Below are 112,303 nucleotides of genomic sequence, written 5' to 3' on the forward strand. Positions count from 1 at the left end.
GGCGGTCCGGTGACGACTCGGCGGTGGCGGCCCCCCGGCCGCCGCGGGGCGGTCCGGTGACGACTCGGCGGTGGCGGCCCTGCTCGCCCATCCCCGGCTGGAGCGGGTGAGCGACCCCGGGGCCGCCGCCGAGGCGGTGGCCGACGCGGCCGGGCCCGCGACGGGCGAGGTGCCGCTGCTCGTCCGGCGGAAGGGGAATCAGGCGGTGGCGCTGGTGACCGCCGCCTTCCCGGAGATCGGCGCACATCCGCTGCGCCCGCCCGGTTCCGCGCCCGAGCCCGTGCGCACCTCGTCCGTCACCGTCCGGGCGGGCGTCGCGGAGGCCGAGGTCTGGAACCCGGCGACCGGCTCCCGCAGCCCGGCGCGCGTCACGGTCTGCGCCGACGGTGCCCGCTCGGTCATCGAGGTGCCGCTGGACGGCGCCCCGGCGGCCCTGGTCGTGTGGCGTGAGGGCCGTCCGGGACCGGTGTCCGCCGCGGGTGGGACGGCGGTCCGGGTGCTCGACGTCTCGGCCGGCTGGCAGGGGCGGCTGGTGCCCACGATGGACAACACCTGGGGCGATCTCGCACTGCCCCCGGGAGCGTCCGTGGCGGAGCCGCAGATCTGGACCATGGAGTGGACCGAGGGGACGGTGTGGGAGCCGAGCCGGGTCACCTACGGCAACCGGGTCCGGCTGCTGCCCCCGGTGCCGCGCGAGCAGGCTCCCGAGCCGCTGGACGCGGCCTGCGTGGAGCGGATCCTGGCCGGTCGGGTGCCCCTCGTGCCGCCGGGCTCGGGCTGGGAGACCGCGGTGTACTCGTCGAGCCGCGGCATGCCCGACCAGGGCGGGCTGCTGGGCACCAAGGGCCTGGTGAACGAGGAGTTCGTACACGTCCCCGTGCCGGCCGGCGGCACGGTGGCCCGGGTCCGGGCGATCGTGGAGACCGGACACCGGGGGCCCGCCGAGTTGCACGTCGGTGCGGAGGCGGTCAAACGGGTGTGGTGGAACGGGGAGCCGCTGGGCCCGTACGGCGGCGGTTACCTGGCCTCCGCCCCGGTCACCGTGCACCGCGACCGCAATGTGCTCGAATACGAGCTGTCGGACGCCCAGGACCGTCCCTCGTCGATCTCGGCGGCCGCCGGCACTCCGCTCGGCAGCTTCTTCTGCCTGTCCGGACCGGGCGGTTTCGGGCCCCGGCCGCGGTTCATGCGCCCGCCGGACGGAGTCCGGCCCGACGGCCGCGTCACCTACCGCGCCGGCTTCCGGGTACCGGCCGGCGGTGCGCGGGCGGTGCTCGTCGTGGGTGCCGCCTCGGCGCTGACCGTGCTGCTCGACGGCCGGGTGGTGGCGCGGCAGGAGAAGGCGGAGTACTACGAGGCGGACTGGGGTGCCGTGCCGATGTTCTTCCGTCACGAGCCCGAACTCGGGCCGGGCGGGCACACGCTGGAGGTGGTGGCCGACAGCGCCGGTGTCCGGGACGCGGTGTTCGTCGATCTGGTGGCCTCGTCGGGGAACGGGGTGACGGCCCTGGTCAGCGGCGCCGGCTGGGAGGCGGAGACGGGCGCGTGGCGGGGCCGGACCGTCGAGGACGAGCGCAGGCGGGGCGAGTTGCAGCACTGCCACGCCGCCGTGCGGCCGCACCCGCTTCCGGACACCGCGTGGCTGGGCGGCCGTCCGGTGCTCGGCGGTGCCGTACGGCCGTCGCGGTCCACCGACGACCTCCGGGCGTCGCCGCAGCGCTTCCGCTTCACGGTGCCGCCGGGAACGGTGTCGCTGGAGCTGCCGTTGGCGCTGGAGGCGCGCGTGCGGGTCGGGGACGGAGGGGAGCGGGCCGTGACGGGCGGCCGGCTGACGCTCCATGAGCCGCTCCGGGCACCCACCCGGGTCGAGGTGGTCACCGAGCCCACGGCCGTCCTGCGGGGCGGCTCCGCCTGGCACGGGCCGGTCCGGGTGCGGACGGTGCCGGCGCCGCTGGAGCTGGGCGACTGGCGCGAGCGGGGGCTGGGCGGCTGGAGCGGGGGTGTGACGTACGCGCGCGCGATGGAGGTGCCGCCCGGGCCCGATCCGGTGCTCGATCTGGGGCGGGTCCGGGGCAGCGTGGAGGTGTCGGTCGACGGGGAGTTCGCCGGGGAGGCGTTCTGCGCGCCGTACCGCTTCCCGCTGCGCGGTGCCGCGGGGCGGACGGTCCGGCTGGAGGTGACGGTCCGGGGCACACTGGCGCCGTACCTCGCGGAGGCCACCCCGACCGCCTGGGCTTTCCCCTCGCAGCTGCCGTCGGGGCTGTGGGGGCCGGTGACGCTGCGGATTCCGTGCCGGGGTTAGTCGTCCGCGGGCGGCCGCGTGGAGTCGCGCAGGACGAGGCCCGGGGCGAAGACGCGGGTCTCGTGGAGGTGGTCCGCGCGGGCCTCGATCTCGTCGAGCAGCATCTCCACCGCTGCCCGGCCGAGGTCCTCCACCGGCTGCCGGACCGTCGTCAGGGTCGTCGCCCCGAAGGTCGCGACATCGAGGTCGCCGTAGCCGACGACCTGCACGTCCTCGGGGATGCGCACGCCGCGTTCGGTCAGCCCCCGGCAGAGGCCGGCGGCGAGGAAGTCGTTGGTGCAGAACACCCCGTCGGGCAGGTCCTCCAGCCCGCGGGCGATCTCCGTGCCGTAGGCGACGGTCATCCGCTCGGCGACGACCTGGCCGAGCCGGGCCTCGCGCCGACTGCGGACGGCCTGCCGGGCGCCCTGGTAGCGGTCGGCGCACTGGCGTATGCCGCGCTCGCCGTTGACGACGAGGATGTCGCGGGCCCCGCTGTCGAGGAGGTGCTGCACGGCGATGCGGCCGCCGGCGATGTCGTCGACGGAGGCCGAGCAGCCCTCCCGGTCGGGCATCGCACGGTCGGCCAGGACGAGCGGGATGCCCCGTTCGCGCAGCCGGGCCAGCCGGCCCGGGTCGGCGCCGAGCGGTACGACGACGACGCCGACGGCCCGCTGCTCGACGAGCATGCTGAAGTACCCCTGCTCCCGTTCGGGGGCGTCCCCGCTGTGGCACAGGACGAGCGCGTAGCCGTGGTCGTAGGCCGCGTCGGCGGCGCCCCGTGCGATGCGCGCGTAGAAGGAGTTGGTGATGTCGGGCAGGACCAGCCCGATCGCGGAGGAGTGACCGGTGCGCAGTCCGGCGGCACCCGGGTGGGGGACGTAGTCGAGCGCGGCGACGGCTACGCGGACGCGTTCGGCGGTCTGCGCGGTGACCCGCTCGGGCCGGTTGAGCACGTTCGACACCGTGGACACCGAGACCCCGGCGGCGGCTGCGACGTCCTGGATGCGGGCGGGGCGTGCCGGAACGGCGTCCACCCCCTCGCTGTTGCAGCCGCGCGACCAGGCACGACGATGGTCTTCATGGGCGCCGCAAGTATACCGTGACCGGGCGTGGAACGTTTTTCCCGCCCGGCCTCCACGGGGCCTCCGGTCAGGCGGAGGGGGCGCCGGTGAGGACCTCCACACGGCCGGTGTCGAGCGAGTAGTAGGCGCTGACGACGGCCAGGTCGCCCTTCTTCACGAGCGGTGCGAGGTCCTTGTTGGTCCGCAGGCCGGCGGCGGTCTGCTCGGTGTGGATCCGGACCATCGCGTCGACGGGGTCGGCGTGCTGCCTCTTGACCGTCTCCCGGTAGGCCGGCCGCAGGGCTTCGGCGATCGACTGGAGGTTGCCGGGCAGCGGCTTGCGGTCCCTCAGTGCTTCGTACGCCGCCTTGACCGCGCCGCACCGCTGGTGGCCGAGGACCACGACGAGCGGCGTGCCGGACGTCATCGGGCCGTACTCCACGGAACCGACGACGACCGGTCCGACCACCTGTCCCCCGGTGCGCATCACGAACAGGTCGCCGAGGCCCGTGTCGAAGACGAGCTCCGGCGGCACGCGGGAGTCGATGCAGGAGAGGATCACGCCGTACGGGTCCTGCTCCTCGGCGACGAACTCGCGCCGCTTCGGATCGCGGTCGGGGTGCTGGAGTTCGCCGTCCACCCAGCGCTTGTTGCCGTCCATCAGCCGTGAGAACGCGGACCAGGGCGAGTCGGGTCGCGCGGCCGCCGCGGGAGAGGGCGAGGGCGTGCCCGCCGCCGCGGCGGCCTTGCCCGTGCCGGCGGTGTCCTTCGACGAGCAGGCGGTGAGCAGCGCTGCGCCGGCAGCCAGCCCACCGGTGAGTATGGCCCTGCGTCGCGGTGGTGTGGAGGTACCCATGTGGCCGTCCCCTTTCGATGGCCGCTCTCCGTGGCGGGAAGCGGTGATTCCACTCTTGCGGGGGGCGGGTTAGCACCCGTACAACGCTCGTGCAGCGCAGGAGAAGGAATGATCCAAAACGCGGGACGCGGTCGTGTCCGGGCACGCGGTGCTCGGGTGCGCCCCTTCCGTTCAGGACTGCGCCGTGCCGGTCGCCGCAGCGCTCGGCGCCGTCACCGAGCCGCTTCCGAAGCGGATCCCCTTGGCCTCCTTGCCGAGTGCGCTCAGCAGGATCACCACGGCCAGGGTGGGCACGATGGTCCACGCCATCGCCGACGGGTAGCCGTGGCGCTCGGCGAGGGCCTCCTGGATCGGCAGGTTGAGCGCGGCGATCAGATTGCCGAGCTGGTAGGTGACGCCCGGGTAGAAGCCGCGGACGGCGTCCGGGCTCATCTCGGTCAGATGCGCCGGGATGACGCCCCACGCGCCCTGCACGCACACCTGCATGAGGAAGGACGACAGCATCAGCCAGCCCACGGTGGTGGACAGTACGAAGAACGGCACCACGACGAGGCCGGCGGCCGCAGCGATCATGATGGTCCGGCGGCGGCCCAGCCGCTCGGAGTAGGCGCCGAGCACCACCCCGCCGATCATGGCACCGATGTTGTACACCACCGCGATCGCGATCGACGTGTTCGCCGACAGGTCGAGGCCCTTCTTCACGAAGGTCGGGTAGATGTCCTGGGTGCCGTGCGACATCCAGTTGAAGGCGGTCATCAGCGCGACCAGGTAGACGAAGCGCCGCAGCACCGCGGGGTTTCTGAACACCTGGTGCGCCGGGGTGCGGTTGAGCGCGACGCTCTTCTCCCACACCTCGCTCTCCTCCACCCGGCTGCGCACCCACAGCGCGACCAGGGCGGGCAGCAGGCTGAACGCGAACAGGCCGCGCCAGCCGAAGACGGGCTCGATGACGAAGAACGCCACGGCGGCCAGGAGATACCCCAGCGAGTAGCCGCTCTGGAGCAGGCCCGACCAGAACCCACGCCGTTCGGTGGGGATCTTCTCCATGGCCAGGGCCGCGCCCAGACCCCATTCGCCGCCCATGCCGATGCCGTAGAGCAGGCGCAGCACCAGCAGGACGGTGTAGTTGGGCGCGAAGGCGCAGGCGAAGCCGACGATCGAGTAGAAGACGACGTCGACCATGAGCGGGACGCGGCGGCCCCGGCGGTCCGCCCACATGCCGAACAGCAGCGCGCCGACCGGCCGCATCACCAGCGTCGCGGTGGTGAGGAAGGCCATGTCGGTGAGGGAGACATGGAAGTCGTCGGCTATCTCGCTATAGACGAGCACGACCAGGAAGTAGTCGAACGCGTCCATGGCCCAGCCGAGATAGGCGGCCACGAAGGCGTTGCGCTGGTCCTTGGTCAGACCCGCTGCCTGCCCTCTCACGGTTTTCAGCACGGTGGCCTCCCGAAGTCCGCAGCCGAGGCTAGGGACGCGGCGACGGGAATCGGGCAAAGCACGAGCCAGTTTTGGACCAAGAGCGCGCGGGCCCGTCAACGACGGCCGGGCACCCGCCGTTCCAGCGCGGCGACACCGCCGGACGCCGCCGCGTCGATCAGGCGGCGGAAGGTGCCGCACTCCAGGTGGCTGGGTGCGGGACAGGCGGCGGCATGCCGCAAGGAGTCCCGCAGGACGCCCAGCTCGCGGATCCTGCGGTCCAGTTCGTCCGCCTTGGCGGACAGCATCCGCCGGTCGATCCGCGGCTGCCCGTCCGGGGCGAACATCTGCGCGATCTCGTCGAGCGAGAACCCGGCCGTCCGCCCCAGCGCGATCAGCGCGAGCCGCTCCAGCACCCCGGGGTCGTACTGACGCCGCAGCCCGCGCCTGCCGATGGATGCGATGAGCCCCTTCTCCTCGTAGAAGCGCAGGGTCGAGGCGGGCACACCGGCGCGGTGCGCCACTTCGGCGATGTCCAGGTCTGTCATTGTCTTGACCTCAAGTCGACTTGAAGTAGAACGCTGTCATCCCGTCCCGACGAAGGCAAGCAGAGGGAGAGACGAAGATGGATGCCTCACGCAGGTCCGACGACGAGCAGGCCACCCGCTGGAACGGGCCCGCCGGCAACGCATGGGTGGATCTCCAGGAGGTGCTGGACGAGATGTTCAGGCCGTTCGAGGAGCTGCTCGTCGACGCGGTCGCCGCCGAACACGCGGGCAGTGTGCTCGACGTCGGCTGCGGCACGGGCGGCATCACCCGGGCCGTCGCCCGCAGGGCAGGTCACTGCGTCGGGGTCGACATCTCGGGGCCGATGATCGAGGCGGCCCGGGCGCACGCCGAGCGGGAGGGCGTACCGGCGTCCTTCATCCAGGCCGACGCGCAGGAGTACGCGTTCGAGCCAGGTGCCTTCGACGCCGTCGTCTCGCGCTTCGGCGTCATGTTCTTCAACGACCCGGTGCGGGCGTTCACCAATCTGCGGAGCACGGTGAGGGACGGGGCCGGGCTGCGGTGCGTGGTGTGGCGGGGGCCCGAGGAGAACCCGTTCATGACCACGGCCGAGCGCGCCGCGGCCCCGTTCCTGCCGGACCTGCCCGCCCGCCGGCCGGACCAGCCGGGCCAGTTCGCGTTCGCCGACCCGGAGCGTGTCCACCGCATCCTGGCGGAGAGCGGCTGGGCCGGGATCGACATCCAGCCGGTCGACGTGCTCTGCGCCCTGCCCGAGAAGGACCTCGTCACCTACTTCACGCGGCTCGGTCCGCTCGGCATGCTCCTGCCCGGGGCCGATCAAGACACCCGGGCGCGGATCGTCGAGGCGGTCCGGCCCGCCTTCGATCCCTTCGTGCAGGGGACGGAGGTCCGCTACACCGCGGCCTGCTGGACGGTCTCGGCCCGGGCCGCCGCCGCGAAACTTTCGTGAGGTCCGGCCCTCTTTTCGGAGCGCCGGCGACCGGCGCATAGTGAGATCACGATGACGCAGAAGAGAGCCTTGGTGGTGCGGGGCGGCTGGGAAGGGCACCAGCCGGTCGAGGCCACGGAACTGTTCCTGCCCTTCCTCCGGAGCAACGGGTACGCCGTGCGGGTCGAGGAATCGACCGAGGTCTACGCCGATGCCGCCGAACTGGCCGCCACGGACCTGGTCGTGCAGTGCGTGACGATGTCGGAGATCACCCGCGAGCAGCTGGCGGGACTGACCTCCGCGGTCGCGGCCGGGACCGGCTTCACCGGCTGGCACGGCGGCATCGCCGACTCGTTCCGCGCCTCCTCGGACTATCTGCACCTGGTGGGCGGCCAGTTCGCCACGCACCCCGGCAAGGAGCCGTGCGAGCGCCGGGGTGCGGCGGACGACAACTTCCTGCCGCACACCATCACGCTCACGGAAGCCGGCCGCGCGCACCCGATCACGGCGGGCATCGAGGACTTCACGCTCGACACCGAGCAGTACTGGGTGCTCCACGACGACCTCGTGGACGTCCTGGCCACCACCACGCATCCCACCCGGCCGTGGCAGCCCTGGCACCGGCCGGTCACGTCACCGGCGGTCTGGACCCGCCGGTGGGGTGCCGGGCGGATCGTGGTGACGACGCCGGGGCACAGCGTCGACGTGCTGGAGCACCCCCACGTCCGCACCATCATCGAAAGGGGCATGGTGTGGGCGACGCGCACCGCGTCGGGGTCGTAGGACTCGGCGTCATCTCCCGCGCGTACCTGGACACGCTCGCCGGCCGCCCCGGGGTTCGCGTCACCGCGGTCGCCGACCTCGACGACTCCCGGTCGGCCGCGACCGCCGCCGAACTGCCGGGCGCCCGGGCGCTGTCGGTGGAGGAGCTGCTGAGCAGCCCGGACGTGGACACGGTGCTGAACCTGACCACCCCGGCGGCCCACGCAGGGATAGCCCTCGGGGCGATCCGTCACGGCAAGAGCGTCTACGGGGAGAAGCCGCTGGCGGCTGACCTGGAGGACGCCCGGTCCGTCCTGGAAGCCGCCGCCCGGGCGGGTACCGGGGTGGGTTGTGCCCCGGACACCGTGCTGGGCACGGGCATCCAGACCGCACGGGCGGCCGTGGAGGCGGGGAGGATCGGACGCCCCCAGTTCGCCTCGGCCGTTATGGTCACGCCGGGGCATGAACGCTGGCACCCCCACCCCGACTTCTACTACACGGCCGGTGGTGGCCCGCTGCTGGACATGGGGCCTTACTACCTGTCGTCCCTGGTCCATCTGCTGGGGCCGGTGCGTGCGGTGACCGGGGCGGCCGGGCGGCTGCGTGCCGAGCGCGTGATCGGTTCCGGGCCGCGCGCGGGCGAGCGCATACCGGTCGAGGTGGACAGCCATGTCTCCGGAGTGCTGGAGCACGTGAACGGGACGCTGACAACGCTCACGACGAGCTTCGACGGCGTGGCCACCACGGCCGCTCCGATCGAGGTGCACGGCGACAGCGGCACCCTGGCGGTGCCCGACCCGAACCGCTTCGACGGCGAGGTGCGCCTCCACGCGCTCGGCGACACGGGGTGGCGGGCCCTCCCGGTGTCCGCGGGCTACGCGGACGGCTCCCGCGGCCTCGGACTGCTGGACTTCCTCACCGCCGACGCGTCGCGGCCGCCGCGCGCCGGTGGCGAACTCGCCCTGCATGTGCTGGAGACGATGACCGCGCTGCTGCGTTCGGCGGCCGAGGGACGCCGGATCGAGCTGACGACATCGGCACGGGTACCCGCACCCGTGCCCCTGACGGCCGCCGCCCAGTGGCACGGCCGGCCCTGGTTCGGATCAGGCCGCGGGAACCCGGCAGCGCCGGTCGAGGCGCCGTGATCCGGATGGCGGGCCCCCGGTCAGTCCACTGGCCAGGTGTGCGCGGGCGCGTTCATGTGCATGTAGTCCATGTACGTCCTGGTCATCTGCCGCAGTGCCTCATGCCGGTCGGAGATGCCGGCCTTCTCCAGGTGGTGCACCATCTCCGCCTGCCACTGGGCGCCGTTGCGGCCGGTGACGCAGCGCTGCTCGATGATGCCGAGCAGGGGCTCGCGCCACGCGGCGTCCATGCCGGTCAGCTCCAGACCCCGGTGGGCCAGGGGCAGCAGCCGCCGCAACACCAGTTCCGTGACCGGCACTTCGCCCACGCCGGGCCAGTACAGGCGGGCGTCGATGCCGTCGCGGGCCGCGGTGTGCAGGTTCTCCTCGGCGACCGAGAAGGACATCCGCGTCCACACCGGGCGGTCCTCGTCGACCAGGGCGCGGGTCAGTCCGTAGTAGAAGGCGCCGTTGGCGATGATGTCGGCCACGGTGGGACCGGCGGGCAGCACGCGGTTCTCGATGCGCAGATGCGGGCCGCTGTCGGTGACGGCGTAGATGGGACGGTTCCAGCGGTAGATCGTGCCGTTGTGGAGGGTCAGTTCGCCCAGCTGGGGGACGCCGCCGCTGTCCAGCTCCTTCTGCGGGTCCTCGTCCTCGCACAGCGGCAGCAGGGCCGGGAAGTAGCGCACGTTCTCCTCGAAGAGGTCGAAGACGCTGGTGATCCAGCGCTCGCCGAACCACACCCGGGGCCGTACGCCCTGGGCCTTGATCTCTTCGGGGCGGGTGTCGGTGGCCTGCTCGAACAGGGGGATGCGGGTCTCACGCCACAGCTCCTTGCCGAACAGGAACGGCGAGTTCGCCGCGAGGGCGATCTGCACGCCCGCGATGGCCTGGGCCGCGTTCCAGTAGTGCGGGAACTCCTTCGGGTCGACCTGGAGATGGAACTGGGTGCTGGTGCAGGCCGCCTCGGGAGTGATGGTGTCGGCGTACGTCGCCAGGCGCTCCACGCCGTCGACCCTGATCCGCAGGTCCTCGCCCCGGGCCGCGAAGATCTGCTCGTTGAGGAGCCGGTACCGGGGGTCGCCGGAGAGCGCGGACTCGCTGACGTCCGACTCGCCGAGGGTCGGCAGGATCCCGACCATGATCAGGTGCGCGCCCACCGCCGCCGCGCGGTCCTCGGCGTGGTTGAGGGCGTCACGGATCGCCTGCTCCCAGGAACCGGGCCCGCCGGCCGTCAGCTGCCGGGGCGGGATGTTGATCTCCAGGTTGAAGCGGCCCAGCTCGCTCGACCAGGCGGGATCGGCGATCGCCTGGAGCACGTCGGTGTTGCGCATCGCGGGCAGACCGGCGTCGTCGACCAGGTTGAGCTCGATCTCCAGCCCCACCTGGGGGCGCTCGCTCTCGAACCCCGACTCGTGGAGCATCCGGGCGAGCACTTCGAGATCGGTGTGCATCTTCTCCCGGTAGCGACGACGGTCCTCCCGGGTGAACACCAGGGCCGGCACGTCACGTCCCATGTGCCCTCCTGCGCTCCTGCGGCGGACGGGTCCGCACCTCAGCGGATGGTCTCGTCCCAGAGTCGCACCTTGTCCTCGACACCGCACCCACCTAGCCTGAGTTTGTGCCGCAAATAAACAAATCCCGAACGCACAATGACGTGCCGGGACACAGCAGCTCCCTCACCCGGCTCCGGATCGCCCTCACCGTCTTCTTCGCCCTCGACGGCTTCGTCTTCGCCGGCTGGGTCGTGCGCATTCCCGCCATCAAGGCGCAGACCGGCGCCTCCGCCAGTGCCCTCGGCCTCGCCCTCCTGGGCGTCTCCGCCGGGGCCGTCGTGACCATGACCCTCACGGGGCGGCTGTGCCGCCGCTTCGGCAACCACCGGGTCACCGTCGTCTGCGCCGTCCTGCTCTCCCTGAGCGTCGCCCTGCCCCCACTGACCCACTCGGCGCTCGCGCTGGGCCTGGTCCTGCTGCTCTTCGGGGCGGCGTACGGCGGGATCAACGTCGCCTTCAACAGCGCGGCCGTCGAGCTCGTGGCCGCGCTGCGGCGGCCGGTCATGCCGAGCTTCCACGCGGCGTTCAGCCTGGGCGGCATGGTCGGAGCGGGGCTGGGCGGGCTGGTCGCGGGGGCCCTCTCCCCCACGCGGCACCTGCTGCTGCTCACCCTCGTCGGCCTGCTCGTGACCGCCGCGGCGGGCCCCACGCTCTTGCGCCACGAGCCGCCGGCGCCGCCGGATCGGGAGCTGCCCGCCGAGGGCGCCCCGCGCCGCCTGGACGGCCGCACCCGGGGGCTGGTGATCGTCTTCGGCGTGATCGCGGGGTGCACCGCGTACGGCGAGGGGGCGCTGGCCGACTGGGGTGCCCTGCACCTCGAACAGGACCTGCACGCCTCGGCGGGGGCCGCGGCCGCGGGCTACTCCTGCTTCGCGCTCGCCATGACGGTGGGACGGCTGACCGGCACGACGCTGCTGGAACGCCTCGGGCGGACCCGTACCGTCGTCGCCGGCGGCGCCACCGCCGCGGCCGGAATGCTGCTCGGCTCCCTCGCCCCCACCCTCTGGGCGGCCCTCCTCGGCTACGCGGTCACGGGCATCGGCCTCGCGAACCTGTTCCCCGTGGCGGTGGAACGCGCGGGTGCCCTGGCAGGCCCGGGCGGCGTCGCCACGGCCTCGACCCTGGGCTACGGGGGCATGCTCCTCGGCCCGCCCGCGATCGGTTTCATGGCCGACTGGTTCACGCTGCCCGCCGCACTGACCAGCGTGGCGGTGCTGGCGGCGGTGGCGGCGGCCGTGGGCGCCCTGGTGGGGGCGGCCGCCCGGCGCGCGGCCGGGGGCTGAAGGGGAGACGCTGCCAGAGGCTATGCCGGTGATCCTGGGTACCCGTGGCCACGCCCGTTGTGATCACCGGGCCGTACGACGTGCACAAGGAGGCAGACCCGTGACCGAACAGCAGCACCCCGGCGAGCAGCACCCGACCCCGGAGTTTCCCTCCCAGGACCAGCCGCACCCGGGCTGGACGGGCCCGATGGACCCGCCCCCGGACCACGGCGAGGACTCCTACCGAGGCAGTGGCCGGCTGGCCGGCCGCAAGGCCGTGATCACCGGCGGGGACTCGGGGATCGGCCGCGCGGTCGCCCTCGCGTTCGCCCGTGAGGGCGCCGACGTGCTCTTCACCCATCTGGATGACGAGAAGGACGACGCCGCCGAGACCGCCCGGCTCGTCGAGGAGGCCGGCCGCCGTGCGGTGCCCGTCCCGTGCGACGTCCGGGAGGAGGAGAACTGCCGGGCACTGATCGAGCGTGCCGTGGACGAGTTCGGCCGGATCGACGTCCTCGTGAACAACGCGGCGTACCAGATGTCCCAGCCCGACGGCATCGAGGCGATCACCACCGAGCAGTTCGACCGGGTGCTGCGCACGAACCTGTACGGGATGTTCTGGCTGTGCAAGCTGGCCCTGCCGCACATCCCCGAGGGCGGCAGCATCATCAACTCCACGTCGGTGCAGGCGTACAAGCCCAGTCCCCATCTGCTGGACTACGCGACGACGAAGGGCGCGATCGTCACCTTCACGCAGGGGCTGGCGCAGATGCTGATCGAGAAGGGCATCCGCGTCAACGCGGTGGCGCCGGGCCCGGTGTGGACGCCGCTGATCCCCGCGACCCTGCCGGACACCCAGACGTTCGGCAAGCAGGCCCCCATCGGACGGCCCGCCCAGCCCGCGGAAATGGCTCCGGCGTACGTCTTCCTCGCCTCGCAGGAGGCGTCGTACATCACCGCCGAGATCGTCAACGCGACGGGCGGGACACCGCTGCCGTAGCCCCCGGGGCGGCCGTCGGGAATCCCCGGGCTTCGAGAGCGCTCCATGCGGAAGACTCGGCGTCATGGAGACCGCCGAGTTCCTTCAAGCACTGGAGACGGAAGGCCGGCTGCTGGCCGCGGCCGCCGAGGAGGCCGGGACCGACGCCAAGGTGCCGACGTGCCCGGGGTGGCAGGTGCGCGACCTGTTGCGGCACACGGGCGCCGTGCACCGCTGGGCCGCCGCGTTCGTCGCGGAGCAGCTCACCGAGCGCCGTCCACTGGTCGAACCCACCGGCCTGGACGGCGCGGAGCTGGTGGCCTGGTACCGGGACAGCCACCGGCACCTCGTCGGCACCCTGGCCGGTGCCTCGCCCGAGGTGGAGTGCTTCACCTTCCTGCCCGCGCCGACGCCGCTGGCATTCTGGGCCCGTCGGCAGGCGCACGAGACGGCCGTGCACCGGGTCGACGCCGAGTCCGCGCGCGGCGGCGGCCCGACCGGTCTCACCCCCGAGTTCGCCACCGACGGCATCGACGAACTGCTGCGCGGCTTCCACGCCCGCTCCAAGAGCCGGGTACGCACCCCCGAGCCGCGCGTGCTGCGCGTCCGCACGGAGGACACCGGCGCGGTGTGGACCGTACGGCTGTCACCGGAGCCGCCCGTGACGACCCGGGACGCCTCCGGCGACGCCGAGTGCGAACTGTCCGGCCCTGCCGCGGAGTTGTACCTGGCACTGTGGAACCGGGCTCCGCTGCCGGACGCCACGGGCGACCGGGCGCTCGCCGTGCTGTGGCGGGAGGCGTCGGCGATCTGAGCAACCGCCGACGGGCGGTCACCCGTCGGTGAGCATCCGCGCCAGCACCGCGCGCTGCACGGGAAGCACCTCGCCGTGCAGCGCGCGCCCCTTCGCCGTGAGGCAGACCTTCACACCGCGCCGGTCCTCGGGGCACATGCCGCGCTCGACGAGCCCCTCCTTCTCCAGCCGGGCGATCAGCCGCGACAGCGCGCTCTGGCTCAGATGGACCCGCTCGGAGATCTCCTGGACGCGGTAGGACGGCGTGCCCTTCGGGGTGCGGCACCCGGCGAGGACGTCGAGCACCTCGAAGTCGCTGGCGCACAAACCGTGGCCGTGCAGCGCACGGTCGAGTTCGCACTGTGTCCGCGCATGCAGCGCAAGAATGTCCCGCCACTGATCCACGAGCGCCTGCTCGGCCTGCTGAGCCGCCATGCGCCGCACCGTAGCAGAGAACCAAGATTGTTGCACCTGAATTAAATGCGTTTGCATCTCATGCATGCGCATGTAGTGTTCCGGGCATGACCTCTCCGCTCATCTCCCCCACGTCCGAGGGGCGTTGGACGCCACGGCTCTGGGGCACCCTGCTCGTGCTCTGCGCCGCGATGTTCCTGGACGCCCTGGACGTGTCCATGGTCGGCGTCGCCCTGCCGTCCATCGGTGCCGACCTCGGCCTGTCGACCTCGGCGCTGCAATGGATCGTCAGCGGCTACATCCTGGGCTACGGCGGTCTGCTGCTCCTCGGCGGCCGCGCCGCCGACCTGCTGGGCCGGCGCCAGGTCTTCCTGGTGGCCCTCGGCGTGTTCGCGCTCGCCTCGCTGCTCGGCGGTCTCGTGGACTCCGGGCCGCTGCTCATCGCCAGCCGCTTCATCAAGGGCCTGAGCGCGGCCTTCACGGCCCCGGCCGGCCTGTCGATCATCACCACGACGTTTCCCGAAGGCCCGCTGCGCAACCGCGCCCTGGCCATCTACACCACCTGCGGCGCCACCGGTTACTCGATGGGGCTGGTCTTCTCCGGCCTGCTCACGGAGGCAAGCTGGCGGCTCACCATGCTCCTGCCCGCCCCCGTCGCGCTGATCGCCCTGTTCGTGGGCATGAAGCTGCTGCCGCGCACCGAGCGCGAGCGCGGCAAGGGCGGCTACGACGTCCCCGGGGCGGTCCTGGGCACCGCCTCGATGCTGCTGCTCGTCTTCACCGTCGTCGAGGCGCCCGAGGTGGGCTGGGGCTCGGCCCGCACCGTCCTGTCCTTCGCCGCGGTGGCCGTTCTCCTGGCGGCGTTCGTGGCCGTCGAGCGGCGCAGCCCCAGCCCGCTGATCCGGCTCGGCGTGCTGCGTTCAGGGCCGCAAGTGCGGGCCCAGCTGGGCGCGTTGACGTTCGTCGGCAGCTACATCGGCTTCCAGTTCTTGGTGACCCTGTACATGCAGCAACTGCTGGGCTGGTCCGCGCTGCACACGGCGCTGGCCTTCCTGCCGGCCGGCGCCCTGGTGGCGCTGTCCGCGACGAAGGTCGGAGCCGTCATCGACCGCTTCGGCACGGCCCGGCTGATGGTGCTGGGCTTCGCGCTGATGGTCACCGGGTACGTGCTGTTCCTGCGCATCGACCTCGACCCGGTCTACGCGGCGGTGATCCTGCCGACGATGCTGCTGGTCGGCTCCGGCTTCGCGCTGACCTTCCCGTCCCTCAACGTCCAGGCCACCAACGGCGTGGACGAGCACGAGCAGGGCATGGTCTCCGGGCTGCTCAACACCTCGGTCCAGGTCGGTGGCGCGATCTTCCTCGCCGTGGTGACGGCGGTGGTCACCGCGAACTCCCCCGAGGGCGGCAACCCCTCTCCGCAGGCCGTCCTGGACAGCTACCGGCCCGGCCTGGTGGTCGTGACGCTCGTCGCCCTCGCGGGACTGCTGATCACCCTCACGGGCCTGCGACCCCGCCGGGACCGGCAGTCCTCCGGACCGTCCGTCGTGGTCGCCAAGTCCACCCCGAAGGAGGCGGAGCGCGTCGCCGTCCGCGACTAGCGCTACCGGGGTACGCCTCCGACCGTGCGCCCGGCGGGCTTCCTTGCCCGCCGGGCGCACCCCTGTTTCACTCGCCGTATGACCAGTCACGGGGGACGGCGTACGCAGGCCGAACGGGACGCGATCACCGTCGAGATCGGGTACGCGCTGTGCAGCGCGGCGTTCGCGGCGGCGGTGGTGTTCGGGGCCGTGGCCGGGCCCGCGCTGCTCTTCGACCTGCCGGAGACGCCGGAGCGCCTGCTGCCGCTCGCGGGTCTGGTGCTCGCGCCGGTGCTCTTCGCCGTCCGGGTCGTCAGCGTGCTGGTCCGATTCCGGAAGGCCGGTCAGCCCAGCCAGCCCGGCCGCACCAGCCCCGACTCGTAGGCGAGCACGACCAGTTGGGCCCGGTCGCGGGCGCCGAGCTTCACCATCGTGCGGCTGACGTGGGTCTTCGCGGTGAGCGGGCTGACGACCAGGCGCCGGGCGATCTCCTCGTTGGACAGACCGATCCCGACCAGCGCCATCACCTCCCGCTCCCGCTCGGTGAGCCGGGCCAGGGCGCCGGCCGCCGCCGGTTCCTTGGAGCGGGAGGCGAACTCGGAGATCAGTCGCCGTGTGACGCCCGGCGACAGCAGCGCGTCGCCCGCGACCACCGCCCGGACGGCGCGCAGGAGTTCGTCCGGCTCGGTGTCCTTGACCAGGAAGCCGGAGGCACCGGAGCGGATCGCCTCGAAGACGTACTCGTCGAGCTCGAAGGTGGTGAGCATGACGACCCTGACGTCCTTCAGGCCGGGGTCGCCGGTCACCTGCCGGGTCGCGGCGAGGCCGTCGAGGGCGGGCATGCGGATGTCCATCAGGACCACGTCGGGCCGCAGTTCCCGGATGCGGCGCACGGCCTCCGCACCGTCGGCGGCCTCCGCGGCCACCTCGATGTCGGGCTGCGCGTCGAGCAGCGCCCGGAACCCCGCCCGTACCAGTGCCTGGTCGTCGGCGAGCAGTACGCGGATCACCGGTCCTCCTGTACGGGTCCGGGAGACGGGCGGGCGGATGGCGTGAGCGGCAGCACGGCGAGCACCCGGAACCCGCCGTCCGGGCGGGTTCCCGCCTCGATGGTGCCACCCAGGGCGGCGGCCCGCTCCCGCATCCCGGCGAGCCCGTTGCCACTGCCGCCCGCATCGTCCCCGGTGGCGGGCCCGTCGTCGTCCACACGCAGCCGCAGCACCCGCGCGTCGTGCGCCAGGTGTACGCGCGCGTGCCGCGAACCCGAGTGCCGCACGACGTTGGTCAGGGCCTCCTGGACGATCCGGAAGGCGGCGAGGTCCGTGCCGGGGGCGAGGCGTGGCGGCTTCCCCTCGACGTCGACCGTGAGACCCGCGCCCGCGGCCTGCTCCGCCAGTTCGGGCAGTCGTTCGAGCCCGGGCGCGGGGGCGCGCGGTGCGTCGCCGGGTGCGCGCAGCGTGTCGAGCACCTGGCGCACCTCGCCGAGCGCCTCCTTGCTCTGGTCCTTGATGGTGGTGAGGGCCGTGCGGGCCTGTTCGGGGTCGGTGTCGAGCAGCGCGAGGCCGACCCCGGCCTGCACGTTGATGACGGAGATGCTGTGGGCGAGGACGTCGTGCAGCTCCCGGGCGATCCGCAGCCGCTCCTCGTCTGCGCGCCGCCGCGCGGCCGCGGCACGCTCGGCCCGTTCGCGGACCCAGCTCTCGCGCCGGACGCGGAACAGCTCCGACACCGCCGCGATGGCCACCAGCCAGGTGGCGACGACGATCTCCTCCCCCCAGGAGACGGCCGAGTCGCCGGACGGCGGCAGCCACCGGAAGAGCCAGTGCGCCACCAGGACGTGCCCGGCCCAGAGCATGCCCATCGCGGTCCAGGCCGCCCGGCGGTGTCCGGCGGCGACGGCGCTGAAGCAGGCCAGGGCGACCGTGAAGAGCACCGGCCCGTAGGGATACCCGGCCCCCAGATAGACCATGACGGCGGCCGCCGTGCCGAACACCACCGCCACCGGATACCGCCGGCGCCACAGCAGCAGTCCTCCGGCCACCAGCAGAAGGACCCGCGCGAAGAGATCCAGTTCCGCCCGCTCGCCCTGCTGGCCGTGAGCGGCGAAGCCCGAACCGACCAGGACGAACACGGTCACGATGACCGTGGAGCGCCAGGGCCACCGCGCCGCCGGGCGCTCCCACCGGACCCACGGCGGGGGCCCGTGCCGCCACCCCCTCGGCGGACCGCTCCGCGCGCGCTGCTCGTCCATACCGGCCACGCTAGACGCCACGCCTCCGCGGCCGCGTCACCCCGGCGTGGTGATCACGCGTACTCCCGGGGAAGTACGTGGGGTCACCGGCCCGGTGGTCTACCGGGGCCCGGGCGCCAGCCCCACCCCCCGGGCGAGTTGCCCCGCAGCGTGCCGGAAGAACGTCTCCCGGTCCTCCACAACCCGGTTGAACTGGCCGAACAGCTCGAAACCGACCAGTCCGTACAGCTGGGCCCAGGCCGCCACGAGGGCCGTCACGACCTCCGGGGGGAGGTCGGGGGCGAGGTCGGCGGCCATGCGCTCGGCCTCCGGGCGGAGAGCGTCCGCCGGCGCCGGCAGGTCGAGCGCCGATCCCTGGTGGGCGTCACGGGCTATGCCGATGAGGAGCAGTCCGACGCGGGCGGCGGCGGGGACGGTGGCGTCGGGGGCCGTGTAGCCGGGGACGGGTGATCCGTAGATCAGCGCGTACTCGTGCGGATGGTCCAGCGCCCAGGCCCGCACCGCCTCACAGACGGAGATCCAGCGCTGGAAGGGCGGGGCCGCCGCCTCGTGGGCCGCCTCGGCGCTCTCCCCGAGGGAGTCGTAGGCGTCGATGATGAGAGCGGTCAGCAGGTCGTCACGGCTGGGGAAGTAGCGGTACAGCGCGGAGGAGACCATGCCGAGCTCACGGGCCACGGCCCGCAGGGAGAGCCGGGCGGCGCCCTGAGCCGCGAGTTGTCTGCGGGCCTCGTCCTTGATGGCCGCGGTGACTTCGATCCTGGCCCGGGCACGGGCGCCGTGTGCGGTGCTCATGCCGGGCAGTCTCCCACGGAAACAGAGCAGTGCACACAGAACAGAGCAGTGAACAAAAACGAGAGCAGTGCTCTTGCATCGGCGTGGCGGCCTGATGCAGACTGACACCAGGAAGCGAGAGCAGTGCTCACAGAAGAGAGCACCGCTTCGCCGTCACCCGAGGGGGCACCATGTCCACGCACGTCCGCAAGCCCGGCTGGTTCACCGTCAACGTCTTCAACCGCGTCGTGGCCTGGACGGCCCGCCGCGGCATCAGCGTCTGGGGCTCCCGTGTCCTCGCCGTCCGCGGCCGCAAGAGCGGCCAGTGGCGCACCACCCCGGTCAACGTGCTGACCCTGGACGGCAGGCAGTACCTGGTCGCCCCCCGCGGCCATGTGCAGTGGACGCACAACATGCGCGCCGCGGGCGGCGGTGAACTGCACCTCGGCAAGCGCGTGGACGCCTTCACCGCGGCCGAGGTGGGCGACGACGACAAGACCCCGGTCCTGCGCGCCTACCTCAAGCGCTGGAAGGCGGAGGTCGGGGTCTTCTTCAACGGCGTCGGTCCCGACTCCCCCGACGCCGATCTGCGCCGCATCGCCCCCGACCACCCGGTCTTCGAGATCACTCCGACGAACTGACCTCGCCGCCCGCGGCGGGACGGCGGTCCAGCGCGGCCAGCGCACGCTGGGCCACCGGATACGCGCGGACGATCTCGCCCAGCGACGTCGAGCCCTGCGTGATCTCCTTGAACGCCTTCCACGCCGGGCGGAACCCCGTCAGCGCCCCGTGGAACAGCCCAGGACGACGCTCGAACACCGTCAGCAGCCGCTTGCCGACGCTCATCTCCACCCCGAGCCCGGCCTTGACGGCGAACGCGTAGTTGAGAGCCTGCCGGCGCGTGTCCACGGCGTCGTGCGCCTCGGCGATCCGCACCGCCCACTCCCCCGCGAGGCGGCCGGAGCGCAGCGCGAAGGAGATGCCCTCGCGGGTCCACGGCTCCAGCAGCCCCGCCGCGTCGCCGCACACCAGCACCCGTCCGCGCGAGAGCGGCGAGTCGTCGGCCCGGCAGCGGGTCAGGTGCCCGGAGGAGATGCTCGGTTCGAAGCCGGCCAGGCCGAGCCGCCCGATGAACTCCTCCAAGTACCGCTTGGTCGCGGCGCCTTCACCGCGGGCCGAGATCACCCCGACCGTCAGGGTGTCGCCCTTGGGGAAGACCCAGCCGTAACTGCCGGGCATGGGGCCCCAGTCGATGAGCACCCGGCCCTTCCAGTCCTCGGCGACGGTCTCCGGCACCGGGATCTCCGCCTCCAGGCCGAGATCCACCTGACCGAGCTTGACCCCGACGTGCGCCCCTATGCGACTGGCACTGCCGTCCGCCCCGACGACGGCCCGCGCGAGCACGACCTCGCCGCCCTGGAGGACCACGGCGACCGTGCGCCGGTCCGGCACCGTCGAACCGTGCTGCTCGACCCGCTGGACCGTGACGCCCGTCCGCAGCTCGGCGCCCGCCTTCTGCGCGTGCTCGACCAACTGCTGGTCGAACTCGGGCCGGTTGATCAGCCCGAACAGCATCTGCTTCGAGCGGCGCGTGCGCGTGAACCGGCCGTTGTTGGAGAACGTCACCGCGTACACCCGGTCGCGGAACGGCAGCTCGAAGCCGGGCGGCAGGGCATCGCGCGAGGGGCCGATGATGCCGCCGCCGCACGTCTTGTACCGCGGCAGTTCGGCCTTCTCCAGCAACAGCACGCGTCTGCCGGCCACTGCCGCCGCGTACGCGGCCGAAGCGCCCGCGGGTCCCGCGCCCACCACGACGACGTCCCACACCTGCCGCGCGTCGTCCGCCGAAGAGTTCTCGCTGCTCACGATGGTCTACTGCTCCCGATCAAGCCGCCTGCCGCTGTCTCCCGCATCCTACGGCGGCGGTCACCGCAGGCCGCTGTGGGAGGATCGGCGACGTGGGTGGCCCTTACACGGGGCCGCGCCCGCACCACACGATCACCGCGTACCGAGAAGTACGCATCCGTACAACGTCGCACCCACGAGGAGCGTGCCCATGTCGTCGAATCCGGTCGCCGAGACCGTCGCCTCGCTGATGCCCAGGGCGAAGGAGGAGCTCACCGAGCTGGTGGCCTTCCGGTCGGTGGCGGACTTCGACCAGTTCCCGAGGAGCGAGAGCGAGGGCGCCGCCCGCTGGGTCGCGGACGCGCTCACCGCCGAGGGCTTCCAGGACGTGGCCCTGCTCGACACCCCCGACGGCACGCAGTCCGTCTACGGCTACATGCCCGGCCCGGCCGGCGCGAAGACCGTCCTGCTCTACGCCCACTACGACGTGCAGCCGCCGCTGGACGAGGCCGCATGGACGACGCCGCCGTTCGAGCTGACCGAGCGGGACGGGCGCTGGTACGGGCGCGGGGCCGCCGACTGCAAGGGCGGCCTGATCATGCACCTGCTGGCGCTGCGCGCGCTGAAGGCGAACGGCGGGATCCCCGTGGGCGTCAAGGTGATCGCCGAGGGCTCCGAGGAGATGGGCACGGGCGGTCTGGAGCGGTACGCCGAGGCCCATCCGGAGCTGCTCGCGGCGGACACGATCGTCATCGGCGACGCGGGCAACTTCCGCGCCGGTCTGCCGACCGTGACCTCCACCCTGCGCGGTATGACCCTCGTCCGCGTGCGGATCGACACGCTCGCGGGCAACCTGCACTCGGGCCAGTTCGGCGGCGCCGCGCCCGACGCGCTGGCCGCGCTGATCCGGGTCCTGGACTCGCTGCGCGCCGAGGACGGTTCGACGACCGTCGAGGGGCTGTCCGGGGGCGCTGCCTGGGAGGGTCTGGAGTACGGGGAGGAGCAGTTCCGGCAGGACGCCAAGGTGCTCGACGGTGTGGAGCTGATCGGGTCCGGTACGGTCGCCGACCGGATCTGGGCGCGGCCGGCCGTCACGGTCATCGGCATCGACTGCCCGCCGGTCGTCGGTGCCACCCCGTCCGTGCAGGCGAGTGCCCGGGCGCTGGTCAGCCTGCGGGTGCCGCCGGGGGTGGACGCGGGCGAGGCGACCAAGCTGCTCCAGGCCCATCTGGAGGCGCACACGCCGTGGGGTGCGCGGGTGAGCACCGAGCAGATCGGTGAGGGCCAGGCGTTCCGCGCCGACACCACCAGCCCGGCGTACCAGGCCATGGCGGCGGCGATGGCGGTCGCCTACCCGGGCCAGGAGATGCAGTACGCGGGGCAGGGCGGCTCCATCCCGCTGTGCAACACCCTGGCCGCCCTCTACCCGAGCGCGGAGATCCTGCTCATCGGGCTGAGCGAGCCGGAGGCGCAGATCCACGCGGTGAACGAGAGCGTGTCCCCCGACGAGCTGGAGCGCCTGTCGGTGGCGGAGGCGCTGTTCCTGCGCAACTACGCGGCCGGCTGACCGCTCCCCTCTCCGGCAGAAGGCCCCGTCCTCGGACGGGGCCTTCTGCTTCGGCACCTCTCGCACCCTCGCCGGCATGATCGGGCGGACGGGTCCTAGCCGAGCGCCGGGTCCAGGACGATGTCCTCCTCGCGCGCGGCGACCGTGGGCTCCTCGGGGAAGTGACACGCGGTGAGATGGCCTGTGGGGCTGCCCTCGGCCCGGGCCAGGGGTGGTTCCTCGGTGGCGCACTTGTCCTGTGCCTTCCAGCAGCGGGTGCGGAAACGGCAGCCGGAGGGCGGATCGATCGGCGACGGCACGTCCCCGGCCAGCCGGATGCGTTCGCGCCGCTCGACGGCGTCCGGGTCGGCCTCGGGCACGGCGGACAGCAGCGCGTGCGTGTAGGGGTGCCGGGGCCGGGTGTAGAGCGACTCCCGCTCGGCCACCTCCACGATCTTGCCGAGGTACATCACGGCGACCCGCTCGGAGAAGTGCCGCACCACGGCCAGGTCGTGGGCGATGAAGACGAAGGCGATGCCGAACTCCCGCTGGAGGTCCTGGAGCAGGTTGACGACCTGGGCCTGGATGGAGACGTCCAGCGCCGACACCGGCTCGTCGGCCACGATCAGCTTCGGCCGCAGGGCGAGGGCGCGGGCGATGCCGATGCGCTGGCGCTGGCCACCGGAGAACTCGTTCGGATAGCGGTTGTAGTGCTCGGGGTTGAGGCCCACCGTCTCCAGGAGTTCCTGGGCGCGCTTCTTGTGCCCCTGAGGAGGGTTGATGCCGTTGAGCCGCATCGGCGTCTCGATGATGGTGCCGACGGTGTGCCGGGGGTTCAGCGACGAGTACGGGTCCTGGAAGATCATCTGGAGGTTGCGCCGGGCCTCCTGCATCCGCCCGGGCGGCCGGTGCGTGATGTCCTCGCCGTCGAACACGACGGAGCCGCCAGTGGGTTCGAGCAGCCGGGTGATCAGCCGGCCGGTGGTCGACTTGCCGCAGCCGGACTCGCCGACCAGGCCCAGTGACTCACCGGGACCGACCGAGAAGTCGATGCCGTCGACGGCCCGGACCGCCCCGATCTGCCGCTGGAAGATGATGCCCTGCCGGATGGGGAAGTGCTTCTGCAGACCGCGCACTTCCAGGAGGTTCTCGGCGGTGTGGCGGTCGGTGCGCTGCCCGGTGCCGGGCTCGGTGGTGCTCACGGCATGTTCCCTTTCGTCCGCCGCCGTCACTGCGCGGCCCGTGCGGCTGCGGCGCCCCGGTCGTCCGGACCGTCCCCGCCGCGGATCTCCTGCTTGGCGTCGTCGCTGAGATGGCACGCGGCGAGGTGCCGTTCGCTGCCGGAGAGGAGTCGCAGCTCGGGCCGCTCCGCCGTGCAACGACCCTGAGGCACCCAGCCCTTGTAGGCGCAGCGGGGGTGGAAGGCGCAGCCGTCCGGCAGGTTGATCAGGCTCGGCGGGCTGCCGGGGATCGGGTTCAGCCGTTCGCCGACGTCGCCGCTGAGGTGCGGCATCGACTGCAACAAGCCCCAGGTGTAAGGGTGCTGGGGGTTCTTGAGGACATCGCGGGTGGCGCCGTACTCGATGCGGCGGCCGCCGTACATCACCAGGATGTCGTCGGCGACGTCGGCGACCACGCCGAGGTCGTGCGTGATGATGACGACGGCGGAGCCGAACTCCTCCTGGAGGTCGCGGATCAGATCCAGGATCTGTGCCTGGACGGTGACGTCCAGGGCGGTGGTGGGCTCGTCGGCGATGAGCAGCTCCGGGTCGCACACCAGCGACATGGCGATCATGGCTCGCTGGCGCATGCCGCCGGAGAACTGGTGCGGGTAGTCCCTGACACGGCGCTCGGGCTGCGGGATGCCGACCCGCTTCAGCATCTCCACCGCGCGGTCCCTGGCCTCCTTCCTGGAGACCTTGTGGTGCACCCGGTAGGCCTCGGCGATCTGGGAGCCGACGGTGAAGAAGGGGTGCAGCGCGGACAGCGGGTCCTGGAAGATCATGGAGACCGTGCGGCCGCGCAGGGCGCGCATCTGGGCCTCGGGCAGGGCGACGAGCTCCCTGCCGTCCAGCCGGATCTCGCCGCTGACCTGGGCGCGGGTGCCCTTGTGCAGTCCGAGCAGGGCCAGTGAGGTCACCGACTTGCCGGAGCCGGACTCGCCGACGATGCCGAGGGTCCTGCCCTTCTCCAGGGTGAAGGAGACGCCGTCGACGGACTTGACGAGGCCGTCCTCGGTCGGGAAGTGCACCTTCAGGTCGCGTACGTCGAGGAAGGGTGCGGTCGCGGGTGCGACGTCCGCGGGCTGCGGTGAGGTCTGAACGGACACGGGTGTTCCTAAGGATGGAGAAGGAGGCTCAGGCGAGGCGCACGCGCGGGTCGACGAGGCCGTACACGAGGTCGACGACGACGTTGGCGACGACGACGAACGTCGCGGCGAAGAGCGTGGTGCCGAGGATGACCGGCAGGTCGGAGTTCTGCACGGAGTCGACCGCGAGCTTGCCGATGCCGTTGATGCCGAACACCGACTCGGTGATGACCGCGGAGCCGCCGATCAGGGAGCCGACGTCCATGCCGAAGATGGTGATGATGGGGGTGATGGCGGCCCGCAGGCCGTGCTTGAGGACGACGGTGGCGGCCGGCAGGCCCTTGGCGCGGGCGGTGCGCATGTAGTCCTCGGCGAAGACCTCCAGCATGGAGGAGCGGGTGAGCCGGGTGTACATCGCCAGGTAGACGATGACGAGGGTCGTCCACGGCAGGATCAGGCCCTTGAACCAGCCGGCCGGATCCTCGGTGATGGAGGTGTAGCCGGAGGTCGGCAGGATCTGGAACTTGTCGACGAAGAGGTACAGCAGGAGCAGACCGATGAAGTAGATCTGCACCGACACACCGAACAGGGCGAGTCCCACCGCCGCCTTGTCGGCGGCCCTGCCCCGGCGCACCGCGGCGACGGTGCCGAGCCCGACGCCCAGGACCAGGAAGGCCACCGCTGCGCCGAGGCCGAGGGAGAGGTCCGCCGGGAAGTCCGACAGCAGGGTGGTCAGGACGGGGGTGTCGGTCTGGAAGGAGACGCCGAGACAGGGGGCGCCGCAGTGGATGCGCACGCTCTGGTCGCCGAAGTCACGGCCGACGAACAGTCCCTTGAGGAACTCCCAGTACTGGGTCAGGTAGCTCTGGTCCAGGCCCAGCGAGTGCTTGATCTCCGCGAGGCGCGAGGGCGAGCAGGTCTTTCCGCAGGCCAGGAGTGCGGGGTCGGACGGCAGCGCGAAGAAGATGAAGAAGGTGATCGTGGTGATCACCAGCATGATCAGGGCCGCTGCCAGCAGGCGTCTGATGAGGTAACGAAACATGGGGTGCCGGGACCTGACGTGAGTGGGATGCCCGCCGGCGGCCGTGGCCGCCGGCGGGGTCTAGAGGAGGGGCGTCAGTGCTTGACGTAGACGTGGACCAGGCTCGGCTCGGCCACGATCGTGTCGGGGATGACCCCGCCGACCTTGGATCCGGACATCTCGCTGAAGTTCATGTACATCAGCGGCACCACGGCGGCGTCCTTCAGGACCTGCTGGTCGACCTGGCCGTAGAGGGCGTTGCGCTGCTTGACGTCGGCCGTCTTGGCGGCCTTGTCGATGAGCGCGTTGACCTTCGGGTCGTTCAGGTAGGACTGGTCCTGGTTGGCCTGCGGGTTCTTCTGGATCAGCCGGCCGTCGAAGAGGACGGGCAGAACGGTGGAGGCGTTCGGCCAGTCGGCGATCCAGTCGACCCAGGTCAGGTCGTACTGGTTCTTCACGTTGTCGATGGTGCTGAAGTAGTTCGCCGCGTCGATCGGGGTGATGTTGACGTGGATGCCGATGCGCTCCAGCGCGGTCTTCACGGCGTCGGCGAAGTGCTCTTGGGTGGGGGTGTTCTCCACCGCGATCGACATGGTCGGCTTGGGGTTGCCCGCCTGCTTCATCAGCTCCTTGGCCTTGGCCAGGTTGCCCGCCGGGTTGGCGCTGTACAGGTTGAACTTCTTGTAGCCGCCGATGCCGGGGCTCAGCATGGTGGTGGCGTAGTCGCCGTAGGCGGAGCCGCCGAAGGCGCCGCGGGCCGTGGTCTTGTCGATGGCGTACTCGATCGCCTGACGGACCTTCAGGTTCTTGACGCGGGTGGTGTTGATGGCCAGGTAGTTGATGCCGGGGGCGGGGATCTTGTAGTAACGGCTCTTCAGCGAGGGGTCGTTGGCCAGCTGGGCCAGGTCCGAGCCCGCGATCGGCCACTGCTGGATCGACGTCTGGGCGGTGCCCGCGTCGGCCTTGATCTGCTGGTCGATGGCCGACTCGTCCTGGCCGAACCGGACGTCCATCCCGTCGACGTTCTGCTGCCGGATCGGGTCGGTCGACTGCGACCAGTGGGTGTTCCTGGCGAGGACCAGTTCCTTGTTCTTGGTGTACGACTTGATCATGTACGGGCCGTCGGACCACACATGGGTGTCGTAGGTCGAGCCGGTGTCATGGGCCTTGGGCACCGCCGACCAGCCGGGCATCGTGGTCGTCTCGTTGAAGTCGGCCACCGGCTGGTTCAGGTGGAAGACGATGGTGTACTTGTCCGGCGTCTGGATGGAGTCCAGTTGCTTGCCCTTGTAGGGGCCCTTGTAGTCGGCGCCGCCGACGAGCCACTGGGCCGCGTAGGGCGGGCCGCCGTTGATGTCGGAGGAGAAGAACCGCTCGACGCCGTACTTGACGTCGGGTGCGGTGACCTCGGTGCCGTCCTGGTACTTGACGCCGTGCCGGAGGTGGAAGGTCCAGACCGTGGCGCCCTTGGACGGTGTTCCGGTGTCGGTGGCCAGGTCGCCGACCAGCTTGGGGGTCGCTCCCGTCTCGTCCCAGCCGGTGAGGGTGCGGATGATCTCCTGGTCCATGCTCTGACCCTCGGTCGTGTAGACGCGCTGGGGATCGAGGTGGTCGAAGTCCGCCTTGTCGAGGATGGTCAGCGTGCCGCCCTTGCCGGGGGCGCCGCCGGCGCTGCTGCCGGAGGACCCTCCGCATGCGGTGGCCCCCAGGGCGATCATCACGGCGGAGGCCGTGAGAGCGACCGTGCGCGATCTGCGCGTGCTGCGCGTCATTGAGGAAACTCCGTTTCTTGCTACGGGCTCGGCGGCCGTTCGTGGGGCCGCCGGGCCGATACTCGGGGGGGGGGGTGGCTCGGGTCAGCCGCGCCGGGCGCGGGGGTCCAGGGCGTCCCGGACGCCGTCCCCCAGGAGGTTGAGCGCCAGGACCAGGACGAGGAGCAGGACGCCGGGCACGAAGAGGTACATCGGGTCCTGGAGGAAGAACTGGGAGGCGTCCGACAGCAGGGCGCCCCAGTCGGGGTTGGGCGGGATGACGCCGACGCCCAGGTAGGAAAGGGCCGCCTCGGTGGTGATGTTCTGCGGGACGGCGAGCGCGAAGGAGATGAGGATCGGCGCCCACAGGTTGGGCAGCAGCTGCCGGAAGAGGATGTGCCGGCGGCCGGCGCTCATCAGGCGCGCTGCGTCGACGAACTCGCGTTCGCGCAGGGACAGCACCTGTCCGCGCACCAGGCGTGCGGTGTACGCCCAGGCGAAGACGGCGATGTTGAGGACCAGGACGAGCAGCCGGAGGTTCTCGTCGGTGCCGCCGTGGCTGTTGGTCTGCAACGCGTTCTGGATCACCGGGGTGAGCGCGATGATGAACAGCAGCTGCGGGAAGGCCAGCATCACGTCCATGATCCGCGAGAGCAGGGAGTCGACCCAGCCGCCGAAGTAGCCGGCGGCGAGCCCGGCCACCACACCGACCGCGGTGGACAGCAGGGCCGAGGCGAATCCCACCCAGAGCGAGGTGCGCAGGCCGTAGACGATGCGGGCGAACAGGTCGTAGCCCGTGCCCGGTTCGACGCCGAGCAGGTGCTGGGCGCTGATGCCGCCCAGCGATCCGTAGGGGAAATTGCCCGTGTCCGGATTGATCGCCTTGTTGTCGGGGGTGATCGGGCCCCAGCCGGTCAGCGCGGTGAGCACCGGCGCGAGGAGCGCGATCGCGATGAACAGGAGGGTGGCCACCAGGGCGGCCGTGGTGACCTTGTCCCGCCTGATCCGCCGCCAGGCCATCCGGGCCGGTGAGCGGCCGGCGACAACCGTGCCGCCGGGTCTGGAGTCCTGCGTCGACGGCTCGGTCAGCAGCGTGGTGCCGCCGCCGGTGTCGACCGGCTGGTGTTGCGTGGTCATCGTACGGACATCCCGGATCTGCCCCTGAGGCAAGGAAATTGGGTGGCGGTCGTTGTTTCCGCCGTGAGACTCTGCGGACTTTCGCAACGGCGTGCGAGTCCGGTCAAGCCACGCAGGGGCGAGAAAAGGGATTGTTTGCGGTCATGGAAAAGTGTTGACGAGAGCGGGGAATGTGATTACCCGCCGCGTGAAGGTTTGCGGGAGATTCCTTGGGCAGTGATTGGCCGTGACTCCTGCGCTGTTTCCTTTTGCTTTTCCCTCGGAATCCCCCGTGCCGGGTAAAGGGCGGGGGCGGTGTGCCGGGCGTCAGCCGACCGGCACACCGGCCTCCAGGTAGAGCGCCGCTCCCCGTTCGCGTGCCCTCAGGGCCCAGCGCAGCCGCTCGTAGCGCACCGGGGGCAGCAGCTCTGCGGCCTCCTCCTCGGTGACGAAGCGCCAGGCGCGCAGCTCCGGGCCGGGCAGCAGCAGCCGCCCCGCCTCGGCGGAATCGAGGAGGCCGCCGTCGAAGAGGAGCCGCAGACCGCCGTAGCCGGGGGGCGCGGGGCGCTCCCAGTCGACGACGAGCAGGCCCGGCACCTCGTCGAGGCTGATGCCGGTCTCCTCGGCGACCTCGCGCATCCCGGCGCGTGCGGGCGCCTCTCCGGGTTCGACGACGCCGCCGGGGAACTCCCAGCCGGCCTTGTACGTGGGGTCGACGAGCAGCACCCGGTCCTGCTCGTCGAAGAGGAGCACTCCGGAGGCGACGGTCTCCGCGGTGGGCTCGGGTGTCTGCACGATGTCGCAGACGGGCACGGAACCGCCGGTGACGGCCTCGGCGATCCGGACCGCCGTCTCGTACGGCGTGAGGTCGCTGGTGTCGACCGGGTGGGCGTCGGCGGTGAGCCAGGAGGCGAGGGCGGCCCGGTACGGCTCGATGTGGTCGAAGGACCACTGGCGTATTCGCAGGTCGCCGTCGGGCAGGTCGCGCGGGACCTCACGGCCCGCTATCCGCTCCCGCAGTATCGTTTCGGCCGGAGCGAGCAGGATGTGGCTGACCGGAATCCTGCGCGCGGCCAGGCCCCCGAAGATCTCGTCGCGGTACTCCTGGCGCAGCAGGGTCATGGGGACGACGAGGGTCCCGCCGAGCTCGGCGAGCATCGCGGCCGCCGTGTCGATCACCAGCCGTCGCCAGATCGGCAGGTCCTGGAAGTCGCCGGCCTCGGCGAGGTGTTTGGGTGGCAGCAGGTGGGCGAGCGCGCCGCCGACGACCTCCGGGTCGAAGAGCGTGCTGTTCGGGATCAGTTCGATCAGTTCCCGTGCGGTGGTGGTCTTCCCCGCACCGAACGCGCCGTTGATCCAGACGACGGTCACAGGTCCCCCTCTTCTGTTGGCCCCCTGAGGCTTGCCCGCTCCACCCTGCCACGGAAACCAGCCGCAGTTGAGGGCGCACATGACGACGGCGCCGGCGCCCCCCTCATCACAGGGGCGCCGGCGCCGTGGCCGCGGGGCCGTGCGGCTCGTCAGCCCTTCTTCTTCGCCTGGGTGCCGTCCTCCCGGTCCAGGGACAGGCTGTCCTTGGCGACGGTCTCGTCGATGGTCTTGAGGGTGTCGTCGACGCTCAGGGTGCCGAGGCTGTCCCCGAGGGCGTGGGACGGGGTGACCGCCGCGACGACGAAGCCGGTGGCGAGGGAGGCGATGGCGAGCATGCTGCGCTTCTTCATGCCCGACTCAACTGCCGGACCCGCTCCGGGGTCACGCAACCGCCCGCGACCGGGCGAAGCGAGTCTCACGCGGAGTCGCCGTCGGGACCGGCTCCCCAGGTGCCGGGCCCGCCGCCGCGCCACTCGATCAGCCCTGTGGCCGCCACGTACGCCGCGTCCGCGTCCTCGATCCCGGCCCGCCGCAGGAACTCCGCCACGTCGAGCGGCCCGTAGGCGATGCCGAGGAACTGGTCGTCCACACGGACCCGCCGGCCGCCGTCCGCGGCGGGCGGGTAGACCACGACGGGCTTGTCGGACGCCATGGCACCAGCGTGCGCGGGGACGGCACCGGCCGCGCGCCGGGATGGGCCGTTCAGCCGCCTTCGCGGCTGCCGCCTGGACGGGGCGGGGCCGCCGGTGCCGGGGATCACCGGCGACTGCGTGCCGTCGGGCCCAGGCGCCCACGAAGGCCGCTGCCGGGATCAACCGGCGGCTGCCTGCCGTCGGGCCCAGGCGCCCACGTAGGCCACTGCCGGGGATCACCGGCGACTGCCTGCCGTCGGGCCCAGGCGCCCACGCAGGCCACTGCCGGGGATCACCGGCGACTGCCTGCCGTCGGGCCCAGGCGCCCACGTAGGCCGCTGCCGGGGATCACCGGCGACTGCCTGCCGTCGGGCCCAGGCGCCCATGTAGGCCGCTGCCGGGGATCACCGGCGGCTGCGTGCCGTCGGGGTCAGGCGCCCACGTAGGCCGCCAGGTGCTCCCCGGTCAGGGTGGAGCGGGCCTCGACGAGGTCGGCCGGGGTGCCCTCGAAGACGATCCGGCCGCCGTCGTGGCCCGCGCCGGGGCCGAGGTCGATGATCCAGTCGGCGTGCGCCATGACCGCCTGGTGGTGCTCGATCACGATGACCGACTTGCCTGAGTCGACGAGCCGGTCGAGCAGGCCGAGCAGCTGCTCCACATCCGCCAGATGGAGACCGGTGGTCGGCTCGTCGAGGACGTACACGCCGCCCTTCTCGCCCATGTGCGTGGCCAGCTTGAGCCGCTGCCGCTCGCCGCCGGACAGCGTGGTGAGCGGCTGCCCGAGGGTGAGGTAGCCGAGCCCGACGTCCGCGAGCCGCTCCAGGATCCGGTGCGCTGCCGGGGTGCGGGCCTCTCCGCTGCCGAAGAACTCCTCGGCCTCGGTCACCGGCATCGCCAGCACCTCGCTGATGTCGCGGCCGCCGAGGCGGTACTCCAGCACCGACGCCTCGAACCGCCGGCCCTCGCACTCCTCGCAGGGCGTGGCGACGCTCTGCATGATCGCCAGATCGGTGTAGATGACACCGGCGCCGTTGCAGGTGGGGCAGGCGCCCTCGGAGTTGGCGCTGAACAGCGCCGGCTTCACCCCGTTGGCCTTGGCGAAGGCCTTGCGGATCGGGTCGGCCAGCCCGGTGTACGTCGCCGGGTTGCTGCGCCGGGAGCCGCGGATCGGGGTCTGGTCGATCGCCACCACGCCCTCGGCCCCGGCCTGCCGGGCCATCGAGCCGTGCACGAGCGAGCTCTTGCCGGAGCCGGCCACGCCGGTCACGACGGTGAGGACGCCGAGCGGGATGTCGACGTCGACGTCGTGCAGGTTGTTCGCCGAGGCGCCCCGGACCTCCAGTGCGCCGGTGGGCTTGCGGACCGTCGCCTTGATCTTGGCCCGGTCGTCGAGGTGGCGGCCGGTGACGGTGTCGCTGCCGCGCAGCCCCTCCAGGGTCCCCTCGTAGCAGACGGTGCCGCCCGCCTTTCCGGCACCGGGACCGAGGTCCACGACGTGGTCGGCGATGGCGATCGTCTCCGGCTTGTGCTCCACCACCAGCACGGTGTTGCCCTTGTCGCGCAGGCGCAGGAGCAGGTTGTTCATCCGCTGGATGTCATGGGGGTGCAGGCCGATGGACGGCTCGTCGAAGACGTAGGTGACGTCGGTGAGCGAGGAGCCCAGGTGGCGGATCATCTTGGTGCGCTGCGCCTCGCCGCCGGAGAGCGTGCCCGAGGCCCGGTCGAGCGAGAGGTAGCCGAGGCCGATCTCCACGAACGAGTCCAGGGTGTGCTGGAGCTTGGCCAGAAGCGGCGCCACCGACGGCTCGTCCAGCCCCCGGACCCACTCCGCCAGGTCACGGATCTCCATCGCGCAGGCGTCGGCGATGTTCACCTTGCCGATCTTCGAGGAGCGGGCCAGCTCGCTGAGCCGGCTGCCGTCGCACTCGGGGCAGCGGGTGAAGGTGACCGCCCGGTCCACGAAGGCCCGGATGTGCGGCTGCATCGACTCGCGGTCCTTGGAGAGGAAGGTCTTCTGGATCTTCGGGATCAGGCCCTCGTAGGTGAGGTTGACGCCGTTGATCTTCACCTTGACCGGCTCGCGGTACAGGAAGTCGTGCCGCTCCTTCTTGGTGTAGTTCCGGATCGGCTTGTCCTTGTCGAAGAAGCCCGACTCGGCGATGACCCGTACCACCCAGCCGTCTCCGGTGTAGGTGGGGATGGTGAACGGGTCCTCGGACAGCGACTTGGAGTCGTCGTAGAGCTGCGTGAGGTCGATGTCGGAGACCGTGCCCCGGCCCTCGCAGTGGGTGCACATGCCGCCGGTGCGGCTGAAGGACACCTTCTCGGTCCTGGTCTTGTCGGCACCGCGGTCCACCGTGAAGCCGCCGCTCGCCGAGACCGAGGCGGTGTTGAAGGAGAAGGCGCCGGGCGGGCCGATGTGGGGCGTGCCGAGCCGGCTGAAGAGGATCCGCAGCATGGCGTTGGCGTCGGTGGCGGTGCCGACGGTGGAGCGGGGATCGGAGCCCATGCGCTGCTGGTCGACGGCGATCGCGGTCGTCAGCCCGTCCAGCACGTCGACCTCGGGCCGGGCCAGGTTCGGCATGAACCCCTGGAGGAAGGCGCTGTAGGTCTCGTTGATCAGCCGCTGCGACTCCGCCGCGATCGTGTCGAACACCAGCGAGCTCTTGCCCGACCCGGAGACGCCGGTGAACACCGTGAGCCGGCGCTTGGGGATCTCGATGCTGACGTCCCTGAGGTTGTTCTCGCGCGCGCCGTGCACGCGGATCACGTCATGGCTGTCGGCGACGTGCGGCCCGGGCGACTGTCTGTCCGTCGTCGTGGCCTTGCTCATGGTGTCTCCATCTGCCGGGCGGCGCTGCCGCGTTCGGGCGGTCTCGTTCCCCCGCGCCGCTTCCGAGGGGCGGCGCGGGGGAGGTGCGGTGCGGGGGCTGTTACGGCGCCTTCAGCTGCTGGATGCGGACCATGTTGCCCGCGGGGTCGCGGAAGGCGCAGTCGCGGACGCCGTAGGGCTGGTCCACGGGCTCCTGGACCACCTCGGCGTCGCCCGCCTGCACCCGCTCGAAGGTGCCGTCGACATCGGTGGTGGCCAGGACGATGCTGGCGTAGGTGCCCTTGGCCATCATCTCGGTGATGGTGCGGCGCTCGTCGTCGGTGATGCCGGGGTCGGCGGCCGGCGGGTGCAGCACGATGTTCGTGCCGGGCTGGCCGACGGGGCCGACGGTGATCCAGCGCATGCCCTCGTATCCGACGTCGTTCCTGACTTCGAAGCCGAGCGTGTCGCGGTAGAACGCCAGGGCGGCGTCCGGGTCGTCGTGCGGGAGGAAGCTGGCGTGAATGTGGAGGTCCATGGCCATCACGCTAGTTTCGGCTCGCGGCGGGCGCTTCTCGATTCCTGATCGGTCTGGTCACCTGTTTCGCCACGCACGACGGAATGCCGGCCGTCGCGCGCGCCGCCTCGCGCCGGTAGGCACTGGGCGGCATGCCGACCAGCTCGGCGAAACGGGTGCTGAAGGTGCCCAGTGATGCGCAGCCGACCTCGAAGCACACCTCGGTGACGCTGAGGTCGCCCCGGCGCAGCAGCGCCATGGCGCGCTCGATGCGCCGGGTCATGAGGTAGCTGTACGGCGACTCCCCGTACGCCTGGCGGAACTCGCGGCTCAGGTGCCCCGCCGACATGTGCACGCCCCGGGCGAGCGCCTCGACGTCCAGCGGCTTCGCGTACTCCCGGTCGATCCGGTCTTTGACACGGCGCAGTCGGGCGAGGTCACGCAGGTGCTGTGCCGAGGCGGGTCTGCTGCTCACAAGCGCGATCGTGCCACATCGCACGCACGTGCGGTTGATTTCCGGCGATCCGGAACGGATTGGTCCGTATCACCCCGGAGTCACCCTTGCTCCCGCAGGAGCCGGCCCGTATCACCTCGGAGTCACCCTCGTCCCCGCACCGACCCGTATCACCTCGGAGTCACGGTCGGCCCTCACACCGGCCCACTTCACGCCCCCCCCCAGGCTGAACGTTCCTGCCCGCTCCGCCGGACCCGGTCTCACACGCCGGCCGCCGCCGCGTCCGTCCGCTTCGCCAGTGCTGCCGCCGCCGCGCCCACCAGCCCGGCGTCGGTGCCCATCTGTGCCGGTGCCACCGTCAGGTTTCGGACGAAGGACAGCGTCGCGTAGGCGCTCAGCGCCTTGCGCAGGGGCTCGAAGAGGACGTCGCCCGCCTTGCCCACTCCCCCGCCGATCACGGCGATGTCGATCTCCACGAGCGTCGCGGTGGCGGCGATCCCGGCGGCCAGGGCCTGGGCGGCCCGCTCGAAGGAGGCGACGGCGACCGGGTCGCCGCAGCGGGCGGCCGCTGCCACCGCGGCGGCCGAGGTGTCCCCGTCGGGGCCGGGCCGCCAGCCGTTCTCCAGGGCGCGCCGGGCGATGTTGGGACCGCTCGCCAAGCGCTCCACGCAGCCGTGCGAACCACACGGGCACAGATCGCCGTCGAGATCCACACTGATGTGGCCGATGTGGCCCGCGTTGCCGGTGGGTCCGGGATGCAGCCGCCCTCCGAGCACGAGGCCGCCGCCGACACCCGTGGAGACGACCATGCACAGCGCGTTGGCGTGCCCGCGGGCGGCACCCTGCCAGTGCTCGGCCGCCGTGATCGCCACGCCGTCGCCGATCAGTTCGACGGGCAGGTGTCCCGCGGCGGCCCGCACCCGGGCGACGAGCGGGAAGTCGCGCCAGCCGGGCACGTTCACCGGGCTCACCGTCCCCGCGGAGGCGTCCACGGGCCCGGCGCTGCCGATCCCGACCGCCGTGACACGCCCCCACGGCGGCGACGCGGTGAGTTCGCCGAGCACCCCCTCCACGGCCCGCATCACGGTGTCGCCGTCCTCCCGGGCGGGCGTCGGCCGCTGGGCGCGGACCAGGATCCGGCCATGGCCGTCCACCAGAGCGCCGGCGATCTTGGTGCCGCCGATGTCGAGCGCGGCCACGAGGTCGGTGTGCATCAGAGTCGGATCTCCCCGTCGGGCATGAGAAAAACGCCGAGAACAGCCATCAAGCAGGGCAAGCAGCGGACCGGTCCCGCGAGGGTGCGCGGGTCCGGAGATTGCGGTGGACAGTCTCCCCCGAGCCTGACAACGTTGTCCAGGCTCTATGCTCGACGCCACATCCTCATACAAACCCAGGATCGACGCACCCCCGTGGACGACAGGACAGGACTGGACACCGTGGCCCCCAACCCCCTCCGATCCGCAGCGCGCTACGGCACCCGGCCGACCATGAAGGACGTAGCGGCCCGCGCCGGAGTGGGCCTCAAGACGGTCTCCCGCGTCGTGAACGGGGAACCGGGGGTCACCCCGGAGACGGAGCGGCGGGTCCAGGAGGCGATCGACGCCCTCGGTTTCCGCCGCAACGACAGCGCGCGGGTGCTGCGCAAGGGCCGCACGGCGAGCATCGGCCTGGTCCTGGAAGACCTCGCGGACCCGTTCTACGGACCGCTGAGCCGGTCGGTCGAGGAGGTGGCCCGCGCGCACGGCGCCCTGCTGATCAACGGCTCCAGCGCGGAGGACCCCGAGCGCGAGCAGGAGCTGGTGCTGGCCCTGTGCGCGCGGCGGGTGGACGGGCTGGTGGTGATCCCGGCCGGGGACGACCACCGGTACCTGGAGCCCGAACTCAAGGCGGGTGTCGCCACGGTGTTCGTGGACCGGCCCGCCGGGCACATCGACGCCGACGTCGTCCTGTCGGACAACTACGGCGGCGCCCGCGGCGGCGTCGCCCACCTCATCGCGCAGGGGCACCGCCGGATCGGCTTCATCGGCGACATGCCCCGCATCCACACCGCAGCCGAGCGGCTTCGCGGCTACCGGGCCGCGATGGAGGACGCGGGCATACCGGTGGCGGGCTCCTGGATGTCCCTCGGCGTCACCGGCCCCGAGCGGGTGCGCCGGGCGGCCGAGGACATGCTGACCGGTCCCGACCCGGTGACGGCGATCTTCGCCGGCAACAACCGGGTGACGGTCACCGTGATCCGCGTGCTCGCCGAGCAGGCTCGCCGTGTCGCCCTGGTCGGCTTCGACGACATCGAACTCGCCGACCTGCTTCAGCCGGGCGTCACGGTCGTCGCCCAGGACGCGGCGGACATCGGCCGCACCGCGGCGGAACGTCTCTTCCGGCAGCTGGACGGCACCCTCGTCACCCCCGAGCACATCGAGCTGCCGACCCGGCTGATCACCCGCGGCTCGGGCGAGATCCCCCCGGCGGACTGAGCGGCCGATGGACGACGCCACCGATCGCACGCTGCGAGCCCTGGGCCTGCACGAGGCGCCTCGCGAGCACCCGTTGCTGTATCCGGGCGCGTGGCCCGCGGAGTCCGGACTCCTCGTCGGGAACCGCTTCCTGCCGCTGGAGCGGCTGGTGTACGAGGACCGCACGCCGGTCATCGCCATCGGATCCAACGGCTGCCCGGGCCAGCTCCGGCACAAGATGACGGAGTACGGGATCGGAACGCCGCTGCCGATGGTCAAGGCCATGGTGACGGGCATCGACGCCGGCGTCTCGGCGCACGTGAGCCGCATGGGATACGTGTCGGCCTCGCCGGTCGGCGCCCCGGACACCGTGCGGGAGCTGTTCGTCCTGTGGCTCGACGCCGAGCAGCTCGCGGTGATCGACGCGAGCGAGGGCGCGCCGGTGCCGGGCGGCAACTTCGACCGGGCCTGGCTGCCGTCGCCGGACGTCCGGATCGCCCTCGCGGACGGCACTCACCTGCCTGGGGCGTACGCCTACGTCAACCGGCACGGCGTCCTCCACGACGGTACGGGCACGCCGCGCACGCACCCGGGTGAGCGGGAGCTGCTGACCGAACTCCTCGTCGGGCTGCCTCGGCTGCGGGAGCTGTTCGGTGTCGTGCCCGAGGAGTTCTGCGCGCGGGCCCGCGGGGACCGGCGGCTGTGCGAGCGGGGGACGCGGCTGTTCATCGAGGAGAAGCTGGTGACGGCCTCCGGTCTCGAACGGTACGTGGCCGCCTCGGCACGGGCTCAGCAGAGCGGGAGCCCGGGGACCGGCGCGTCGTTGTCACCGCCCTTGATGTAGACGTCGCTGAACCAGACGTTCGTGTTGCCGCTGTCGTCGTCGGTCTTCGCCCACCAGATGTTGGTCCACTCCCCGGACGTCTCGCGGCGGCCCAGGTTCTGCTGGCAGTAGAAGTAGTTGGTGCCCGCCTTGAGGATGCCGACCTTGGTGCCGGAGGCAGTGTAGGAGTCCGCGGTCTTCCAGACCGTGCAGTTGTACTTGCCGCCTCCGATGGGGTGGCAGACCGGTGCCGGGGTGGTCGGGCCGTCGGAGGCGGGGCCGTCCGGGGTCTCTCCGCCGGTGGCCCCGCTGGTGGGCTTGACGGGGGCGGGGGCGGGGGCGGTCGCCCGGCCGGTGGGCCCCGGGTCCTTCGTGTCGCCGGGCCGCCCGGACGGGTCCGTGCCCTTGTCGTCACCGGTGGGCCTCGGGGCGTTCGAGCCGTCGTCCGCGCCGCCGGGCTCGGAGGGCCCGGCGGCACCGGCGGTGCCGGTCCGTGCGGCGGTGTCCTTGCCGCCCGATGCACCCGAGTCACCCGAGTCGTCGAGGAGCGCGACCGTGGTCCCGGCGGCGGCGAGCACGACGGTGACGGCCGCGACGGCGAGCAGCACGCGTGCCTTGCGCCGGGGCGCGGTGCGGTCGGCGCCCGCAGGGGCGGTGGCTGCGGAGGCACCGGGGGCGGTGACGCCGGGATCGACCGGACCCATGCCGTATGGAGCGGCGCCGCCCGGGCCCTGCGGGGCGGTGGCTTGCGGTATCGGGTGGCTTTCCGGTGCCGGGTGGCTTTGCGGTGCCGGGTGGCTTTGCGGTGTCGGGTGGCCTTGCGGCATCGCGTGACCGGGTCCGGTGGGCCCCGGACCGCCAGGCCCGGTCGGCCCCGGACCGCCAGGCCCGGCGGGCCCCGGACCGCCAGGGCCGGTCGGCTCCGGACCGGCGGCCCCCGCCGCTCCCGCCGCCTCCGCCATTCCCGCCGTCCCCGCCGCTCCCGCCGCTCCGAACTCGGCTGCTGTGCCGGAGTCCGGCGTGTGCGTGCCCTCGTGAGGTCCGGCGACGCTGTACTGCGCGGGTCCGAACCCGGGCGGTACCGACGGAACGCTGCGCTCCGTCTCGGCGTGCGAGGGTGGGGCGGCGGGGCGTCGCAGAGCAGAGGTAGGTGTGTCCGCGCCGCCCGCGTCGGCGACCGCCTGGAGCAGTTCGCGGGCCTGGTCGGCCTCCGGGCGGGACTCGGGGCGTTTGTCCATCAGCCGCTGGAGGACGGGCGCGAGGGCACCGGCCCGGCGGGGCTCCGGCAGCGGCTCGGTGACGATCGCGGTGAGCGTGGAGAAGGTGGACGTGCGACGGAAGGGCGAGGAGCCCTCGACGGCCGCGTACAGCGTGGCGCCCAGGGCCCAGATGTCGGAGGCGGGGCCGGGGTCGGCGCCCTGCGCGCGCTCGGGGGCGAGGTAGTCGAGGGAGCCGACGAGCTCGCCGCTGCGGGTGAGGTGTGTGGCCGAGCCGTCCCCGGGGTCGTCCATCGTGGCGATGCCGAAGTCGGTGAGGACGACCCGGCCCGTGCGGTCGAGCAGGATGTTGCCCGGCTTCACGTCCCGGTGCAGGACGCCCGCGCGGTGGGCTGCGGCCAGCGCGTCCATGACCTTCGCGCCGATGCCGGCGACCTCGCCAGGGTCCAGCGTGCCGCGCTCGCGCAGGACGTCGTCCAGGGACGGCCCGTCGACCAGTTCCATGACGATGATCGGGCGACCGTCGACCTGGGCGATGTCGTGCACCGAGATGACGCCGGGGTGGCGCACCCGGGCCGCCGCACGCGCCTCGCGCCGCATCCGCAGCTGGAGATCGGCCAGTTCGGGAGCGGCCGCGTCGGTGTAGGTGCGCAGCTCCTTGACCGCGACCTCACGGCCGAGGACCTCGTCGACGGCCTTCCAGACGACGCCCATGCCACCGCGCCCCAGCGCCGCCGTGACGCGATAACGGCCGGCCAGCAGCCGTCCGGCCCCGTCCGCCTGCCCGTGCTCCCCCGTTGACACCGCTGCCCCGTTCCCGTGACCCCGCCCGGTTGCGCCGACGGCGGACACCGCCGGTGCGTGGCGTACAGACTACGGGGCGGCGGTGACCGCGACGGGCGCCGGTGACGGCTGTGACAGGCCCGGTACGCGCCGGCCGGCCCGCCCGTGCGGACGGCGTCAGGCGGATGCCGTCAGGTCGCCGCGCCGGGGCGCCGCGAAGGACTCCAGGTCCGCCCGGGTCAGGCCGGCCAGGCGGGCGACCTCTCCGTTGTCCAGGGCGCCGCAGTCCAGGCCGCGCAGCAGGTAGCCGCTGAGGGCCTTGGCGGTGGCGGGTTCGTCCATGACGTCGCCGCCGGTGCGGTTGGCGTAGCGGGACAGACGGGCGGCGGCCTGCTCGAAGCCCTCGCGGTAGAAGGCGAAGACGGCCGCGTAGCGGGTGGGGATGTGGCCGGGGTGCATGTCCCAGCCCTGGTAGTAGGCGCGGGCCAGGGCACGTCGGGTGAGACCGTAGTGCAGGCGCCAGGCGTCGTGGACCTTGGCCCTCGGGCCGACCGGCAGCACGTTCGTCGAGCCGTCCGAGACGCGTACGCCGGTGCCGGCCGCCGCGACCTGCATGACGGCCTTGGCGTGGTCGGCGGCGGGGTGGTCGCCGGCCTGGTGGGCGGCGGAGACGCCGAGGCAGGCGCTGTAGTCGAAGGTGCCGTAGTGCAGGCCGGTCGCCCGGCCCTCGGCGGCCTGGATCATGCGGGCGACGGTGGCGGTGCCGTCGGCGGCGAGGATGGACTGGCTGGTCTCGATCTGGATCTCGAAGCCGATCCGGCCCGGTTCGAGGCCGTGGGTCTTCTCGAAGGCGTCCAGCAGCCGCGCCATGGCGGTGACCTGCTCGGCGTACGTGACCTTGGGCAGGGTGAGCACGAGCCCGCCGGGCAGGCCGCCGGCCTCCATGAGGCCGGTGAGGAAGATGTCGAGGGTGCGGATGCCCCGGGCGCGGACGGGCGCTTCCATGCACTTCATGCGGATGCCCATGTACGGGGCGGCGGTGCCTTCCGCGTAGGCCTCGGCGACGATCCGCGCGGCGCGGGCGGCGGCCTCGTCCTCCTCGGCGTCGGGGCGGTTGCCGTAGCCGTCCTCGAAGTCGACGCGCAGGTCCTCGATCGGCTCGCGTTCCAGCTTGGCGCGTACGCGCGCGTACACGGGCCCGGCGAGTTCGTCGGTGAGGCCGAGGACGGCGGCGAAGGACGCGGCGTCGGGGGCGTGTTCGTCGAGGGCCGCGAGGGCACGGTCGCCCCAGGAGCGGACGGTGTCGGCGGCGAAGGCGTCGCCGGGCACGTAGACGGTGTGGACGGGCTGGCGGGTGCCGGGGTCCCCGGGGTAGCGGCGCTCCAGCTCCGCGTCGACCGGCGCGAGGGAGGCGCTGATCTCCTCGCTGACGGCACCCGCGAGGCTGGTCGCCACCTTCTCCTGCTGGCCCTGACCCATTCCGAGACCCTCCTGTTTTCCGCTGTACGGAATCAACAATCCGTAGAGCGAAGTTATCGGCCGACCTTCGCCCTGGTCAACACCGTCGTGCGGTCGGATTCCCATCCTTCCCCCATGATCACTGCCGACCCGCCCTCATCTTCCGTATTCAGAGGGCAAGCTTCATCCTGACGTGCAAGGGGAGGGAGACCACGTGACGAACGAGGTCGGAGTGACGCGCCGCCACGGGCTCAAGGCAGCGGCGGCGGCCGCCGTCGCCGGACCGCTGCTCACCACCGCGGGCCCCACACCGCCCGCTTCCGCCGGCGAGCACCCGGGCGCCCTGAACGTCATGACGTTCAACGTCCGCTTCGGGACCGTCGTCGACACGACACCGCGCTGGGAGGTGCGCCGGCCGGTGATGCGAGAACTGCTGCGCCGCGAGCGACCGCACGTCATCGGCATCCAGGAGGGGCTCTACCGGCAGGTGCGCGCGATCGAGAAGGATCTCGGCGGGCATCACGACTGGATCGGCACCGGACGCGGGGGCGGCAGCAAGGACGAGTTCATGGCGGTCTTCTACGACACGCGCCGACTCGACCCGATCGAGTTCGATCACTTCTGGCTGTCCGACACCCCGTACACGATCGCCTCGAACACCTGGGGCGCGGACTGGCTGCGCATGGTGACCTGGGTCCGTTTCGCCGATCGCGCCGCCGGGGGGCGGGAGTTCTACGTCCTCAACACCCACCTGGACAGCGTCAGCCAGTACGCCCGGGAACGCTCTGCGGAGCTCATCGGCGAGACGATCGCCGGGTGGGACCGGTCGTCACCGGTCATCGTCACCGGCGACTTCAACGCGGCCGCCCACGACAACCGGGTGTACGACCTCATGCTGGACATCGGACTGGTGGACGCCTGGGACGCGGCGGCCTCGCGGGGCCCGGCGTACGGGACGCACCACGGCTACCGGGAGCTCAAGCCCGGCGGGCGGCGCATCGACTGGATCCTCACCACACCCGGGGTGACCACGCACCGGGCCGGGATGAACACCCTCAGCATGGGCGGGACGTATCCGAGCGACCATCTGCCGGTGCAGGCCTCGATGACCCTGGGATGAGAAGAGGCCCCCGGGACCGCGCGACGGTCACGGGGGCCTCTCACAGCCGGGGGCCGATCAGCCCTTGCGGGTCTTGATCTCCTCGGTCAGCGCCGGGACGACGTCGAAGAGGTCGCCGACGACGCCGTAGTCGACGAGGTCGAAGATCGGGGCCTCGGCGTCCTTGTTGACCGCCACGATCGTCTTCGAGGTCTGCATACCGGCACGGTGCTGGATCGCGCCGGAGATGCCGTTGGCGATGTACAGCTGCGGCGAGACGGACTTGCCGGTCTGGCCGACCTGGTTGGTGTGCGGGTACCAGCCGGCGTCCACCGCGGCACGCGAGGCACCGACCGCCGCGCCGAGCGAGTCGGCGAGCGCCTCGATGATCGCGAAGTTCTCCGCGCCGTTGACGCCACGGCCACCGGAGACCACGATCGCGGCCTCGGTCAGCTCCGGACGGCCCGTCGACTCACGCGGCGTACGGCCGGTGACCTTGGTGCCGGTGGCCTGCGCGGAGAAGGTCACCGACAGGGCCTCGACCGCACCGGCGGCCGGGGCGGCCTCGACGGCGGCGCTGTTGGGCTTGACCGTGATGACCGGGGTGCCCTTGGAGACACGGGACTTGGTGGTGAAGGACGCGGCGAACACCGACTGCGTGGCCACCGGGCCCTCGTCACCGGCCTCCAGGTCGACGGCGTCGGTGATGATGCCGGAGCCCAGACGCAGCGCCAGACGGGCGGCGATCTCCTTGCCCTCGGCGGAGGACGGCACCAGCACGGCGGCCGGGGACACGGCCTCGTGCGCGGCCTGGAGCGCGTCGACCTTCGGTACGACCAGGTAGTCGGCGTACTCGGCGGCCTCGTGCGTGAGGACCTTGACCGCGCCGTGCTCGGCGAGGGCGGCGGCGGTGTCGCCGGCGCCGTTGCCCAGCGCGACGGCCACCGGCTCGCCGATGCGGCGGGCCAGGGTCAGCAGCTCCAGGGTGGGCTTGCGGACGGCACCGTCCACGTGGTCGACGTAGACGAGAACTTCAGCCATGGGACTTCTTCTCTCCTGCTTGCGAAAGATGAGGGGCGGTCAGCGAAGGGGCTCAGATGAACTTCTGGCCCGCGAGGAACTCAGCGAGCTGCTTGCCGCCCTCGCCCTCGTCCTTGACGATCGTGCCCGCGGTGCGGGCGGGACGCTCGGCAGCGCCGTCGACCGTGGTGTAGGCGCCCTCCAGGCCGACCTCCTCGGCGTCGATGTCGAGGTCGGACAGGTCCCAGGACTCCACCGGCTTCTTCTTGGCGGCCATGATGCCCTTGAAGGACGGGTAACGGGCCTCGCCCGACTGGTCGGTCACCGACACGACCGCCGGGAGGGAGGCCTCAAGGTTCTCGGAGGCGGCGTCGCCGTCGCGGCGGCCCTTGACCGTGCCGTCCTCGACGGAGACCTCGGAGAGCAGGGTGACCTGCGGGACGCCCAGGCGCTCGGCGAGCAGCGCGGGCACGACGCCCATGGTGCCGTCGGTGGAGGCCATGCCGGAGATGACGAGGTCGTAGCCGGCCTTCTCGATCGCCTTGGCCAGGACCAGGGAGGTGCCGATGGCGTCGGTGCCGTGGATGTCGTCGTCCTCGACGTGGATCGCCTTGTCCGCGCCCATGGACAGCGCCTTGCGCAGGGCGTCCTTGGCGTCCTCGGGGCCCACCGTCAGGACGGTGATCTCCACGTCGTCGTCGGAGTTCTCGGAGATCTGCAGCGCCTGCTCGACCGCGTACTCGTCGAGCTCGGAGAGCAGACCGTCCACGTCGTCCCGGTCGACGGTCAGGTCATCGGCGAAGTGCCGGTCGCCAGTGGCGTCGGGCACGTACTTCACAGTGACAACGATCCTCAAGCTCACGCCGGCTCTCCTACTGCATCGTCATTTCCATGCTGCCTACTTGCAGGCAGCATAGGCGCCTCTAGCGTCCGATCCCGGTCGGGGCGAACCCACGCCCCGAGCGAAATATTACTCGTCAGTACACCCAGTTCATTCCCGCTAAGCAAGCGCTTTGAACTGTGACCTTCGCAACGCAGCGTAACCGGAACTCGACGGTCACGCAGCCCGGGGGGCGCCCCCGCTCAGTCGCCCAGACGCCGGAAACGTCCCTGGTGGTAGAGGAGCGGACGGCCGGTGCCCGTGGGGTCGCCGTGCACGACCTCGGCGAGCACGATCCGGTGGTCCCCGGCAGGCACGCGCGCGACGACCCGGCCCACCAGCCAGGCGAGCACACCGTCCAGGAGGGGAACGCCCCCGGGCCCTTCCCGCCAGGCGGTGGGCGGGCCGAAGCGGTCGGCGCCGCTGCGCGCGAAGGTGGCGGCCAGCTCCTGCTGGTGCTCACCGAGGATGTGGACACCGACGTGGTCCGCCGCCGCGATCGCGGGCCAGCTGGAGGCGCCGGTGCCGACTCCGAACGACAGCAGGGGCGGCTCGGCCGAGACGGACGTCAGGGAGGTCGCGGTGAAGCCCACCGGACCGGCCTCGCCACGAGCGGTGACGACGGCGACTCCCGCCGCGTGCCGCCGGAAGACCGAGCGCAGGAGGTCGGGCGTGGCGAGGAGGTCCGCAGGCATGGGGTCAGGCTGACGATAACTGGTACGCGCAGTCAAGTTCGTTCCGTGATGTGCGAGATGACTCACGGACGGCGTCACGCCGGTCACACCGCCTCCCCCAGCGCGGCGATCACATCCGCCTTGCGCGGCTGCCCGGTGGCCCGCCGCACCACCCGGCCGTCGGCGTCCAGCACCAGCACGGTCGGGGTCTTGAGGATGCCCAGCCGCCGTACGAGGTCGAGGTGGGCCTCGGCGTCGATCTCGACGTGGGTCACGCCCGGGACCAGGCCGGCGACCTCGCCGAGGACCCGCCGGGTCGCCCGGCAGGGCGCGCAGAACGCGCTGGAGAACTGCACCAGCGTGGCCCGCTCGCCGAGGCCCACCCCCAGGTCCGACGCATCGAGCCGCTTGCCGTCGTCCCGCCCGCGCACCCGCACTCTCCCGCTCCGCCGCCGCAGCAGCACTCCGTAGGCGCTCGCCGCCGCGAGCACCGCCACGCACACCACCAGTCCGGTCATCACCTGCTGCAAGCGTTCACGAGACCGCAAAGATTCCCGGCCCCGCCACCGGGCCTCTGTGCGGAATGCTTGATTCCCATGGACATCGATGTGAGGGGGCCGCGCTTCGGCGCGGCCGTCACGGCCGCCGTCCTGGCGGTCGTTCTGGTCACCGGGAGCACCTGGCTGCTGGCCTGGCAGACGCTGGCGTTCCTGCTCGGCGCGGCGGGCGGGGCCGGACGCTCCCCGTACGGCCTGCTGTTCGCCAAGGCCGTCCGGCCGCGCCTGGGGCCGCCCACGGAGTTCGAAGCGCCCGAACCGCCGCGTTTCGCCCAGGTGGTGGGGCTGATTTTCGCCGGGCTGGGGCTGGTCGGCTACACCTTGGGTCCCGGCTGGCTGGGACTCGCGGCGACCGGTGCCGCGCTCGCCGCCGCCTTCCTCAATGCTGCGTTCGGGTACTGCCTGGGCTGCGAGTTGTACCTGCTCGCGCGGCGGGCGGCGGTGCGCGCGGAGTAATGGGCGCGCAAAAGCACGAGGTGGGAAGCGGCGGGCGACGTGACGAGAATCTCGCCGTCGACGGGCACGAGGACTGGCTACCCGGCCGTTCTTCGGGCACGATCTGCGACAAGCCGTAAACCTACGGCTGCGTAACTTTCCACTGGGAATCCCTTCCCAGGCAGAGCAGGAAGGGTCCGGCCCGCCCATGGCAGAGCTCGTCTACCGTCCCGTCGTCGGTTTCGCCCGCACGCTGTTCAAGGTGTGGGACCTCAAGATCGACCTCCAGGGTTCGGAGAACATCCCGCGCTCGGGCGGCGCCGTGCTGGTGAGCAATCACATCAGCTACCTGGACTTCGTCTTCGACGGCCTGGCGGCGCTGCCGCAGAAACGTCTCGTACGTTTCATGGCGAAGGAGTCCGTCTTCCGGCACCGCATCTCGGGTCCGCTGATGCGCGGGATGAAGCACATCCCCGTGGACCGCAAGCAGGGCGAGGCGGCCTACGCGCACGCCCTGGACTCGCTGCGGTCGGGCGAGATCGTCGGGGTCTTCCCGGAGGCGACGATCTCGCAGTCGTTCACGCTGAAGAGCTTCAAGTCGGGCGCCGCGCGCCTGGCCCAGGAGGCCGGTGTCCCGCTGATCCCGATGGCGGTGTGGGGCACGCAGCGGCTGTGGACGAAGGGCCAGCCGCGCAACTTCAAGCGCAGCCACATCCCCATCACCATCCGGGTGGGCGAGGCGATCGAGGCGTCCCGCGACAAGTACGCGGGTGCCATCACGCGTCAGCTGCGGGAGCGCGTCCAGGAGCTCCTGGAGGCCGCCCAGCGCGCCTACCCCGTCCGCCCGAAGGGTCCGGACGACACCTGGTGGATGCCGGCCCACCTCGGCGGCACGGCCCCGACGCCGGAGCAGGTGCGGGCGGCCGAGGCGCACTGACGTACGCCCGGCCCGGGGCTCAGGCGGAGGACTCCGGAGCGCGGACGGCGATGTCCGCTCCCGGGCTGAACTTCGCCAGCAGCTCGGCGAGTTCCGCGGCGGCCGCCGTCACCTCGGCGACCGGCATCGGCGCCAGGCTCTCCAGCAGGAAGATGCCGGACGTCGTCCGCTCGGTGAGCCGGGTGCGCGGGCCCTGGCGCCAGTTCCAGCGGCGGCAGGTCACGCCCGCGTCGTCGCGCCACACGACTTCGCCCGCGTCGGGGTGCTCGACGGTCTCCTCGCCCCCGGCGACAGTCACGAAGTCCTCCTCCCCCGTGGCGCGGATCAGCCGCATGCCACCCTCGATGCGGTCGATGTCCTCGCCGCCGACGGGGATCAGATGGGCGACGGAGACGGCGTTGTAGAGGTCGACCAGCAGGTTGATGCGGGGCAGCCCGGCGCCCGAGAGGGCCCGCTTGGCCAGCGCCTCCGCGGAGTTGCGGGTGCGGGACGGCTTGGAGCCGAACGCCGTGTAGGTCTCGCGCCATGCGGCCATGTGCGGGTCCTCGTGCGGGGCGCGGCCGCCCAGTCGTACGGCGAGCCTGCGCGCCGCGTCGTCCAGCAGGGCCGAACCGGCCTCATTGCTCGGGCCGTTGACCAGGCCGTGCGCCTCGATCGCGACGTGTGTGAAACCGGGGGCGAGTGCGCGTACGTCGTCGGACACGGTCAGGGTGAGCGTCATGGTCGCCTTGCCTCAGAGTGCGGTGGGGAGCGTCTGCCACAGGTGCGGCCGGTCGCGCGCCGCCGTGAGCGCGTCGAGCACGACCGGATGTGGTGCAGCATACAAGACCGGGTAGTCCAGTTCATTGGACGCAAAGTCGGGCACGAAGGCCAGCCGCTCGCCATCCAGACAGAACCGGGCGTCGACACCGGGCTTGTTGCCCCGGGGGTCCTGCCGGTGCCACGCGCCGTTGAACCGCACGGCGACCAGCCCGTGCACCACGTCGAACTTCTGGTAGCACAGCGCGGTGGGAATGTCCTCGGCCCGGAGCAGGGCTGCCAGCGCGTGGGCCTTGGCGTAGCAGATGCCGGTGCGCTGCTCCAGGACGTCGGAGGCGCGCCAGGTGACGCGGAGATCACCGGAGTCCTGCGAGTGCGGGATGGCATCGCGGACGAACTCGAAGGCCGCCCGTGCATAGTCATACGAATCGGCCGCCCCGTCGGCAAGCCTCGCCGCCGTATCCCGCACGAGCGGATGGTGGTGGTCGATCACCTCGTCCGCGGCCAGGTAGGCGGACAGGTCGGGCGTCTGCTGGATCAACTGCATGACGGCAGAGCGTAAGAAGAGATCGCCCCCTCGTCAATCAATTTACGCTCTGCCGCATACATATGCATCCACTAGCGGGCCATCTCCTCCTTCAGCGCCGCCAGGAACGCGTCCACGTCGTCCTCGGTCGTGTCGTAGGCGCACATCCAGCGGACGTCGCCCGCGGCCTCGTCCCAGAAGTAGAACCGGAATCGCTTCTGGAGGCGCTCGCTCACGTCGTGCGGGAGGCGCGCGAAGACCGCGTTGGCCTGCACCGGGTAGAGGATCTCCACCCCGTGCACGGACCGCACGCCCTCGGCGAGGCGCTGGGCCATCTCGTTGGCGTGCCCGGCGTTGCGCAGCCACAGGTCCCGGGCGAGCAGGGCCTCCAGTTGCACCGACACGAAGCGCATCTTGGAGGCGAGCTGCATGGACAGCTTGCGCAGGTGCTTCATGTGGCTGACGGCGTCCTGGTTGACGACCACGACGGCCTCACCGAACAGGGCGCCGTTCTTCGTGCCGCCCAGCGAGAGGATGTCGACGCCGGCGGCGTTGGTCAGCGTCCGCATCGGGACGTTCAGGGTGGCGGCCGCGTTGGCCAGCCGGGAGCCGTCCAGGTGCACCTTCATGCCGTGCGCGTGGGCGTGCTCGCAGATGGCCCGGATCTCGTCCGGCGTGTAGACCGTGCCGAGCTCGGTGGCCTGGGCGATGGAGACCACCTGCGGCATCGCCCGGTGCTCGTCGTCCCAGCCGTACGCCTGCCGGTCGATCAGCTCGGGCGTGAGCTTGCCGTCGGGCGCCGGGACGGTCAGCAGCTTCAGGCCGCCGACCCGCTCCGGGGCCCCGCACTCGTCGACGTTGATGTGCGCGCTCTCCGCGCAGATCACCGCGCCCCAGCGGTCGGTGACCGCCTGGAGCGCGACGACGTTCGCGCCGGTGCCGTTGAAGACCGGGAACGCCTCGGCCGTGGGCCCGAAGTGGCTGCGGACCACCTGCTGGAGGTTCTCGGTGTAGGCGTCCTCGCCGTACGCGACCTGGTGCCCGCCGTTGGCCAGGGCCAGGGCGGCGAGCACCTCCGGGTGGGCCCCGGCGTAGTTGTCGCTGGCGAAACCGCGGACCTCGGGGTCGTGATGACGACGGGCGTCGGTCTTCGGCGGGTTCACGGCTTCTCGGTGAGCCACAGACGGTTTCCGTTCACTTCGGCGGCGGGCTTCTCCCAGACCTCGGTGATGGCCTCGGCAAGGTCCTTGACGTCGGTGAAGCCCGCGAACTTCGCGTTGGGCCGGTCGGCGCGCATCGCGTCGTGGACCAGCGCCTTCACCACCAGGATCGCGGCAGCCGACGTCGGTCCCTCGGCGCCCCCGGCCTTGCGGAAGTAGTCCGCCATGGCCAGCGTCCACGCCTCGGCCGCCGCCTTGCCGGCCGCGTAGGCGGCGTTGCCGGCGGTGGGCTTGCTGGCCCCGGCGGCGCTGATCAGCACGTACCGGCCGCGGTCGCTGCGCTGCAACGCCTCGTGGAACGCGAGGGAGGTGTGCTGCACCGTGCGGACCAGCAGCATCTCCAGGAAGTCCCAGTCGTCGAGGCTGGTCCGGGTGAAGGTCTCGCTGCCGCGCCAGCCGCCGACGAGGTGGACCAGGCCGTCGACGCGGCCGAAGTCCTTCTCGATGCGGGTGGCCCAGTCGCGGGTCGCCCCCAGGTCCAGCAGATCGACCGTGTCCCCGGTGACGGTGGCGCCGCCGGACGCGAAGCTCGCCGCGTCCACCGCCTCCGCCAGCCGCTCCGGGTCGTTGTCCGACCCGATGACCGTCGCTCCCGCCTCGGCCAGCCTGAGCAGTGCGGCCCGGCCGGCGGGCCCGCCCGCTCCGGCCACCGCGATCACCGCACCGCTGAGCGCCCCGTTCCCCATGATCTTCGCCTCCTGAGCAGTGTTCCCGGTACGCCGATCGCTCACGCGGCGATCCGCTCGGCGCTGTCCGCCGTGATGCCCTTGGTCGAGGCGATCACGTTCTTCAGCTTCTTGGACAGGGCCTCATAGAACATGCTCAGCGGAAACTCGTCCGGAAGCACGTCATCGACGAGTTTCCGCGGCGGCTGCGACGTGTCCAGGGCGTCGGGACCCTTGGCCCACTTGGAGCCCGGGTGCGGGGAGAGGTAGGTGGAGACCAGCTCGTACCCGGCGAACCAGTGGACCAGCTTCGGGCGGTCGATGCCGTCGCGGTACAGGTCCTCGATCTCGGCGCACAGCTGGTTGGTGACCTGCGGGGCGCGCTCCCAGTCGATGGTGAGCTTGTTGTCGGTCCAGCGGACGACGTCGTGCTTGTGCAGGTACGCGAAGAGCAGCTGGCCGCCCAGTCCGTCGTAGTTGCGCACCCGCTCGCCGGTGACCGGGAAGCGGAACATGCGGTCGAAGAGGACCGCGACCTGCACGTCACGGGCCTGCGGCACGCCTTCCCCGGCCAGCTTCACGGCCTCCTTGAAGGCGGTGAGGTCACAGCGCAGCTCCTCCAGGCCGTACATCCAGAACGGCTGGCGCTGCTTGATCATGAACGGGTCGAAAGGCAGGTCGCCGTGGCTGTGGGTGCGGTCGTGGACCATGTCCCACAGGACGAACGCCTCTTCGCAGCGCTTCTGGTCGTGGACCATCGCGGCGACGTCCTCGGGCAGCTCCAGGCCCAGGATGTCGACGGCGGCGTCGGTCACGCGGCGGAAACGGGCGGCCTCGCGGTCGCAGAAGATGCCGCCCCAGGTGAACCGCTCCGGGGCCTCGCGCACGGCGATGGTCTCGGGGAAGAGGACGGCGGAGTTGGTGTCGTAGCCGGCCGTGAAGTCCTCGAACTTGATGCCGCAGAACAGCGGGTTGTCGTAGCGGGCGCTCTCCAGCTCGGCCAGCCAGTCCGGCCAGACCATGCGCAGCACGACCGCTTCGAGGTTGCGGTCCGGGTTGCCGTTCTGGGTGTACATCGGGAAGACGACGAGGTGCTGGAGGCCGTCCGCGCGGTTCGCGGCGGGCTGGAAGGCCAGCAGCGAGTCGAGGAAGTCGGGCACCTGGAAGCCGCCGTCGGCCCACCGGGTCAGGTCCTTGACCAGGGCCTCGTGGTAGGCGCCGTCGTGCGGCAGCAGCGGGGAGAGCTCCAGGACGGCGTCGGCGACCTGGCGGACCGCGAGCTCGGCGTCGGCCGGGTCGGGCGCGCCCTCGGCGTCGAAGTCGATCGACCCGTCCTCGGACTGCCATGGCCGGATCCGCTCCACGGCATCCTTGAGCACGGGCCATGCAGGGTGCTCGACCACCCTGGCCACGGGAGGAAGACCTTCCTCCGAACCCACCTGCACAAGAATTTCCGTCATGTCCCACCTTCCACGGGAGAATCTCACGTATGCCGACCGTATACACACGAGGTTCCTCCCAGCAAGGGTGAACCCGGGAAATTATCCTGCCCGACCCTGTGCTTCACCGCACTTTTTCCTGTCGGTCACGCTTCTTCCCGGATGTGCGGCGACCATGCCCTCACTCTCTGCACAGGGCGGGTCCAGGCGATACGGTCAGGGGGGCCGTCAGGCCCCCAGTGCCGCCTGTCGACGGAAGAGAGTCGCGTCTTGAACTTCCTCACCATCGGTCACCGCGGAGTCATGGGTGTGGAACCCGAGAACACCCTCCGGTCCTTCGTCGCCGCCCAGGAGGCGGGCCTGGACGCCATCGAACTCGATCTGCACCTGAGCAAGGACGGCGCGCTCGTCGTCATGCACGACACGGATGTGGACCGCACGACCGACGGCACCGGCCCGATCGCCGAGAAGACCCTCGCCGAACTGCGGGCCCTGGACGCGGGCCGAGGCGAGCGGGTCCCGGTCTTCGAGGAGGTCCTGGAGGCCGTCCACGCGCCGCTCCAGGCGGAGATCAAGGACGCGCAGGCGGCGCGGGCCCTGGCCGAGGTGATGAACGAGCGCGGGCTGGCGGGCCGCGTGGAGGTGTCCTCGTTCCACGACGAGGCGATCGCCGAGATCAAGCCCCTGGTGCCGGGGGTGCGCACCGCGCTGATCGCCAGCCGCTACGGCACCGACATCGTGGACCGCGCCGTCCAGGCCGGCGCCGAGACCGTCTGTCTGAACATCCGCCGGCTGACCCTGGAGATCGTGGAGCGGGCCCGCAAGGCCGACCTGAGAATCATCGGCTGGGTGGTGAACACGCAGGACCAGCTGCGGCTCGTCCGGGCGTTCGGTCTGGACGGCGCGACCACCGACCACCCGGACATCAAGCGCACGGGCCGTTTCACGGCCTGATGACTATGCGAGTTCCTTGACCAGGAGCTCGAACCGGAGGTCGTCGCGCTGCGGAACGCCGAAGCGCTCGTCGCCGTACGGGAACGGGGTCATCCGCCCCGTACGGCGGTAGCCGCGCCGCTCGTACCAGGCGATGAGGTCGTCGCGTACGGAGATCACGGTCATCTGCATCTCCCGCACGCCCCAGGCTTCGCGGGCCTGCCGCTCCGCCTCCGCGATGATCACCTTGCCGAGTCCCGCGCCCTGGAGCCGGGGGCTGACGGCGAACATCCCGAAGTAGGCGTGCTCGCCCTGGTGCTCCAGCTGGCAGCAGGCGACGATCCTGCCGTCCTGCTCCACCGTCAGGAGCCGGCTGTCGGGCGACTTGATGACCTCCAGCACGCCCTCGGGGTCGGTGCGCTGCCCTTCGAGGATGTCCGCCTCGGTGGTCCACCCGGCCCGGCTGTCGTCGCCCCGGTACGCCGACTCGATCAGCGCGACCAGCTCGTCCACGTCGGCGTCGGTGGCGTGGCGGAACGTCGGTGCGGTGGCGGCGGTCTCCATGGGCGTACGTCTCCTTGCGGCTGCGAGGCTGGGCAGGGATGAGCGTAACGCCACCACTAGGCTCCGCTGCATGGTGCATGTACTCAGCAGCCGGATCCTGCTCCGCCCCACCGACCCCGAGCGGTCGCGTGCCTTCTACGGCGAGCAACTGGGCCTCGCCGTGTACCGCGAGTTCGGCACGGGAGCCGAGCGGGGCACCGTCTTCTTCCTGGGCGGCGGCTTCCTGGAGGTCTCGGGGCGGTCCGAGACCGCCCCGGCGCCCGCCGTACGGCTGTGGCTCCAGGTCGACGACGTGGCGGCGGCGCAGGAGGAGCTGCGGGCCAAGGGCGTGGAGATCGTGCGGCCGCCGGTGAAGGAACCCTGGGGGCTGGTCGAGATGTGGATCGCGGATCCCGACGGGACGCCGATCGTGCTGGTGGAGGTGCCGGCGGACCATCCGATCCGCTACCGGCCCGGCATCTGAGCCCGGCCCGGGCGGTGCTCCCAGCCCCGCTCGGTGCGGGTGAGTTCGCGAAAGCCCGCACCGGTCAGGAGCGCGGTCATGGCACCGCCGTCGGCGGGTTCGTAGGCGACGAGCCGGTCCACGCCGCACAGCCGGAGCCAGTCCGCGGCCCGGGCGAGCAGCCAGTGCTCCAGCCCGGTGCCGTGCTCTGCCGGGTCGATGTGCAGGTTGCCGATGTCGGCGAGGCCGGAGGCGCGCGTGTGGCGTTCCGGGCGGGCCAGGGCGGTGTCGATCTCGACGAAGCCGAGTGTCCTGCCCCCGGCCCGGGCCGTGAAGCGGGTGCCGCACTCCCCCAGCGTGCGCTCGGCCGTGACACCCGGCCGGGGTTCGTGGGGCGGCAGGTCGGCCACCCGGGCGATCAGGATGACCTCGGTGTCTCCGGTGTGCCGGAATCCCGCGCGTTCGTAGAGGGCCCGGATGTGCGGCCAGTTGTGGGGCAGGCCGTAGACGAGCGGGGCGGGCAGCGCGCCGTCGGCGTACCGGACGCGGGCGTTCCAGCGGGCGAACCGGGCGAGGCACGCCCGCATCAGCAGGTCCGCCGCCAGATCGGCGTCCGGCCAGAGGGGCGTCGCCGGGCGGTGGACCAACCAGTTGATCTCGGCGGCGTCCCGGTAGGTCTCCCCTACCTCCGCGTCGGCGCGGTAGCGCAGCAGATGGGCCGCGGCGACGACGTACCGGCGCTGCTCGGCGACGAGCGTCGTCCGCTCGGCCACCCACGGGTCGGTGATGAACTCGCCGGGCCGCCGCTCCAGGTCGCCGAGGACGGTGTTCACGGAGACGGAGACGCCGGGGACGACGGCCGCGATGTGCATGTTGACCAGGTCGGTCAGCTGGTCGCGGTCGGTCTTGCGGAAGGGACGCACCTCGGGCGCGGGCATGGGTACCTCCGGGCGGGCTGAAGGAGCGGGAGGCCGCCACGCGGTGCGGTACGGGGCGAGGGTACGCCGCGGCCACTGCGGCACACCACCGGGTTTCCCCGGATGGCAGGGAGCCCCGCGGGCGGCTTAGCGTGCTGGAGGGGACCCTCGGGGGCGAGGTCCCCGCCGCTCGCGGAAGGAACGCCATGAAACTCGACGCACCGGTGACCGGCGGCCCCTGCTGGACCGAGCTGGGGACCATTGACCTGGATGCGGCCCGGCGGTTCTACACGCGGCTGTTCGGCTGGCGGCCCGAGACGGACGCCCGTCAGGAGGCCGGCGGTTACACCGTCGCGCACCTCGGGGACGCGGCCGTCGCCGCGCTCGCCCCGCTGTACCAGCCGTCGCAGCCGGTCGCGTGGAACGTGTCGTTCGCGGTGACCGACGCGGACGCCGCCGTCCGTGCGGTGACGGAGGCGGGCGGGACACTGCTGTTCGGTCCGACGGACGTGTTCGACGTGGGGCGGTTCGCGGTGGCCGCCGATCCGGGCGGCGCCGTCTTCCAGCTGTGGCAGGCCGGGACCTTCCCGGGCGCAGGGCTGTTCAACGTGCCCGGCTCGCTGGGCTGGGTGGAGCTGATGACGCGGGACCCGGAGGGGGCCGTGTCCTTCTACACGCGGGTGTTCGGCTGGACCGTCGCCCCGTCGGACCGCTACACCCAGTGGGGCGTCGGCGGCGCGGACTTCGGCGGCATGGTGACGATGGACGAGAAGTTCCCGCCCGAGGTGCCGGCGCATTGGCTGCCGTACTTCGCCGTCGCCGACGTGGACGACACGACCGCCGTCGTCCAGCGGCACGGCACGGTCCTGATGGTGCCCACCTCCGTGCCCGACGGGCCGCGCATCGCGGTGCTGCGGGACCCGCAGGGGGCGGTGTTCGGCGTGTACCGGGCGGGCGACGAGGCCTGACCCGGCGTCGTCGCACCCGGTTCGGCGGGACCACGACCGGCCGGCCCATGGGCGATCAGGCCCGCAGAACGCCGAGCCGCCCTTCCAGCTGTCCGAGCAACTCCCCCAGCAGGGCGGCGAGTTCACCCTGTTCGGGGCCGTCGACGCCGGACAGCACGGCCGTCTCGTAGGCGAGCTGGACGGGCAGGATCGCGTCGACCAGGTCGCGTCCGGCGTCGGTGAGCCGGAGGTGGACGACCCGGCGGTCACGGGTGTCGCCCCGCCGTTCGACCAGACCCCGCTCGGTCAGCTGCTTCAGGCGCTTGGTGACGGCCGCCCCCGAGGAGAAGGTCTCCCTGGCCAGGTCCCCGGGCGTCAGTTCGTGCCCGGTCCGCCGCAGCGCACCGAGCAGATCGAACTCGGGCCGGCTGAGTCCGGCCCGGCGCAGCGGAGCGTCCTCGGCCTGCTGGAGCAGGGCGGCGCAGCGGTTGATCCGCCCGATGATCTCCATCGGCCCGGTGTCGAGCCCGGGGTGCACGGCCTGCCACTGCCGGACGACGGCGGCGACGGTGTCGCCCCGGCGCCCGCCGGCCGGGAGATCCTCACCGGACGCGTCCTCGACCGCACCCTCTCCGGCCGCCGCCTCCTCGTCGGCCGACCACCCCTCCGCCACCGGCTCCGCCCCGCTCCCCGGCTGCGGGGCCGGTCCCGCGTCGCCCCCCGTGGGCGATGGTCCTTCGGTCGGCGTCATGGCCGTGCGTCCTCCGTTTCGGTGGCCGGGTCCCGGTCCGGGAGCAGTCCCTGGCGTCGGGCCGTCGCGGCGAGCGTACGGTGTCCGGCCTGTTCGGCGAGCACGACCCGCTCCTGGGGCAGGGCCCGCTGCCACCATTCACCGGCGGCGGCGTCGGCCGTGGCGCGCAGCTCGGCCAGGGCGACCGCGAGGCCGCGCCGGGCGGATTGCAGGGCCCCGGTGCCGGGGTCCGGCTCTGCCAGGAGGCGGGCGGCGTGTTCACGGGCCCGGTCCGCGGCGGTCAGCGCCCGTTCGACGCGGGCGCCCGCGCGCCGGTTGGTGACGGCCAGGGCGGCGGCGAACCCGACCAGCGCGCCGACGACGGTGTCCACGACCCGCTCCGCCATCAGCGCCCCGGGCTCCTGGTGCCCGGCGAACTCCGTGATGAGCAGGGCCATGGGCGTCACACAGACACTGCCGAGCCAGTAGTTGCGGCTGATCAGCACCTCCGCGCCGAAGCTGAACGCGAGGCAGCACAGCACGAGCGCCACCGGCCCCAGGTGCGCGAGCGGCACGACGGCCAGGAAGACCAGCACGCCGACGACGTTGCCCACCACCCGCTGGACGGCCCGGCTCCAGGTCAGGGTGAGGTTCGCCTGGTAGAGCGAGGCGGCGGTGACCAGCGCCCAGTAGGGGCGGCCGATCCCGAGGGCGAGCGAGGCGTAGCCGGCGAGCGCGCAGCCGAGGGCGGTACGCACCGCGAGGGGGGTCAGCGGGCCGAGCCGCGCCCGGAGGGGCCGGGCGGCGTCCACTCCGAGCAGTTCGTCGGCGGCCGCGTCCGCCGCTCCGGCCTGGGGGACGGGGCCGGTGCCGCGCAGCGAGCCCGCCCACGCGCGCAGCCGCTCCGCGTCCGCCTCCGCCGGCGCCGCGAGGGCGACCTCGGCGCGGACGACGAGCCGTTCGAGGGCACGCCTGGTCCGGGAAGGGGCGCTGGTGGACAGCAGCGACTGCCAGGCGGCCTGCACGGCGGCGTAACCGGCGGCCCGGGCCCGGGCATGCTCCTCCCCCGTGCCGCCGGTGTCCGCGTACACGGCGGCGGCCTTCAGTGCGGCGGCGGTGGCGCGGCGTTCCGGTCCGTGCGGCCGGACGAGCGCGGGCGCCATGCAGACCAGCCAGGCCCAGGCCCCCGTCGCGGCGGTCAGCGCCAGATGACCGGGCACCTGGCCGAGGGTCTGCGGCGCGAACAGGGAGGCGGAGCTGACGAAGGTGAGGACGACGTTGCCCGGCGGGCCGACCCGAGTGGCGTCGCACAGCACCTTCTGCGCGGCGGCCAGCAGGGCGCCGACGGTGACCAGGACGACGGCGCTGCCGGTCAGCGAGGCCGCGACCAGGGCCACGGCGACCCCGCCGAGCATGCCCAGCACCACCCGGGCGAGGACGCCGGCCCGGGCGGCGTACGGACGGTTGTGGGCGTACAGCGCGCACAGGGATCCGGCCATCGCGTACATCACGAGGCCGGGCCGGCCGAGCGCCGACAGGGTGAGGGCGGGCGGAGCGGTCGCCGCGACGACACTCAGCGCGGGCTTGAACCAGATCTCCGAGGGCCTGCCGAGGCGCAGCACCCCCGCCGGCTTCAGGCGCCGGGCGGGCGGGGCGGCGGGGGTGGGTGGCGCACTGCTCATGAGCACAAGATTTGCATGTGTTTTACTCGTAAAAGACATACTCTCACCTGGCGTGCTCCGTCCAATGCTCCCCGTGTACACCCTTGCGCTCGCGTGCGCGCCGCATGGCCCGGGCATCGAATGACCGACTGCCGAAGGGGGAGGTGCGCGTGCACGGACCGGCTTCGTCCGGCTGGCTGCTGGTGGCGCTCTGCGCGGTGACCGGCGCCTACTGTCTGGCGCGGATGCGCAGCGGTGCCGAGGGGCAGCGCAGCGCCGCGGGCGGCGAGGCGCTGATGGGTTTCGGGATGGCCGCGATGGCCGTGCCCGCGGCGGTGTTCACCCCGCCTTCGTGGGCGTGGCCCGTCTACGCGGCGGTGTTCGGGGCGGCGGGCGTTCACGCGCTGTGGGCGGCGCGGGCCGGCGCGCACCATCTGCACCACCTGGTGGGGGCCGGGGCGATGGTCTACATGTCCGTCGTCATGGCCGGTTCGCCCGCGCACGCGCACGGGGCGGGCGGATCGGGGGTCCCGCTCCTGACCGGGGCGCTGCTGCTGTACTTCGCCGGTTACGTGCTGCTGACCGGCGTCCGGCTGGTGCCGGTCGCCGCCGTGGCCGGGGGCGGGGGCGGCGGTCCCGCCGGGTGGGGCGACCGGCCGGAGCTGGCGCGGGCCTGCCGGCTGTCCATGGGGATCGCGATGGTGGCCATGCTGCTCACGCTGTGAGCGGGAGCGGGCCGGCGCGCGCCCAACGGATCCGTTGTCTGCGTCACTTCGGCGGCACAAGTCGTACCCCGGAGCGCGGCCGCCCTCATAGGCTGCCCTCATGATGCTCACCGCCGCGCTGTTGCTGCTCGGCGCCCTGACCGCCGTGGTCGGTCCCCGGTTGCTCGCCCGGGCGGACTGGCCGGACCGTGAGCCGGTGGTGGCGCTGTGGGTGTGGCAGTGCGTCGTGGCGACCGTCCTCGTGTGCTGCGCGCTGTCGATGACGCTCAGCGCGGCCGCGGCCTGGCACGCGGTCGGCGGGCACCTCTTCGCGACGGCCCCGCGCGCGGTCGTCGAGGCCTACGTCCTCGGCACGGCGGGCCCCTGGGCGGCGACCACCGCCCTCGCGCTGGCCGGCGGCGGGCTGTGGAGCGCGGCGATGCTGCTCCGCGAGATCGGCAGGGCCCGCGCCGGGCGCCGCCGCCGACGGGCCGATCTGCTGGTCCGGGCTCCGCTGCTGCCGGGCGAGGTGGCCGTCTCGGGCCGGCTCGTCGTCCTGGAGAGCGAGCGGCCCGATGCCTGGTGGCAGCCCGGCGCTCCCCCGCAACTGGTCGTCACCACGGCCGCGTTGCTCCGGCTGAAGGGCCGCCGGCTGGACGCCGTCCTCGCCCACGAGCAGGGCCACGCCCGGGCCCGGCACGACTGGCTGTTGAACTGTTCCTCGGCCCTGGCCGGCGGGTTTCCGCAGGTTCCGGTGTTCGCCGCGTTCCGTGACGAGATGCACCGCCTGGTCGAACTCGCCGCCGACGACACGGCATCGCGCCGCTTCGGCCGGCTGACCACCGCCCTGGCCCTGGTGGAACTGAACGAGCACCGCGGCGTGTTCGGGCCCTGCCCGACACCTCAGGCCCACGTCCCGGCCCGGGTGCACCGGTTGCTCACGCCGCCGGACCGGCTGACCGCGGCCCGGCGCCTGCGGCTGACGGCGGCGGCCGCGCTGGTGCCGGTGGTGCCGGTGCTGGTGGCGTTCGTACCGGGGTTGCGGGCGCTGGGATGACCGCCGGGGTCGCGGGCGCGGCCGCGTCGGACGAGGCGTGTGCCGGAAGACGAGGCGTGCGCCCGGCCGGAATCCGGTGGCTCCCGATGGCCGAAGTGCGTTGTCCGAGAGCCGAAGATCGTCGCCTTACTGGATCCGGACCCCCCGGTTCGGCGAGGATCGCTGTATGCACACCTCGTCCGTCGACTCCCCGCCCCGCCAGGAGCACCACACCGCCGCCCGCTTCGCCGGTGTCCTGGCCCTGTGCTCGGTACTGCTGCTGACCCTCGTCGCGGCCAGATGGAGCCCGTTGATCGGCGCGGACGGGGACATCGCCGGCACCACCCACCGCTGGGCGGTCGACGCACCGGTCCTCACCCAGACGTGCCGCATCCTCACGGACTGGGTGTGGGATCCGTGGACGATGCGACTGCTGTGCGCGGCTGTCGTCGTGTGGCTGGTGCGGCGGGCGGCGCGCTGGACGGCCTTGTGGCTGGCGCTGGCCGTCGCCCTCGGGACCCTGGTGCAGCAGGGCATCAAGGCCGCGGTGGACCGCCCGCGCCCCGTGTGGCCCGACCCCGTCGACTCGGCCCACTACTCGGCGTTCCCGTCCGGCCATGCCATGACCGCCACGGTGGTGTGCGGCCTGTTGTTGTGGCTCCTGCACCGGCACGGCGTCGGCCGGGCCGTGTGGCGTACGGCCGTGGCCGTGGCCGCCGTCTCCGTGATCGGGGTCGGGCTGACGCGGGTATGGCTCGGCGTCCACTGGCCGTCGGACGTCGTGGGCGGCTGGCTGCTGGGGACGACGGTGGTGGCCGCAGCGGTGTGGGTGCACCGGCGCCGACAGATCTGAACACGAGGCCCCCTCAACGGCATTGCCGCGCCACCCGAGGCGCCCTCGAAGGATCACCGCATGGTGGCCGTCGGGCCGGCCGAGGCAAGTAGCCCGAGGCCACCATCGGATCCGTGCGCTCGCCCGCCTCGGACGATCCCCCGTGTCGCCCGAGGCAGACGGCATCGCCGGCCCAGACCTGGCAGGCCGTGGCCGGACGCTCTGAGTATAGTTGGCTGGCAGCCAGTCAACACAGGAGTTACCGCATGTCTCCGCGTAGCGCCTCGGTCAATGAAGAGTTGCGGCGGCGCTCCCGGGAGCGGCTCCTCCAGGCTGCGGTCGAGCTGGTGGGCGAGCGGGGTTACGACGCGACCACCCTCGGCGACATCGCGGACCGCGCGGGTTCGGCCCGTGGCCTGGTGTCCTACTACTTCCCCGGCAAGCGCCAGCTGGTGCAGTCCGCCGTGCACCGGCTGATGCACCGCACACTGGAGGAGGCGCTGGAGCGCGAGCCGCGCACCGAGGACGGGCGGGAGCGGATGGCCCGGGCCATCGACGCGATCCTGGGCCTGGCCAGGGACCGGCCCGTGCTGATGCGCCAGCACATGGCGGGGATCCTTCAGGCCGAGGGCTTCATGCAGTGCCCGGAGCAGCGGCGTCTTGCCGAGCTGCTGCGGGACACCATGGTCCGGCACGGGACGCCGGACGTCGACAGCGACTACCCGATGATGCGCGCCCTGCTGATGGGCTCCGTGTACGCGGCCCTGGTGCCGGGGGTGCCGATGCCGGTGCCGGTGCTGCGGGCCGAGTTGTTCAAGCGCTACCGGCTCGACTGGGAGCTGGGCCTCCCGCCGGAGACCGGAGCCCGCGGCGGGAGGGGCGACAAGGATCTGTCGCGGTTCTTCGCGACCGGGGCCGCACCGGAGTGCGGTCCGCCGGATCAGTCGAAGTAGTCGGGCTGCGTCTGCACGTTGAGCTCACGCATGTGGACCCAGCGGGCCGGGTCCGTGCGCCGGTCCTTGATCTTCAGGACGTCGAAGCCCCGCGCGTACTCGTTCGAGTAGATGTAGCCGTTGTAGTAGTACGCCGACCACGAACCGCCGGACTTGATCGTGTCGGTGGTCAGCGGGCCGCGGTCGAAGTAGGCGATCTCCTTCGGCTCGGCCGAGTCGGTGAAGTCCCAGACGGAGACACCGCCCTGGTACCAGGCCTGGACCATGATGTCCTTGCCCTTGACCGGGATCAGCGAGCCGTTGTGGGCGACGCAGTTCTCGGTGTTCGCCTGGTGGCGGGGGATCTTGAAGTAGCTGCGGAAGACGAGCTTGCGCTTGTCGCCCTTGCCGACCACGTCGTAGATGCCGTCGGCACCGCGGTCCGGGCCGATCTCCGCGTTGCAGGTGGCCGCGCCGCCGCCGCCCAGTTCGTCGGTGAAGACGACCTTGTTCGCCTTCTGGTTGAAGGTCGCCGAGTGCCAGAACGCGAAGTTGACGTTGTCCTGGACGCGGTCGATGATCTTCGGGCGCTCCGGGTCCTTGATGGAGAACAGGATGCCGTCGCCCATGCAGGCGCCCGCCGCCAGGTCCTTCGACGGCAGCACGGTGACGTCGTGGCAGCCGGTGGTCTTGGAGACGCCCGGGTTGGTCGGTCCGCCCGGGTTGCCGCCGCCGTCCGGCCCCTCACCGGGGAACAGCACGGGGAAGCCCACGACCTTCGCCTTCTCGGGGGCGCCTCGCGGCACCTTGATGACGGAGATGCCGTCGTGCGGCGGCCGGCAGTCGGGGTAGGCGGCGTTCGGCGAGTACGAGGAGACGTACACGTAGACGTTGCGGCGCTCGGGCACCAGCGTGTGGGTGTGCGAGCCGCAGGCGGTCTCGACGGCGGCGACGTACCTCGGGTTGCGCTTGTCGCTGATGTCGAAGACCTTCATGCCCTCCCAGGAGGACTTCTCGGTCGCCGGCTGGGTGGTGCTGGAGCAACTGCTGTCGCTGCGCGAGGAGTCGGTGGACAGGAACAGCAGGTTGCCGGAGACGGAGATGTCGTTCTGCGAGCCTGGGCACAGCACCTGGGCGACGGTCTTGGGCACCTTCGGATTGCTGATGTCGAAGATGCGGAAACCGTCGTAGTTCCCCGCGAACGCGTACCTGCCCTGGAAGGCGAGGTCCGAGTTGGTGCCCTGAAGCACGTCCTTGGGGACATGGGCCAGGTGCTGGATGTTGTCGGAGTGGACGATCTCGTCCTGGCCGGGTATCTCGCCGCTCCGGATGGCCTCACGGACCTCGGCCTGAGCGCTCTGGGAAACCTTCTTCGGTGCGGCCGGCGCGTCCCCGGGGTCGGGGGTGGCCGCTGCCGGTCCCGCCGTGAGGAGCGCGGCCAGCAGCCCACCGGCGGCAGCCACAACTCCCACGCGTCTGCGGCGTGTTCTGCGGTCGTTCAACAGGATCACTGTTTTCCTCCCTGGTTCCGTTCACTGCGGAACGGTTCACGCACCACGCAGTATCGTCTTCGCCATGCACATACCAACAGGGGGCAACAGAGTCGCAATGAAGTTTCCCGATCAATGACCCGCGGAAGCGTGCCAGTACGTCGTCCGCAACCCGAGGTGCGTCCCAACCCACCTGCCACAGGAGGTCGTTGTGCTCTTCCGCCGTGCGTCCCGGGCGTCCGCCGTCGCGATGGGGGTGGCCGCCCTGACCGTGCTCGCGGTCGGAGGCTGTGACTCCGGTCCGGACCGCGAGCCGGCCGCCGCGGACGGGCCCGCCGTGATCGCGCCGGGCGAGCCCGGGGAGGCGAACCGCACCCTGTCCGCCGAGGAGGCCGCCGACGCGCGCTCGGAGAACGACTCCCCCAACTCGGCCGACGTCTCCTACGTCCGCATGATGATCGAGCACCACGACCAGGCCCTCGTGATGACCGAACTCGCCCCGCAGCGTTCCGGTTCGAAGGACGTGAAGCGGATCGCCGACCGCATCGCAGCCGGGCAGAAGCCCGAGATCGAGGCCATGAAGGGCTGGCTGAAGTCGTACGGCAAGCCGCTGAAGGCGGAGCGGCACGAGCACGCCGCGATGCCCGGCATGGCGACACCGGCCCAGCTGAAGAAGCTCCGGACGGCTGACGGGAAGGCCTTCGACCGACTCTTCCTCGCCCTGATGACGACCCATCACCAGGGCGCGATCACCATGGCCACGGACGTGAAGGGGCAGGGCAACAACATCCGTGTCGAGGAGATGGCCGACGAGGTGATCGCGCAGCAGACGAGCGAGATCACCCGGATGCGGAACATGCTCTGAGCACGCCCCGGGGCGGGGCCCCTGCCGCGGTCAGCGCCGGGGGCGGCGCGGTGGCAGCAGGCCCGCGTCCCGGGCCTGGCCGATCAGCCTGAGGGAGGTACGGCGGCTGTACCCGGTCGCACCCATCACGGCGAGCACCGGGTCGGCGCCGTCCCGCTGGGCCGCGCGGTACTCCCGCGCCACCTGCCGCCGCCCCTCCGCCCCCTGCGGCCAGGCCGGCCGGGCACGGCGCCGCTGCGTCCCGCGGCCGTCCGGCCCGGGTCCGGCACCGCACGCCTGCGCCACCGCCTCCTCGATCCAGTCAGCGAGCACGGCCAGGTCGTCGAGCGACAGCGCGGGCTGAGCGCGCACCTCCTCGACGCAGACGCATCCGCCGCCCACGACGGCCAGCGCGTCGACCCGGGCGCCGTCGGCGAAAGCCAGCCGGAACTCGAACCACCGCGTGGCGCCCTCGCTCTCCCGCACTTCCCATGCGGGGCGCACGGACACCGCACCGTCCGCCGGAGAGCGATCAGAAAGATTCAGAAAGGATGCTTCCAGCACACACGGAACGTAACCTCATGATCACATTCCCTACAGATCGGACACGCGCCGCGGGTGGAGCACAGCACCCTGTCAGCGGAGCCCGGCCGGTGCGATGCTGGAGGCGTCAGCGCTCTCCTGAGATCCGTCGGATCCCCCGGGTAAGGAGTTCCGCCGTGCTGCGAGTCGCCGTCGTAGGCTCCGGGCCGAGCGGGTGCTACACCGCCCAGAGTCTCGTCCAGCTGGACTCCGAGGTGCGCGTCGACGTCCTGGACCGGCTGCCGTGCCCGTACGGCCTCGTCCGCTACGGCGTGGCACCCGACCACGAGAAGATCAAGTCGCTGCAGAACACCTTGCGGGCGGTCCTGGAGCACGACCGGGTCCGGTTCCTCGGCGGCGTGCAGATCGGCCCCGGTGGGGTGCGGGTCGACAGACTGCGGGAGCTCTACCACGCGGTGGTGTACTGCCTGGGCGCCGCCACCGACCGGCGGCTGGGCATCCCCGGGGAGGACCTGCCGGGCAGCTGGTCGGCGACCCAGTTCGTGTCCTGGTACAGCGCCCACCCGGACGCCGTGGACGCCGGTTTCCTGCGGGACGCCCGGTCGGCCGTGGTCATCGGCGTGGGGAACGTCGCCGTGGACGTCACGCGGATGCTGGCCCGGGGGCTGGCCGAGCTCACCCCGACCGACATGCCGCAGGCGGCCCTGACCACCCTGGCTCAGAGCCGCGTGACCGAGATCCACATGGTGGGCCGGCGCGGCCCGTCCCAGGCCCGGTTCACCACCAAGGAGCTGCGCGAACTGGGCACCCTGCCGGAGACCGACGTGGTCGTGGACCCGGCGGAGCTGGCCCTGGACCCGGGTTACCGGGAACCCGCCGCGCTGCCCGCCCCGCAGCGCCGCAACGTGGAGGTCCTGCGCGGCTGGGCCGAGACGCCCCCGACGGGCGCCCCGCGCCGCATCCGCCTCCGGTTCTTCCTCCGCCCGGCCGAACTGCTCGCCGAGCAGGGCCGCGTGGGCGCGGCACGGTTCGAGCGGACGGCCCCGGACGGCCGCGGCGGTGTGACGGGCACGGGCCGCCACGAGGTCGTCGAGGGACAGCTGGTCCTGCGCTCGGTGGGCTACCGGGGGGTCCCTCTGGAGGGACTTCCGTTCGATCCGGCCACCGGCACCGTCCCGAACCGGTCCGGCCGCGTCCTGTGCGGGGGTGTCGTGACTCCGGGCGAGTACGTGGCGGGCTGGATCAAGCGGGGCCCGACGGGTGTCATCGGCACGAACCGCCCCTGTGCGAAGGAGACGGCCACGGCCCTCCTGGAGGACGCGCCGGCCCTCGCCGCGAAGCCGGTCCCCGGTGACCCCCTCGCGGCCCTGCGCGCGGCGGGGACCGATCCCGTGGAATGGACGGGTTGGCAGTCGATCGAACGGGCGGAGGCGGAACTGGGAGCCTCACTGGGCAGGGGCGTGGTGAAGCTCCCCGACTGGCAGTCCCTCCGGGAAGCCGCCCGCTGACGGGCGGCAGCGGGAGTGGGTCCATCCGGGGGCCATGGCCTGTCGGTCCGGGCACCACGCAACGGGATCACGTCAGGAGTCCGACTCCTCGTCCTGGCGGACGGAGGTCACCGCTGGTGGGTGGCGGCGCTTCCGGGCAGGGCGAGCATCGCGAGGGCGGCCAGGACGCAGGTGGCGACCTGCCATGGCATCACCTGAGCGAGGGCGTGGCCGAACAGCTGCGCCGGTGCGCCGGACTCCGCCCCGGCGGCCGGGCCGAGGGCATTGAAGAAGACGGTGCCGAGGACGGCGACACCGGCGGCGCCGCCGATCTGGTTCACCGTCGACAGGACCCCGCCGGCGGCACCGGCGTGGCGGCCCGGCACTCCGGCGAGGACGACGTTGACCAGGATCGGTGCCCCGAGCCCCAGGCCGAGGCCCCCGAGGAACATGGCACCGGCCAGGGGCCAGTAGCCCGGGGCCGTGGCGCCGTCGCGGACCAGCCACCACAGCAGCCCCTGGGAAGCGGCCAGGGTCAGGGAACCCGCGACGACGAGGGCGCGGCCGGCCTGTGCGGCGAGGGCGACCCCGGCGCCGGAGGTGATCAACGACCCGATCGCATACGGCAGGATCACGAGGCCGGTGTCCCACGCGGAGCGGCCGGTGCCGGCCTGAAGGTAGACCGACAGGACCAGGAAGAACGAGGCCAGGCCGCCGAAGAACAGCACCGACGCCCCCAGGCCCGCGGTGAAAGGCCGGATCGACAGCAAGACCGGCTCCAGCACGGGCCGACCGCCCCGACGGGCCAGGGCACGCTCATAGGCCAGGAACACGGCCAGGAGCAGCAGCCCGGTCACCAGCAGGGCCCATCCGAACAACGGCCACCCCCAGTCCCGGCCCTGCACCAGCGGCAGGAGCACCAGGAGCACTGCGGCCGCGACCAGGACGGCCCCGGCCACGTCCGGACGGACGCGCACCGGCGCGAGGGACTCGGGAAGCACCCGGGCCCCCAGCGCGAGGGCCAGGACTGCGACGGGGAGGTTGATCCAGAAGATCGTGCGCCACCCCAGACCCCACAGGTCCGCTTCGATGAGCGCTCCGCCCAGCAGCGGCCCGGCGACCGACGCCAGTCCCTGGACGGCCCCGTACGCACCGAAGGCCTTGGCCATCGCGGCCGGCTCGAACGACGACCGGATGATGCCGAAGACCTGCGGCACCATGAATCCACCGGCCAGGCCCTGCACCGCCCGGACGGCGATCAGGACCCCGGCCGAGGGGGCCAGCGCGCACGCGGCGGACGCGACCGCGAAGCAGGCCAGGGAGACGAGGAAGACCTTGCGCCGGCCGTGGTCGTCGCCGACTCGCCCGCCCGTGATCAGGCCGGACCCGAGCGCGAGGGTGTAGGCCGCGAGCATCCACTGCAACTGCGACGGGGACGCGTGCAGATCGGCGGCGATGTCCGGGGCGGCGACGGTGACGATCGTGACGTCGAGCAGGTCCATGAACGAGGCGGACAGCATGACGAGCAGCGCGAGGGATGCCCGGCGGCCGGCCACCGGTACGTCCTGCGCGCAGATGCGGGAGGAGTGAGACATGCCCGCACCGTGGCACCGGTAGCGGCCACCGAATGACCGCTACCGGTGCGAGACTGCCTTCCGTGGCTGACACGTCCGCGCGGATCCTGCGCCTGCTGTCCCTGCTCGAGGCGCGCATCGAATGGTCCGGATCCGAACTCGCCGATCGACTCGACGTCTCGCCACGGACCCTGCGCCGGGACATCGACACCCTGCGCGAGCTCGGGTACCGCGTCGACGCGGTCAAGGGCCCCGGCGGGGGTTACCGGCTCGGGGCCGGCGGGAAGTTGCCGCCGTTGGTCCTCGACGACGACCAGGCCGTCGCCATCGCCCTCGCGCTGCGGACCGCACCTGCGGTCGTCACGGGCATCGACGACGCTCTCAGCCGTGCGCTGACCACCCTGCGCCAGGTCATGCCCGCGCGCCTGCGGGCCGCCAGCGAGGCCTTCGAGGTCACGAGCCTGCGCAACTACTGGGAGTTCTCGGCTCCACCGCTCGACGTGGCGACCCTGCAAACCCTCGGATCGGCCATCCGCACCCGCCACGTCCTGCGATTCGACTACACCACGCCCGACGGCCGCATCCCCGCGCCCGGCGAGCCCGGATTCCAGCCTCCCCGAGAGGTCGAGCCGCACGACCTCGTCGTCTGGGCCGGGCGCTGGTACCTCATCGCCCGCGACCACGTGCGCCACACGTGGCACACCTACCGGGTCGACCGCATCCGCCCGCGGACCCCCGCCGGAGCCGGCTTCACACCCCAGCCACTGACGCGGGACGACCTCACCCGCCTCGTCGTCCGCAATCCCGACCGAGGCGACACCCCCGGCCAGTGGCAGTGCGTCGGCAGCGCCACCCTCGCCCTGCCTGCCGATGTCGTCGCTCGCTGGGCGCCGGGAGGGTCCGCCGTGGAAGCCATCGACTCCGGTAGGTGCCGGCTGACCATCGGCGGCTGGTCCTGGGCCGGCATCGCGGGTCTGCTCATCACCTTCGACACCACACTCGACGACATCGGCCCACCCGAACTGGCCGACGCCTTCCGCACCATCCGGCACCGGCTGGCGGGTGTCGGATAGCGACGGCTCGATCGACGCCACGGTCAGGACGGCCGGAGGGCCGCGTCAGCCACCCGGGCGGACGGCCTGCCGGGCTGCCGCAGCGAGCAAGGCACCCATGAGCCCCGGGAACAGCTCGTCGAGTTCGTCCCGCCGCAGCCCGTTCATCTTGGCCGTGCCCCGGTACACCTGCCGGATCACCCCGCTCTCCCGCAGCACCCGGAAATGGTGGGTGGTGGTCGACTTGGTGACGGGCAGCTCGAAGTCCGAGCAGGACAACTCACCCCGCGCACCGGCCAGTTCCCGCACGATCCGCAACCGCATCGGATCCGAGAGCGCGTGCAGCACCCCCTCCAGCCGGATCTCGTCACGCGCGGGGTGCGGCAGGTCACGACTGCTGACGGCGGGCGACGACACGGCTGCTCCACTTCCTCGGGAACCCTCATAGTACGAGAACCTTCGTAGTTTGACATCCGCCGTACTACGATGCCTATCGTACGAGCCGACATCGGCCCCGTGACGAATGGAGTCCGCCGTGACCGCGCTCTTCGAGCCCTTCACCCTGCGCGAGCTGACGATCCCGAACCGCGTGTGGATGCCCCCGATGTGCCAGTACTCGGCGGCGCCGGAGGGCCCGGAGACCGGGGTCCCCACCGACTGGCACTTCGCGCACTACGCAGCCCGCGCCACCGGCGGCACGGGCCTGATCGTCGTCGAGGCGACCGCGGTGTCCCCGCAGGGCCGCATCTCCCCCTACGACCTCGGCATCTGGAACGACACGCAGGTCGAGGCGTTCCGCCGCATCACCCGCTTCCTCGCCGCGCAGGGCACGGTGCCGGCGATCCAGCTCGCCCACGCGGGCCGCAAGGCGTCCACGGACCGCCCCTGGAAGGGCGGCGCCCCGGTCGGGCCGGAGGAGCACGGCTGGGAGCCGGTCGCCCCGAGCCCACTCGCCTTCGACGACCGGCACCCGGTCCCGGCAGAGCTGACCACCGGCCAGATCAGGGACGTGGTGGAGCAGTTCGCAGCGGCGGCCCGCCGCGCGCTCGCCGCCGGTTTCGAGATCGCCGAGATCCACGGCGCCCACGGCTACCTGATCAACGAGTTCCTCTCCCCGCACTCCAACCACCGCACCGACGCCTACGGCGGCTCGTACGAGAACCGCACCCGCTTCGCCCTCGAAGTCGTCGACGCCGTGCGGGAGGTCTGGCCTGACGACAAGCCGCTGTTCTTCCGCGTCTCGGCGACCGAATGGCTCGACGACGGCGGCTGGACCGCGGACGACACGGTCCGCTTCGCCGCCGGCCTGCGCGCCCACGGCGTCGACCTGCTGGACGTCTCCACCGGCGGCAACGCCTCCGGCGTCCGCATCCCCACGGCCCCCGGCTACCAGGTGCCCTTCGCCGCCCGGGTACGGAACGAGACGTCCCTGCCCGTCGCCGCCGTCGGACTCATCACCGACGTCGAGCAGGCCGAGAAGATCCTGGCCAACGGCGAGGCGGACGCGGTCCTGCTGGGCCGGGAGCTGCTGCGCAACCCCTCGTGGGCCCGCCACGCGGCACGGGAACTCGGCGGTGAGGTGCGGGTGCCGGACCAGTACCACCGGTCGGTCTGATCCGGCATCCCGTGCGGAACGTCAAGCGGCCGCGCACGCTGTGCCGTTGAGCGTGAACGCGGCCGGGGCGGCGCTGTTGCCGCCGTGACTCGCCTGGTAGCCGATGCTCACGCTCGCGCCCGGCGCGATGGTGCCGTTGTACGCGACGTCGGTGGCGGTGACCGCCCCGGACGACGGCGCGTACGTGGCACCCCAGCCACCCGTGACCGTCTGGCCGGCCGGCAGCGTGAAGCCGAGTTTCCAGCCGTCGACGGTCGTCGCACCGGTGTTGGTGAGGGTCACGGTGGCCGTCAGACCGGTGTTCCAGGCGTTCACCGACACCTTCACGCGGCACGCGCCGGGCTGGGGCTGGGGAGCCGGGCCCGAGCCGTCCAGACCGAAGAAGGTGAGCACCCGGGACGCCATGCCCTGGGCGTAGAGGTTGTGGCCGACGCCCTGGAGGCTGACGGCCTCGACGGGGGCCCGGTCACCCGTCCCGCCGTAGCGGGTGCGGCTCCAGCCGGACTGGGGCGTGTCGGTGGTGGTGGGCGTCTCGCTCACGCCCCGCACGTTCGTCCACTGTTTGATCTGCTCCCCGAAGTTGGGGTAGCGCAGGACGTCGTCCTGGGTCCCGTGCCAGATCTGCATCCGGGGCCGCGGGCCGGTGTAGCCGGGATACGCGCCCCGGACCAGGTCGCCCCACTCCTTCGGAGTGCGGGTGATCGTGCCGCCCGAGCAGGCGCTGTTCCACTCGGAGCCGTCGGCGGTGGCGAAACAGCCGAACGGGACGCCCGAGAAGGCGGCGCCCGCAGCGAACACGTCCGGGTAGTCCCCGAGCAGGACGTTCGTCATCATCGCGCCGGAGGAGATGCCGGTGGCGAACACCCGGCCGGTGTCGGCGTCGTAGGTGCGGGTGACCCAGTCGATCATCGACTTGATGCCGACGGGGTCGCTGCCGCCGCCGCGGCGCAGGGCCTGGGGCGAGGAGACGTCGAAGCACTTGCTGCTGCGGGTGACGGACGGGTAGAGCACGATGAATCCGTACCGGTCGGCGAGCGTGTCGTACTCGGTCCCGTTGTACATGTCCGGGCCCGAGCCGGTGCACCAGTGCACGGCGACCACGACGGCCGGCTTCGGCGTGACGCTCTCCGGTACGTACAGGTACATCCGCAGGTTGCTGGGGTTGGTTCCGAAGTCCGTGACTTCGGTGAGGGCCGCGGCGGGCACGGCCCCGGCACGGACGGAGTCACGGGCCGGCTCTCCGGCGACGGCCGCCGGCGCGGTGAGCGCGGTGGCCGTGAGCAGCGGGAGCAGCGCGGCGACGAGCCCGAGGAGGGCCGGCCACGGGCGTCTCCTCGTGGTGGGTCGAACGGTGGCGGGCACGTCCGGGTTCCTTCGGTTCATCGACTCGCCCTCTCGTGAAGGGAAGCGGTCCGTTCGGCATGGTGGCATGGACATGGCCGTCATGGAAGCGCTCCCACAGCGTCGGCGGCCTGACCTGGAGCGGCCGAAAGTGTTCTGCGCGAGGCGTTGACTAGAAAGCGCTTGCCCCCTACGTTCCGTTCAGCAGTGTGACCCGTTGGTGCAAGCAGGGCACGTACAGCGAGCGCAAGTAGCAAGATTCTGAACCTTGTTCATGTACATGAATCGCCAGGCTCCACGATGACACCCCCACGGGATGCCGGGGCGCCGGAGGCCCCACTCCCGTTCGCCCCCACGACAGAAGGAATCGGGACATGACTTCTGCGACACGCCCTCGCGCCCGAAGGCGCGCACTGACCGGCGCACTGACCACGTTCGGTCTGTCGGTTGGCATGATCATGACTACCCAGGCGCCCACCGCGAGCGCCGCGACCTGGCCCACCCCCAACGGCAGCCAGGGCACCTCCTCCACCATCTCGGTGTCCGGCACCAAGGACTACGGGATGAAGCGGTACTACGGCACGGGGGAACTGGCCGGTGACGGCCAGGAGGAGGGTCAGGACCCGATCTTCAAACTCGCGAACGGCGCGGTGCTGAAGAACGTCATCCTGGGCGGCCCCGCGGCCGACGGCATCCACTGCGAGGGCAGCTGCACGCTGCAGAACGTCTGGTGGGAGGACGTCGGCGAGGACGCCGCCACCTTCCGCGGCGGCAACGGCGCCACCTACCAGGTGATCGGCGGCGGCGCGAAGAAGGCGGCCGACAAGGTCTTCCAGCACAACGGCGGCGGCACGCTGACCATCTCCAACTTCGCGGTGCAGGAGTTCAAGACGCTCTACCGCTCCTGCGGTGACTGCTCCACGCAGTACACGCGCAAGGTCAACCTCAACACCGTCGACGTGACCGGCACCGGCTCCACCGCACGGCTCGTCGGCATCAACGTCAACCGCAACGACGTGGCGACCCTGCGGAACATCACGATCCGCAACGACTCCGGCCGCAAGGTCGTGCCCTGCCAGAAGTACAACAACAACACCGCCGTCGGCTCGGGTCCCGACAGCAAGAACTGCCTCTACTCCACTTCGGACATCACCTACAGGTGAGTCCCCAGCGGTTCCCCCCACGGTGAAGGCGGCCGTGCGGAGCGTCCCGGCGGGCGCTGCGCACGGCCGTCCCTGTCAGGTGCCGCGCACGCGCGCGCGGGCCTCTCCGATCAGGTCGCGCCGGTAGCCGGTGTAGGCGGCGCGCAGTTCGGCGCCGGGCCAGCCGGCGGGCAGGAGCCCGGGCGGCAGGACCGGGTCGGCGAGCAGGTGCCGGACGACGGCGGCGAAGGCGGTCAGACGGCCGGCCGGGCGGGCCTCGCCCGCGATGTGCGCGAGCAGGACCCGCGCCGTGGCCGACCAGTCCTCCAGTGGCCACAGCGTTTCGGCCAGTTCGGCCGAGGGCCGGACGGGGCGGGCCGTGTAGTGCTGCACCACCTGGTCCAGGTCGCCCGGGAGGCCACGGGCCAGGTTGGCGGGTCGCAGCCAGACGCCCTCGCGGAGTTCGGCGAGCCGGAGGGCGGTCAGCCTCGTGCGCAGGTCGGCACGTTCGGCGGGCCCGCGCCCCGTCGCGGTGATCACGACCATCTCCCAGTCGCCGTCCCACGCGCGCGTGCGCGGGCGCACGGCGTCGTCCTGGCGGCGCTGACGGTCCAGCAGCCGGTCGCTGAGACGGTAGCCGCCGTCCGTACGCCGCAGGTCTCCGGCGGTCACCATCCGGCTGAGCGCCGCCCTCAGGGTCGAGCCGCCGACGTCGAACCCCTCCACAAGCCGCACCAGGTCCCTCACCGGCAGTTCGGGGGGATGGGCCCCGAGCAGTAGGCTCAGCACGACCGAGCGCGCGGACAGCGGACGCAGATCGAGCGCGCCGGACCGCGCCGGGACGTTCATCGGCATGGTCACGTACTGTACGCGGCGCCTGATGTTGCACTATTGCTGCGACCGCAGACAGAGTGCAACACTCGCGGCATGGTCTCGACACCGGACGAACTTCAGGCCTACGGCGGATCCGCCACGCACGAGGTCACCAACCAGCCCCCGCCCCTCACCCCGTACGACGCCTCCGACGACACCGCCCTGCTGGAGGGCCTGCGACGGGAGGGCGCCGGATGGGCCGAGGGGGACCTGCGGCGCCTCGGGCGGCAGGCCGGCAGCGCCCAGGTGCGGGAGTGGGCCGACCTGGCCAACCGGCACGAGCCGGAGCTGCGCACCCACGACCGGTACGGCAACCGCGTCGACGAGGTCGACTTCCACCCCAGCTGGCACCACCTGATGCGCACGGCGATCGCCGAGGGTCTCGCCGCCTCGCCCTGGGCGGACGACAGGCCCGGCGCCCATGTCGCGAGGACCGCCGGCGGACTGGTCTGGGGGCACACCGAGGCGGGGCACGGCTGCCCCACGTCGATGACCTATGCCGCCGTGCCCGCGCTGCGCACCCAGCCGGAGCTGGCGAAGCTGTACGAGCCGCTGCTGACGAGCCGGGAGTACGACCCCGCCCTGAGGGAGCCCACCGAGAAGCGGGGGCTGCTGGCGGGCATGGGGATGACCGAGAAGCAGGGCGGCTCCGACGTCCGGACGAACACCACGAGGGCCACGCCCACAGCCGAGCCCGGGGTGTACACCCTGCGCGGGCACAAGTGGTTCACCTCGGCACCGATGTGCGACGTGTTCCTGGTCCTGGCGCAGGCCCCGGGCGGGCTGTCGTGCTTCCTGGTGCCGCGCGTGCTGCCCGACGGCACGCGCAACACCTTCCGCATCCAGCGGCTGAAGGACAAGCTGGGCAACCGGTCCAACGCCTCCTCCGAGCCCGAGTTCGACGGGACCGTGGCCTGGCTGGTCGGCCCCGAGGGGCAGGGCGTGAAGACCATCATCGAGATGGTCAACTGCACACGGCTGGACTGCGTGATGATGTCGGCCGCGCTGATGCGCACGTCCCTCGTCGAGGCGGGGCACCATGCGCGCCACCGCAGCGCGTTCGGCGCACGGCTGGTGGACCAGCCGCTGATGCGCAACGTCCTCGCCGATCTGGCGCTGGAGTCCGAGGCCGCCACGACGCTCACCCTGCGCCTTGCCGGGGCGGCCGACCGGGCGATCCGCGGGGACGAGGGCGAGGCCGCGTTCCGCCGGATCGCCACCGCCGTCGGCAAGTACTGGGTGACCAAGCGGGGCCCCGCGTTCACCGCGGAGGCCCTGGAATGCCTCGGCGGCAACGGCTACGTGGAGGACTCGGGCATGCCCCGGCACTACCGCGAGGCCCCGCTGCTGTCGATCTGGGAGGGATCGGGGAACGTCAACGCGCTCGACGTGCTGCGGGCGCTGAGCCGCGAACCGGGCACCGCCGAGGCCCTGTTCGGCGAGCTCGATCTCGCCCGCGGGGCGGACGCCCGGCTGGACGCGGCCGTGACACGGCTCAGGACGGGGCTGCGCGAGGCGTCGCAGACTACGGCCCGCCGTCTCGTGGAGCAGATGGCGTTGGCGCTCCAGGCCTCCCTCCTCGTCCGGCACGCCCCGCCGGCGGTGGCCGACGCGTTCTGCGCGACGCGGCTCGGGGGCGACTGGGGGCACGCGTTCGGGACGCTGCCCCCTGGGGCGGGCCTGGACACCATCGTGGAGCGGGCGCTGCCCGGCGAAGGCCCGGGCGGCGGGGCGGGCTGACGGGGCGGCGCGGGCCGACTCGAACTCCAGCCATCGTGCGCACAGTTCGCGCACAGTCACCTCCCGGTTCCGCTTCGTTGTCAGTGCCGTGGTGCAGACTCCCCGTCAGATGGCACATCGTCTGGGGGAGGACAAGGTGTTCAGGGGGATCGACGAGGTCGACTGGGCCTCGCTGCGCCATGCGTATGGCAGTGCGGAGGACGTTCCCGGATTACTGCGGGGACTGGCCTCCGCCGACCCGGCCGAGCGGCAGAGCGCACTCGACGGGATGTACGGCGCCGTGCACCACCGGGGCGAGGTGTACGACTCGACGCTCGCCTGCCTTCCGTTCCTCCTCGCGCTCGCCGTCCACGAGGAGGTCCGGGACCGGGCGGGGGTCGTGGAACTCCTCGTCAGCATCGGCGGCGAGGACGGCGCTCGCGGTGATCTCGCGGCGCGGGCCCGCGTGGCGCTGCGCGCGCGGGCCGGCGTCTTCGTCCGGCTCGCGGGGGACGCGGATGCGGGTGTGCGCAGGGTGGTTCCCGGGGCGCTGGTGCGGTTCCTCGACCCTCCGGCGCGGGTGCTCGCCCTGGTGCGGGAGCGGCTCACCGTGGAGCGGGACGACCGGGTCCTGCTCGCCGTGACGGAGAGCCTCGGCCTGTTCGCGCAGCGGTACCGCCCGGCCGGCGATGCCCACGCCGCCGAAGCGGTACGGCTGCTGACGGAGCTGACCAAACCCCCGTACGGTCCTGGGCTCCGGCTGGCGGCACTCGGCCAGCTCGCGGCGTGCGCCCCGGAACTGCTCCCCGCCGATCTCGTACCGGCCGTCGTCCGGCTGCTCAGGGACAGATCCGAACAGCGGACTCCCGCGGGCCCCGCGGACGACTGTCCCGGACCCGACACGCTCGCCGGCCGGTTGCTGCGGCTGCGCCCCTCGGACGAGGAGGGCTCCCGGCTGCTGCGGACCCTGCACTCCGCGCTCGGCGGCCGGGTGACCGACCGGGTCGCCCTGCTGTGCGGGCAGTTGACCAGTCCGGATCCCCTCGACCGCTGCAACGGCGTCTGGATGGCGGCCGGGCTGTTCCGCGAATGGCGTGACGGCCACGCGGAGCCGGTCACCCTCATCGGCACCCAACTGGGCGCGGACGAGGGCCGGTTGCACGATGCGGCGGTCGCCGTCCTGGTGGAGCTCGGCGAGCTGGCCGCGCCCGCCGCCGACCACCTGCACGCGCTGGTGACGTACCGTCCCGGTCTGCGCATACGGCACCGGGAGCGGAGTGCTCCCGCCCTGGGCGGTCCGCTCAAGGCCCTGGCCGGGACCGGGGACGCGCGGGCCACAGCGGTGCTGGCCGAGGTGCTGGCGGGCCCGGTCGCACCGGACGACCTTGGGCTGGTGGTACCCCGCCTGGGCGGCGCGGCCCTGCCGCTCGCTCCGGCGCTGCGGCGACGGCTCGCCCGCCTGCCGCTCGACGCGCCCGACCTCCACCAGCGGGCGGTTCCCCTGCTGTCGGCCCTCGCCGCACTGGGCGACGCCGAGTCCCTGCCCGCGGTCCTGCGTCTGCTGCGGGGCCTGCCGGACGGGCTGCGTCGGCGCGATGCCGTCATCGAAGCCGCGGCCCGTGCCCTCGGCGTGTTCGGCGGCGGCGCGCGCGAGGCGACACCGGATCTGCGGGGGCTGCTGGAGACCGACTCCGCCGTCGCGGCGGCGGACGCGCTCTGGTCGGTCACGGGCGACGCGGATGCCGTGCTGCCGGTGCTGCTGCGGGAGCTGACGGACCCCACGAGCGGCCGGCGGCGCCGTGCCGCGGCCGTACTGGGGCGGCTGGGCCGGGCGGCCCGTCCGGCCCTGCCCGGGCTGCGCGAGCTGGCCGGCTCCGGGGACGCGTGGGCGCGGGCCACGGCCGCGTGCGCGGTGTGGCGCACCGCCGGGGAACCGGAAGGATTCCTTCCCGTCCTTCGCTCCACGTGGGCGCAACACCCGCGCACCCGCAGGACGATCGCCGCGAGCGTCGCGGCACTGGGACCGGCGGGAACGCCCCTGCACGACGTGTTCCGGGCGGAGCTCGCCTCTCCCCGGCGGCATCGCCCCGACTCCGGCGGCCACGGCATACGCGAGGACCTGGAGTTGCTGCGGGAGTGCCGGGAGGCACTGGCCGGACGGGCGCACCGGTAGGGCCTCGCCTCATCCCGTCGTGCGTCCCCACAACGGGCCGAACCGGGACCACTCCGCGTCCCACTGGTCGATCCGGCGGCACTCCAGGCGGCCGCGCAGGGCACGACCGGCGATCAGGGGTACGGCCGCGCCGCACAGGCCTGCCACGCCGCCGATCAGAAGCGCCCGCACCCGGGCCTGGGACTCGGTGACGGGCCGGGTGACCTGGCGGCCCTCGGGGTCGGTCCACACGGTGACGGCCGCCCCGGCGGCACTGCCCGCAGGGACCCTCAGCTGGCCGGAGTGCTCGGACCCGTCCGCGGCCGTCCACCGTGCCGTCGCCCACACCGTCTCGGCGCGGGACACATGGCCGTTCTCGGAGGCGGCCCCCGGGGCGCGCTCGGCGAGCCGTGCCACCAGGGGGCGCCATTCGACGCGTTCCCGGGCCAGCCCGTCCTCCACGGAACGGCTCACCGTCGTCCAGGCCAGCACCCCGGCGAGCACGGTGAGCGTCCACACACCCAGGACGACCCAGGCCTCCACCCTGTCGGCGCGGCGCTTGAGCGGATTGCGCCGCCAGCGCCACAGCCACACCTTCTGACCACGTAACGCCATCGAAGGCCTCCTCCTCACGAGCCCACGACCATCTCGCCGCCCTCCCCATACGGACGGCGGCGCCTGGATGCTCACTGCACCTACCCGGAGTGACGGTCCCCACGGTCCCCGCACCTGCCGGCGCCCTGCGGGACGAGCCCGCGCCACTTCTGCCCCGTCGTCGCCGACACCCCGCTGACCTGCGGCGGAGCATGTCCCGGAGGTGACTGTCAGTGGTCGGGTGCAGACTGGCCGGTGTCCGGGACGAAGGCGTCGACGGAGACGCCGCGGAGGTGATCGGCATGACCGAGGTACTGCTCGCCGTGGGCACGCGCAAAGGCCTGTTCATCGGGCGCCGGCGAGGTGGTGGCGCCTGGCAGTTCGACGAGAGCCCCTACTTCAACGCGCAGGCCGTGTACTCGGTCGCCATCGACACCCGGGCCGGGACCCCGCGGCTGCTGGCCGGCGGCGACAGCTCGCACTGGGGCCCGTCCGTGTTCCACTCCGACGATCTGGGCCGCACCTGGACCGAACCGGCCAGTCCGGCGGTCAAGTTCCCGCAGGACACCGGAGCGTCCCTGGAGCGGGTGTGGCAGCTGCACCCGGCCGCCGCCGAGCCGGACGTGGTGTACGCGGGGACGGAACCGGCCGCGCTGTACCGCTCGGAGGACCGCGGGGAGACGTTCGAGCTGGTCCGGCCCCTGTGGGAGCACCCCACGCGGTCGAAGTGGGTGCCGGGCGGCGGGGGTGAGGGTCTGCACACCGTGCTCACCGACGCGCGCGACCCGCGGGCGGTGACGGTCGCCGTCTCGACCGCCGGTGTGTTCCGCACGCTGGACGGCGGTGCGAGCTGGGCCCCCTCCAACTCGGGTGTCTCCGCGGTGTTCCTGCCCGACCCGAACCCGGAGTTCGGCCAGTGCGTGCACAAGGTCGCGCGGGACGCCGCCACCCCGGACCGGCTGTACCTGCAGAACCACTGGGGGGTGTACCGCAGCGACGACGCGGGCGCGCACTGGACGGACATCGGCGAGGGCCTCCCGTCCACCTTCGGCTTCGCGGCGGTGGCGCATCCGCACCGGGGTGACACGGCGTACGTGTTCCCGATCAGCGCCGACGCAGACCGGGTCCCGGCCGACCACCGGTGCCGGGTCTACCGGACGGCGGACGCGGGCAAGAGCTGGGAGCCGCTCTCGGCGGGCCTGCCCCAGGAGGACCACTACGGCACGGTGCTGCGCGACGCGATGTGCACGGACGACGCCGACCCGGCGGGTGTCTACTTCGGCAACCGCAACGGCGAGGTGTTCGCGTCGGCGGACGACGGCGACAGCTGGCAGCAGCTCGCCTCGCACCTGCCGGACGTGCTGTGCGTGCGGGCCGCGCTCGTCGGCTGAGGCGCGGACACGGCAGGGGGGCGAAGGTGCGCACAGGCGTTGGCCACCGGTTGATCGCCGCTGCCCGTACGGCAGTAGGGTGACGGCCGTGGCACCACGACCCTTGCATGAAATCGTCGAAGCGGGCTGGGCGAAGGCCCTGGAACCGGTGGCCGAACGCGTCGCCGCGATGGGGGACTTCCTCCGCGCGGAGATCGCCGCGGGACGCACCTACCTCCCGGCCGGGCCGAACGTCCTGCGTGCCTTCCAGCAGCCCTTCGACGACGTGCGGGTCCTGATCGTCGGTCAGGACCCGTACCCCACCCCGGGGCACGCCGTGGGGCTGTCCTTCTCGGTCGCACCCGAGGTGCGGCCGCTGCCCGGCAGCCTCATCAACATCTACCGCGAGCTGGCCGCGGACCTGGGCCTCCCCCAGCCGTCCAACGGTGACCTCACGCCGTGGACGCAGCAGGGCGTGCTGCTGCTCAACAGGGCCCTGACCACCGCCCCGCGCAAGCCCGCCGCCCACCGCGGCAAGGGCTGGGAGGAGGTCACGGAGCAGGCCATCCGGGCCCTGGCGGCGCGCGGCAAGCCGCTGGTGTCCATCCTCTGGGGCCGTGACGCCCGCAATCTGCGTCCGCTCCTCGGCGACCTGCCCTCCGTCGAGTCCGCCCACCCCTCCCCCATGTCGGCCGACCGGGGCTTCTTCGGCTCCCGGCCGTTCAGCCGGGCCAACGACCTGCTGATCCGCCAGGGCGGCCAACCGGTGGACTGGCGCCTGCCGTGACCGGGGCGTCGGAGGAGTCCGGGTTCCTCGCGGTGGACTCCGGTGGCTCCGGACTCCGGGCGGTGGTGGGGACCGCCGAGCGCGGACCGCTGGCCCGGCGGACGTCGGCTGAGCCGGTCCGCACCGGTGACCGGGGCATCGACCCCGGGCACTTCATGGCCCAGCTCGTCCCGCTGGTGCGTGCGTTGACCGCCGAGGCGGGAGCGGTGCGGTTGACCGCCGTCGCCGTCGGCGCGGCCGGGCTGGCCTCCCTGGGTGCGGGGCTGCGCGCCGAACTGCCCGGCGCCCTGGCCCGGGAGTGGGGCGTGCACAGGGTCGCCCTGGCCGCCGACGCCGTGACGGCCTACGTGGGGGCGCTCGGGCCGCGGCCGGGTGCCGTGATCGCCGGCGGCACCGGACTGATCGCCGTGGGCACCGATCTGACCGGCTGGCGGCGTGCGGACGGCTGGGGGCATCTGCTCGGCGACTGCGGGAGCGGCGCCTGGATCGGGCGGGCCGGTCTGGAGGCCGCGCTGCGCGCCCACGACGGGCGCGAGGGCGGCTCGGCCCGGCTGCTGGCCTGCGCCGAGGAGGTGTTCGGTCCCGTCGCCGGACTGCCCGGTGCGCTGTATCCCCGCCCCGACCGGCCCGCCGTGCTCGCCTCCTTCGCACCGCGCGTGGCCGTCTGCGCCGGCGATGACCCCGTCGCCGCGGGCATCCTGCGGGAAGCCGCCCGGCACCTGGCCGACTCCGGCGCGGCCGTGTGCCCCTCGGGCGGTGAGCCGCGTGTCGCCTTCACCGGCGGCCTGTTCAAGCTGGGCGACCCGCTGCTCGGGCCGCTGGACGAGGAACTGACGCGGCGGCTCCCGCAGGTCCGGCGGGTGCCGGCCGAGGGCGATCCGCTGCACGGCTCGGTGCGCATCGCGACGGAACTGAGCACGGGTTCGCTCACACTGCCGGGTGACGGGACGATGTTGTCCGTGACCACCCGGTCGGGTGATTGATCCGATCACATCCCATCGGTACGTAACACATCAGACAAAACAGGATGGATACCGCTCACCTGCACCCTCCCCGAACAGGGGAACCCCAGAAGCCAGTAACATGCGGCGCCATGAGTTCCCCCACTGGGCCCGCGGATGGCCTGCCCGTACGAATGCCGCGCCCCCGCCAGCCCGGACGGCACCGTCGTCCCGAGCCGCTGGTTGCTCCCGAGGGCGCGCCGGCGCTCGTCCTCGCCGTGCCGGGGACGCCCAGTAGCGCCACGCGCAGCCTCGCCGAGGAGGTCGTGAGCATCGCCCGCTCCGAGCTGCCCGGCCTCGACGCCCGTATCGGATACCTCGACGGGGACAACGCGGAGTTCCCCACGCTGCAGGCCGTGCTCGTGCACGCCGCCGAGGAGCGCACGGCCCGTTTCGAGCAGGCCCGAGCCGCCGGCATGGACGTCAAGATGCCCGACGGCCCCGTCGCCGTCGTCGTGCCGCTGCTGGCCGGCCCGGACAGCGCGCTGCTGCGCCAGGTCCGCCAGGCCCTCATGGAGAGCCGGGTCGCCGCCGAGCTGACCGACGTCCTCGGCCCGCACCCGCTGCTCGCCGAGGCGCTGCACGTGCGGCTGTCCGAGGCGGGCCTGGCCCGTGCGGACCGTGCCCGGCTGTTCACCGTGGCGACCGCCGCGGACGGCATCGTCCTGGCGTCCGTGGGCGGTGACGAGGCCGTGCAGGCGGCCGGCATCACGGGCATGCTGCTCGCCGCCCGCCTCGCCGTGCCGGTGATGGCCGCGGCCCTGGACCAGGAGGGCTCCATCGCGTCCGTCGCCGAGCAGCTGCGCTCCTCCGGCTCGCAGCAGCTGGCGCTCGCGCCGTACCTGATCGGCCCGGAGATCGAGCAGGGCCTGATCGAGGAGGCCGCGAAGGAGGCGGGCTGCTCCGCCGCCGAGTCGCTCGGCGCGTACCCGGCGATCGGCAAGCTCGCCCTGGCCAAGTACACGACGGCGCTGGGCATCGCCCCGCAGCAGGCGCAGAGCACGCCGGTGCGCTGACGCGGGGGCACCGCGCGAGACACCGAGAAGGCCCGCGCCGGTTCGGAGCGGGCCTTCGGCGTCGGGGCGGGTGTGCGGTATCTCTTGCTCAGGCGAGGGCCACGCAGGACGCCGCTGGCACCCTGATCGAGCCGCCCCGTCGCGGGACGCCCGTGAGCGGGTCGGCCGCGAACCACGTCACGTCGCCGGAGCGTTCGTTGGCGACGTACAGGAAGCCGTCGGAGGCGGCCAGGGCGCGGGGCCAGTGGCCGCCGCAGTGCACTGTGGTGACGAGCCGCAGCTCCTCGCCCTGGACGGCGAGCACGGACAGGACGTCCTCGCCGCGGGTGGCGGTCCACACGAAGCGTCCGTCGGGCGAGGCGACGATGCCCGAGGGGTAGGCGTCGCGCTCCGGTGCGCCGGGCAGGACCGGGGTCTCGGACAGGGGCGTCAGGACGCCTTCGGCCGTGTCCCAGCGGCACACGGTGACGGAGGGGCTCAGTTCGTTGACGACGTAGGCGTGCCTGCCGTCCGGGTGGAAGGCCAGGTGGCGCGGCCCCGAGCCGGGGCGCAGAGCGGTCTCCCGGTACACGGTCAGGGCGCCGTCCACCAGCGTGCACACCCGCACCGAGTCGGTGCCGAGGTCCACGCTGACGGCCCAGCGGCCGCTCGGGTCGGGCTGCACCTGGTGGGCGTGCGGCCCCTGCTGGCGGGGCGTGTGCGGTCCGGCGCCGGTGTGGCGGAGCACGCCGGAAGCGGAACGCGCGAGGGTGCCGTCGGGGCGGACGGGGACCGCGGTGACACTGCCGGAGCCGTAGTTGGCGGTCAGGACGTGGCCCGCGAAGAGGCTGAGGTGGGTCGGTCCGCTGCCGCCGACCGGCACGGGCCGCCCGGTCGGCTCGGGCTTGTCCCCGGACACCCGGTACGCGGCCACCGTGCCCTCGGCCGTCTCGCTGACCGCGTACAGCGTCTCCCCGTCCGGGGCGAGGGCCAGGTAGGAGGGGTCCTGGACGGCTTGCACGCTGCTCAGCACGGTCAGTGCGCCGCTGCCGGGGTCGACCTCCGCCGTCACGATCCCGGGGCCGCCGGCCGCCGTGAACGACCCGATGAACGCCCGTCGCCTGCCGTCCGCCACCGCTGTCCCCTCTCACCCGCGCCGCCCGGAAGGACCACGCAGCCGATCATGCAAGGTCTAGACCAGGTGGTCAAGGGGTGGTTCGCCCGGTCGGACCCGGGCCGCCGGGGGGAGGCGCGGCCCGGTCAGCCCCGGCCCGGCTCCCCTTCCCGGGCGCGTCGGAGTCCGCACGACCCCATGTCCGGCTGAAGCCCTGGTCAGGCCCCCACCAGCGGCGAGCCCGAGGGCGTGCGCAGGGGACGGGCCAGTTCGGTCAGCGCTCGTTCCAGGCCGTGCAGGTGGACCAGGGCGGGTTCCGCGTGGGGCAGTCCCTCCGGGTGGGTCGCGATGTCCCTGCCCTCGGTGAGGGCTTCGACGGCTGCCTCCACCCGTCGGCAGGCCGTGGCCAGGCGGGTGTCGTGGGAGGCCACCGGATCGGCGGCGACGGCGACCAGGCCGCGGATCTCACGGGCACAGTCGTCGAGGAGGTCCAGGACGTGCCGGGCCCGGCGCCTGCGGCCGCGCATCGGGTTCAGCGGGTGCACGAGCGGGGCGACCGAGAGCCGTACCCGGGCGAGGAGCTGCTCCAGCTCCGCCACCCGCGGGGCGGGGTCGGCGTCGGGCGCACCCGCGAGCCGCCGGGCGGTCTCGACGGCGCAGGCGTGCACACAGCGCAGGGCCCGCCGGATCCAGGCGTCGGTGACGCTGTGGGTGGTGACGGGCAGGACGAGGATCACGGCGACGGCGGCACCGAGCGCCCCGACCCCGGTCTCGGCGAGCCGCAGGGCGAGCAGGTCCGGGCCGAGCACACCCAGGAGGCCGTAGAGCAGTCCGGCGAGGAGGGTGACCCAGAGCATCATCCACGTGTAGGACACGGCGGCCGTGTAGAAGATGCCGAAGACGCAGACGGCGGCGAGAGCGGCCGTGACGGCGGGATCACCGTGCACGGGCATGGCCACGAGCAGGCCGAGGCCGATGCCGATGACCGTGCCGAGCAGCCGTCGGAAGCCGCGGACCAGGGTCTCGCCGCGCGAGGTGGTGTTGACGAAGATCCACCAAGTGGCGCCGACGGCCCAGTACCAGCGCTGCCCGGACACCAGCTGGCCCACGACGAGGGCGAAGCCGGCTCCGGCGGTCGCCTGGATCGCCTGGCGGGTGGTGACCCGGGCCAGACCGGTGCCGCCCGGCGGGGCGGGCACGGCGGGCGGGGGCATGCGGCGCTCGTAGCACCACAGGCCGAAGCGCACCGCGGCGGCGGCGAGGACGGACAGCAGGACCGCGGCGTACAGCTGGAGCAGCTGGTCGGTGGTGGCGTGCAGGAACTGCGCCACGAAGAAGGTCATGAACGCGAACACGCCGAGGCTGTGCCCGCGCGGACCCCAGCGCCGCGCGTACACGCCCGCGCCGACCACGGCGAGGAAGGTGAGGTCCCGCGCCACCGGGTGGTCGTGCAGCTCGGCCGCGGCGGTGAGGACGGGCAGTCCGACGACGGGCAGCAGCGCGGTCGTGACGGCCTGGCCGCGGACCGTCGCGTCGGTGACGGTGAACAGGGCGAGCAGGGCGGCGAGACCGCCGGTGACGGCTCCCGCGAGGGAGTGCCCGGCGAGGCCGCACAGGGCGACGGCGAGCGCGATGCCGAGCACGGCCCGCGCGGCGAACCGCAACCGCGTACGCCCCGGATCCGGAGCCATGAACACCCGCTTCAGCACCGCTTACCGCCCCTTTCGCACCACTGGCCATGAGCACGCATGAAAAAGGCGCCGCGGGGTCCGCAGCGCCATCGACGCATCCATATCAGCATCCCTGGGGCCACTGGCTCAACCGGCTCCTTCTAGACTGGTCCATTGGTACAGACGGAGCGGCCGCGAGGCGGCCGCGGCAGAGCCAACGGACGAGGAACACGCGCCATGCCCGTGGACGAGCTCGACACCCGCATCCTGCGACTGCTGCTGGAGCAGCCGCGCACGAGCGTGCGCGAGTACGCCCGGATCCTCGGCGTCGCCCGGGGCACGCTCCAGGCCCGGCTGGACCGGTTGGAGCGGGACGGCGTGATCACCGGCACGGCACCGGCCCTCTCCCCCGCCGCGCTCGGGCATCCGGTGCTGGCGTTCGTGCACATCGAGGTCACCCAGGGCCATCTCGACGAGGTGGGCGACGCGCTCGCGGCCGTGCCGGAGATCGTCGAGGCGTTCTCGATCACGGGCGGCGGGGATCTGCTGGCCCGGGTGGTGGCACGGGACAACGCGCACCTGGAGGACGTCGTCCAGAAGCTGATCAGCATGCCCGGGGTCGTGCGCACCCGTACCGAGGTCGCCCTGCGCAAGCGCGTGTCCCACCGGATGCTGCCGCTGGTGGAGTCGATCGGACGGTCGGCTCGCGGATGATCTTTGAGAGCATGGCCCCATGAGCAAGCTCCGCGGAATATCGGTCATCTTCGATCTCGACGGAACCCTTGTGGACAGCGAGCCGAACTACTACGAGGCGGGCCGCCAGACGCTCGCCGCCTACGGTGTCGCGGACTTCACCTGGGCGGACCACGAGCGGTACGTCGGCATCAGCACGCAGGAGACGGTCGCGGACTGGAAGGACCGCTACGACCTGCCCGCCTCGGTGGACGAACTGCTCGTCGCCAAGAACCGCCGCTATCTGGAACTGGCCCGCAGCGCCACCCGCGCGTACCCCGAGATGCGCACGTTCGTCGAACTGCTGGCGGCCGAGGGCGTCCCCATGGCCGTGGCCTCGGGCTCGTCCCCGGAGGCCATCGCCGCGGTACTGACCGGAACCGGACTGGACGCACATCTGCACACCGTGGTCTCCGCCGACGAGGTCGCGCACGGGAAGCCGGCTCCCGACGTCTTCCTGGAGGCGGCCCGCAGGCTCGGCGCGGCCCCCTCCGACTGTGTCGTCCTGGAGGACGCCGCTCCGGGTGCCGCCGCCGCGCACGCGGCCGGCATGCGGTGCATCGCGATCCCGTACGTCCCGGCCCAGGTGGACGCCCCGGAGTTCGCGACCGCCGGCCTGCTGCTGCGGGGCGGCCAGGAGGAGTTCACGGGGCAGGCGGCGTTCGACTGGCTGTGCCGGACCGAGTAGCTCCGCGGGCAACCGTACGACGCTTGACGCCCTGGCCTCGTCGAGACGCTGACCAGCGGTTGCTCAATCAGCCGAAACCGGCCGCACCCGGGCTGCGCTCCTCGTAGATTCTTCGAAAGCGCAGAGGGGGCGGCACATTGGCGGAGGGTGGCACCCGCAACGTCGTGGGCGGTGACACGGTGGCGGGCACGGTCGTCCAGGCCGGGTCGATCGGGGCACTGCACGTGCACGCTGCCGTCCCGCCGACGGGGGCCGCCCCCGCCCCCGTCGCCGTGGACACATGGGAGCGCCGGGCCGGCGACTCCTGCGTCTGGCGGCACGTGCCCCAGGGCCGGGACACCGGCCACCACCGGCGGCACGTCGCCGCCCTCGCGGCCCGGCTGGCGCGCCTCCGGGACGAACTGGAACGGTCGCTGGAGCAGGACCCCTGGTGCGACTCGCGGATCGCGACCGCGTTCCTGGACAACGTCGAGTGGCTGCTCGGCGAGCCGCCCGAGGACGGGACGAAGGGCCTCGACCTGTATCCGGCCGAGGCGTCCCTGCTCGTCCTGTTGCCCTTCCTGCACCGGGTCCACTACCTGCGGCGGGCGGTACGGCTCGCGCGGGTCCGTCCCTGGTCCCTGCGGCCCGCGGGCACCGCCGACCCGGCCAGGCAGGCGTTCGAGGTCTTCGCCGAGGAGAACGACGCGCTCGTCCAACGCGCGTTGCGCGAGCCGGAGGCGGAACCGCTCGTCGGCTGGTGGCTCTGCCATCGCCGCCTCGCCCAGCACGGGGAGTTCTCGGACCCCGATTCCGTCCCCACGCTCATGGCGGAGTTGGGCGACTCCGCCATGGAGCTGGGCGCGGCGCTCGCCGCCGACCGGGTGACCGTGCTCCTGCACGGCCTCCGACGAGGTCCCGACATCTGTCACCCCGAGTTCCTGAACCTGCTGCCCGCCGACGACCGGGTCCGCTGCGGACCCGGTCACCAACAGATCCGCTTCCAGCGCGTCGGCCTCCTGCTCGCCCTCGCCTACGGTATGTCCGTCGAGTCGACGGCGCTGCCGGACATCGTCGCCGAGCACCTCGCCATCCCGTATCCGGTGGATCTGCCGCTGCTGCGCCGCACCCTCGCGGAGGCGCACTGGGGAGGTTCGCGCGACCTGCCGGTGCTCCGCGCCGAATGCCACCACGAGGCGGTCGTGGAGGGGCTGCGCGAGTACACCGCCCGCACCGACGCCCTGCTGCACGCGATACGGCGCACCGTCAGGGAACGGATCAACCAGCCCATGCCGGACCTCCCCACCCGGCTCTCCGCCGACGGCGTGGTTCCCAGCCGCGGCACCTTCGACGGGTACGCGAGGTTCCGGAGCGACGGGCGCCGGGTCCTCGATCTGGCGATGGGGATCGAGCTGTACAAGGACCGCGACCTGGCCGTGCGGGAGCTGTACCAGAACGCGCTGGACGCCTGCCGCTACCGGCGCGCCCGGCAGGAGTACCTCGACCGCACGACGGAACCGTCCGGCACGCCGTACACCGGCCGCATCTCCTTCACGCAGGACAGCGACGACGACGGCCGGGCGTATCTGGACTGTCACGACGACGGCATCGGCATGGGCGAGGCCGAGCTGCGCGGTGTGTTCTCCCACGCCGGCGCGCGCTTCGCGGAGCAACTGGAGTTCAAGCTGGAGCGGGCCCGCTGGGAGTCCCTGGATCCACCGGTGACGCTGTTTCCGAACAGCCGGTTCGGGATCGGTGTGCTGAGCTACTTCATGCTCGCCGAGGAGATCCGGGTCACCACCTGCCGCATGGACGCCGACGGCGTTCCCGGGCCCGTCCACGAGGTGTCCATCTGCGGGCCGGGCCACCTCTTCAGGATCGTGCGCAAGGCCGCGCGGGGGCGGGAGCCCGGCACCCGGGTCCGGCTGTACCTGCGGCCCGACATCGACCCGGCGAGCTGGTCCGTCATCGACGTGCTGGAACGGGTGCTCGCGATCGCCGAGTTCCCCACGACCGCGCGAAAGGGGGCGCTGAGCAGTTCCTGGGAGCAGGGGCGGCTGAAGAAACGGAAGAGGACCGGTCCCGCGGACACCGGGCTGAAGGCGCACGGAAGCGTGCTGGCCTGGTCCGGGGACGGAAGGGGCGCACAGGTCGTCTGGTGCGAGGAGGGCGGGGCGCTGCTCGTCGACGGGCTGGTCGTCGAACCGACGGTTCGCAAAGGTGTCATCTCGGCGTCGGGCCCGGGGCTGAGCGGGGTGGTGGTGAACCTGCGGGGCCCGTGGTCCCCGGCGAAGCTCTCGGTGGACCGCCGGCATGTCCTGGACGATGTGAGCGTGCCGGTGCGGGAACTGGTGGAAAGGGCCGGCAGCGTCCTCGCTGAGGGGGATGACAATGTGCCGGGGTTCACCTGGCTCTCCCACGTGGCCGGCGGAAGCGCGGTGCTGGCGGATGTGGTGGCCGGGGCGCTCTCCGCGCAGGGCCGAGAACTCGTCTTCAAGGGCGTGCGGTTCGGTGACCCGGAGGTCGGTTACTTTCCGGCGGACTTCTCCCTCGTGCCGCACGACCCTCGTGACGAGCGACGTTACAGTGCCGCAGCCTGGAGCAACGTCGGCGGCTACGCGCCGGACCACGTGTTCCTCTGGCGGGTCCTCGCCCGCCGTCCCGTACGGGCGCTGAAGAAGCTGACCGAGGTGTGCCCGGAGGCGGACGGCACCCGTCCGGTCCGGCGGCCCCGGCCGTCCGACCAGTGGCTGCTGATGGCCCGTCAGTCACGCGGGTGGCACGGCAGGCCGCTCGACAACCACGGGGACCTCACCGAAGCCACCGAGACCCTCCAGTGCACCGCGCGCGAAGTAGCTTTGCGGCTGGCCGCGTTGGGCTATTCCGAAGCCGATCCGAGGTCCTGGTCCTCCGATGCACAGCTCACGAGGGCGAACAGCGCCGCCTTTCGGGCAGGTTACGGCCGGAGCCTGCTGGGCAGACAGGACCCCTTGTCCACCGGGGACCTGATGCAGGCGGCGGCACGCGCGAACGAAACCGTCGCCTCAACGGCCGCCCTGCTGCGGCGGTTCGGGCTGGCGGTACCGGACACCGTGGAGGCGCTGTGCCAGGCCGCGGAGAAGGACGACGTGCTCCGTTTCGACCCGGACAGAGCGAGCGAGGGGTGCCTGGATCCCCGGGCCCCGGTCCCCTTGGGGCACGTGGCACGCGCGAGTCTGCGGACCGGCCTGTCCGTGCCTGTCGTGTGCCGACGTCTCCGGGCCCACGGCTTCCACGCCGAACCCGGCCGTTTGCCCGACCACCCCACGGCTGAGACGCTCGTGCTGCTGAGCCTGGACGCGGACGGGAAGCCGCCCTGGCTGGAGCCCGGTCGGGCGACACCGCCCGGCCTGGTTCTCGGCGCGGCGGAAGAACTCGGCCTGGAGCAGACCGAGGTACTGGCCAAGCTGGCCGCCCTCGGCATCGCCGCACCGGAGCCGTTTCCCGCCGATGCCACGTCGGACGATCTCTGGGTCCTCCACGACGAGGGCTCCGGCGAGTTCCTCGTGCCCCCGGGGCCGTTGTACTACGGAAACGTCTTCAGCGGCGTCGAGGACATCGACGACCTGCGCTTCAAGACCGACCGCCTGCGCGCCTACGGATTCGACACGGCCGTGACGGTTCCCCGCCGGCCCACGCCGCTGGACCGGGAGATGCTGTGCGAGAGCAGCCCGCTCATCTGGTGGTACATGAAGACGAACCAGCCAGTGCCGTTCAGCCACATCCTCCTGGCGGCAAGGGAGCTGGGTGCCACGCCCACGACGATCGCGAAGCGTCTGCGCGCCTGCAACATCCCGACGTCCCACGACAGCCTCCCCAAGGGCCTCTCCTTCAGCGAGGCCCTGCGGCTCGTCCGAGCGGACGAGCTGGACGAGGGCGAAGTCCCCGAGACCGAACACTTCCCGCTCGAGTACTTGGTCAAGACGGCCCTCCGCAAAGGCACCGGTATCGGTCACGTCGTCTCCCTGCTCAACGACGTCGGCATCCCCGTCCCCGACCCCGCCGTGACCATCAGAGCCGCCTTGGCCCGTGTGCCCCGTCCCGACGAACCCTGACGACCGACCCTGTCCGCAGCGTTGACGCCCCCTGACCCCACGCATGACGTCGGGCCGCCCCCTCGGCCTGGACGGTCCGGCCTTTCGGGCTGGAGAAGGTGAACCTCGGTCAGGGTGTCTTCGCCGACTCCGGGAGGCGCCCCTCGGGCCACGGTGGACGGGTGGGGTGTCGGCCGGGTTGCTGGTCAGGGCGGACGCGGACACGGTGGCGGCGACGGCGGAAGCGGCCGAACTTTTTTGCGGCAGGAATGATTGTTTCGCCGCTGGCATCCGTACCTCTTGGTGTTGGGCCGTTCATATCCCAGGAGGCACGATGCGCATCTCGCGCAGCACGGCAGGAACCGCGTTCGTGGGCGGCGCGTTGGTCCTTACGCTGACCGCGCTCGCCTATCCCAGCATGCTGGGCGTGGAGAACGCGGCTTCCGGCCAGGACCGCATCATCGCCAACACCCAGTGGGGTCCGCTGACCGAGGCGGACCGCGACTTCGTGGTGCGCGTACGCGCGGCCGGACTGTGGGAGTACCCCCTCGGGCAGCTGATCAAGGAGCGGAGCACGTCGCCGGAGATGCAGGAGGTCTCCAAGCATCTGCTCGTGGGTCACGGCCGGCTCGACGCGGGCTGCCGCAAGATCTCCACAGACCTGGGCATCACCCTGCCGAACGAGGCGTCGCCGCAGCAGCAGCAGTTCGTGGCGACGGCCGAGGGCAGCACGGGCAAGGAGTTCGAGTCCACGGCCGTCACCATCATGCGCGTCGCGCACGGAGGCATCTTCCCGACGATCGCCAAGATCCGGGCGACCACCCGGAACAGCCTCGTGCGGGAGCTCGCCGACACGACCAACGACACCGTTCTCGACCACATCACGGTCCTGGAGAAGACCGGCCTGATCAACCAGGAGCAGGTCAGCTTCCAGATCACCGCCCCGCCCAAGCTGCCCCAGGAGCAGACGACTCCGCCGCCGCCGCAGCAGGGTGCGCCGGTTCGCGTGCTGCCCATCCCCGAAGAGCTGAAGGATTTCCAGACGGTCGCCCCCAATCCGTCCTACGGGGCGCCGGCACCGTCTCCGTCGGCCGGCTGAGCCGGGTACGACGTCTCGGGGGTCGCGGTCCGTTCGCGGCCCCCGCTCCTATGAGCGGCGGCGGGGCTTGCCGCGTCGGTCGTTCTTGGGGGCGCCGCGCCCGCTCTTCCCGGTGCGCATCGCCCCGGCGGACTTCCCGGCAGCCGACTTTCCGGGCGCCGGCTTGCGCCGGGCGCCGCCGCGGTCCGCGTTCGCGGACTCGCCCCGGGCCGGAGGCTGCTGACGGCCCCGGGTGCTGTTGACCGTGCGGCCGCGGACGATCCCGATGAAGTCCTCGACCTGGTCCGTCTTCGCGTCCTCCGGCCAGGCCAGGGCCACGCTCGACTCGGGAGCGTCCTTGAGGGGCCGGTGGGTGAGGTCCTTGCGGTGGTGCAGGCGGGCGAGCGACAGCGGGACGACGAGGACGCCGATGCCCGCCGCGACCAGTTCGACGGCGTCGGCGGTGGTCGCGGGGCGCTCCAGAGCAGGCCTTCCGGGCAGGTTCTCCCAGTCCAGGACGTCGTCGAGGGGGTGCAGCACGATGTCGTCGGCCAGGTCCTCCGGAGCCACCTCGTCGACGGCGGTGACCAGGTGGTCCTTGGGCACCACGACGACGGTCTGCTCGGTGTAGAGGGGGATCGCGCTGAAGACCGAGCGGTCCACGGGTGTGCGGACGAGGCCCGCGTCGGCGTCCCCGCCCAGCAGCCGCTCGGCCACCGCCCCGGCGGGTACCTGCGTGAGGGTCAGCGGGACTCCGGGCTGCCGCTCGTTCCAGATGCGCACCCATTTGCCGGGCATCACCCCGGGAACGTAGGCGAGCCGGAACGAGGGGGTTGCATCCGAGCCTGTCACCTCGCCAGGTTACCGGCCGTGGTCAGGGGGCGTGCACATGCTCGTTACCCTGGGGTCCATGACGTCGCACCAGAACACCCAGACGATGAAGCCCGCGACCGCGGCGAAGAAGCTGGGTGTGTACCTCGAGGCCACCCCCGCCGATTTCCGGGAGGGTGTCGTCTCGCGCGCCGAGCTGAACGAGCTCCAGGCGAACCCGCCGCAGTGGTTGCAGGAGCTGCGGCGCAACGGCCCGCACCCCCGGCCGGTGGTCGCCGCGAAGCTCGGTGTCTCCATCGCGGGCCTCGCGCGCGGCGGTGTCACCGAGCCCCTCACCACCGAGCAGATCGAGGCCCTGAAGAAGGAGGGCCCCGAATGGCTGGAGCGGGAACGCGCCACCCAGGCGGAGGTCCGCAAGGAAGCGGAGCGGATCAAGAAGAAGAACGCCGAGCGCCAGGCCTGACCTGAGCACCCCTCCTTTTCGGACGGCCCCCACCGGATGATCCGGTGGGGGCCGTCGCCGTTTCCTCGGTGTTCCCGGGCCCCGTGTGGTGTCGGTGAAATCTTTCAGCCATGTCTTGACATGGCGCTGAAGCGATCCGTAGCTTGGCCGATCATTTAGATTCGTGAAGCGGGTTCACGAATATGAACGGAGAACCATCCATGCGGGATCGCCGACGCTGTATCGCCATGCGGCTCCGCCGTGTGCACCGCCTGGCTGCCACGTTCGCCGTCTCGGGGCTCCTGTTCGGGACGGCCGCCTGCGGCTCAGGTTCCGGCAGAGCCGGGGCCGGTGACCCGAACACCCTGGAGGTGTGGACCCGGAGCGACCCGGAGTCCGCCCAGACCTACGACCGCGTGTTCGCCGCCTTCACGAAGAAGACCGGTATCAAGATCGACTACCAGCCGGTCATGAACTTCGACCAGCAGTTGCAGAGCCGCGCGTCCGTCAAGGACCTGCCGGACGTCATGATCAACGACACGGCCCTGATGGGCAGCTACCAGGCCCAGGGCCTGCTCAAGCCGATCACCCCGGCCTCGATATCCGGGCATGACGAGATCACCGCCAAGTCCTGGTCGTCCACGGTGGGCCTCGACGGCAAGCACTACGGCATCCCTTACTCCCGGCAGGCCATGACGCTGTTCGTCCGCAAGGACTGGCGCGAGAAGCTCGGCCTGCCGCAGCCGAAGACCTGGCAGGACACCCTCACCCTCGCCCGGGCCTTCGCCACCCGCGACCCCGACGGGGACGGCAGGAAGAACACGTACGGCATGGTCGTCCCGGGCAGCGCCCAGAACGGCTACGTCGCCTGGTGGGGCGCCAGCTATCTGTGGCAGGGCGGCGTGCAGATCCTCCGGAAGGAGGGGCCGGGCTACCGGCCCGCCATGGACTCGCCGGCGGCCCTGCGCACCGTCACCTGGATGAAGAAGAACCTCTTCTGCGGCGACAACGGTGTCATCCAGCCCGGCGCCCTGACCTCGGTCACCGCGAACACCACCAACTTCCAGGACGGCAACGCCGGGATGTACCTCACCGGCCCGTACAACATCTCCACCTTCGACAAGGCGCTCGGCAAGGACAAGTACGAGGTGCTCCCGGCCCCCTCGGGCCCGGCCGGCAACAACGACGTGCTGGCCGACGGCGAGAACATCTACTTCGGCGCCAAAACCGGCAAGGCGCGGCAGGAGCGGACACTCGCCGCGTTCCTCGTCTCCCCCGAGGGCCAGGAACTCGCCATGACCGGCGACCACCAGCCCGTCGTGCGCATCCCGGTCAACTCCACGCTCGACGCGGCGAAGGTGCGCCACGACCCCCGCTGGAGCGTGGTGCAGACGGCGTACGAGACCGCCTCCGTGCAGTTCCCCAACGCACCGAACTTCGCCCCGATCAAACAGGACACCGCCGACGCGCTCAACGCGATCTTCACCTACTGCGGCAGCGACGTCCGCTCCGGCCTGAAGGAGCTCAACGACACCCTCGCCGGTGACCTCAAGGACCAGGAGCTGCTGAAATGACCGCGACCGCGACGACGCCCGGGCCGCGCAGAGCCCGGACCATCGGCAAGAAGGCCGTACTGCCCTGGCTGTTCCTCGCCCCGGGTCTGCTGCTGGCCCTTGTCTTCAAGTTCCTGCCCATGGGCAAGGGCGTCTGGCTCAGCTTCTTCGAGGTGCGGCCCTTCCTCGGCGACAAGTGGGTCGGCCTCGACAACTACACACGGGTCCTGACCGACCACCGCTTCCAGGACGCCATCGGCCACACCCTGCTCCTCGGTGTCGGGATGTCCCTCGGCGGGATCCTCGTCGGATCCGCGCTGGCGCTGCTGCTGGAGGGCCAGGCACGGTCGCTGAAGATCATCCGTACCGCCGTGTTCCTGCCCGTGGTCACCGCCACCGCGGTGGTCGGCGAGATGTGGCGGCTGATGTACTACCCGACCTCCGACGGCCTGATCAACAGCGGTCTGGGGCTCCTGGGACTCGGGCCGGTGCCCTACCTCGACAACCCCGACACCGCGCTGTGGGCGACGATGGCCATGGGGATCTGGATGCTCGCCCCGTACAACATGGTGATCATCCTCGCCGGGCTGGCGGGCGTGGACCGGTCGCTGTACGAGGCCGCCGCGATGGACGGCGTATCGCTTTGGCAGCGGCTGCGGCACATCACGCTGCCGGCGATCCGGCCCGCCCTCGGCATCGTCCTCACCCTCGCCGCCATCCGCGGACTGCGCGTCTTCACCGAGGTCTACGTCCTCACCGGCGGCGGCCCGGCCGGCTCCACCGACGTGTGGATGACCCGCGCCTACACCCTCGGCTTCACCCGTAACGACATCGGCGGCGCCTCGGCCGCCTCCGTGGTTCTGCTCTGCGTGACGCTGCTGCTCACCGTCACGGTCAACTACCTCCGCAAGAGGGGAGACGTGAGATGAGCGCCCCCGCCATCGACCCCGTCCGGACCCCGGTCACCGCCTCACCCGCGCGCACGTCCGCCGGGAAGCGGCGCACCACCCCCGCCCGTTTCGACACCGCCCTCGGCTGGAGCGACCGGCCGGGACCCGCCTGGGCGCTGCGCGTCCTGCTCTGCCTGCTCGCCCTGGGCGTCTTCGCGGCGCCGTTCCTGACGATCTTCTCCGGTTCCTTCAGCGAGAAGGCCAGCGGTTCGACCCTGTCGTTCCTCCCCCACCACCCGACCCTGCTGAACTTCCACGTGGCGGGCGAGCGGGGAATCTGGGACTACTTCGGCAACTCCCTGGTCATCGCGGGCGGCGGACTGCTGCTCCAGCTCGCCGTGTGCACGCTGGCCGCGTACGCGTTGGCCCGGCACAAGTTCCGCGGACAGGCGCTGATCCTGACCCTGTTCATGCTGACGATGATGCTCCCGGAGGAGGTCATCGCCATCCCGCTGTCCCTGGTCCTCGGCCATGTGCCGGTGGTCGGCGTCGACCTCAAGGGCACCGTCTGGGGTGTGATCCTGCCGCTCGGTGCCTGGGGCTTCTCCGTGATGCTGCTGACCGAGTTCATGAAGGACATCCCCACCGAGATCGAGGAGGCCGCCCGCATCGACGGCGTCGGCGAGCTGCGCATGCTGTGGCAGGTCGTCCTGCCGCTGTGCAAGCCCGCGCTCGGTGTCGCCGGGGTGCTCGGCTTCATCATGATCTGGGACCAGTACCTGCTGCCCCTGATCGCCGCCAAGGACCCCACCGACTACACGGTCACCGTCGCCCTGTCCATCCTGCGCACCGACCCCGAGGTCGGCTCCGGGGTGGTGCTGGCCGGTGCGGTCATCGCCCTGATCCCCAGCCTGATCGTCTATCTGCTCCTCCAGCGCTCGCTGGTCACCGGCATCGCCGCCGGGGCCACCAAGGGCTGACAACCCCCACGTATGAGGGAGACATGAAGTTCCACGGAGTGCTGTTCTTCCCGGTCACGCCGTTCGCGGCGGACGGTTCACTGGACGAGGAACGGCTGGCTGAGCACATCGAGTCGGGGGTCGCCGCGGGCGCGGGAGGTGTGTTCGTCGCCTGCGGCACCGGCGAGTTCCACGCGCTGTCGGCCGAGGAGATCGAGCGGGCCACCCGGGTCGCCGTGCGCACCACGGCCGGACGGGTGCCGGTCCTGGCGGCGGCCGGCGGTCCCACCCCGGTCGCCCGGGACCAGGCCGCCCGCGTCGAACGCGCGGGCGCCGACGGCATCCTGCTGCTGCCGCCCTACCTCGTCAGCGCCCCGCAGCAGGGCCTCGTGCGGTACGTCGAAGAGGTCGTCGCGGCCACAGACCTGCCCGTCGTCTTCTACCAGCGGGGAACCGCCCGGCTCACCGCGCAGACGGCCGCCGAGATCGCCGCCCTGCCCGGCGTGGCCGGCCTGAAGGACGGCCTCGGGGACATCGAGCGGATGCACCGCATCGTCCGCGCGGTACGTGCCGTGCCGGGTACGGAGGACTTCCAGTTCTTCAACGGTCTGCCCACCGCCGAGATGACCGCGCCCGCCTACAAAGGCGTCGGCGTGGAGCTGTACTCCTCCGCGGTGTTCGCCTTCGCCCCGGAGATCGCCCTGGCCTTCCACCGGGCTCTCGCCGACGGCGACGACGCCCTGGTCTCCCGGCTCCTCGACGAGTTCTACGGCCCGCTGGTCGCCCTGCGCGACGAGGTCCCCGGGTACGCCGTGTCGCTGGTCAAGGCGGGAGTGACCCTGCGCGGCCTGGACGTCGGCGGCGTACGGGCGCCGCTGCTCGACCCGACGCCGGAGCACCTCGCCCGGCTCGCGAAACTGCTCGACCACGGACTGGAGGTGGCCGCCGCATGAGCGCCACACGCATCCGCGAGCTGATCGTCACCCCGATCGCCTTCGGCGACCCGCCACTGCTCAACTCCAACGGCGTGCACGAGCCGCTCGCCCTGCGGATCATCCTCCAACTGGTGCTGGAGGACGGCACGGTGGGACTCGGGGAGTCGCCGGGCGGGGCGGCCCGGCTGGAGCGGCTGCACGCCGCCGCCAACGTCGTCGCCGGCATGGACGTCTTCGACACCACCGCCGTCTCCGCCGCGATCGACACGGCGCTGCTGCCGACCGTGCCGAGCTCCCACGAACGCGGCTGGACCACCTCGGCAATCGAGGTGGCCTGCCTGGACGCGCAGGGCAAGCTCCTCGGCCGCCCGGTCAGCGACCTGCTGGGCGGCAGGGTCCGTGACGCGGTGCCGTTCGCCGCGTACCTCTTCTACAAGTGGGCCGAGCACCCAGCGCTGGACGGCCGTGCGGCGATCGGCGACGACTGGGGCGAGGCCCTCGACCCGGCCGGGATCGTCGAGCAGGCCCGGCTGATGCAGGAGCGCTACGGCTTCCGGTCGTTCAAGCTCAAGGGCGGCGTCTTCCCGCCCGACGAGGAGATCGCCGCGATGCGGGCCCTGGCGGAGGCCTTCCCCGGGCAACCGCTGCGGCTGGACCCGAACGTGGCGTGGACGGTCGGGACGTCGAAGTACGTCGCCCGTGAACTCGACGGTGTCCTGGAGTACTTGGAGGATCCCACCCAGGGCATCGAGGGCATGGCGGAGGTGGCGAAGGACTCCCCCATGCCGCTCGCGACCAACATGTGCGTGATCGCCTGGGAGCATCTGAAGCCGGCCGTGGAGCAGGATGCCGTCCAGGTGCTGCTCACCGACCACCACTACTGGGGCGGGCTGCGGCGCACCCGTGAACTGGCCGCCTTGTGCGAGGCGTTCGGGCTCGCTCTGTCGATGCACTCCAACTCGCACCTGGGCATCAGCCTCGCCGCGATGACCCATGTCGCCGCGGCCATCCCCAACCTCGACCACTCCTGCGACACGCACTACCCCTGGAACTCGGCGGACGACGTGATCGTCCCCGGCGTGCTGGAGCTGCGCGACGGGGAGGTCGAGGTGCCCACCGGCCCGGGGCTGGGTGTCGAGCTCGACCACGACCAACTGGAGCGCCTGCACCGGAGGTACGTCGACTCCGGGATGCGCGGCCGGGACGACACCGGCTACATGCAGCGGTTCCGGCCGGAGTACGAGCTGAAGCTCCCTCGCTGGTGAGGGCCGTGCGCCCCGCCACTGGTGGGCGGGGCGCACGCGCTCACCGACCACGGCACGGGCACCTTCAGCCGGTCCCAGGTTCGGTGACCTGACCGTGGAGCGGTAGGGACGCGCACGAAGTTGACCGCGGCCGTGCGGGACGCGCCTGCGGGTGTCCCCTTTCGACCGGGACGTGCACGACCCAAACGCCAGACCACGCCACCCCTTCCGGGCCGTAGAAATATCTACGAGCATGGCTACGGCCGGGAGGCACGCGGAACCCGCGGGTCACCGGCCCGTGTCCAGTGCGCGCCCGACAGCGGCGCCGCCGACCGTACTGGGGTGGCCATGCAGAGCGTCATGTGGAAGCAAGCCGTCGAGTGGCTCGCCGCGGCCGCCACGGACCCCCAGGAGTGCAAGCGGGAGTGGGACTACGGCGCGGGAACGGTACTCGTGGAGGCCGGGCGGTACTGGGACGTGCTCACCGTTCCCGACCGGCTCGGCCTCCTCGCGCTGGACATCCTGTGGCGCGACCCGCTGAAGGTGCCGGGCCCCACCCTGGTGGACTGCGCGGCCCGCAGAGTGGGGTTCTTCCTGCCGCCCGACCCGTTCAGCGAATGGGTCGGCTTCGGTGTGCGGCACGTCGGCCGGGGCGCCTGGGTCGCCGTGCCGCCGCCGTACCGGCCCGCCGGCCGTCTGGAGTGGCTCGTCCCGCCCGACGGAAGCGGCGCGCTGCACACGCCGGGCACGCTCGAATCGGCCCTGCGGGAGGCCAGCGGGACCCTCGCGGTACTGGCGCCGGTCAGCGCGGAGCCGGCGGTGCCGGACGGCTGGTGAGCCGGGCTCCGGCAGAGGACCCCGCCGTCGCCGGGTGACGGCCGGAGCCCGCTGCGGGGCGGAACCCGGCAGCGGCCCCCGCCCCCGGTGGGTGAGGAGCCGCGGGGACCACCGGGCCCATGTGCCGGCCGGCCGTCCACGAGGTGACGGCGGTCCAGGTCTCGCTCTCGGCCGGCGCGGCGAAGGAGACCCACTGGCCGTCGCGGTGCTCCGGGACCGTGTGGCCGCGCGCCTCCCACTCGGCGACCAGAGCCGCGTAGATCGGCGGATGTCCCGCGTATCCGGCGGTGAGTTCGGCGTACGAGCGGGGCGCGGCGTCGTTCCCGGGAAGGCGCCGTGCCGTCTCCGTGCTGTCCATGCCAGGGGAACGCGGCGCCGCACACCGGTGGTACGCGGGCCGGGCGCCGTCCGTCGGGTCGAGTGAACCCGTCACCCGGACGGCGGCACCCGGGTACCGGACAAACATCCAGTCAGGCGGTCGCCCGTTCAGAACAGCCGGCCCGGGCCCGACGGGATTCTCGACCGGGGCGGGCGCATCCGGTAACACTGACCTCACGCCGAGAAGCCGGTACGACGGCAGGGAGAGGCCATGTCACAGCGCCCTGACCTCAAGCAGCGCAGGGCCGTGCTGGAGCACGAGTGGTCCCGCTGGGTGCCGCGGCTGAGCGTGCCGGGTGCGCGGCCCGGCGGCACCGCGGCCCTGCGCCACGAGGTGACCGAGTCATGGGCGCGCTCGCTGGGCAGTGTGGACCCGGGGCGGGACAGCGCCCCGGTCACCGACGGCGGCCGGGTGCACCAGCGCTGGACGTCCTCACCGCTGTACGGGCCGGTCTCCGCCCTCGCCGGGGAACTGCACAGCATCGCCGAGGACGCCGGGTTCGTCACCGCGGTCACCGACGAGGGCGGCACCATCCTGTGGACCTGCGGCGGCCCGGCCATGCGCCGCCGTGCCGAGCGGGTCAACTTCGCGCCGGGCGGCCGCTGGGACGAGCAGGCCATGGGCACCAACGCGCTCTCCCTCGCCCTGCGCACCGGCCGCCCCAGCTCTGTCTTCTCGGCCGAGCATCTGGTGTCCGCCCTGCACGGCTGGGTCTGCTACTGCGCCCCCGTGCACGGCCGTGACGGCCGCGTCCTCGGCGTGCTGGACCTGTCCACGACCTGGGACCGCTCGCACCCCTTGGCCATGTCCACCGTCCGCACGCTGGTGGCGACGATCGAGGCCCGCCTGACCACGGAGGTGCCCCGCCCGGGCCGGCTGCGGCTCACGTGCCTGGGCTCCGAACGCGTCGTGCACGAGGGGCGGCCACTCCCCCTGCGCCCCCGTCAGCTGGAGATCCTCACCCTCCTCACCCTGGAACCCGAGGGCTTCTCATCGGAACGGCTCCGGTCGGCGCTGTACGGCGACCGGCCGGTCACGTCCTCCACCTTCAAGGCGGAGATCTCCCACCTGCGCCGCGCGCTCGGCGGTGCGATATCACCCCGCCACTACGCCCTCACCGCCCCGGTGTCCTGCGACGCCACCGACGTCCTGCGCGCGCTGGAGCACGGCGACACGGACACCGCGCTGCGCCACTGGGGCGGCCCGCTCCTGCCCCGCTCCGAGGCCCCCGGCATCGAGGAGTGGCGCACGCGCCTCGAAGTGGCGGTGCGCGAGGCCGTGCTGGCGAGCACGCGCCCGGAGCACGCCCTGCGCTACGGCGAACGGGCCCCGTACGACGCCGGGGTCCACGAGCACGCGCTGCGGCTGCTGGGCCCGGACGACACGCGCCGCGCGATCGCGAGGGGGCGGCTGACGGCGTCCCTGCGCGACTGACGTCCGCGTCCCGCCGCACCAACCTTGCGCCAACCTCCCCGGAGCACAGTGAGGGACGTAGCAACCCGTCCCGCACCGCACTTTCACCGAGGAGAGCCGCCATGGTGTACGCGCAGCCAGGAACCGAGGGCAGCATCGTCACCTTCGCCCGCCGCTACGACAACTTCATCGACGGCGACTGGACCGCGCCCGTCGAGGGCCGCTACTTCGAGAACCCGACGCCCGTGACCGGCAAGGTCTTCTGCGAGGTCGCCCGTTCCACCGCGGCCGACGTCGACCTGGCCCTGGATGCCGCGCACCGGGCGGCCGACGGGTGGGGCCGCACGTCCACGACGGAACGCGCGAACATCCTCAACCGGATCGCGGACCGCATCGAGCAGAACCTGGAGAAGATCGCGGTCGCCGAGACGTGGGAGAACGGCAAGCCGGTCCGCGAGACCCTGGCCGCCGACATCCCGCTGGCCGTGGACCACTTCCGGTACTTCGCCGGGGTCGTCCGCGCCCAGGAGGGCAGCATCGCGGAGATAGACGCCGACACCGTCGCGTACCACTTCCACGAGCCGTTGGGCGTGGTCGGCCAGATCATCCCGTGGAACTTCCCCATCCTCATGGCCACGTGGAAGCTCGCCCCGGCTCTGGCCGCGGGCAACTGCGTCGTCATCAAACCGGCCGAGCAGACCCCGGTCAGCCTGCTCTACGTCATCGATCTGATCGCCGACCTGCTCCCGCCGGGCGTGGTCAACGTCGTCAACGGCTTCGGCGTGGAGGCGGGCAAGCCGCTGGCATCCAGCCCGCGGGTGGCGAAGGTGGCGTTCACCGGCGAGACGACGACCGGCCGCCTGATCATGCAGTACGCGAGCGAGAACATCATCCCCGTCACCCTGGAACTGGGCGGCAAGAGCCCCAACATCTTCCTGCCCGACGTCATGGCGGCCGACGACGACTTCCTGGACAAGGCGGTCGAGGGCTTCGTGATGTTCGCCCTCAACCAGGGCGAGGTCTGCACCTGCCCGTCCCGCGCCCTCATCCCCTCGTCGATCTACGACGACTTCATGGCCCGCTGCGTCGAACGCACCCGGGCCATCGTCGGCGGCGACCCGCTGGATCCGGCGACCATGATCGGCGCGCAGGCGAGCAACGACCAGTACGAGAAGATCCTCTCCTACCTCGACATCGGCCGGAAGGAAGGCGCGGAGGTCGTCACGGGCGGCAGCCCCCGTGCGGTGCCGGGTCTGGAGGGCGGCTACTACATCGAGCCGACCATCTTCCGCGGCACCAACGACATGCGGATCTTCCAGGAGGAGATCTTCGGCCCGGTCGTCTCGGTCACGACGTACGACTCGGTGGACGAGGCCCTGAAGATCGCCAACGACACGTTGTACGGTCTCGGCGCGGGCGTCTGGACCCGCGACGGCAACACGGCGTACCGCCTGGGCCGCGAGATCAAGGCGGGCCGGGTGTGGACCAACTGCTACCACGCCTACCCGGCGCACGCGGCGTTCGGCGGCTACAAGAAGTCGGGGATGGGACGCGAGACGCACAAGATGATGCTCGACCACTACCAGCAGACGAAGAACATTCTCTGTTCTTACAGCCCTAAGAAGCTCGGGTTCTTCTAGAGCTCGAAGTCGGGTCGCCTGGAGGCGACTTCGCGCTGAAGGCAACCCGTCACAGCCCATACGCACCGCAGACAATTGGTTCGCTAAGGCTACAGTCTGGCATCCGGGGGATTCCCGCCGGCCCCTTCACGGACCAAAGAGCTCCGGTGCGCCGCGGGAGGTCGAGCCGCTCACCATCGAGGAGCTGCAGGACAGCATCCGGCAGGTGAGCGGCCCGATGTCACGATCACCGCGATGTCGTCCGGGCCCGCTGGGTCGACACCGCGCGGCAGGCGACCACGTACCGGACCGGCCGAATCCTGCCGGCCGGGGACGCGGCCCACGGGTACGCACCGGTCGGCTGCCAGGGCCTTCGCCGACGCGCCGAACCTCGGCCGGCAGCTCGCGGCCGTGGGCGAGGACATCCTCGACACCTGCACCACCGAAGGGCATCCGGTCGCGGCGCGCCTGCTCCAGAACACCCGGGCCCGATCGCCCTGATGTGCCCCGCCTCGCTGACGAGGGCGCCGTGAGAGATGTTCTCCGACCTCATGGACCTCGACGACACCCACCGGTACGTCGCCGACATGCTCGCCGGCATGGACGTCCGTCACGACCTGGGCGACGACCACCGGCTCGTTGGCGCCCTGCGCCCGGACGTTGACGCCGGAGCGGCCCGACCGGACGTCGTCACCGCCGTGACCCGGTCGGCGGACCTGCTGCGTGAGGGTCGTGGGCTCCTGCTCGACCTCGTCGACCCCGCGGAGACCCGCGACGCCGCGGCCGCGTGGACCGGACGGGTCGACACCGTCACCGTCCGCACGGACCGGGTGGACGTCGACGCGTCACTCGTCCGGCCCGACGGCTGTGTCGCCCGAGCCGTGCCCATCGGGCAGGAGCTCGCCGCCACCACGCTGGTGCGTGCGCCGGGCACATGGTTCGGCCCACCGGCCTGAGCACCGCATTAACAGTCGCCTCAGGTTCGCTCAGTACGAAGTAGGCATCCAGACAAGCGATGCAACCCGTATGTAGGAGGCTAGTGATGGCAGTCGACGCAGCGCCGTCCGGGGAAGCGCCGGCCGGCCGGTTGGCGGGCCGGTGGGTGCCCTGGTTGGTGATCGGCTTGTGGCTGGTGCTGGCGGCGGGCATGGTGCCGCTGAGCGGAAAGCTGAGCTCGGTCACCACCGACAGCGCCGTGGACACCCTGCCGGCAGGTGCCGAGTCCACCAAGGTGGCGGTGCTGGACGACCGTCTCCCCGGCGGTGACAGCAACACGTTCGTCTTCGTCTACCACCGCGCCGACGGCATGACCGACGCCGACCGCGCGACGGTCGAGCGCCACTACAACACCCTTGCCAGGCAGTACGCGCCGAAGGCGACGGCGGCGGCCGGCGAGGACGACGAGGGCTCACCGACGAGCCCCTCCACCGACCGCAAGGCGATGATGTTCACCCTCGAGGTGAGCACGGCCCACGGCGCACCGGAGGACATCGTCGGCCCGTTACGTGACGCCGCGAAGGACCGCCCCTTGGGCCTGGAACTCGACGTGACCGGCCCGGGCGCGATCGACGGCGACATGGATGCCGTCTTCGACGGCATCGACGTGCAGGTCCTCCTCACCACCATCGTCGTCGTCACGCTCCTGCTCATCCTCACCTACCGCAGCCCGGTGTTGTGGATCATCCCGCTGGTGGCCGTCGGCGCGGCCGCACTGACCGCGATGGGGACGGTCTACCTGCTGGTCAAGGGCTTCGGCATCGTGGTCAACGACCAGAACTCGGCGCTGCTGACGATCCTGGTGTTCGGCGTCGGCACGGACTACGCGCTGTTGCTCATCGCTCGATATCGGGAGGCACTGCACCACCACGAGAACGTCCGGGTCGCGATGGTCCACGCGCTACGCGGCGCGGCGCCGGCCATCGTCGCGTCCGCGGCCACCGTGGTCGCCGGCCTGCTCTGCCTGCTCGTCGCGGACCTGAACAGCACCAGCGGATTGGGCCCGATCGGTGCGGCCGGCATCCTGTGCGCGCTGGTTGCCATGCTGACCCTCTTCCCGGCGGTGCTCGTGGTGCTCGGCAGGCGGATCTTCTGGCCGGCCATCCCGCGGTTCAGCACGGCCGTGGAGGAGAAGCCGGGGCTGTGGGGACGGCTCGGCACCGCCATCAGCCGCCGCCGGTGGGTGGCGGCGCTCGGCTCGCTCGGAGTCCTCGGCGTGCTCGCCCTCGGGCTGGCGGGCAACACCGGCGCCCTGCGGGAGCAGGACCAGTTCCTGTCCGCGCCGGAGTCGGTCACCGGCTTCGCCGTTCTCCGCCAGCACTTCCCGGAGCTCGGCGGTCAGCCGATGACGGTCTTCACGCGTCCGGCGCACCAGGAGCGGGTGCTCGACGTCGTCAAGGACACTCGCGGTGTGGCCCTGGCCGTCCCGGAGCAGACCAGCGGCGGCTGGGCCAACATCTCCGTGTTCCCGAAGGACGCGCCGGACACCGACGCGGAGTACGACACGATTCTGCGGGTGCGCACCGCCGTGCGCGCGGTGAGCGGGGCGGAGGCGATCGTCGGCGGCCCGAGTGCGGAGAACCTCGACACCGAGGTGACCACCGAGCGCGACGAGAAGTTGGTGATCCCGCTGGTGCTCGCCGTCGTCCTGATCGTCCTCGGGCTGCTGCTGCGCGCGATCCTGGCCCCGCTGGTCCTGATGGCCACCGTGATCGTCTCATTCGCCGCGGCCTACGGAGGCAGCGTGTTCCTCTTCGACACGATCCTCGGGTTCAAGGGGATCGACTATTCGGTGCCGCTGCTGGCATTCCTGTTCCTGGTGGCGCTCGGCGTCGACTACAACATCTTCCTGGCCAGCCGGGCCCGGGAGGAGACCGTGCGTCTCGGCACCAGAGAGGGCATGCTCAAAGCCCTCTCTGCCACCGGTGGCGTCATCACCTCGGCAGGCCTGGTCCTGGCGGCCACGTTCGCGGTCCTCGTCACACTTCCGCTGGTGATGCTGATCGAGGTCGGGTTCCTGGTCGCCTTCGGCGTGCTGCTCGACGCCCTGCTGGTGCGGTCGGTTCTGGTGCCCGCCCTCACCTTGCTGATCGGCCGCCGGATCTGGTGGCCGAGCCGGCTGTCCCGGCCGGCGGCGGAGCTGCCGGCCGGTCAACAGCCGCTCGCCGACGACGAGGAGCCCGCGCTGCAACGGTGAGCGCGGCGGCACGGACGAGATCCGGGACGGGGACCAGGCCCGTCCCGGACTCTTTTCACGGGCCCGACGGTCGCCGCCCTTCGGTCCTGCGCCACCCGCCGGGGGGCGGCGCATCGCGGTGTCCTGCCCCGACGGTGAGCCGCGCGGGGGGCATGCCCGAGGGCCGCCGTCCCCTGTCCCGCACCGCGTCGCCGGGGCGCTCAGCACGCCGCGGTGTCCTCCCCGGCGGTGAACCGCGCGATCGGGGCAGGCGGGGCCACGGCCGGAAGGTCGACCCGAAGCAGCGCGCCACCGCGTGCGGAGCGGGCAACGGTGGCCCGGCCGCCGTGGGCGTCGACGACCCGCTGCACGATCGACAGCCCCAGACCGGATCCCGGCAACGCCCGGGCGCTGTCGGCCCGGTAGAACCGGTCGAACACCCGCGGTATGTCGGTGGCGTCGATGCCCGGCCCGGCGTCGTCGACCTCGAGCACCACCGACGCGCCCTCGGCACGGAGCCGGACCTGGACCGGCTGGTCCGCGGGGGACCACTTGCCGGCGTTGTCGATGAGGTTGAGCACCGCCCGCTCGAGCGCAGCGGGACGCCCGCTCACCCACACGGAGGTCACGTCGAGCGCGACGTCGATGTCGGGCGAGCGGGAACGCGCCCGGGTCGCGGCGGCCCCCACCACGTCGGCGAAGTCGAGCACCTCGGTGCTCTCGTCGCTGACCTCACCACGCGCCAGGTCGGTCAGCTCGGCGGCAAGGGTGCTCAACTCGGCCACCTGGGCGCCGAGATCGTTGAGCAGCCGGGTCCGGCTCTCCGCCGGCAGTGCGCTGTCCAGGGTGCCGCGCCGATCGAGCCGGATCAGCAGCTCGACGTTGAGGCGCAGGCTGGTGAGCGGGGTCTTGAGCTCGTGGGCGGCGTCCTCGGCGAGCAGCCGCTGGGCCCGCCGGGAGTCCCGGAGCGCGGCGAGCATGTCGTTGATCGATTGGATCAGCCGCCGGATCTCCCCACCGCCCTCATCCGGGATGCCGGCGTCGAGATCCCGGGTGTGCGCGACACGTACCGCGGCGGCGGTCAGCCGGTCGATCGGAGCCAGTCCGGTCCGTGCCACGGTCCGCCCGACAAGGCCGCCGCCGACCACGCAGAGCAACCCGATCAGCAGCATGCCGAACCCGAACCGATTGATCGGGCTGTCGTCGACGGCTTGGGCCACCTGGACCGCGCCGTCGCCCGCCCGCAGCGTGTAGACGAGGTAGCCGTCCTCGTCGCTGTCGTTCGACTCCATCAGGTCGGCCGACGCGCCCTGCGCCACACGCCGGGCGGGCTCGCTGACCGGGGGCAGCGCGGGTTGGCCGGCCGGCGTGCGGGTCGAGCCGTCGGGCAGGACGACCCGCACCAGCCGACCGGATCCGGGATACGGCGGTAGCTGGACCTTTGCCGGACCGGCGCGCTGCGCGTTCGTCGCCAGGACGCGGGAGTCGGCGCGCAGCTGATTCTCGGCGGTGCCCCGCAGCTCCCAGTCCAGCAGCTCGCTGGCCACCTGGAAGGCCACGAACACGCTGACCGCGATGGCCGTCGCCGCGATCACCGTCAGCCTGGTCCGCAGGGACCGCCGGCGCCACCATCGGGTCAGCCTGCGCGGTTCCCGGCCGGCGGGCCTGCTCACGGAGGAGTCTCCCGCAACGTGTATCCCAGGCCGCGCAGCGTGTAGATCAACCGCGGCTCACCCTCGGCCTCCATCTTGCGGCGCAGGTAACTCACGTATACCTGGAGGTTGTTGGCTGTTGAGCTCATGCCCCAGCCCCAGATCGCCTCGAACAGCGCGTCGCGGGTCACGACCCGGGTCGCGTTGCACATGAGGACCTGCAGGAGGGCGAACTCGGTCCGGGTCAGGCGCAGGGGCCGCCCACCCCGCCACGCCTCGAACCTGTCGGGATCGAGCCGGACGTCGGCGAACGACAGGATCTGCGACTCCTCGTCGGTCGGCGTGCGCCGGCGTAGCAGGGCCCGCACCCGGGCCAGTAACTCCTCGGTGGCGAACGGCTTGGGCAGGTAGTCGTCGGCGCCCGCGTCCAGCCCCGTGACCCGGTCGGAGACCTGGTCACGTGCGGTCAGCATCAGCACCGGCAGATCCCGACCCGCGGCCCGCAACTGCCGGCAGGTCTCCAACCCGCCGAGGCGGGGCATCATCACGTCGAGGATCAGCAGATCCAGCGTGTCTCCGTCGGCCCCACCGACCCCGTCGAGCACGGCGAGACCGTTGGCGACGGTGCTGGTGTCGTAGCCCTCGACCTGGAGCACCCGCTCCAGCGACTCACGGATGGCCGCTTCATCATCCGCGATCATGATCCGCACGCCGGCCCGCCCCCTTCCAGTCGATGTTTTTGCCGCCCATTGTCCCCCGTCAACCTGAAGCCAGGATTAGAGCGTTGCTGGGGACCGCGCTCTTACGGGTACCTGGGAAAGAGCCATTGCCCCGAGATCGGCAATCAGTCAAGGAGCCTTTTCCAACCTCCCTGCGGCGGTGAGGTGTTGGGGGCTGCCAGCTGTACGGAACGACGAAGCTCCTGGTAGACGGGTTCTCGAGCAAGATCACCCGTGTCCGCCAGGAGCTGCGCGTGCTTGTCTACCCGTCGTCGATCGATCTTTCCAGCCGCACCCTGCGCTTCCTGACCACACGGCTGTATGCCCGGCAGCGAGAGATCGGGACCCGGTGGCGACGGCTGCCGGTCGGCCGTCAGGCCCTGCTCGTCCTCGCCCACCTGTGCTGCGGGGACACCTACGCGCGGCTCGCCGCCGGGTTCGGCATCGGCGTCGCGACAAGGCTTACCAGGGCGCCGGGCGCCCCGTCCGTGTGCCGTTCAGGGGCCGTCGGCTCAAACGCTGGAAGCGGCGACACAACAGCACCCACGCCAAGATCCGCTGTCTTGGCGAACAGGCCATGGCCATACTGAAGGGCTGCCGCATTCTGCGGAAACTCCGCTGCACCAACCGGATCACCAACATCGTGAAGGCTGTCGTCGTCCTTCACCACGCCTCACCCTGAGGTTGGAAAGGACTCCATGAGTTTTGACATCTTCGTGTGCCGGTTCGAGAACGGTGAGCCGGCGCCGCTGGACATGAGTGCCGCGCACGAGGTCCTCGGCCCCTATGCGGTGGTGCGGGACCGCGAGACGGACTTCATGCTGGTGAGTACGGCGGAGGGGGAGGAGGCGGATGTCTACTTCAATAGCCCGACCGGCATCACCTTCAACCGCTTCGGAGGTGACGGGATCATGGACCTCTTGGCCGTCCTGCTGCGACGGCTGAATGCCGTGCTCGTCGTCCCGGGCGGGCCGACCATGATCCTGCGGAACGAGGACCGCGAGCTTCTGCCCGCCTCCCTCAGGGACGAGTGGCCCGTCGTAGTGGCCCGTTCCGGCGCGGAGATCGACCGGGCGATCCGGGCGGCCTGAACTAACGGGCGAGGCGCCGGTCCCCGGTCCATATCACCGGGAACGGCCTCTCGTCTCCGCGCGGACGCGGCCGTCGGCCAGTACGCCTCCGCCACAGCAGCCATGCCAAGGTCCGATGCATCGGCGAACAGGCCATGGCCACCTTCAAAGGCTGGTGCCACCTGCGAAAGCTCCACTGAAGCACCAACCGGATCGCCGACAGCGTGAAGACCGTTCTCGTCCTTCATCACGCCCCGACTTGAGGTTGGAAGAGGACGTAAGCGCGGACGTCGTCGCGAACCGCGTCGGCATCCCAGCGGGCACTTCGCAGCAGCCGCTGCATCGGCCCGGGGCGGGCATGGCCGGCCTGCTCGGCCAGCCGCCGGCAGTTCTTCCGCTCGACGCCGGACAGCAGGGCGAGTACGAAGGCGCGGGCCGTGCCACGCGGCTCCACCCGCGTGAACCGGCCCGCGATCCGGGCTATGGCCTGGTCGAACATCGCCCGCCAACGGGCGGCGTCTATGCCGTGACCCGCGGCCACTGCTTGATCGTCATGAGTCCACACAACCCTTGATGATCACGCAGTGGCCGTTGCCGTTCTGCCCCGGGCTCCAGCGCAAGATCGCGAAGTCACAGCGGAGTACCAGGCGTTTTTGAGATATGCGGTTCGCTCAGCCCGCTGCCTACTTATCATAGTGATCATGACTGCCCAGCCTCCGGAGCTCCGAGCCTCTCACGACGACCGGGAAGCAGTGGTGGAGCAGCTGCGCGATGCGGCAGCCGAGGGGCGAATCGATTTCGATGAGCTGGATTCACGCCTGGAGCAGGCGATGAAGTCCAAGACACACGCCGAACTGGCCGTCCTGACCGCCGACTTGCCGAGGCCCAGTGCGCCGGAGAGCCGGCCGCCGCTGGTGCTCAAGGGCGGCATGCACGGCGTGTCTCAAGGCCCCGGGCGCTGGGAGGTTCCCGGGCGCGTGATCGCTCATGGTGGCTTGGGGGGCGTGAAGGTTGACTTCACCCGGGTCGAGTGCCGCCTCACGGAGGTAGTGGTGGAGGTGTACGGGGAGACGTCCGGTGTCACGATCGTCATCCCCGACAGCTGGGCGGCGGACACCAGCGGCATGGATCCCGGCGTCGGCGGCCTGACGGACAAGACCACTCCGGACCGGCTCCCGGGAACCCCGCTGATCCGGCTCACCGGGTCCGGCGGCATGGGAGGAGTGGTCATCCGTCACCCAAACCGCCGGGAACAGCGAAAGTTGCACAGCAACCCGCCGCAGCCCTAGCCAGGAGCGTCCCGAAGATCTTGCTCGGGCGTGTGCCGGTCGGTGTGCGGCCCGGACAAATCGAAAGTGATCACACGGCTGTACCCGAACGGATTGACGTTGATCACCGTCCATCCGCGCGGCGTCAGGTGCCATCCCGGCGGAGTGCCGGCCGGGGCCAGCAGACGGACCCGCCCGAGCAGTGCCGCCACAGTCGGCGGGTGGTCGTCGCTGGGGATGCCGGCCAGCTGCCGTACCGCGCTGCGCGCTCCGTCCGCGCCCACGGCGTAGTCGGCGGTGACGACGGCACGTCCGCCGTCGGCCTGCTCGGCCGTGATCTCCACCAGGTCGGCGGTCTGGGACAGGGCGACGACCCTGTGGCCCCGCCGGATCGGGACCCCGAGCTCCCGCGCACGCTGCTCGAACGCCCGCTCGAGGTCGGCCTGGGTCCGCCCGGCGATGGGGGCGCCCTCGACGGCGGGAGCCGTGATCGTCAGGCCAGGCATGCCGGCGAAGTGGAAGGCGTCGGCGGCGAGTTGGTCGAGCCGTCCGCCGCGCCGCGCCGCGCGGGCAGGTGGCCGCGCCGGGCGAGCGACTGGTACGGCAGATGACTGTGGCATGCATTTTCATGCATGGCTTATTTAGGGATTACTGGCAAGTATTTTTCCATCGGCGCCTTGTCATCGAATTCGTTCGACGATCCCGCATTATTCGCCACCAGGTCGAGGACTTCCTCGCCGAGCAGGAAGCGGCGGAGGTGTAGACGATCGCCCCAGGGGGTGTCGGGCTGGCTGGAACGGCTGGCCGAGGTGCCGGATCCTCGCGGCCCGCGGGGTTCGGCGCGGCCTGGCTGTCGTGCTCGCGCCGGCCGCGTGTGCCTGGGCGTCGGTGGCGGGCGGCTCGGTGCGGATGGCACGTGCTTCGTCGCGGAGGCTCGCGGCGGCGTCACGTTCGCCGTCGATCCGGCCCCAGCTGTGTGTCGCGCTCGCGTAGGCTGCGCACGATCTCGGACCGGCCCGCGGGTCCACCACCACACCCTCGATCCCAGGCGGCGGCGTCCAGGCAGCCAACCATCTGCCCTTCCGGTCCCGCTCGCTGACGGAGTGGAGCCAGAACGATCCCGGCTCCACTCCATGGTGCGGGCGGCGTGTCACTGGAACTGTGCGAAGAACCTCCAGATCTCCGCCTTGGTCCAGGTGGTGACGCCGCTCTCGTTGGACGAGCCGTCGACCGGACCGGGGATGTGGCCCCCGTCGAAGGCGGCCCACTGGACCGGGTATCCGGCACGGCAGCCCGAGTAGGTGGTGGTGACGTGCGTTCGGCTGCCCGGCGCGGGCTCGCGCGGGCTTTGGGCGGTGCAGCCGTTGTTGGCGACGAACTTGTCGCGCAGGGCCCTTCCTTGCGCGATGCCGAGGACGTTGTCGCCGATGCCGTGGATTCCGAAGTAGGCGATGGGCTGGCTGCCACCGCTGCATGCGCTGATCTGAGCGCCGGAGATGACAGCGACGGCCCTGAAGACGTTCGCCCGGCTGCATGCGAGTGCGTAGCTCATGCCGCCGCCCCAGCTGAATCCGGTGGCGAAACGCTGTGCCGGGTTGACACAGAGGCCGCCCTCGATGCGCCGGATCATGTCGTCGACGAAGGTGACGTCCTCACCGCCCGCATTGGCCCAGCCGTTGCCGAGCCCCTGGGGGGCGACGAGGATCGCGGTGTTGTTCGACTGTTCCTGCTGGCCGTAGTAGGACCAGGCGTTCCCGCTCGTGCCGCCCGAGGCGACGTCGCCGGCGGTGCCGCCCCGCCAGTGGAACGCGAAGATCAGCCGGTAGCGGCGGCTGTTGTCGTAGTTGGGGGGAACCCTGAGGATGAAGCTGCGGCTCTTGCCGCCGCTCTGGATCGTGTGCGTACCGCTCGTCAGAGCCGGGGCGCTGCCGCATCCTCCGCCGCCCCCGGACGACAGTTTGACCATCTGCCACTGCTGGTTGGCGCCGCCCCAGTCGGAGTACTGGACGACGTTTCCTCCGTCGGCGGTGGAGGCGCCCTGCACCTCCACGGCTTTGCTGCTGGTGCGGTTGAGCAGCCGGACGTGACCCCCGTCGGAGTCGGCCAGGCGGAACTGCTGGTTGGCCCCGTTGTGGTCGGCCCACTGCTGGATCGCGGCACCGTCCGCGGTCGAGGCCCCGGCCACGTCGAGAACCTTGCCCGAATGCCGGGCCTTGAGCCGGTAGAAGCCGCCGCCGGAATCCACGAACTGCCACTGCTGGTTGGCACCGTCGGTGCGCGTCCACTGGCTGACCCGGGCGCCGTCGGCGGTGGACGTGCCGGAGACGTCCAGCGCCTTGCCGCTGTTGCGATTGACCAGGACGTACCAGGCATTGGTGTCCACCGTCGCCGCCTGGGCGGGCGGCGGATCCACCGCGGTGAGCATGCCGATGGCGAGGGTCGCCGCCACCACGGCGGCTACCCGGGACCACCAGGTCATCGCTGTCCCCTTTCGTTGGCGGGCCGGCCTGGTCACGTGCGGGTCCAGCGCTGGTTGCTGCTGTTCGAGCAGGAGGAGAGCTGGATCAGGGTGCCGTTGGCGGTGCCGCCCGCGACCGCGTCGAGGCAGAGGCCGGACTGGACGCCGACGACGGATCCGTCGGAGTTGAGGCGCCACTTCTGGTTGTCGCCGCCCCAGCAGCTGTAGATCTGGACTTTGGTGCCGTTGCCGGTACCGGCGGCGTCCAGGCACTTGTTGCCGTAGACCCGGAGTTCACCGGCGGATGTGTACGTCCACTGCTGGTTGGTGCCGCTGTGGCAGTCCCACAGCTGGAGCTGGGT

At 72.0% G+C, this 112,303-nt stretch carries 103 protein-coding genes and 5 pseudogenes (1 of these 108 cut by a window edge); 54 read left to right on the forward strand and 54 right to left on the reverse strand.

The features are described 5' to 3' along the window. Window positions 1–40: 40 nt before the first annotated feature. Window positions 41–2,302: pseudogene (locus AB0E85_RS09770) on the forward strand (hypothetical protein); the annotation flags it as partial. Here AB0E85_RS09770 and AB0E85_RS09775 read toward each other — a convergent pair. The 4 genes from AB0E85_RS09775 to AB0E85_RS09790 form a co-directional block, all read right to left on the reverse strand. Continuing rightward, the gene (locus tag AB0E85_RS09775) at window positions 2,299–3,318 is read right to left on the reverse strand and encodes a LacI family DNA-binding transcriptional regulator (protein WP_361924414.1); all 1,020 of its coding nucleotides are present in this window, start codon (window positions 3,316–3,318) and stop codon (window positions 2,299–2,301) included. The pseudogene AB0E85_RS09770 and the gene AB0E85_RS09775 overlap by 4 nt on opposite strands. 115 nt (window positions 3,319–3,433) lie before the next feature. After that, entirely contained in the window at window positions 3,434–4,201 is a 768-nt protein-coding gene (locus AB0E85_RS09780; RefSeq protein WP_361924416.1) for a carbonic anhydrase, read from the reverse strand. A gap of 171 nt (window positions 4,202–4,372) precedes the next feature. Next, on the reverse strand, window positions 4,373–5,641 hold the full coding sequence (locus AB0E85_RS09785; RefSeq protein WP_361924418.1) for an MFS transporter: 1,269 nt from the start codon (window positions 5,639–5,641) through the stop codon (window positions 4,373–4,375). A 95-nt stretch (window positions 5,642–5,736) separates the two neighbouring features. Continuing rightward, window positions 5,737–6,168 (reverse strand): helix-turn-helix domain-containing protein, encoded by a 432-nt coding sequence (locus AB0E85_RS09790; RefSeq protein WP_361924420.1) that lies wholly within the window; start codon window positions 6,166–6,168, stop codon window positions 5,737–5,739. A 77-nt stretch (window positions 6,169–6,245) separates the two neighbouring features. On the opposite strand from AB0E85_RS09790, the gene AB0E85_RS09795 reads away from it, so the two are divergent. The 3 genes from AB0E85_RS09795 to AB0E85_RS09805 are packed head-to-tail and all read left to right on the forward strand — an operon-like array spanning window position 6,246 to window position 8,983. Continuing rightward, window positions 6,246–7,097, forward strand: a complete 852-nt coding sequence (locus AB0E85_RS09795) for a class I SAM-dependent methyltransferase (protein ID WP_361924422.1) — start codon at window positions 6,246–6,248, stop codon at window positions 7,095–7,097. A gap of 51 nt (window positions 7,098–7,148) precedes the next feature. Continuing rightward, on the forward strand, window positions 7,149–7,859 hold the full coding sequence (locus AB0E85_RS09800) for a ThuA domain-containing protein (protein WP_361924424.1): 711 nt from the start codon (window positions 7,149–7,151) through the stop codon (window positions 7,857–7,859). Continuing rightward, window positions 7,829–8,983 carry a Gfo/Idh/MocA family oxidoreductase gene (locus AB0E85_RS09805; protein WP_361924426.1) on the forward strand — a complete coding sequence of 385 codons (1,155 nt, stop codon included), beginning with the start codon at window positions 7,829–7,831 and terminating at the stop codon, window positions 8,981–8,983. Before AB0E85_RS09800 ends, AB0E85_RS09805 begins: the two co-directional genes overlap by 31 nt. A gap of 20 nt (window positions 8,984–9,003) precedes the next feature. On the opposite strand, the gene AB0E85_RS09810 is transcribed toward AB0E85_RS09805, so the two are convergent. Continuing rightward, window positions 9,004–10,482: a glutamate-cysteine ligase family protein gene (locus AB0E85_RS09810; protein ID WP_361924428.1), complete on the reverse strand. Its 1,479-nt coding sequence runs from the start codon at window positions 10,480–10,482 to the stop codon at window positions 9,004–9,006. A gap of 140 nt (window positions 10,483–10,622) precedes the next feature. On the opposite strand from AB0E85_RS09810, the gene AB0E85_RS09815 reads away from it, so the two are divergent. The 3 genes from AB0E85_RS09815 to AB0E85_RS09825 all read left to right on the forward strand — a co-directional run bounded on the left by AB0E85_RS09815 (window position 10,623) and on the right by AB0E85_RS09825 (window position 13,576). Beyond that, complete coding sequence (locus AB0E85_RS09815) at window positions 10,623–11,804, forward strand: MFS transporter (RefSeq protein ID WP_361924430.1); 1,182 nt, start codon at window positions 10,623–10,625, stop codon at window positions 11,802–11,804. Window positions 11,805–11,904: 100 nt separating this feature from the next. Continuing rightward, window positions 11,905–12,783, forward strand: coding sequence for an SDR family oxidoreductase (locus tag AB0E85_RS09820; protein ID WP_361924432.1), 879 nt, complete (start codon window positions 11,905–11,907; stop codon window positions 12,781–12,783). A gap of 64 nt (window positions 12,784–12,847) precedes the next feature. After that, window positions 12,848–13,576 carry a maleylpyruvate isomerase family mycothiol-dependent enzyme gene (locus tag AB0E85_RS09825; protein ID WP_361924434.1) on the forward strand — a complete coding sequence of 243 codons (729 nt, stop codon included), beginning with the start codon at window positions 12,848–12,850 and terminating at the stop codon, window positions 13,574–13,576. 18 nt (window positions 13,577–13,594) lie between these two features. Here AB0E85_RS09825 and AB0E85_RS09830 read toward each other — a convergent pair whose 3' ends face one another. Then, window positions 13,595–13,990, reverse strand: coding sequence for a MarR family transcriptional regulator (locus AB0E85_RS09830; RefSeq protein ID WP_361924436.1), 396 nt, complete (start codon window positions 13,988–13,990; stop codon window positions 13,595–13,597). A gap of 86 nt (window positions 13,991–14,076) precedes the next feature. On the opposite strand from AB0E85_RS09830, the gene AB0E85_RS09835 reads away from it, so the two are divergent. Both AB0E85_RS09835 and AB0E85_RS09840 read left to right on the forward strand, forming a co-directional pair. Further along, window positions 14,077–15,570: an MFS transporter gene (locus AB0E85_RS09835; protein ID WP_361924438.1), complete on the forward strand. Its 1,494-nt coding sequence runs from the start codon at window positions 14,077–14,079 to the stop codon at window positions 15,568–15,570. Window positions 15,571–15,648: 78 nt separating this feature from the next. After that, complete coding sequence (locus tag AB0E85_RS09840) at window positions 15,649–15,933, forward strand: DUF6332 family protein (protein WP_361924440.1); 285 nt, start codon at window positions 15,649–15,651, stop codon at window positions 15,931–15,933. Here AB0E85_RS09840 and AB0E85_RS09845 read toward each other — a convergent pair. From AB0E85_RS09845 to AB0E85_RS09855, 3 genes are all read right to left on the reverse strand, one after another. After that, entirely contained in the window at window positions 15,894–16,559 is a 666-nt protein-coding gene (locus tag AB0E85_RS09845) for a response regulator transcription factor (protein ID WP_033307086.1), read from the reverse strand. The genes AB0E85_RS09840 and AB0E85_RS09845 overlap by 40 nt on opposite strands. Next, the gene (locus AB0E85_RS09850) at window positions 16,556–17,800 is read right to left on the reverse strand and encodes a sensor histidine kinase (RefSeq protein WP_361924443.1); all 1,245 of its coding nucleotides are present in this window, start codon (window positions 17,798–17,800) and stop codon (window positions 16,556–16,558) included. The genes AB0E85_RS09845 and AB0E85_RS09850 overlap by 4 nt, the downstream gene beginning before the upstream one ends. A gap of 99 nt (window positions 17,801–17,899) precedes the next feature. Further along, window positions 17,900–18,592: a TetR/AcrR family transcriptional regulator gene (locus AB0E85_RS09855; RefSeq protein ID WP_361924445.1), complete on the reverse strand. Its 693-nt coding sequence runs from the start codon at window positions 18,590–18,592 to the stop codon at window positions 17,900–17,902. Window positions 18,593–18,762: 170 nt separating this feature from the next. On the opposite strand from AB0E85_RS09855, the gene AB0E85_RS09860 reads away from it, so the two are divergent. Continuing rightward, window positions 18,763–19,212 carry a nitroreductase family deazaflavin-dependent oxidoreductase gene (locus AB0E85_RS09860; protein ID WP_361924447.1) on the forward strand — a complete coding sequence of 150 codons (450 nt, stop codon included), beginning with the start codon at window positions 18,763–18,765 and terminating at the stop codon, window positions 19,210–19,212. Here AB0E85_RS09860 and AB0E85_RS09865 read toward each other — a convergent pair. Then, window positions 19,196–20,437: a geranylgeranyl reductase family protein gene (locus tag AB0E85_RS09865; RefSeq protein WP_361924449.1), complete on the reverse strand. Its 1,242-nt coding sequence runs from the start codon at window positions 20,435–20,437 to the stop codon at window positions 19,196–19,198. The genes AB0E85_RS09860 and AB0E85_RS09865 overlap by 17 nt on opposite strands. Before the next feature lie 190 nt (window positions 20,438–20,627). On the opposite strand from AB0E85_RS09865, the gene AB0E85_RS09870 reads away from it, so the two are divergent. Beyond that, window positions 20,628–21,983, forward strand: a complete 1,356-nt coding sequence (locus tag AB0E85_RS09870; RefSeq protein WP_361924451.1) for a dipeptidase — start codon at window positions 20,628–20,630, stop codon at window positions 21,981–21,983. Between the two features lie 95 nt (window positions 21,984–22,078). Here AB0E85_RS09870 and AB0E85_RS09875 read toward each other — a convergent pair whose 3' ends face one another. From AB0E85_RS09875 to AB0E85_RS09930, 12 genes are all read right to left on the reverse strand, one after another. Next, window positions 22,079–23,164, reverse strand: coding sequence for a dipeptide ABC transporter ATP-binding protein (locus AB0E85_RS09875; RefSeq protein WP_361924453.1), 1,086 nt, complete (start codon window positions 23,162–23,164; stop codon window positions 22,079–22,081). 26 nt (window positions 23,165–23,190) lie between these two features. Then, window positions 23,191–24,291 carry an ABC transporter ATP-binding protein gene (locus AB0E85_RS09880; protein WP_361924455.1) on the reverse strand — a complete coding sequence of 367 codons (1,101 nt, stop codon included), beginning with the start codon at window positions 24,289–24,291 and terminating at the stop codon, window positions 23,191–23,193. Window positions 24,292–24,319: 28 nt separating this feature from the next. Beyond that, window positions 24,320–25,312: an ABC transporter permease gene (locus tag AB0E85_RS09885; protein WP_361924457.1), complete on the reverse strand. Its 993-nt coding sequence runs from the start codon at window positions 25,310–25,312 to the stop codon at window positions 24,320–24,322. A 74-nt stretch (window positions 25,313–25,386) separates the two neighbouring features. Beyond that, a complete protein-coding gene (locus AB0E85_RS09890; protein ID WP_361924459.1) occupies window positions 25,387–27,063 on the reverse strand; it encodes an ABC transporter substrate-binding protein in 1,677 nt (558 codons plus the stop codon). Between the two features lie 84 nt (window positions 27,064–27,147). Beyond that, entirely contained in the window at window positions 27,148–28,179 is a 1,032-nt protein-coding gene (locus tag AB0E85_RS09895; protein ID WP_361924461.1) for an ABC transporter permease, read from the reverse strand. A 306-nt stretch (window positions 28,180–28,485) separates the two neighbouring features. After that, window positions 28,486–29,529 carry an NUDIX domain-containing protein gene (locus tag AB0E85_RS09900; protein ID WP_361924463.1) on the reverse strand — a complete coding sequence of 348 codons (1,044 nt, stop codon included), beginning with the start codon at window positions 29,527–29,529 and terminating at the stop codon, window positions 28,486–28,488. Window positions 29,530–29,678: 149 nt separating this feature from the next. Further along, window positions 29,679–29,879: a hypothetical protein gene (locus tag AB0E85_RS09905; protein ID WP_361924465.1), complete on the reverse strand. Its 201-nt coding sequence runs from the start codon at window positions 29,877–29,879 to the stop codon at window positions 29,679–29,681. Window positions 29,880–29,944: 65 nt separating this feature from the next. Further along, on the reverse strand, window positions 29,945–30,181 hold the full coding sequence (locus AB0E85_RS09910) for a hypothetical protein (RefSeq protein ID WP_361924467.1): 237 nt from the start codon (window positions 30,179–30,181) through the stop codon (window positions 29,945–29,947). Window positions 30,182–30,591: 410 nt separating this feature from the next. Next, window positions 30,592–32,994: an excinuclease ABC subunit UvrA gene (locus tag AB0E85_RS09915; protein WP_361924469.1), complete on the reverse strand. Its 2,403-nt coding sequence runs from the start codon at window positions 32,992–32,994 to the stop codon at window positions 30,592–30,594. Window positions 32,995–33,094: 100 nt separating this feature from the next. Continuing rightward, window positions 33,095–33,511, reverse strand: a complete 417-nt coding sequence (locus AB0E85_RS09920) for a VOC family protein (RefSeq protein ID WP_033307495.1) — start codon at window positions 33,509–33,511, stop codon at window positions 33,095–33,097. Between the two features lie 10 nt (window positions 33,512–33,521). Next, window positions 33,522–33,965: a helix-turn-helix transcriptional regulator gene (locus AB0E85_RS09925; protein WP_361924472.1), complete on the reverse strand. Its 444-nt coding sequence runs from the start codon at window positions 33,963–33,965 to the stop codon at window positions 33,522–33,524. 239 nt (window positions 33,966–34,204) lie between these two features. Further along, window positions 34,205–35,158, reverse strand: a complete 954-nt coding sequence (locus AB0E85_RS09930; protein WP_361924474.1) for an ROK family protein — start codon at window positions 35,156–35,158, stop codon at window positions 34,205–34,207. A 273-nt stretch (window positions 35,159–35,431) separates the two neighbouring features. On the opposite strand from AB0E85_RS09930, the gene AB0E85_RS09935 reads away from it, so the two are divergent. Together AB0E85_RS09935 and AB0E85_RS09940 are read left to right on the forward strand one after the other, a co-directional pair. After that, window positions 35,432–36,418, forward strand: a complete 987-nt coding sequence (locus AB0E85_RS09935; protein WP_361924714.1) for a LacI family DNA-binding transcriptional regulator — start codon at window positions 35,432–35,434, stop codon at window positions 36,416–36,418. A gap of 7 nt (window positions 36,419–36,425) precedes the next feature. Next, complete coding sequence (locus AB0E85_RS09940) at window positions 36,426–37,241, forward strand: hypothetical protein (RefSeq protein ID WP_361924476.1); 816 nt, start codon at window positions 36,426–36,428, stop codon at window positions 37,239–37,241. Here the strand turns inward: AB0E85_RS09940 and AB0E85_RS09945 are convergent. Both AB0E85_RS09945 and AB0E85_RS09950 read right to left on the reverse strand, forming a co-directional pair. Then, a complete protein-coding gene (locus AB0E85_RS09945) occupies window positions 37,187–39,241 on the reverse strand; it encodes a protein kinase (protein ID WP_361924478.1) in 2,055 nt (684 codons plus the stop codon). The two genes, AB0E85_RS09940 and AB0E85_RS09945, sit on opposite strands and share 55 nt — an antisense overlap. Before the next feature lie 156 nt (window positions 39,242–39,397). Further along, window positions 39,398–40,699, reverse strand: a complete 1,302-nt coding sequence (locus AB0E85_RS09950) for an aldolase/citrate lyase family protein (protein ID WP_361924480.1) — start codon at window positions 40,697–40,699, stop codon at window positions 39,398–39,400. Window positions 40,700–40,892: 193 nt separating this feature from the next. Here AB0E85_RS09950 and AB0E85_RS09955 point away from each other — a divergent pair, with 193 nt between their 5' ends. After that, window positions 40,893–41,798, forward strand: coding sequence for an endonuclease/exonuclease/phosphatase family protein (locus AB0E85_RS09955; RefSeq protein ID WP_361924482.1), 906 nt, complete (start codon window positions 40,893–40,895; stop codon window positions 41,796–41,798). 57 nt (window positions 41,799–41,855) lie between these two features. Here AB0E85_RS09955 and AB0E85_RS09960 read toward each other — a convergent pair whose 3' ends face one another. The 4 genes from AB0E85_RS09960 to AB0E85_RS09975 form a co-directional block, all read right to left on the reverse strand. Next, window positions 41,856–42,818 (reverse strand): electron transfer flavoprotein subunit alpha/FixB family protein, encoded by a 963-nt coding sequence (locus AB0E85_RS09960; RefSeq protein ID WP_030834880.1) that lies wholly within the window; start codon window positions 42,816–42,818, stop codon window positions 41,856–41,858. A 52-nt stretch (window positions 42,819–42,870) separates the two neighbouring features. Then, window positions 42,871–43,659: an electron transfer flavoprotein subunit beta/FixA family protein gene (locus tag AB0E85_RS09965; protein ID WP_033307107.1), complete on the reverse strand. Its 789-nt coding sequence runs from the start codon at window positions 43,657–43,659 to the stop codon at window positions 42,871–42,873. A 221-nt stretch (window positions 43,660–43,880) separates the two neighbouring features. Beyond that, the gene (locus AB0E85_RS09970; RefSeq protein ID WP_361924485.1) at window positions 43,881–44,372 is read right to left on the reverse strand and encodes a flavin reductase family protein; all 492 of its coding nucleotides are present in this window, start codon (window positions 44,370–44,372) and stop codon (window positions 43,881–43,883) included. Window positions 44,373–44,455: 83 nt separating this feature from the next. Then, entirely contained in the window at window positions 44,456–44,869 is a 414-nt protein-coding gene (locus AB0E85_RS09975; RefSeq protein WP_361924716.1) for a thioredoxin family protein, read from the reverse strand. A 78-nt stretch (window positions 44,870–44,947) separates the two neighbouring features. Between AB0E85_RS09975 and AB0E85_RS09980 the strand changes: the two genes are divergently transcribed. Together AB0E85_RS09980 and AB0E85_RS09985 are read left to right on the forward strand one after the other, a co-directional pair. Then, the gene (locus AB0E85_RS09980) at window positions 44,948–45,364 is read left to right on the forward strand and encodes a DUF4395 domain-containing protein (protein ID WP_361924487.1); all 417 of its coding nucleotides are present in this window, start codon (window positions 44,948–44,950) and stop codon (window positions 45,362–45,364) included. Between the two features lie 187 nt (window positions 45,365–45,551). After that, window positions 45,552–46,280, forward strand: a complete 729-nt coding sequence (locus AB0E85_RS09985) for a lysophospholipid acyltransferase family protein (RefSeq protein WP_033307110.1) — start codon at window positions 45,552–45,554, stop codon at window positions 46,278–46,280. Window positions 46,281–46,299: 19 nt separating this feature from the next. On the opposite strand, the gene AB0E85_RS09990 is transcribed toward AB0E85_RS09985, so the two are convergent. From AB0E85_RS09990 to AB0E85_RS10010, 5 genes are all read right to left on the reverse strand, one after another. Beyond that, a complete protein-coding gene (locus AB0E85_RS09990) occupies window positions 46,300–47,001 on the reverse strand; it encodes a phenylalanine--tRNA ligase beta subunit-related protein (RefSeq protein ID WP_361924489.1) in 702 nt (233 codons plus the stop codon). A gap of 12 nt (window positions 47,002–47,013) precedes the next feature. After that, entirely contained in the window at window positions 47,014–47,586 is a 573-nt protein-coding gene (locus AB0E85_RS09995; protein ID WP_361924491.1) for a transglutaminase domain-containing protein, read from the reverse strand. A gap of 71 nt (window positions 47,587–47,657) precedes the next feature. Next, window positions 47,658–48,728, reverse strand: a complete 1,071-nt coding sequence (locus AB0E85_RS10000) for a low specificity L-threonine aldolase (RefSeq protein WP_361924493.1) — start codon at window positions 48,726–48,728, stop codon at window positions 47,658–47,660. Further along, entirely contained in the window at window positions 48,725–49,471 is a 747-nt protein-coding gene (locus tag AB0E85_RS10005) for an SDR family NAD(P)-dependent oxidoreductase (protein ID WP_361924495.1), read from the reverse strand. Before AB0E85_RS10005 ends, AB0E85_RS10000 begins: the two co-directional genes overlap by 4 nt. Window positions 49,472–49,512: 41 nt before the next feature. Beyond that, the gene (locus AB0E85_RS10010) at window positions 49,513–50,910 is read right to left on the reverse strand and encodes a DUF6421 family protein (protein WP_361924497.1); all 1,398 of its coding nucleotides are present in this window, start codon (window positions 50,908–50,910) and stop codon (window positions 49,513–49,515) included. Between the two features lie 249 nt (window positions 50,911–51,159). Here AB0E85_RS10010 and AB0E85_RS10015 point away from each other — a divergent pair, with 249 nt between their 5' ends. Continuing rightward, entirely contained in the window at window positions 51,160–51,843 is a 684-nt protein-coding gene (locus tag AB0E85_RS10015; protein WP_361924499.1) for a glycerophosphodiester phosphodiesterase family protein, read from the forward strand. 3 nt (window positions 51,844–51,846) lie between these two features. Here AB0E85_RS10015 and AB0E85_RS10020 read toward each other — a convergent pair whose 3' ends face one another. After that, window positions 51,847–52,386: a GNAT family N-acetyltransferase gene (locus AB0E85_RS10020; RefSeq protein ID WP_361924501.1), complete on the reverse strand. Its 540-nt coding sequence runs from the start codon at window positions 52,384–52,386 to the stop codon at window positions 51,847–51,849. A gap of 70 nt (window positions 52,387–52,456) precedes the next feature. Between AB0E85_RS10020 and AB0E85_RS10025 the strand changes: the two genes are divergently transcribed. After that, a complete protein-coding gene (locus tag AB0E85_RS10025) occupies window positions 52,457–52,849 on the forward strand; it encodes a VOC family protein (RefSeq protein WP_361924503.1) in 393 nt (130 codons plus the stop codon). Here the strand turns inward: AB0E85_RS10025 and AB0E85_RS10030 are convergent. Continuing rightward, on the reverse strand, window positions 52,831–53,766 hold the full coding sequence (locus AB0E85_RS10030) for an N-acetyltransferase (RefSeq protein ID WP_361924505.1): 936 nt from the start codon (window positions 53,764–53,766) through the stop codon (window positions 52,831–52,833). The two genes, AB0E85_RS10025 and AB0E85_RS10030, sit on opposite strands and share 19 nt — an antisense overlap. 185 nt (window positions 53,767–53,951) lie before the next feature. On the opposite strand from AB0E85_RS10030, the gene AB0E85_RS10035 reads away from it, so the two are divergent. Then, on the forward strand, window positions 53,952–54,713 hold the full coding sequence (locus AB0E85_RS10035; protein WP_361924507.1) for a VOC family protein: 762 nt from the start codon (window positions 53,952–53,954) through the stop codon (window positions 54,711–54,713). Between the two features lie 55 nt (window positions 54,714–54,768). Here the strand turns inward: AB0E85_RS10035 and AB0E85_RS10040 are convergent, their stop codons facing one another. Together AB0E85_RS10040 and AB0E85_RS10045 are read right to left on the reverse strand one after the other, a co-directional pair. Next, complete coding sequence (locus AB0E85_RS10040) at window positions 54,769–55,443, reverse strand: MarR family transcriptional regulator (protein ID WP_361924509.1); 675 nt, start codon at window positions 55,441–55,443, stop codon at window positions 54,769–54,771. After that, window positions 55,440–57,104: an FUSC family protein gene (locus AB0E85_RS10045; RefSeq protein ID WP_361924511.1), complete on the reverse strand. Its 1,665-nt coding sequence runs from the start codon at window positions 57,102–57,104 to the stop codon at window positions 55,440–55,442. The genes AB0E85_RS10040 and AB0E85_RS10045 overlap by 4 nt, the downstream gene beginning before the upstream one ends. A 149-nt stretch (window positions 57,105–57,253) precedes the next feature. Here AB0E85_RS10045 and AB0E85_RS10050 point away from each other — a divergent pair, with 149 nt between their 5' ends. From AB0E85_RS10050 to AB0E85_RS10065, 4 genes are all read left to right on the forward strand, one after another. Beyond that, window positions 57,254–57,808 carry a DUF5134 domain-containing protein gene (locus AB0E85_RS10050; RefSeq protein ID WP_361924513.1) on the forward strand — a complete coding sequence of 185 codons (555 nt, stop codon included), beginning with the start codon at window positions 57,254–57,256 and terminating at the stop codon, window positions 57,806–57,808. A gap of 100 nt (window positions 57,809–57,908) precedes the next feature. Then, the gene (locus AB0E85_RS10055; RefSeq protein WP_361924515.1) at window positions 57,909–58,844 is read left to right on the forward strand and encodes a M56 family metallopeptidase; all 936 of its coding nucleotides are present in this window, start codon (window positions 57,909–57,911) and stop codon (window positions 58,842–58,844) included. A gap of 166 nt (window positions 58,845–59,010) precedes the next feature. Further along, complete coding sequence (locus AB0E85_RS10060) at window positions 59,011–59,676, forward strand: phosphatase PAP2 family protein (protein ID WP_361924517.1); 666 nt, start codon at window positions 59,011–59,013, stop codon at window positions 59,674–59,676. A gap of 245 nt (window positions 59,677–59,921) precedes the next feature. Further along, window positions 59,922–60,608 carry a helix-turn-helix domain-containing protein gene (locus AB0E85_RS10065; RefSeq protein ID WP_361924519.1) on the forward strand — a complete coding sequence of 229 codons (687 nt, stop codon included), beginning with the start codon at window positions 59,922–59,924 and terminating at the stop codon, window positions 60,606–60,608. Here the strand turns inward: AB0E85_RS10065 and AB0E85_RS10070 are convergent. Then, on the reverse strand, window positions 60,596–62,098 hold the full coding sequence (locus tag AB0E85_RS10070) for a hypothetical protein (protein ID WP_361924521.1): 1,503 nt from the start codon (window positions 62,096–62,098) through the stop codon (window positions 60,596–60,598). The two genes, AB0E85_RS10065 and AB0E85_RS10070, sit on opposite strands and share 13 nt — an antisense overlap. Window positions 62,099–62,288: 190 nt before the next feature. Here AB0E85_RS10070 and AB0E85_RS10075 point away from each other — a divergent pair, with 190 nt between their 5' ends. Beyond that, complete coding sequence (locus tag AB0E85_RS10075; RefSeq protein WP_361924523.1) at window positions 62,289–62,942, forward strand: DUF305 domain-containing protein; 654 nt, start codon at window positions 62,289–62,291, stop codon at window positions 62,940–62,942. A 30-nt stretch (window positions 62,943–62,972) separates the two neighbouring features. Here the strand turns inward: AB0E85_RS10075 and AB0E85_RS10080 are convergent, their stop codons facing one another. Beyond that, window positions 62,973–63,431, reverse strand: coding sequence for a DUF6214 family protein (locus tag AB0E85_RS10080; RefSeq protein WP_361924525.1), 459 nt, complete (start codon window positions 63,429–63,431; stop codon window positions 62,973–62,975). A 209-nt stretch (window positions 63,432–63,640) separates the two neighbouring features. Between AB0E85_RS10080 and AB0E85_RS10085 the strand changes: the two genes are divergently transcribed. Beyond that, window positions 63,641–64,972: an FAD-dependent oxidoreductase gene (locus tag AB0E85_RS10085; RefSeq protein ID WP_361924527.1), complete on the forward strand. Its 1,332-nt coding sequence runs from the start codon at window positions 63,641–63,643 to the stop codon at window positions 64,970–64,972. 107 nt (window positions 64,973–65,079) lie between these two features. Here AB0E85_RS10085 and AB0E85_RS10090 read toward each other — a convergent pair whose 3' ends face one another. Further along, window positions 65,080–66,546: an MFS transporter gene (locus AB0E85_RS10090; RefSeq protein ID WP_361924529.1), complete on the reverse strand. Its 1,467-nt coding sequence runs from the start codon at window positions 66,544–66,546 to the stop codon at window positions 65,080–65,082. Between the two features lie 62 nt (window positions 66,547–66,608). On the opposite strand from AB0E85_RS10090, the gene AB0E85_RS10095 reads away from it, so the two are divergent. Further along, window positions 66,609–67,598, forward strand: coding sequence for a WYL domain-containing protein (locus AB0E85_RS10095; RefSeq protein WP_361924531.1), 990 nt, complete (start codon window positions 66,609–66,611; stop codon window positions 67,596–67,598). 45 nt (window positions 67,599–67,643) lie between these two features. Here the strand turns inward: AB0E85_RS10095 and AB0E85_RS10100 are convergent, their stop codons facing one another. Next, the gene (locus AB0E85_RS10100; protein ID WP_361924533.1) at window positions 67,644–67,994 is read right to left on the reverse strand and encodes a helix-turn-helix domain-containing protein; all 351 of its coding nucleotides are present in this window, start codon (window positions 67,992–67,994) and stop codon (window positions 67,644–67,646) included. A gap of 118 nt (window positions 67,995–68,112) precedes the next feature. On the opposite strand from AB0E85_RS10100, the gene AB0E85_RS10105 reads away from it, so the two are divergent. Next, window positions 68,113–69,192, forward strand: coding sequence for an NADH:flavin oxidoreductase/NADH oxidase (locus AB0E85_RS10105; protein ID WP_361924535.1), 1,080 nt, complete (start codon window positions 68,113–68,115; stop codon window positions 69,190–69,192). 21 nt (window positions 69,193–69,213) lie between these two features. Here the strand turns inward: AB0E85_RS10105 and AB0E85_RS10110 are convergent, their stop codons facing one another. Then, the gene (locus AB0E85_RS10110; protein WP_361924537.1) at window positions 69,214–70,554 is read right to left on the reverse strand and encodes a PHB depolymerase family esterase; all 1,341 of its coding nucleotides are present in this window, start codon (window positions 70,552–70,554) and stop codon (window positions 69,214–69,216) included. 353 nt (window positions 70,555–70,907) lie between these two features. Between AB0E85_RS10110 and AB0E85_RS10115 the strand changes: the two genes are divergently transcribed. Beyond that, the gene (locus AB0E85_RS10115) at window positions 70,908–71,696 is read left to right on the forward strand and encodes a pectate lyase (RefSeq protein WP_361924539.1); all 789 of its coding nucleotides are present in this window, start codon (window positions 70,908–70,910) and stop codon (window positions 71,694–71,696) included. A 75-nt stretch (window positions 71,697–71,771) separates the two neighbouring features. Here AB0E85_RS10115 and AB0E85_RS10120 read toward each other — a convergent pair whose 3' ends face one another. After that, window positions 71,772–72,530: a PaaX family transcriptional regulator C-terminal domain-containing protein gene (locus AB0E85_RS10120; RefSeq protein WP_361924541.1), complete on the reverse strand. Its 759-nt coding sequence runs from the start codon at window positions 72,528–72,530 to the stop codon at window positions 71,772–71,774. Window positions 72,531–72,602: 72 nt separating this feature from the next. Here AB0E85_RS10120 and AB0E85_RS10125 point away from each other — a divergent pair, with 72 nt between their 5' ends. Together AB0E85_RS10125 and AB0E85_RS10130 are read left to right on the forward strand one after the other, a co-directional pair. Beyond that, window positions 72,603–74,288, forward strand: coding sequence for a DNA alkylation response protein (locus AB0E85_RS10125; RefSeq protein ID WP_361924543.1), 1,686 nt, complete (start codon window positions 72,603–72,605; stop codon window positions 74,286–74,288). Between the two features lie 136 nt (window positions 74,289–74,424). After that, window positions 74,425–76,440: a HEAT repeat domain-containing protein gene (locus AB0E85_RS10130; RefSeq protein ID WP_361924718.1), complete on the forward strand. Its 2,016-nt coding sequence runs from the start codon at window positions 74,425–74,427 to the stop codon at window positions 76,438–76,440. Window positions 76,441–76,449: 9 nt separating this feature from the next. On the opposite strand, the gene AB0E85_RS10135 is transcribed toward AB0E85_RS10130, so the two are convergent. Further along, on the reverse strand, window positions 76,450–77,034 hold the full coding sequence (locus AB0E85_RS10135; protein WP_361924545.1) for a hypothetical protein: 585 nt from the start codon (window positions 77,032–77,034) through the stop codon (window positions 76,450–76,452). A 212-nt stretch (window positions 77,035–77,246) separates the two neighbouring features. Between AB0E85_RS10135 and AB0E85_RS10140 the strand changes: the two genes are divergently transcribed. From AB0E85_RS10140 to AB0E85_RS10155, 4 genes are all read left to right on the forward strand, one after another. Beyond that, entirely contained in the window at window positions 77,247–78,404 is a 1,158-nt protein-coding gene (locus AB0E85_RS10140) for an exo-alpha-sialidase (protein WP_361924547.1), read from the forward strand. Window positions 78,405–78,492: 88 nt separating this feature from the next. Then, on the forward strand, window positions 78,493–79,170 hold the full coding sequence (locus tag AB0E85_RS10145; protein ID WP_361924549.1) for a uracil-DNA glycosylase: 678 nt from the start codon (window positions 78,493–78,495) through the stop codon (window positions 79,168–79,170). Next, the gene (locus tag AB0E85_RS10150) at window positions 79,167–80,153 is read left to right on the forward strand and encodes a BadF/BadG/BcrA/BcrD ATPase family protein (protein WP_361924551.1); all 987 of its coding nucleotides are present in this window, start codon (window positions 79,167–79,169) and stop codon (window positions 80,151–80,153) included. The genes AB0E85_RS10145 and AB0E85_RS10150 overlap by 4 nt, the downstream gene beginning before the upstream one ends. Before the next feature lie 110 nt (window positions 80,154–80,263). Beyond that, complete coding sequence (locus AB0E85_RS10155; protein WP_033307137.1) at window positions 80,264–81,187, forward strand: hypothetical protein; 924 nt, start codon at window positions 80,264–80,266, stop codon at window positions 81,185–81,187. Between the two features lie 88 nt (window positions 81,188–81,275). Here the strand turns inward: AB0E85_RS10155 and AB0E85_RS10160 are convergent, their stop codons facing one another. Together AB0E85_RS10160 and AB0E85_RS10165 are read right to left on the reverse strand one after the other, a co-directional pair. After that, the gene (locus AB0E85_RS10160; protein ID WP_361924553.1) at window positions 81,276–82,301 is read right to left on the reverse strand and encodes a lactonase family protein; all 1,026 of its coding nucleotides are present in this window, start codon (window positions 82,299–82,301) and stop codon (window positions 81,276–81,278) included. 197 nt (window positions 82,302–82,498) lie between these two features. Next, window positions 82,499–83,989, reverse strand: coding sequence for an FUSC family protein (locus AB0E85_RS10165; protein WP_361924555.1), 1,491 nt, complete (start codon window positions 83,987–83,989; stop codon window positions 82,499–82,501). A 198-nt stretch (window positions 83,990–84,187) separates the two neighbouring features. On the opposite strand from AB0E85_RS10165, the gene AB0E85_RS10170 reads away from it, so the two are divergent. From AB0E85_RS10170 to AB0E85_RS10185, 4 genes are all read left to right on the forward strand, one after another. Further along, window positions 84,188–84,664 (forward strand): Lrp/AsnC family transcriptional regulator, encoded by a 477-nt coding sequence (locus AB0E85_RS10170; RefSeq protein WP_361924557.1) that lies wholly within the window; start codon window positions 84,188–84,190, stop codon window positions 84,662–84,664. Between the two features lie 19 nt (window positions 84,665–84,683). Further along, window positions 84,684–85,370 (forward strand): HAD family phosphatase, encoded by a 687-nt coding sequence (locus AB0E85_RS10175; RefSeq protein WP_361924559.1) that lies wholly within the window; start codon window positions 84,684–84,686, stop codon window positions 85,368–85,370. 137 nt (window positions 85,371–85,507) lie between these two features. After that, entirely contained in the window at window positions 85,508–89,443 is a 3,936-nt protein-coding gene (locus tag AB0E85_RS10180; protein WP_361924561.1) for an ATP-binding protein, read from the forward strand. 313 nt (window positions 89,444–89,756) lie between these two features. Continuing rightward, a complete protein-coding gene (locus tag AB0E85_RS10185; protein ID WP_361924563.1) occupies window positions 89,757–90,521 on the forward strand; it encodes a DUF4142 domain-containing protein in 765 nt (254 codons plus the stop codon). Between the two features lie 48 nt (window positions 90,522–90,569). Here AB0E85_RS10185 and AB0E85_RS10190 read toward each other — a convergent pair whose 3' ends face one another. Continuing rightward, a complete protein-coding gene (locus tag AB0E85_RS10190) occupies window positions 90,570–91,352 on the reverse strand; it encodes a LysR family transcriptional regulator substrate-binding protein (protein WP_361924564.1) in 783 nt (260 codons plus the stop codon). Window positions 91,353–91,410: 58 nt separating this feature from the next. On the opposite strand from AB0E85_RS10190, the gene AB0E85_RS10195 reads away from it, so the two are divergent. From AB0E85_RS10195 to AB0E85_RS10225, 7 genes are all read left to right on the forward strand, one after another. Then, window positions 91,411–91,794, forward strand: coding sequence for a DUF5997 family protein (locus AB0E85_RS10195; RefSeq protein ID WP_361924565.1), 384 nt, complete (start codon window positions 91,411–91,413; stop codon window positions 91,792–91,794). Window positions 91,795–92,021: 227 nt separating this feature from the next. Further along, window positions 92,022–93,347: a sugar ABC transporter substrate-binding protein gene (locus AB0E85_RS10200; RefSeq protein ID WP_361924567.1), complete on the forward strand. Its 1,326-nt coding sequence runs from the start codon at window positions 92,022–92,024 to the stop codon at window positions 93,345–93,347. Further along, window positions 93,344–94,255: a sugar ABC transporter permease gene (locus AB0E85_RS10205; RefSeq protein WP_361924569.1), complete on the forward strand. Its 912-nt coding sequence runs from the start codon at window positions 93,344–93,346 to the stop codon at window positions 94,253–94,255. The genes AB0E85_RS10200 and AB0E85_RS10205 overlap by 4 nt, the downstream gene beginning before the upstream one ends. Beyond that, on the forward strand, window positions 94,252–95,196 hold the full coding sequence (locus AB0E85_RS10210; RefSeq protein ID WP_361924571.1) for a carbohydrate ABC transporter permease: 945 nt from the start codon (window positions 94,252–94,254) through the stop codon (window positions 95,194–95,196). Before AB0E85_RS10205 ends, AB0E85_RS10210 begins: the two co-directional genes overlap by 4 nt. A gap of 23 nt (window positions 95,197–95,219) precedes the next feature. Continuing rightward, a complete protein-coding gene (locus AB0E85_RS10215; protein ID WP_361924573.1) occupies window positions 95,220–96,128 on the forward strand; it encodes a 5-dehydro-4-deoxyglucarate dehydratase in 909 nt (302 codons plus the stop codon). Continuing rightward, window positions 96,125–97,375, forward strand: coding sequence for a glucarate dehydratase family protein (locus tag AB0E85_RS10220; protein WP_361924575.1), 1,251 nt, complete (start codon window positions 96,125–96,127; stop codon window positions 97,373–97,375). Before AB0E85_RS10215 ends, AB0E85_RS10220 begins: the two co-directional genes overlap by 4 nt. A gap of 327 nt (window positions 97,376–97,702) precedes the next feature. After that, window positions 97,703–98,191, forward strand: a complete 489-nt coding sequence (locus AB0E85_RS10225; protein WP_361924720.1) for a hypothetical protein — start codon at window positions 97,703–97,705, stop codon at window positions 98,189–98,191. On the opposite strand, the gene AB0E85_RS10230 is transcribed toward AB0E85_RS10225, so the two are convergent. After that, complete coding sequence (locus tag AB0E85_RS10230; protein WP_361924577.1) at window positions 98,157–98,549, reverse strand: hypothetical protein; 393 nt, start codon at window positions 98,547–98,549, stop codon at window positions 98,157–98,159. The genes AB0E85_RS10225 and AB0E85_RS10230 overlap by 35 nt on opposite strands. 231 nt (window positions 98,550–98,780) lie before the next feature. Between AB0E85_RS10230 and AB0E85_RS10235 the strand changes: the two genes are divergently transcribed. The 5 genes and pseudogenes from AB0E85_RS10235 (at window position 98,781) to AB0E85_RS10255 (ending at window position 104,795) form a co-directional block, all read left to right on the forward strand. Next, on the forward strand, window positions 98,781–100,004 hold the full coding sequence (locus AB0E85_RS10235; RefSeq protein ID WP_361924579.1) for a transcriptional regulator: 1,224 nt from the start codon (window positions 98,781–98,783) through the stop codon (window positions 100,002–100,004). Window positions 100,005–100,105: 101 nt separating this feature from the next. Then, window positions 100,106–101,623, forward strand: coding sequence for an aldehyde dehydrogenase (adh, locus tag AB0E85_RS10240; protein WP_361924581.1), 1,518 nt, complete (start codon window positions 100,106–100,108; stop codon window positions 101,621–101,623). Window positions 101,624–101,880: 257 nt separating this feature from the next. Next, window positions 101,881–102,135 (forward strand): annotated as a pseudogene (locus tag AB0E85_RS10245) (FAD-dependent monooxygenase); the annotation flags it as partial. A 3-nt stretch (window positions 102,136–102,138) separates the two neighbouring features. Further along, window positions 102,139–102,558, forward strand: a complete 420-nt coding sequence (locus AB0E85_RS10250) for a hypothetical protein (RefSeq protein WP_361924584.1) — start codon at window positions 102,139–102,141, stop codon at window positions 102,556–102,558. 86 nt (window positions 102,559–102,644) lie between these two features. Further along, window positions 102,645–104,795 (forward strand): MMPL family transporter, encoded by a 2,151-nt coding sequence (locus tag AB0E85_RS10255; protein ID WP_361924586.1) that lies wholly within the window; start codon window positions 102,645–102,647, stop codon window positions 104,793–104,795. Between the two features lie 200 nt (window positions 104,796–104,995). Here the strand turns inward: AB0E85_RS10255 and AB0E85_RS10260 are convergent, their stop codons facing one another. Together AB0E85_RS10260 and AB0E85_RS10265 are read right to left on the reverse strand one after the other, a co-directional pair. After that, window positions 104,996–106,447 carry a HAMP domain-containing sensor histidine kinase gene (locus AB0E85_RS10260; RefSeq protein WP_361924588.1) on the reverse strand — a complete coding sequence of 484 codons (1,452 nt, stop codon included), beginning with the start codon at window positions 106,445–106,447 and terminating at the stop codon, window positions 104,996–104,998. Continuing rightward, on the reverse strand, window positions 106,444–107,136 hold the full coding sequence (locus tag AB0E85_RS10265) for a response regulator transcription factor (protein WP_361924590.1): 693 nt from the start codon (window positions 107,134–107,136) through the stop codon (window positions 106,444–106,446). The genes AB0E85_RS10260 and AB0E85_RS10265 overlap by 4 nt, the downstream gene beginning before the upstream one ends. 263 nt (window positions 107,137–107,399) lie before the next feature. Here AB0E85_RS10265 and AB0E85_RS10270 point away from each other — a divergent pair. The 3 genes and pseudogenes from AB0E85_RS10270 to AB0E85_RS10280 all read left to right on the forward strand — a co-directional run. Further along, window positions 107,400–107,827 (forward strand): annotated as a pseudogene (locus tag AB0E85_RS10270) (transposase family protein). A 16-nt stretch (window positions 107,828–107,843) separates the two neighbouring features. Beyond that, on the forward strand, window positions 107,844–108,236 hold the full coding sequence (locus tag AB0E85_RS10275; RefSeq protein ID WP_361924592.1) for a hypothetical protein: 393 nt from the start codon (window positions 107,844–107,846) through the stop codon (window positions 108,234–108,236). 92 nt (window positions 108,237–108,328) lie between these two features. Continuing rightward, window positions 108,329–108,412 (forward strand): annotated as a pseudogene (locus AB0E85_RS10280) (IS5/IS1182 family transposase); the annotation flags it as partial. 77 nt (window positions 108,413–108,489) lie between these two features. Here the strand turns inward: AB0E85_RS10280 and AB0E85_RS10285 are convergent. After that, window positions 108,490–108,699: pseudogene (locus AB0E85_RS10285) on the reverse strand (IS701 family transposase); the annotation flags it as partial. A gap of 217 nt (window positions 108,700–108,916) precedes the next feature. Between AB0E85_RS10285 and AB0E85_RS10290 the strand changes: the two are divergent. Next, window positions 108,917–109,504: a DUF1707 domain-containing protein gene (locus AB0E85_RS10290; RefSeq protein WP_361924594.1), complete on the forward strand. Its 588-nt coding sequence runs from the start codon at window positions 108,917–108,919 to the stop codon at window positions 109,502–109,504. On the opposite strand, the gene AB0E85_RS10295 is transcribed toward AB0E85_RS10290, so the two are convergent. The 3 genes from AB0E85_RS10295 to AB0E85_RS10305 form a co-directional block, all read right to left on the reverse strand. Continuing rightward, window positions 109,501–109,989 carry an FAD-dependent monooxygenase gene (locus tag AB0E85_RS10295; protein ID WP_361924596.1) on the reverse strand — a complete coding sequence of 163 codons (489 nt, stop codon included), beginning with the start codon at window positions 109,987–109,989 and terminating at the stop codon, window positions 109,501–109,503. The two genes, AB0E85_RS10290 and AB0E85_RS10295, sit on opposite strands and share 4 nt — an antisense overlap. A gap of 644 nt (window positions 109,990–110,633) precedes the next feature. Continuing rightward, entirely contained in the window at window positions 110,634–111,962 is a 1,329-nt protein-coding gene (locus AB0E85_RS10300; protein ID WP_361924598.1) for an RICIN domain-containing protein, read from the reverse strand. A 32-nt stretch (window positions 111,963–111,994) separates the two neighbouring features. Then, window positions 111,995–112,303: the end of an endo-1,4-beta-xylanase gene (locus AB0E85_RS10305; RefSeq protein ID WP_361924600.1), read on the reverse strand. Its footprint extends 1,122 nt past the window's final position; 309 of the gene's 1,431 nt are visible here — the last part of the coding sequence; the start codon falls outside the window, past its right edge — the gene reads right to left on this strand; its stop codon occupies window positions 111,995–111,997.

The organism is Streptomyces sp. NPDC029044, from assembly GCF_040637495.1.
In the GTDB taxonomy this organism is placed as follows: Bacteria; Actinomycetota; Actinomycetes; order Streptomycetales; family Streptomycetaceae; genus Streptomyces.

What these genes read in the sequence shown, in the direction of transcription:
- AB0E85_RS10250 (WP_361924584.1), top strand. Translation starts at nt 102,139, where the DNA reads ATGTTCTCCGACCTCATGGACCTCGACGACACCCACCGGTACGTCGCC.
- AB0E85_RS10195 (WP_361924565.1), top strand. Translation starts at nt 91,411, where the DNA reads ATGACGTCGCACCAGAACACCCAGACGATGAAGCCCGCGACCGCGGCG.
- AB0E85_RS09905 (WP_361924465.1), bottom strand. Translation starts at nt 29,879, where the DNA reads ATGAAGAAGCGCAGCATGCTCGCCATCGCCTCCCTCGCCACCGGCTTC.
- AB0E85_RS09990 (WP_361924489.1), bottom strand. Translation starts at nt 47,001, where the DNA reads ATGACGCTCACCCTGACCGTGTCCGACGACGTACGCGCACTCGCCCCC.
- AB0E85_RS10185 (WP_361924563.1), top strand. Translation starts at nt 89,757, where the DNA reads ATGCGCATCTCGCGCAGCACGGCAGGAACCGCGTTCGTGGGCGGCGCG.
- AB0E85_RS09795 (WP_361924422.1), top strand. Translation starts at nt 6,246, where the DNA reads ATGGATGCCTCACGCAGGTCCGACGACGAGCAGGCCACCCGCTGGAAC.
- AB0E85_RS10155 (WP_033307137.1), top strand. Translation starts at nt 80,264, where the DNA reads ATGAGTTCCCCCACTGGGCCCGCGGATGGCCTGCCCGTACGAATGCCG.
- AB0E85_RS09890 (WP_361924459.1), bottom strand. Translation starts at nt 27,063, where the DNA reads ATGACGCGCAGCACGCGCAGATCGCGCACGGTCGCTCTCACGGCCTCC.
- AB0E85_RS10035 (WP_361924507.1), top strand. Translation starts at nt 53,952, where the DNA reads ATGAAACTCGACGCACCGGTGACCGGCGGCCCCTGCTGGACCGAGCTG.
- AB0E85_RS10220 (WP_361924575.1), top strand. Translation starts at nt 96,125, where the DNA reads ATGAGCGCCACACGCATCCGCGAGCTGATCGTCACCCCGATCGCCTTC.
- AB0E85_RS09970 (WP_361924485.1), bottom strand. Translation starts at nt 44,372, where the DNA reads ATGCCTGCGGACCTCCTCGCCACGCCCGACCTCCTGCGCTCGGTCTTC.
- AB0E85_RS09830 (WP_361924436.1), bottom strand. Translation starts at nt 13,990, where the DNA reads ATGGCGGCTCAGCAGGCCGAGCAGGCGCTCGTGGATCAGTGGCGGGAC.
- AB0E85_RS09870 (WP_361924451.1), top strand. Translation starts at nt 20,628, where the DNA reads ATGTCGTCGAATCCGGTCGCCGAGACCGTCGCCTCGCTGATGCCCAGG.
- AB0E85_RS10115 (WP_361924539.1), top strand. Translation starts at nt 70,908, where the DNA reads ATGACTTCTGCGACACGCCCTCGCGCCCGAAGGCGCGCACTGACCGGC.
- AB0E85_RS09985 (WP_033307110.1), top strand. Translation starts at nt 45,552, where the DNA reads ATGGCAGAGCTCGTCTACCGTCCCGTCGTCGGTTTCGCCCGCACGCTG.
- AB0E85_RS10060 (WP_361924517.1), top strand. Translation starts at nt 59,011, where the DNA reads ATGCACACCTCGTCCGTCGACTCCCCGCCCCGCCAGGAGCACCACACC.
- AB0E85_RS10170 (WP_361924557.1), top strand. Translation starts at nt 84,188, where the DNA reads ATGCCCGTGGACGAGCTCGACACCCGCATCCTGCGACTGCTGCTGGAG.
- AB0E85_RS09910 (WP_361924467.1), bottom strand. Translation starts at nt 30,181, where the DNA reads ATGGCGTCCGACAAGCCCGTCGTGGTCTACCCGCCCGCCGCGGACGGC.
- AB0E85_RS09885 (WP_361924457.1), bottom strand. Translation starts at nt 25,312, where the DNA reads ATGTTTCGTTACCTCATCAGACGCCTGCTGGCAGCGGCCCTGATCATG.
- AB0E85_RS09960 (WP_030834880.1), bottom strand. Translation starts at nt 42,818, where the DNA reads ATGGCTGAAGTTCTCGTCTACGTCGACCACGTGGACGGTGCCGTCCGC.
- AB0E85_RS09935 (WP_361924714.1), top strand. Translation starts at nt 35,432, where the DNA reads ATGAAGGACGTAGCGGCCCGCGCCGGAGTGGGCCTCAAGACGGTCTCC.
- AB0E85_RS10030 (WP_361924505.1), bottom strand. Translation starts at nt 53,766, where the DNA reads ATGCCCGCGCCCGAGGTGCGTCCCTTCCGCAAGACCGACCGCGACCAG.
- AB0E85_RS10215 (WP_361924573.1), top strand. Translation starts at nt 95,220, where the DNA reads ATGAAGTTCCACGGAGTGCTGTTCTTCCCGGTCACGCCGTTCGCGGCG.
- adh (WP_361924581.1), top strand. Translation starts at nt 100,106, where the DNA reads ATGGTGTACGCGCAGCCAGGAACCGAGGGCAGCATCGTCACCTTCGCC.
- AB0E85_RS10255 (WP_361924586.1), top strand. Translation starts at nt 102,645, where the DNA reads ATGGCAGTCGACGCAGCGCCGTCCGGGGAAGCGCCGGCCGGCCGGTTG.
- AB0E85_RS09920 (WP_033307495.1), bottom strand. Translation starts at nt 33,511, where the DNA reads ATGGACCTCCACATTCACGCCAGCTTCCTCCCGCACGACGACCCGGAC.
- AB0E85_RS09975 (WP_361924716.1), bottom strand. Translation starts at nt 44,869, where the DNA reads ATGACCGGACTGGTGGTGTGCGTGGCGGTGCTCGCGGCGGCGAGCGCC.
- AB0E85_RS09950 (WP_361924480.1), bottom strand. Translation starts at nt 40,699, where the DNA reads ATGGGTCAGGGCCAGCAGGAGAAGGTGGCGACCAGCCTCGCGGGTGCC.
- AB0E85_RS09930 (WP_361924474.1), bottom strand. Translation starts at nt 35,158, where the DNA reads ATGCACACCGACCTCGTGGCCGCGCTCGACATCGGCGGCACCAAGATC.
- AB0E85_RS10025 (WP_361924503.1), top strand. Translation starts at nt 52,457, where the DNA reads ATGGTGCATGTACTCAGCAGCCGGATCCTGCTCCGCCCCACCGACCCC.
- AB0E85_RS10210 (WP_361924571.1), top strand. Translation starts at nt 94,252, where the DNA reads ATGAGCGCCCCCGCCATCGACCCCGTCCGGACCCCGGTCACCGCCTCA.
- AB0E85_RS10090 (WP_361924529.1), bottom strand. Translation starts at nt 66,546, where the DNA reads ATGTCTCACTCCTCCCGCATCTGCGCGCAGGACGTACCGGTGGCCGGC.
- AB0E85_RS10275 (WP_361924592.1), top strand. Translation starts at nt 107,844, where the DNA reads ATGAGTTTTGACATCTTCGTGTGCCGGTTCGAGAACGGTGAGCCGGCG.
- AB0E85_RS09940 (WP_361924476.1), top strand. Translation starts at nt 36,426, where the DNA reads ATGGACGACGCCACCGATCGCACGCTGCGAGCCCTGGGCCTGCACGAG.
- AB0E85_RS10205 (WP_361924569.1), top strand. Translation starts at nt 93,344, where the DNA reads ATGACCGCGACCGCGACGACGCCCGGGCCGCGCAGAGCCCGGACCATC.
- AB0E85_RS09810 (WP_361924428.1), bottom strand. Translation starts at nt 10,482, where the DNA reads ATGGGACGTGACGTGCCGGCCCTGGTGTTCACCCGGGAGGACCGTCGT.
- AB0E85_RS10230 (WP_361924577.1), bottom strand. Translation starts at nt 98,549, where the DNA reads ATGGACAGCACGGAGACGGCACGGCGCCTTCCCGGGAACGACGCCGCG.
- AB0E85_RS09980 (WP_361924487.1), top strand. Translation starts at nt 44,948, where the DNA reads ATGGACATCGATGTGAGGGGGCCGCGCTTCGGCGCGGCCGTCACGGCC.
- AB0E85_RS09895 (WP_361924461.1), bottom strand. Translation starts at nt 28,179, where the DNA reads ATGACCACGCAACACCAGCCGGTCGACACCGGCGGCGGCACCACGCTG.
- AB0E85_RS10290 (WP_361924594.1), top strand. Translation starts at nt 108,917, where the DNA reads ATGACTGCCCAGCCTCCGGAGCTCCGAGCCTCTCACGACGACCGGGAA.
- AB0E85_RS10020 (WP_361924501.1), bottom strand. Translation starts at nt 52,386, where the DNA reads ATGGAGACCGCCGCCACCGCACCGACGTTCCGCCACGCCACCGACGCC.
- AB0E85_RS09860 (WP_361924447.1), top strand. Translation starts at nt 18,763, where the DNA reads ATGTCCACGCACGTCCGCAAGCCCGGCTGGTTCACCGTCAACGTCTTC.
- AB0E85_RS10045 (WP_361924511.1), bottom strand. Translation starts at nt 57,104, where the DNA reads ATGAGCAGTGCGCCACCCACCCCCGCCGCCCCGCCCGCCCGGCGCCTG.
- AB0E85_RS09835 (WP_361924438.1), top strand. Translation starts at nt 14,077, where the DNA reads ATGACCTCTCCGCTCATCTCCCCCACGTCCGAGGGGCGTTGGACGCCA.
- AB0E85_RS10300 (WP_361924598.1), bottom strand. Translation starts at nt 111,962, where the DNA reads ATGACCTGGTGGTCCCGGGTAGCCGCCGTGGTGGCGGCGACCCTCGCC.
- AB0E85_RS10295 (WP_361924596.1), bottom strand. Translation starts at nt 109,989, where the DNA reads ATGCCTGGCCTGACGATCACGGCTCCCGCCGTCGAGGGCGCCCCCATC.
- AB0E85_RS10040 (WP_361924509.1), bottom strand. Translation starts at nt 55,443, where the DNA reads ATGACGCCGACCGAAGGACCATCGCCCACGGGGGGCGACGCGGGACCG.
- AB0E85_RS10120 (WP_361924541.1), bottom strand. Translation starts at nt 72,530, where the DNA reads ATGCCGATGAACGTCCCGGCGCGGTCCGGCGCGCTCGATCTGCGTCCG.
- AB0E85_RS09840 (WP_361924440.1), top strand. Translation starts at nt 15,649, where the DNA reads ATGACCAGTCACGGGGGACGGCGTACGCAGGCCGAACGGGACGCGATC.
- AB0E85_RS09780 (WP_361924416.1), bottom strand. Translation starts at nt 4,201, where the DNA reads ATGGGTACCTCCACACCACCGCGACGCAGGGCCATACTCACCGGTGGG.
- AB0E85_RS10200 (WP_361924567.1), top strand. Translation starts at nt 92,022, where the DNA reads ATGCGGCTCCGCCGTGTGCACCGCCTGGCTGCCACGTTCGCCGTCTCG.
- AB0E85_RS09850 (WP_361924443.1), bottom strand. Translation starts at nt 17,800, where the DNA reads ATGGACGAGCAGCGCGCGCGGAGCGGTCCGCCGAGGGGGTGGCGGCAC.
- AB0E85_RS09995 (WP_361924491.1), bottom strand. Translation starts at nt 47,586, where the DNA reads ATGCAGTTGATCCAGCAGACGCCCGACCTGTCCGCCTACCTGGCCGCG.
- AB0E85_RS10225 (WP_361924720.1), top strand. Translation starts at nt 97,703, where the DNA reads ATGCAGAGCGTCATGTGGAAGCAAGCCGTCGAGTGGCTCGCCGCGGCC.
- AB0E85_RS09790 (WP_361924420.1), bottom strand. Translation starts at nt 6,168, where the DNA reads ATGACAGACCTGGACATCGCCGAAGTGGCGCACCGCGCCGGTGTGCCC.
- AB0E85_RS10055 (WP_361924515.1), top strand. Translation starts at nt 57,909, where the DNA reads ATGATGCTCACCGCCGCGCTGTTGCTGCTCGGCGCCCTGACCGCCGTG.
- AB0E85_RS10065 (WP_361924519.1), top strand. Translation starts at nt 59,922, where the DNA reads ATGTCTCCGCGTAGCGCCTCGGTCAATGAAGAGTTGCGGCGGCGCTCC.
- AB0E85_RS09855 (WP_361924445.1), bottom strand. Translation starts at nt 18,592, where the DNA reads ATGAGCACCGCACACGGCGCCCGTGCCCGGGCCAGGATCGAAGTCACC.
- AB0E85_RS10005 (WP_361924495.1), bottom strand. Translation starts at nt 49,471, where the DNA reads ATGGGGAACGGGGCGCTCAGCGGTGCGGTGATCGCGGTGGCCGGAGCG.
- AB0E85_RS10010 (WP_361924497.1), bottom strand. Translation starts at nt 50,910, where the DNA reads ATGACGGAAATTCTTGTGCAGGTGGGTTCGGAGGAAGGTCTTCCTCCC.
- AB0E85_RS10235 (WP_361924579.1), top strand. Translation starts at nt 98,781, where the DNA reads ATGTCACAGCGCCCTGACCTCAAGCAGCGCAGGGCCGTGCTGGAGCAC.
- AB0E85_RS09915 (WP_361924469.1), bottom strand. Translation starts at nt 32,994, where the DNA reads ATGAGCAAGGCCACGACGACGGACAGACAGTCGCCCGGGCCGCACGTC.
- AB0E85_RS09800 (WP_361924424.1), top strand. Translation starts at nt 7,149, where the DNA reads ATGACGCAGAAGAGAGCCTTGGTGGTGCGGGGCGGCTGGGAAGGGCAC.
- AB0E85_RS10175 (WP_361924559.1), top strand. Translation starts at nt 84,684, where the DNA reads ATGAGCAAGCTCCGCGGAATATCGGTCATCTTCGATCTCGACGGAACC.
- AB0E85_RS10135 (WP_361924545.1), bottom strand. Translation starts at nt 77,034, where the DNA reads ATGGCGTTACGTGGTCAGAAGGTGTGGCTGTGGCGCTGGCGGCGCAAT.
- AB0E85_RS10125 (WP_361924543.1), top strand. Translation starts at nt 72,603, where the DNA reads ATGGTCTCGACACCGGACGAACTTCAGGCCTACGGCGGATCCGCCACG.
- AB0E85_RS09825 (WP_361924434.1), top strand. Translation starts at nt 12,848, where the DNA reads ATGGAGACCGCCGAGTTCCTTCAAGCACTGGAGACGGAAGGCCGGCTG.